The sequence below is a fragment of the Hydrogenophaga sp. genome (assembly GCF_030158645.1).
In the GTDB taxonomy this organism is placed as follows: domain Bacteria; phylum Pseudomonadota; class Gammaproteobacteria; order Burkholderiales; family Burkholderiaceae_C; genus Hydrogenophaga.
In genome coordinates this window covers 1-110,861 of sequence record NZ_JAOASO010000089.1, presented here as the reverse complement: position 1 = coordinate 110,861, position 110,861 = coordinate 1, and the positions used below count along the sequence as shown (strand labels likewise).

Annotated in this window: 110 protein-coding genes, 1 tRNA gene and 1 riboswitch (1 of these 112 running past the window's edge); of the genes, 57 read left to right on the top strand and 54 right to left on the bottom strand. The window is 66.8% G+C overall.

The annotated features are described in order from the left end of the window. Positions 1-594: the 5' portion of a DUF2855 family protein gene (locus Q1W68_RS09830; RefSeq protein WP_300649613.1), read on the bottom strand. It extends 525 nt beyond the left edge of the window; only the first 594 of its 1,119 coding nucleotides appear in the window; it begins with the start codon at positions 592-594; its stop codon lies off the left edge, out of view. Positions 595-729: 135 nt separating this feature from the next. Between Q1W68_RS09830 and Q1W68_RS09825 the strand changes: the two genes are divergently transcribed. Then, complete coding sequence (locus Q1W68_RS09825) at positions 730-1,446, top strand: glycosyltransferase (RefSeq protein WP_300659875.1); 717 nt, start codon at positions 730-732, stop codon at positions 1,444-1,446. 213 nt (positions 1,447-1,659) lie between these two features. Next, a complete protein-coding gene (locus tag Q1W68_RS09820) occupies positions 1,660-2,379 on the top strand; it encodes an SOS response-associated peptidase family protein (protein ID WP_300659872.1) in 720 nt (239 codons plus the stop codon). Here Q1W68_RS09820 and Q1W68_RS09815 read toward each other — a convergent pair. After that, positions 2,376-3,602: a multidrug effflux MFS transporter gene (locus tag Q1W68_RS09815; RefSeq protein WP_300649607.1), complete on the bottom strand. Its 1,227-nt coding sequence runs from the start codon at positions 3,600-3,602 to the stop codon at positions 2,376-2,378. The two genes, Q1W68_RS09820 and Q1W68_RS09815, sit on opposite strands and share 4 nt — an antisense overlap. A gap of 117 nt (positions 3,603-3,719) precedes the next feature. Here Q1W68_RS09815 and Q1W68_RS09810 point away from each other — a divergent pair, with 117 nt between their 5' ends. From Q1W68_RS09810 to glxR, 4 genes are all read left to right on the top strand, one after another. Continuing rightward, positions 3,720-4,457: an ABC transporter ATP-binding protein gene (locus Q1W68_RS09810; protein ID WP_300649605.1), complete on the top strand. Its 738-nt coding sequence runs from the start codon at positions 3,720-3,722 to the stop codon at positions 4,455-4,457. A 7-nt stretch (positions 4,458-4,464) separates the two neighbouring features. Next, positions 4,465-6,834: an ABC transporter permease gene (locus Q1W68_RS09805; RefSeq protein ID WP_300649603.1), complete on the top strand. Its 2,370-nt coding sequence runs from the start codon at positions 4,465-4,467 to the stop codon at positions 6,832-6,834. After that, complete coding sequence (locus Q1W68_RS09800) at positions 6,831-8,045, top strand: HlyD family efflux transporter periplasmic adaptor subunit (protein ID WP_300649601.1); 1,215 nt, start codon at positions 6,831-6,833, stop codon at positions 8,043-8,045. Before Q1W68_RS09805 ends, Q1W68_RS09800 begins: the two co-directional genes overlap by 4 nt. A gap of 79 nt (positions 8,046-8,124) precedes the next feature. Continuing rightward, positions 8,125-9,009: a 2-hydroxy-3-oxopropionate reductase gene (glxR, locus tag Q1W68_RS09795; protein ID WP_300649600.1), complete on the top strand. Its 885-nt coding sequence runs from the start codon at positions 8,125-8,127 to the stop codon at positions 9,007-9,009. A gap of 38 nt (positions 9,010-9,047) precedes the next feature. Here the strand turns inward: glxR and Q1W68_RS09790 are convergent, their stop codons facing one another. Next, the gene (locus Q1W68_RS09790) at positions 9,048-9,599 is read right to left on the bottom strand and encodes a glycine zipper 2TM domain-containing protein (protein WP_300649599.1); all 552 of its coding nucleotides are present in this window, start codon (positions 9,597-9,599) and stop codon (positions 9,048-9,050) included. 75 nt (positions 9,600-9,674) lie between these two features. Next, the gene (locus tag Q1W68_RS09785; protein ID WP_300649598.1) at positions 9,675-10,535 is read right to left on the bottom strand and encodes a Crp/Fnr family transcriptional regulator; all 861 of its coding nucleotides are present in this window, start codon (positions 10,533-10,535) and stop codon (positions 9,675-9,677) included. Between the two features lie 199 nt (positions 10,536-10,734). Here Q1W68_RS09785 and Q1W68_RS09780 point away from each other — a divergent pair, with 199 nt between their 5' ends. The 5 genes from Q1W68_RS09780 (at position 10,735) to Q1W68_RS09760 (ending at position 14,704) form a co-directional block, all read left to right on the top strand. Further along, a complete protein-coding gene (locus Q1W68_RS09780; RefSeq protein ID WP_300649596.1) occupies positions 10,735-11,220 on the top strand; it encodes an acyl-CoA thioesterase in 486 nt (161 codons plus the stop codon). 16 nt (positions 11,221-11,236) lie between these two features. Next, the gene (locus tag Q1W68_RS09775) at positions 11,237-11,944 is read left to right on the top strand and encodes an SUMF1/EgtB/PvdO family nonheme iron enzyme (RefSeq protein ID WP_300649594.1); all 708 of its coding nucleotides are present in this window, start codon (positions 11,237-11,239) and stop codon (positions 11,942-11,944) included. A gap of 89 nt (positions 11,945-12,033) precedes the next feature. Then, positions 12,034-12,495 carry a rhodanese-like domain-containing protein gene (locus tag Q1W68_RS09770; protein WP_300649592.1) on the top strand — a complete coding sequence of 154 codons (462 nt, stop codon included), beginning with the start codon at positions 12,034-12,036 and terminating at the stop codon, positions 12,493-12,495. Positions 12,496-12,618: 123 nt separating this feature from the next. Continuing rightward, positions 12,619-13,491, top strand: coding sequence for an MBL fold metallo-hydrolase (locus Q1W68_RS09765; protein WP_300649625.1), 873 nt, complete (start codon positions 12,619-12,621; stop codon positions 13,489-13,491). Positions 13,492-13,525: 34 nt separating this feature from the next. After that, positions 13,526-14,704 carry a putative sulfate/molybdate transporter gene (locus Q1W68_RS09760; protein WP_300716419.1) on the top strand — a complete coding sequence of 393 codons (1,179 nt, stop codon included), beginning with the start codon at positions 13,526-13,528 and terminating at the stop codon, positions 14,702-14,704. A gap of 59 nt (positions 14,705-14,763) precedes the next feature. On the opposite strand, the gene Q1W68_RS09755 is transcribed toward Q1W68_RS09760, so the two are convergent. Beyond that, on the bottom strand, positions 14,764-15,669 hold the full coding sequence (locus tag Q1W68_RS09755) for an AraC family transcriptional regulator (RefSeq protein WP_300716416.1): 906 nt from the start codon (positions 15,667-15,669) through the stop codon (positions 14,764-14,766). 231 nt (positions 15,670-15,900) lie between these two features. Here Q1W68_RS09755 and Q1W68_RS09750 point away from each other — a divergent pair, with 231 nt between their 5' ends. Next, the gene (locus tag Q1W68_RS09750; protein ID WP_300649588.1) at positions 15,901-17,541 is read left to right on the top strand and encodes a tannase/feruloyl esterase family alpha/beta hydrolase; all 1,641 of its coding nucleotides are present in this window, start codon (positions 15,901-15,903) and stop codon (positions 17,539-17,541) included. 160 nt (positions 17,542-17,701) lie between these two features. Here Q1W68_RS09750 and Q1W68_RS09745 read toward each other — a convergent pair whose 3' ends face one another. The 3 genes from Q1W68_RS09745 to Q1W68_RS09735 all read right to left on the bottom strand — a co-directional run bounded on the left by Q1W68_RS09745 (position 17,702) and on the right by Q1W68_RS09735 (position 20,149). Then, entirely contained in the window at positions 17,702-18,595 is an 894-nt protein-coding gene (locus tag Q1W68_RS09745) for a dienelactone hydrolase family protein (RefSeq protein ID WP_300716413.1), read from the bottom strand. Positions 18,596-18,671: 76 nt separating this feature from the next. Further along, positions 18,672-19,244 (bottom strand): MarR family transcriptional regulator, encoded by a 573-nt coding sequence (locus Q1W68_RS09740; RefSeq protein ID WP_366146697.1) that lies wholly within the window; start codon positions 19,242-19,244, stop codon positions 18,672-18,674. After that, on the bottom strand, positions 19,241-20,149 hold the full coding sequence (locus Q1W68_RS09735; RefSeq protein WP_300649584.1) for a LysR family transcriptional regulator: 909 nt from the start codon (positions 20,147-20,149) through the stop codon (positions 19,241-19,243). Before Q1W68_RS09735 ends, Q1W68_RS09740 begins: the two co-directional genes overlap by 4 nt. Before the next feature lie 107 nt (positions 20,150-20,256). Between Q1W68_RS09735 and Q1W68_RS09730 the strand changes: the two genes are divergently transcribed. After that, a complete protein-coding gene (locus tag Q1W68_RS09730) occupies positions 20,257-21,501 on the top strand; it encodes an MFS transporter (protein WP_300649582.1) in 1,245 nt (414 codons plus the stop codon). Here the strand turns inward: Q1W68_RS09730 and Q1W68_RS09725 are convergent. From Q1W68_RS09725 to Q1W68_RS09715, 3 genes are read right to left on the bottom strand one after another with little or no spacing between them, the layout of a single operon-like run. Next, the gene (locus tag Q1W68_RS09725) at positions 21,453-22,109 is read right to left on the bottom strand and encodes a thioredoxin domain-containing protein (RefSeq protein WP_300649580.1); all 657 of its coding nucleotides are present in this window, start codon (positions 22,107-22,109) and stop codon (positions 21,453-21,455) included. The genes Q1W68_RS09730 and Q1W68_RS09725 overlap by 49 nt on opposite strands. After that, on the bottom strand, positions 22,106-22,519 hold the full coding sequence (locus Q1W68_RS09720) for a disulfide bond formation protein B (protein WP_300649578.1): 414 nt from the start codon (positions 22,517-22,519) through the stop codon (positions 22,106-22,108). The genes Q1W68_RS09725 and Q1W68_RS09720 overlap by 4 nt, the downstream gene beginning before the upstream one ends. 12 nt (positions 22,520-22,531) lie before the next feature. After that, positions 22,532-23,179: a cation transporter gene (locus tag Q1W68_RS09715; RefSeq protein ID WP_300649576.1), complete on the bottom strand. Its 648-nt coding sequence runs from the start codon at positions 23,177-23,179 to the stop codon at positions 22,532-22,534. A gap of 80 nt (positions 23,180-23,259) precedes the next feature. On the opposite strand from Q1W68_RS09715, the gene Q1W68_RS09710 reads away from it, so the two are divergent. The 4 genes from Q1W68_RS09710 (at position 23,260) to Q1W68_RS09695 (ending at position 25,549) form a co-directional block, all read left to right on the top strand. Next, positions 23,260-23,685 (top strand): Cd(II)/Pb(II)-responsive transcriptional regulator, encoded by a 426-nt coding sequence (locus tag Q1W68_RS09710; RefSeq protein ID WP_300649574.1) that lies wholly within the window; start codon positions 23,260-23,262, stop codon positions 23,683-23,685. Positions 23,686-23,722: 37 nt separating this feature from the next. Next, the gene (locus tag Q1W68_RS09705) at positions 23,723-24,100 is read left to right on the top strand and encodes a hypothetical protein (RefSeq protein WP_300649572.1); all 378 of its coding nucleotides are present in this window, start codon (positions 23,723-23,725) and stop codon (positions 24,098-24,100) included. 139 nt (positions 24,101-24,239) lie between these two features. Next, entirely contained in the window at positions 24,240-24,902 is a 663-nt protein-coding gene (locus tag Q1W68_RS09700; RefSeq protein WP_300649570.1) for a HupE/UreJ family protein, read from the top strand. A 20-nt stretch (positions 24,903-24,922) separates the two neighbouring features. Next, positions 24,923-25,549 carry a transmembrane anchor protein gene (locus Q1W68_RS09695; RefSeq protein ID WP_300649568.1) on the top strand — a complete coding sequence of 209 codons (627 nt, stop codon included), beginning with the start codon at positions 24,923-24,925 and terminating at the stop codon, positions 25,547-25,549. A 14-nt stretch (positions 25,550-25,563) separates the two neighbouring features. On the opposite strand, the gene Q1W68_RS09690 is transcribed toward Q1W68_RS09695, so the two are convergent. After that, positions 25,564-25,776 carry a hypothetical protein gene (locus Q1W68_RS09690; protein ID WP_300649567.1) on the bottom strand — a complete coding sequence of 71 codons (213 nt, stop codon included), beginning with the start codon at positions 25,774-25,776 and terminating at the stop codon, positions 25,564-25,566. A 98-nt stretch (positions 25,777-25,874) separates the two neighbouring features. On the opposite strand from Q1W68_RS09690, the gene Q1W68_RS09685 reads away from it, so the two are divergent. Continuing rightward, positions 25,875-26,927 carry an EamA family transporter gene (locus tag Q1W68_RS09685; protein ID WP_300658679.1) on the top strand — a complete coding sequence of 351 codons (1,053 nt, stop codon included), beginning with the start codon at positions 25,875-25,877 and terminating at the stop codon, positions 26,925-26,927. Between the two features lie 8 nt (positions 26,928-26,935). Here Q1W68_RS09685 and Q1W68_RS09680 read toward each other — a convergent pair whose 3' ends face one another. From Q1W68_RS09680 to Q1W68_RS09645, 8 genes are all read right to left on the bottom strand, one after another. Further along, positions 26,936-27,457: a TIGR00645 family protein gene (locus Q1W68_RS09680; protein ID WP_300649563.1), complete on the bottom strand. Its 522-nt coding sequence runs from the start codon at positions 27,455-27,457 to the stop codon at positions 26,936-26,938. A 12-nt stretch (positions 27,458-27,469) separates the two neighbouring features. Further along, positions 27,470-28,549 carry a calcium/sodium antiporter gene (locus Q1W68_RS09675; protein WP_300658677.1) on the bottom strand — a complete coding sequence of 360 codons (1,080 nt, stop codon included), beginning with the start codon at positions 28,547-28,549 and terminating at the stop codon, positions 27,470-27,472. 22 nt (positions 28,550-28,571) lie between these two features. Continuing rightward, the gene (locus Q1W68_RS09670) at positions 28,572-29,234 is read right to left on the bottom strand and encodes an exopolysaccharide biosynthesis protein (RefSeq protein WP_300649559.1); all 663 of its coding nucleotides are present in this window, start codon (positions 29,232-29,234) and stop codon (positions 28,572-28,574) included. After that, positions 29,231-30,556 (bottom strand): hemolysin family protein, encoded by a 1,326-nt coding sequence (locus Q1W68_RS09665; RefSeq protein ID WP_300649557.1) that lies wholly within the window; start codon positions 30,554-30,556, stop codon positions 29,231-29,233. The genes Q1W68_RS09670 and Q1W68_RS09665 overlap by 4 nt, the downstream gene beginning before the upstream one ends. Before the next feature lie 61 nt (positions 30,557-30,617). Further along, positions 30,618-31,454, bottom strand: coding sequence for an undecaprenyl-diphosphate phosphatase (locus Q1W68_RS09660; protein ID WP_300649555.1), 837 nt, complete (start codon positions 31,452-31,454; stop codon positions 30,618-30,620). Positions 31,455-31,487: 33 nt separating this feature from the next. Beyond that, positions 31,488-32,174, bottom strand: coding sequence for a Bax inhibitor-1 family protein (locus tag Q1W68_RS09655; protein ID WP_300649553.1), 687 nt, complete (start codon positions 32,172-32,174; stop codon positions 31,488-31,490). A gap of 122 nt (positions 32,175-32,296) precedes the next feature. Next, positions 32,297-32,653, bottom strand: coding sequence for a hypothetical protein (locus Q1W68_RS09650; RefSeq protein ID WP_300649551.1), 357 nt, complete (start codon positions 32,651-32,653; stop codon positions 32,297-32,299). A 69-nt stretch (positions 32,654-32,722) separates the two neighbouring features. After that, the gene (locus Q1W68_RS09645; protein ID WP_300649549.1) at positions 32,723-32,875 is read right to left on the bottom strand and encodes a hypothetical protein; all 153 of its coding nucleotides are present in this window, start codon (positions 32,873-32,875) and stop codon (positions 32,723-32,725) included. Between the two features lie 223 nt (positions 32,876-33,098). On the opposite strand from Q1W68_RS09645, the gene Q1W68_RS09640 reads away from it, so the two are divergent. From Q1W68_RS09640 to Q1W68_RS09610, 7 genes are all read left to right on the top strand, one after another. Next, the gene (locus tag Q1W68_RS09640; protein WP_300660536.1) at positions 33,099-34,214 is read left to right on the top strand and encodes a hypothetical protein; all 1,116 of its coding nucleotides are present in this window, start codon (positions 33,099-33,101) and stop codon (positions 34,212-34,214) included. Continuing rightward, positions 34,214-35,365 carry a HupE/UreJ family protein gene (locus tag Q1W68_RS09635; RefSeq protein WP_300649546.1) on the top strand — a complete coding sequence of 384 codons (1,152 nt, stop codon included), beginning with the start codon at positions 34,214-34,216 and terminating at the stop codon, positions 35,363-35,365. The genes Q1W68_RS09640 and Q1W68_RS09635 overlap by 1 nt, the downstream gene beginning before the upstream one ends. A 143-nt stretch (positions 35,366-35,508) precedes the next feature. After that, a complete protein-coding gene (locus Q1W68_RS09630; RefSeq protein WP_300649544.1) occupies positions 35,509-35,766 on the top strand; it encodes a hypothetical protein in 258 nt (85 codons plus the stop codon). A gap of 71 nt (positions 35,767-35,837) precedes the next feature. Continuing rightward, positions 35,838-36,584 carry a hypothetical protein gene (locus Q1W68_RS09625; protein ID WP_300660533.1) on the top strand — a complete coding sequence of 249 codons (747 nt, stop codon included), beginning with the start codon at positions 35,838-35,840 and terminating at the stop codon, positions 36,582-36,584. 86 nt (positions 36,585-36,670) lie between these two features. Further along, positions 36,671-37,684, top strand: a complete 1,014-nt coding sequence (locus Q1W68_RS09620; protein WP_300649540.1) for a sulfate ABC transporter substrate-binding protein — start codon at positions 36,671-36,673, stop codon at positions 37,682-37,684. 64 nt (positions 37,685-37,748) lie between these two features. Next, positions 37,749-38,042 carry a DUF1330 domain-containing protein gene (locus tag Q1W68_RS09615; RefSeq protein WP_300649538.1) on the top strand — a complete coding sequence of 98 codons (294 nt, stop codon included), beginning with the start codon at positions 37,749-37,751 and terminating at the stop codon, positions 38,040-38,042. Positions 38,043-38,068: 26 nt separating this feature from the next. Further along, complete coding sequence (locus Q1W68_RS09610) at positions 38,069-38,542, top strand: GFA family protein (protein WP_300649537.1); 474 nt, start codon at positions 38,069-38,071, stop codon at positions 38,540-38,542. Between the two features lie 37 nt (positions 38,543-38,579). On the opposite strand, the gene Q1W68_RS09605 is transcribed toward Q1W68_RS09610, so the two are convergent. Beyond that, entirely contained in the window at positions 38,580-38,780 is a 201-nt protein-coding gene (locus tag Q1W68_RS09605) for a hypothetical protein (RefSeq protein WP_300649627.1), read from the bottom strand. Between the two features lie 213 nt (positions 38,781-38,993). Between Q1W68_RS09605 and Q1W68_RS09600 the strand changes: the two genes are divergently transcribed. The 8 genes from Q1W68_RS09600 to Q1W68_RS09565 all read left to right on the top strand — a co-directional run bounded on the left by Q1W68_RS09600 (position 38,994) and on the right by Q1W68_RS09565 (position 47,883). After that, the gene (locus Q1W68_RS09600; RefSeq protein WP_300649535.1) at positions 38,994-39,554 is read left to right on the top strand and encodes an alpha/beta hydrolase; all 561 of its coding nucleotides are present in this window, start codon (positions 38,994-38,996) and stop codon (positions 39,552-39,554) included. A 117-nt stretch (positions 39,555-39,671) separates the two neighbouring features. Beyond that, on the top strand, positions 39,672-40,670 hold the full coding sequence (locus Q1W68_RS09595) for a sulfate ABC transporter substrate-binding protein (RefSeq protein WP_300716402.1): 999 nt from the start codon (positions 39,672-39,674) through the stop codon (positions 40,668-40,670). Continuing rightward, positions 40,671-41,564 carry a sulfate ABC transporter permease subunit CysT gene (cysT, locus tag Q1W68_RS09590; RefSeq protein WP_300716399.1) on the top strand — a complete coding sequence of 298 codons (894 nt, stop codon included), beginning with the start codon at positions 40,671-40,673 and terminating at the stop codon, positions 41,562-41,564. Continuing rightward, positions 41,561-42,457, top strand: coding sequence for a sulfate ABC transporter permease subunit CysW (cysW, locus tag Q1W68_RS09585; RefSeq protein WP_300716396.1), 897 nt, complete (start codon positions 41,561-41,563; stop codon positions 42,455-42,457). The genes cysT and cysW overlap by 4 nt, the downstream gene beginning before the upstream one ends. A 61-nt stretch (positions 42,458-42,518) precedes the next feature. After that, positions 42,519-43,607 (top strand): sulfate ABC transporter ATP-binding protein, encoded by a 1,089-nt coding sequence (locus Q1W68_RS09580; RefSeq protein ID WP_300649527.1) that lies wholly within the window; start codon positions 42,519-42,521, stop codon positions 43,605-43,607. A 52-nt stretch (positions 43,608-43,659) separates the two neighbouring features. Then, positions 43,660-45,201 (top strand): ATP-binding protein, encoded by a 1,542-nt coding sequence (locus Q1W68_RS09575; RefSeq protein WP_300649525.1) that lies wholly within the window; start codon positions 43,660-43,662, stop codon positions 45,199-45,201. Then, positions 45,198-45,890, top strand: coding sequence for a response regulator (locus Q1W68_RS09570; RefSeq protein WP_300649523.1), 693 nt, complete (start codon positions 45,198-45,200; stop codon positions 45,888-45,890). Before Q1W68_RS09575 ends, Q1W68_RS09570 begins: the two co-directional genes overlap by 4 nt. A 79-nt stretch (positions 45,891-45,969) precedes the next feature. Beyond that, positions 45,970-47,883: a potassium transporter Kup gene (locus Q1W68_RS09565; protein WP_300649521.1), complete on the top strand. Its 1,914-nt coding sequence runs from the start codon at positions 45,970-45,972 to the stop codon at positions 47,881-47,883. 18 nt (positions 47,884-47,901) lie between these two features. Here the strand turns inward: Q1W68_RS09565 and Q1W68_RS09560 are convergent, their stop codons facing one another. The 3 genes from Q1W68_RS09560 to Q1W68_RS09550 all read right to left on the bottom strand — a co-directional run bounded on the left by Q1W68_RS09560 (position 47,902) and on the right by Q1W68_RS09550 (position 50,189). Further along, positions 47,902-48,348, bottom strand: a complete 447-nt coding sequence (locus Q1W68_RS09560) for a PRC-barrel domain-containing protein (protein WP_300649519.1) — start codon at positions 48,346-48,348, stop codon at positions 47,902-47,904. 73 nt (positions 48,349-48,421) lie between these two features. Beyond that, positions 48,422-49,255: a Crp/Fnr family transcriptional regulator gene (locus Q1W68_RS09555; protein ID WP_300649517.1), complete on the bottom strand. Its 834-nt coding sequence runs from the start codon at positions 49,253-49,255 to the stop codon at positions 48,422-48,424. Between the two features lie 142 nt (positions 49,256-49,397). Then, positions 49,398-50,189: a Crp/Fnr family transcriptional regulator gene (locus tag Q1W68_RS09550; RefSeq protein ID WP_300649515.1), complete on the bottom strand. Its 792-nt coding sequence runs from the start codon at positions 50,187-50,189 to the stop codon at positions 49,398-49,400. A gap of 249 nt (positions 50,190-50,438) precedes the next feature. Between Q1W68_RS09550 and Q1W68_RS09545 the strand changes: the two genes are divergently transcribed. Next, on the top strand, positions 50,439-50,918 hold the full coding sequence (locus tag Q1W68_RS09545; RefSeq protein ID WP_300649513.1) for a hypothetical protein: 480 nt from the start codon (positions 50,439-50,441) through the stop codon (positions 50,916-50,918). Between the two features lie 25 nt (positions 50,919-50,943). Here Q1W68_RS09545 and Q1W68_RS09540 read toward each other — a convergent pair whose 3' ends face one another. The 14 genes from Q1W68_RS09540 to bchF all read right to left on the bottom strand — a co-directional run bounded on the left by Q1W68_RS09540 (position 50,944) and on the right by bchF (position 67,821). Next, positions 50,944-52,053 (bottom strand): phytoene/squalene synthase family protein, encoded by a 1,110-nt coding sequence (locus Q1W68_RS09540; RefSeq protein ID WP_300649511.1) that lies wholly within the window; start codon positions 52,051-52,053, stop codon positions 50,944-50,946. Then, positions 52,028-53,620, bottom strand: coding sequence for a phytoene desaturase (locus Q1W68_RS09535; RefSeq protein ID WP_300660519.1), 1,593 nt, complete (start codon positions 53,618-53,620; stop codon positions 52,028-52,030). The genes Q1W68_RS09540 and Q1W68_RS09535 overlap by 26 nt, the downstream gene beginning before the upstream one ends. Next, the gene (puhE, locus tag Q1W68_RS09530) at positions 53,617-54,405 is read right to left on the bottom strand and encodes a putative photosynthetic complex assembly protein PuhE (protein ID WP_300660516.1); all 789 of its coding nucleotides are present in this window, start codon (positions 54,403-54,405) and stop codon (positions 53,617-53,619) included. The genes Q1W68_RS09535 and puhE overlap by 4 nt, the downstream gene beginning before the upstream one ends. A 19-nt stretch (positions 54,406-54,424) precedes the next feature. Then, the gene (gene acsF / locus Q1W68_RS09525) at positions 54,425-55,540 is read right to left on the bottom strand and encodes a magnesium-protoporphyrin IX monomethyl ester (oxidative) cyclase (protein WP_300649505.1); all 1,116 of its coding nucleotides are present in this window, start codon (positions 55,538-55,540) and stop codon (positions 54,425-54,427) included. 25 nt (positions 55,541-55,565) lie between these two features. Further along, a complete protein-coding gene (puhC, locus tag Q1W68_RS09520) occupies positions 55,566-56,024 on the bottom strand; it encodes a photosynthetic complex assembly protein PuhC (RefSeq protein ID WP_300649503.1) in 459 nt (152 codons plus the stop codon). A 21-nt stretch (positions 56,025-56,045) separates the two neighbouring features. Continuing rightward, on the bottom strand, positions 56,046-56,717 hold the full coding sequence (gene puhB, locus Q1W68_RS09515; RefSeq protein WP_300649501.1) for a photosynthetic complex putative assembly protein PuhB: 672 nt from the start codon (positions 56,715-56,717) through the stop codon (positions 56,046-56,048). Then, entirely contained in the window at positions 56,714-57,472 is a 759-nt protein-coding gene (gene puhA / locus Q1W68_RS09510) for a photosynthetic reaction center subunit H (protein ID WP_300649499.1), read from the bottom strand. The genes puhB and puhA overlap by 4 nt, the downstream gene beginning before the upstream one ends. Positions 57,473-57,525: 53 nt before the next feature. After that, entirely contained in the window at positions 57,526-58,950 is a 1,425-nt protein-coding gene (locus Q1W68_RS09505) for a BCD family MFS transporter (RefSeq protein WP_300649497.1), read from the bottom strand. After that, positions 58,947-59,660, bottom strand: coding sequence for a magnesium protoporphyrin IX methyltransferase (gene bchM, locus Q1W68_RS09500; RefSeq protein WP_300649495.1), 714 nt, complete (start codon positions 59,658-59,660; stop codon positions 58,947-58,949). Before bchM ends, Q1W68_RS09505 begins: the two co-directional genes overlap by 4 nt. 13 nt (positions 59,661-59,673) lie before the next feature. Next, a complete protein-coding gene (gene bchL / locus Q1W68_RS09495) occupies positions 59,674-60,597 on the bottom strand; it encodes a ferredoxin:protochlorophyllide reductase (ATP-dependent) iron-sulfur ATP-binding protein (RefSeq protein ID WP_300716385.1) in 924 nt (307 codons plus the stop codon). Then, positions 60,594-64,367 carry a magnesium chelatase subunit H gene (locus Q1W68_RS09490; RefSeq protein ID WP_300716384.1) on the bottom strand — a complete coding sequence of 1,258 codons (3,774 nt, stop codon included), beginning with the start codon at positions 64,365-64,367 and terminating at the stop codon, positions 60,594-60,596. Before Q1W68_RS09490 ends, bchL begins: the two co-directional genes overlap by 4 nt. Continuing rightward, positions 64,357-65,949, bottom strand: coding sequence for a ferredoxin:protochlorophyllide reductase (ATP-dependent) subunit B (bchB, locus tag Q1W68_RS09485; RefSeq protein WP_300716382.1), 1,593 nt, complete (start codon positions 65,947-65,949; stop codon positions 64,357-64,359). The genes Q1W68_RS09490 and bchB overlap by 11 nt, the downstream gene beginning before the upstream one ends. Positions 65,950-65,972: 23 nt before the next feature. Beyond that, on the bottom strand, positions 65,973-67,259 hold the full coding sequence (locus Q1W68_RS09480; RefSeq protein ID WP_300716380.1) for a ferredoxin:protochlorophyllide reductase (ATP-dependent) subunit N: 1,287 nt from the start codon (positions 67,257-67,259) through the stop codon (positions 65,973-65,975). Between the two features lie 61 nt (positions 67,260-67,320). Beyond that, positions 67,321-67,821, bottom strand: coding sequence for a 2-vinyl bacteriochlorophyllide hydratase (gene bchF / locus Q1W68_RS09475; protein ID WP_300649486.1), 501 nt, complete (start codon positions 67,819-67,821; stop codon positions 67,321-67,323). A 126-nt stretch (positions 67,822-67,947) separates the two neighbouring features. Here bchF and Q1W68_RS09470 point away from each other — a divergent pair, with 126 nt between their 5' ends. The 6 genes from Q1W68_RS09470 (at position 67,948) to Q1W68_RS09445 (ending at position 74,602) form a co-directional block, all read left to right on the top strand. After that, positions 67,948-69,084, top strand: coding sequence for a B12-binding domain-containing protein (locus Q1W68_RS09470; RefSeq protein ID WP_300716376.1), 1,137 nt, complete (start codon positions 67,948-67,950; stop codon positions 69,082-69,084). 49 nt (positions 69,085-69,133) lie between these two features. Then, the gene (ppsR, locus tag Q1W68_RS09465) at positions 69,134-70,603 is read left to right on the top strand and encodes a transcriptional regulator PpsR (protein WP_300649483.1); all 1,470 of its coding nucleotides are present in this window, start codon (positions 69,134-69,136) and stop codon (positions 70,601-70,603) included. A 249-nt stretch (positions 70,604-70,852) separates the two neighbouring features. After that, positions 70,853-71,740, top strand: coding sequence for a chlorophyll synthase ChlG (gene chlG, locus Q1W68_RS09460; RefSeq protein WP_300716373.1), 888 nt, complete (start codon positions 70,853-70,855; stop codon positions 71,738-71,740). Then, on the top strand, positions 71,737-73,110 hold the full coding sequence (locus Q1W68_RS09455; RefSeq protein WP_300716371.1) for a BCD family MFS transporter: 1,374 nt from the start codon (positions 71,737-71,739) through the stop codon (positions 73,108-73,110). Before chlG ends, Q1W68_RS09455 begins: the two co-directional genes overlap by 4 nt. Next, positions 73,107-74,321: a geranylgeranyl diphosphate reductase gene (locus Q1W68_RS09450; RefSeq protein WP_300716369.1), complete on the top strand. Its 1,215-nt coding sequence runs from the start codon at positions 73,107-73,109 to the stop codon at positions 74,319-74,321. The genes Q1W68_RS09455 and Q1W68_RS09450 overlap by 4 nt, the downstream gene beginning before the upstream one ends. Beyond that, entirely contained in the window at positions 74,318-74,602 is a 285-nt protein-coding gene (locus Q1W68_RS09445) for a hypothetical protein (protein ID WP_300651542.1), read from the top strand. The genes Q1W68_RS09450 and Q1W68_RS09445 overlap by 4 nt, the downstream gene beginning before the upstream one ends. Positions 74,603-74,639: 37 nt before the next feature. On the opposite strand, the gene Q1W68_RS09440 is transcribed toward Q1W68_RS09445, so the two are convergent. Next, positions 74,640-74,930 carry a high-potential iron-sulfur protein gene (locus Q1W68_RS09440; RefSeq protein WP_300716366.1) on the bottom strand — a complete coding sequence of 97 codons (291 nt, stop codon included), beginning with the start codon at positions 74,928-74,930 and terminating at the stop codon, positions 74,640-74,642. 232 nt (positions 74,931-75,162) lie between these two features. Here Q1W68_RS09440 and hpnD point away from each other — a divergent pair, with 232 nt between their 5' ends. The 3 genes from hpnD (at position 75,163) to Q1W68_RS09425 (ending at position 78,101) form a co-directional block, all read left to right on the top strand. Next, positions 75,163-76,029 carry a presqualene diphosphate synthase HpnD gene (hpnD, locus tag Q1W68_RS09435; RefSeq protein WP_300651547.1) on the top strand — a complete coding sequence of 289 codons (867 nt, stop codon included), beginning with the start codon at positions 75,163-75,165 and terminating at the stop codon, positions 76,027-76,029. Positions 76,030-76,207: 178 nt separating this feature from the next. Continuing rightward, entirely contained in the window at positions 76,208-77,548 is a 1,341-nt protein-coding gene (gene hpnE, locus Q1W68_RS09430) for a hydroxysqualene dehydroxylase HpnE (RefSeq protein WP_300651550.1), read from the top strand. A gap of 91 nt (positions 77,549-77,639) precedes the next feature. Then, entirely contained in the window at positions 77,640-78,101 is a 462-nt protein-coding gene (locus Q1W68_RS09425) for an SH3 domain-containing protein (RefSeq protein ID WP_300651553.1), read from the top strand. Between the two features lie 10 nt (positions 78,102-78,111). On the opposite strand, the gene Q1W68_RS09420 is transcribed toward Q1W68_RS09425, so the two are convergent. Both Q1W68_RS09420 and Q1W68_RS09415 read right to left on the bottom strand, forming a co-directional pair. Further along, positions 78,112-78,762 (bottom strand): glutathione S-transferase family protein, encoded by a 651-nt coding sequence (locus tag Q1W68_RS09420; RefSeq protein WP_300651556.1) that lies wholly within the window; start codon positions 78,760-78,762, stop codon positions 78,112-78,114. A 26-nt stretch (positions 78,763-78,788) separates the two neighbouring features. After that, positions 78,789-79,514, bottom strand: a complete 726-nt coding sequence (locus Q1W68_RS09415; protein WP_300651557.1) for an HAD family hydrolase — start codon at positions 79,512-79,514, stop codon at positions 78,789-78,791. A gap of 31 nt (positions 79,515-79,545) precedes the next feature. On the opposite strand from Q1W68_RS09415, the gene hemH reads away from it, so the two are divergent. Both hemH and Q1W68_RS09405 read left to right on the top strand, forming a co-directional pair. Next, positions 79,546-80,637, top strand: coding sequence for a ferrochelatase (hemH, locus tag Q1W68_RS09410; protein WP_300716363.1), 1,092 nt, complete (start codon positions 79,546-79,548; stop codon positions 80,635-80,637). Between the two features lie 3 nt (positions 80,638-80,640). Continuing rightward, positions 80,641-81,270, top strand: a complete 630-nt coding sequence (locus tag Q1W68_RS09405; protein WP_300651577.1) for a LysE/ArgO family amino acid transporter — start codon at positions 80,641-80,643, stop codon at positions 81,268-81,270. 18 nt (positions 81,271-81,288) lie between these two features. Here Q1W68_RS09405 and Q1W68_RS09400 read toward each other — a convergent pair whose 3' ends face one another. From Q1W68_RS09400 to Q1W68_RS09385, 4 genes are all read right to left on the bottom strand, one after another. Then, positions 81,289-82,785 (bottom strand): tripartite tricarboxylate transporter permease, encoded by a 1,497-nt coding sequence (locus Q1W68_RS09400; RefSeq protein WP_300659035.1) that lies wholly within the window; start codon positions 82,783-82,785, stop codon positions 81,289-81,291. A gap of 22 nt (positions 82,786-82,807) precedes the next feature. Continuing rightward, complete coding sequence (locus Q1W68_RS09395) at positions 82,808-83,338, bottom strand: tripartite tricarboxylate transporter TctB family protein (protein WP_300651561.1); 531 nt, start codon at positions 83,336-83,338, stop codon at positions 82,808-82,810. Between the two features lie 10 nt (positions 83,339-83,348). After that, the gene (locus tag Q1W68_RS09390) at positions 83,349-84,308 is read right to left on the bottom strand and encodes a tripartite tricarboxylate transporter substrate-binding protein (RefSeq protein WP_300651564.1); all 960 of its coding nucleotides are present in this window, start codon (positions 84,306-84,308) and stop codon (positions 83,349-83,351) included. Positions 84,309-84,414: 106 nt separating this feature from the next. Continuing rightward, positions 84,415-85,395: a porin gene (locus Q1W68_RS09385; protein WP_300651580.1), complete on the bottom strand. Its 981-nt coding sequence runs from the start codon at positions 85,393-85,395 to the stop codon at positions 84,415-84,417. Positions 85,396-85,599: 204 nt separating this feature from the next. Between Q1W68_RS09385 and Q1W68_RS09380 the strand changes: the two genes are divergently transcribed. The 3 genes from Q1W68_RS09380 to Q1W68_RS09370 are packed head-to-tail and all read left to right on the top strand — an operon-like array spanning position 85,600 to position 88,189. Next, positions 85,600-86,286: a response regulator transcription factor gene (locus Q1W68_RS09380; RefSeq protein WP_300651568.1), complete on the top strand. Its 687-nt coding sequence runs from the start codon at positions 85,600-85,602 to the stop codon at positions 86,284-86,286. Beyond that, positions 86,286-87,737 carry a sensor histidine kinase gene (locus Q1W68_RS09375; RefSeq protein WP_300651570.1) on the top strand — a complete coding sequence of 484 codons (1,452 nt, stop codon included), beginning with the start codon at positions 86,286-86,288 and terminating at the stop codon, positions 87,735-87,737. The genes Q1W68_RS09380 and Q1W68_RS09375 overlap by 1 nt, the downstream gene beginning before the upstream one ends. Next, entirely contained in the window at positions 87,734-88,189 is a 456-nt protein-coding gene (locus tag Q1W68_RS09370; protein WP_300651572.1) for an RNA-binding S4 domain-containing protein, read from the top strand. The genes Q1W68_RS09375 and Q1W68_RS09370 overlap by 4 nt, the downstream gene beginning before the upstream one ends. A 108-nt stretch (positions 88,190-88,297) precedes the next feature. On the opposite strand, the gene Q1W68_RS09365 is transcribed toward Q1W68_RS09370, so the two are convergent. The 7 genes from Q1W68_RS09365 to cysS form a co-directional block, all read right to left on the bottom strand. Further along, positions 88,298-89,212: a DMT family transporter gene (locus Q1W68_RS09365; RefSeq protein WP_300651574.1), complete on the bottom strand. Its 915-nt coding sequence runs from the start codon at positions 89,210-89,212 to the stop codon at positions 88,298-88,300. Positions 89,213-89,318: 106 nt separating this feature from the next. After that, positions 89,319-89,411: transfer RNA gene (locus Q1W68_RS09360), tRNA-Ser, on the bottom strand. A gap of 55 nt (positions 89,412-89,466) precedes the next feature. Further along, complete coding sequence (locus Q1W68_RS09355; protein WP_300716357.1) at positions 89,467-90,747, bottom strand: aspartate kinase; 1,281 nt, start codon at positions 90,745-90,747, stop codon at positions 89,467-89,469. A 56-nt stretch (positions 90,748-90,803) separates the two neighbouring features. Further along, positions 90,804-91,736 (bottom strand): tRNA lysidine(34) synthetase TilS, encoded by a 933-nt coding sequence (tilS, locus tag Q1W68_RS09350; RefSeq protein ID WP_300651583.1) that lies wholly within the window; start codon positions 91,734-91,736, stop codon positions 90,804-90,806. Between the two features lie 43 nt (positions 91,737-91,779). Beyond that, positions 91,780-92,781: an acetyl-CoA carboxylase carboxyltransferase subunit alpha gene (locus Q1W68_RS09345; RefSeq protein WP_300651585.1), complete on the bottom strand. Its 1,002-nt coding sequence runs from the start codon at positions 92,779-92,781 to the stop codon at positions 91,780-91,782. Positions 92,782-92,888: 107 nt separating this feature from the next. Beyond that, the gene (locus Q1W68_RS09340) at positions 92,889-93,539 is read right to left on the bottom strand and encodes a DNA-3-methyladenine glycosylase 2 family protein (protein ID WP_300661190.1); all 651 of its coding nucleotides are present in this window, start codon (positions 93,537-93,539) and stop codon (positions 92,889-92,891) included. Then, positions 93,539-94,969: a cysteine--tRNA ligase gene (gene cysS / locus Q1W68_RS09335; protein ID WP_300661193.1), complete on the bottom strand. Its 1,431-nt coding sequence runs from the start codon at positions 94,967-94,969 to the stop codon at positions 93,539-93,541. Before cysS ends, Q1W68_RS09340 begins: the two co-directional genes overlap by 1 nt. Before the next feature lie 326 nt (positions 94,970-95,295). On the opposite strand from cysS, the gene Q1W68_RS09330 reads away from it, so the two are divergent. From Q1W68_RS09330 to Q1W68_RS09305, 6 genes are all read left to right on the top strand, one after another. Beyond that, positions 95,296-96,303: a tetratricopeptide repeat protein gene (locus tag Q1W68_RS09330; protein WP_300716354.1), complete on the top strand. Its 1,008-nt coding sequence runs from the start codon at positions 95,296-95,298 to the stop codon at positions 96,301-96,303. Positions 96,304-96,368: 65 nt separating this feature from the next. Continuing rightward, positions 96,369-97,766: a L,D-transpeptidase gene (locus Q1W68_RS09325; protein WP_300649944.1), complete on the top strand. Its 1,398-nt coding sequence runs from the start codon at positions 96,369-96,371 to the stop codon at positions 97,764-97,766. Next, the gene (locus Q1W68_RS09320; RefSeq protein WP_300649942.1) at positions 97,763-98,458 is read left to right on the top strand and encodes a peptidylprolyl isomerase; all 696 of its coding nucleotides are present in this window, start codon (positions 97,763-97,765) and stop codon (positions 98,456-98,458) included. Before Q1W68_RS09325 ends, Q1W68_RS09320 begins: the two co-directional genes overlap by 4 nt. Positions 98,459-98,460: 2 nt before the next feature. Then, a complete protein-coding gene (locus Q1W68_RS09315) occupies positions 98,461-98,967 on the top strand; it encodes a peptidylprolyl isomerase (RefSeq protein WP_300716350.1) in 507 nt (168 codons plus the stop codon). A gap of 34 nt (positions 98,968-99,001) precedes the next feature. Continuing rightward, positions 99,002-99,829 (top strand): UDP-2,3-diacylglucosamine diphosphatase, encoded by an 828-nt coding sequence (locus tag Q1W68_RS09310; protein WP_300716347.1) that lies wholly within the window; start codon positions 99,002-99,004, stop codon positions 99,827-99,829. Next, positions 99,826-100,680: a M90 family metallopeptidase gene (locus Q1W68_RS09305; RefSeq protein WP_300655230.1), complete on the top strand. Its 855-nt coding sequence runs from the start codon at positions 99,826-99,828 to the stop codon at positions 100,678-100,680. The genes Q1W68_RS09310 and Q1W68_RS09305 overlap by 4 nt, the downstream gene beginning before the upstream one ends. Positions 100,681-100,776: 96 nt before the next feature. Here the strand turns inward: Q1W68_RS09305 and Q1W68_RS09300 are convergent, their stop codons facing one another. Beyond that, entirely contained in the window at positions 100,777-103,521 is a 2,745-nt protein-coding gene (locus tag Q1W68_RS09300) for a DUF349 domain-containing protein (protein ID WP_300661202.1), read from the bottom strand. A 121-nt stretch (positions 103,522-103,642) separates the two neighbouring features. After that, complete coding sequence (locus Q1W68_RS09295) at positions 103,643-107,254, bottom strand: DUF748 domain-containing protein (protein WP_300716344.1); 3,612 nt, start codon at positions 107,252-107,254, stop codon at positions 103,643-103,645. Positions 107,255-107,962: 708 nt separating this feature from the next. Between Q1W68_RS09295 and Q1W68_RS09290 the strand changes: the two genes are divergently transcribed. From Q1W68_RS09290 to nrdR, 3 genes are all read left to right on the top strand, one after another. Next, positions 107,963-108,853 carry a lytic transglycosylase domain-containing protein gene (locus Q1W68_RS09290; protein ID WP_300716341.1) on the top strand — a complete coding sequence of 297 codons (891 nt, stop codon included), beginning with the start codon at positions 107,963-107,965 and terminating at the stop codon, positions 108,851-108,853. A gap of 77 nt (positions 108,854-108,930) precedes the next feature. Beyond that, positions 108,931-109,112: riboswitch (ZMP/ZTP riboswitch) on the top strand. A 36-nt stretch (positions 109,113-109,148) separates the two neighbouring features. Beyond that, positions 109,149-110,393, top strand: a complete 1,245-nt coding sequence (gene glyA, locus Q1W68_RS09285; protein WP_300716339.1) for a serine hydroxymethyltransferase — start codon at positions 109,149-109,151, stop codon at positions 110,391-110,393. 18 nt (positions 110,394-110,411) lie between these two features. Then, a complete protein-coding gene (gene nrdR / locus Q1W68_RS09280) occupies positions 110,412-110,861 on the top strand; it encodes a transcriptional regulator NrdR (RefSeq protein WP_300651783.1) in 450 nt (149 codons plus the stop codon).

Sequence of the window (110,861 nt, the reverse complement as noted above, 5' to 3'; positions counted from 1 at the left end):
CGCGCAGGCGGTCTTGCTGCTGGCCGACGAGAGCAGCATCACGCCGCGCTGCCCGGTCTGGTTCGTGCCAAAGAAGTCGTTGTCGGCCAGGAAGTCGTCGATCAGCCAGGCGGTGAGGAAGAGCGGGCGCAGCAAGGCCTGCAGCGGCTCGGTGGCCGGGTCGTAAAGCGTGTCCACCGCGCAGCGCAGGTACTGGTTGTAGACCGGGTGCAGCGCGGCGCGGTGCGGCGCACCGTCAAAGAAACCCTCCGGCGAGAGGCGCGCGGGAGCCAGCACGGCGTGCGAGGCCATGGGCCAGTAGCCGTAGAGCCGCTCGCCCACGGCCACGCCAGCGCACCGGCTCTGCTCCACCACGCCAAAGCCCCACACCGGGACCACGCCCCAGGCGGCGGTGTCATCCCCCGCCGACGCCACCGGGAAGAACTGCCAGTAATTCATGGCATCGCCAAAGGCGGCGTAGGTGATATTGTTGGCGGTGTAGGCAAAGTGCGCGATGCGCACACGCACCTCGCCCTCGGCCAGCGGGGTGTCGGTCAGCTGCACGGCGCGGGTGGTGGCGAGCTGGTCTTTGCGAACCTGGAACTGTGTGGTCATGTGGGGGTCTGCGTCGTGATGAAGGACGGCCACATGGTGCACCGAAAGGGCCCTGGCGCTTGTCACGCGCGTTGCCCTGCCGCGCTCAGACCCTGGAACGCGCACGCCCATCAACACCCGGGTACCCTGCACGCCATGATTTCCTTCATCGTGCCGGCCTACAACGAAGAGCGCCTGCTGGGCGCCACCCTGCAAGCCATCAACGCGGTGGCGTTGTCGCTGGACGGACCGAGCGAGGTGATCGTGGTGGACGACGGCTCCACCGACCGCACCGCCGACATCGGCCGCGAGCACGGCGCGCAGGTGGTCGCGGTGGCCCACCGGCAGATCGCAGCGACGCGCAACGCGGGGGCCCGCGCAGCGCGGGGCGATGTGTTCATCTTTGTCGATGCCGACACGCTGGTGCACGAAACCCTGGTGGTTCTTGCGCTGCAGGCGCTGCGCGAGGGTGCGGTGGGCGGCGGTGCCGTGGTCCGTTTTGACGGCGCCATGCCGCTGCACGCCAGGGTGACGGTGCCGCTGGTGGTGAAGCTGCTGCAGGTCTGCCGCCTGGCCGCGGGCTGTTTTGTCTTCTGCACGCGCAGTGCGTTCGAAGCGGTGGGTGGGTTTGACGAGACCTACTTCGCTGCCGAGGAGTTGAAGCTGAGCCAGGCGCTCAAACAGCAGGGAACGTTCGTGATCCTGCGCGAGCCGGTGCTGAGCTCGGGGCGCAAGCTGCGCACGCATTCAGCGCTTGAGATGTGGGCGCTGCTGGGCCACCTGTTGCGCGGTGGCCTGGGCGCAGTGAGACAGCGCAAGGGGCTGGACCTCTGGTACGCCCAACGGCGCGAAGACCCGCACAAGGGTGTGTGAGCCCTCGCGCGAGGGTTCAACGAAACACGAGGAAGAGGATGATGATGAGCAAGATAGCGCCGCCGCCGATGTACATGGTTTTCTCCTGAGGGCTGCCGGCCCTCGGTGAGGGTCCATGGCTTTTGCCTGAACGGCATCTGATCACCCGCTGCCACGGCGGTCTGTTCGCCATCACACAGAGATTTCTGCTTCCCCATGTGCAACCTCTACAACATGACCGACAAAGGCACCGCCGAGCGTTACCTCGGCAGTGTGGGCGCGAGCGTGGACGTGGAGGACTTCACCCAGGCCACGGTGGGCCCGTTCCAACACGGCCTGCTGGTGCGACCCGGGCAGCCCGGCGAGGCCGCGCAGCTGGTGGGCCGCATGGGCCAGTGGGGCATGATCCGCCCGGGCAGCCCCACGCGGCGGCCCGCCTCGCGCGCCGTGCTCACCAACAACGCGCGCATCGAAGGCATTGCCGAGCGAGTGACCTACCGCGGGCCATGGATGCAGGGCCAGCGCTGCCTGATCCTTGCCGACTGGTACCAGGAGCCCAACTGGGAGACGGGCAAAAACATCTGGTGGCGACTGCGCCGCGCCGATGGGGCGCCCTGGGCACTGGCGGGTTTGTGGTCGCAGTGGACCGACCCGCAGACGGGTGAGCTGGTGCCCAACTTCACCATGATCACCTGCAACTGCGACGGCCACCCGCTGCTCGGCCGCCTGCACAAACCCGACCCGACGCTGCCGCCCGACCAGCAGGACAAACGCGCCGTCGCCCACATCAATCCCGCCGACTGGTCCACTTGGCTGCACGGCCCGGTGGCCGAAGCCCAGGCCTTGGTGAGGCCACAGGCTACCGAGGTGTTCGATCTGGCGGATGCGCGCGCCACCGACGCGCTGCTGGTCTCGAAGGAGCGCGGTGTGGGCGCCCAGGGCAGCCTGCTTTAGGGGGCGGACCGCACCGGCGCCGGTTTGACGACCCGCCGGCGGTTCAGCACCACCTGCGCCACCAGCGCCACGCTGCCCAGGCCCAGCATCAGCCAGCCCAGGTTCACCGCGCCCTCGTGCGGCACCAGGCCCACGGCATAACCGCCCACCGCACCCATGAGCTGCTGCGCCAGGCCCGCCACCGCAGCGGCCGAACCGGCCAGCGCCGGCACCAGCCCCACCGTGCCGGTGAGCGCCGGGGGCACCAGAAAGCCGTTGCCCAGGCCCAGCAGCATGAGCGGCAGGGCAAAGGCCAGCGGCGTGTCCACGTTGGCCAGGGCCAGTCCCAGCATGAGCGCGATACCGCCCACCGAGAACACCTGGCCCAGCATCATCATGGTGCGGTCGCCGGTGCGGTGCACCAGGCGGGTGGTGAGGTAGTTGCCCACGATGTAGGACAGCGGCACGACCATGATGTAGTACCCAATGCCCGCCGGCCCCACGCCATAGCTGCCCAGCACGATGGGCGCGCCCGCGAGGAAGGCGTAGAAGGTGCCCGTGGTGAGCGAGAGGATGAGCACGAACAGCAGAAACGAAGGCTCGCGCGCCAGCCGGACATACGACGCGAACATGGCGCCCAGCCAGTGCGGCTGCACCGTGGTGGCGGGCTTGTGGTCGGGCAGGCCCTTCCATGCGGCGACGAACAGCAGAACGGCCAGCACCGCCATCAGCGCAAAGTTGGCCTGCCAGCCCAGACGCACGTGGATCTGCCCGCCCAGGATGGTGGCGGTGGGCGGAATCAGACCCATGGCCATGCCCACGTAGGCCATCACGCGCGTGCGCTCGGGGCCGGTGAACAGGTCCTGCACCATGGCGCGGCCCACCACCATGCCGGCCGCACAACCCGCGCCCTGCAGCACGCGCGCCGCCGTCAGCCAGGGCAGGCTGGGCGAGAGCGCCGCGAGCACCGAACCGAGGCCGGCGAGCGTCAGCCCGAACATCAGCACCTTCTTGCGCCCCCACCGGTCCGACCACGGGCCGTAGAGCAGCTGCAGGCCGCCGTAGGCCACCACATAGCCGCTGAAGGTGAGCTGCACGCTGGCCTGGTCGGAGCCGAACAGCGCGCCCCACTCCTGCATCGATGGCAGGCAGATGGTCATGGCCAGCAGGCCAAACGCCAGCTGTGCGATGAGGTTGGCGATCAGCGGGGCGTGGGAGGGGGTGGGGGATGGGGCAGCGGACATGAGGGACCCAGGGGGAGGCGGGAGTCTAAGTCAACGCCCATGACTTGACCCGCATCAAGGTTGAAGGGGGGCCCGGGTGGTCGAATGGTTGCAGGCATTTTTCGCCCCACCCCACCGATGAACGCCGCTCCACCCGACGCCGAACCCGTCTTCATCGCCCAGGGCCTGACCAAGGTCTATGGCGAGGGCGCCACTGCCGTGCACGCGCTGCGCGGGGTGGACCTGTCGATCGTGCGCGGCGAGTTCGTGGTGTTGCTCGGCGCCTCAGGCAGCGGCAAGTCGACCCTGCTCAACATCCTGGGCGGGCTGGACAGCGCCAGCGCCGGTACCGCGCGCTGGGTGCACGCGGGCGAGTCGCACGAGCTCACCGGTGCCAGCGACGCCGAGCTCACGCGCTACCGGCGCGAGCACGTGGGCTTCGTGTTCCAGTTCTACAACCTGATCCCCAGCCTCACCGCGCTCGAAAACGTGGCCCTGGTCACCGACCTGGCCGACGACCCCATGCCGCCCGAGGAGGCGCTGGCGCTGGTGGGCCTGGGCGAGCGCATGAACCACTTTGTGTCGCAGCTCTCGGGCGGCGAGCAGCAGCGCGTGGCGATTGCGCGCGCCATCGCCAAGCGGCCCGCGGTGCTGCTGTGCGACGAACCCACCGGTGCACTGGACTGCGCCACCGGCGTGATGGTGCTCCAGGCCATCGAACACGTGAACCGCACGCTGGGCACGACCACCGTGGTGATCACGCACAACGCACCCATTGCCGACATGGCCGACCGCGTGCTGCGCCTGGCGGACGGCCGCATCGTGGATGCGCGGGTCAACGAGCACAAGGTGGCGGCGTCCACCCTGAAGTGGTGAGCCGACCATGAAAGCCCTCGACACCAAACTCTGGCGCGATCTCCAGCGCCTGCGCGCGCAGGTGATCACCATCGCGGTGGTGGTGGCCATCGGCGTGGCCGGTTTCGTGGGCATGTTCTCCGTGCACGAGTCGCTGCAGGGCTCGCGCGACAGCTTCTACCGCGACAACCGCCTGGCCGACGTGTTCGCCAGCGTCAAGCGCGCGCCGGTGCACCTGGGCGCGCGGCTGGCCGCCATCCCGGGGGTGGCCGAGGTCAAGCTCGACGTGGTGATGGACGCGCAGATCGCGCTGTCCAACGCCGACGCACCGGTGACCGGCCGCTTCATCGGCCTGGAGCTCGCCCGGGCGCACGCGCAGCGCCAGGGGCTGAACGCACTCACGCTGCGCAGCGGGCGCTGGCCGGAGCGCGGCCGCGCGCTGGAGGCGGTGGTGAGCGACCGGTTCGCGGTGGCGCGCGGTCTGAAGCCCGGCGACCGGGTCAACGCCATCCTCAACGGCCGGCTGGAGCAGGTGCACCTGGTGGGCACCGCCATCTCGCCCGAGTACGTGTTTGCCTCGCGCGGCGGCGCGCCGGACGACCAGACCTTCGGCATCTGGTGGATCGACCACGAACGCATGGCCCACGCCTTCGACCTGCAGGGCGCCTTCAACCAGGCCGCGTTGCGGCTGGACGCCGGCGCTTCACAGCCGGCCGTGATCGAACAGACCGACCGCCTGCTCGACGCCTACGGCACGCTGGGCGCGGTGGGCCGCGACAAGCAGCTCTCGGCCAAGATCGTGGCCGACGAACTCTCCCAGCTCAAGGTCATGGGCACCGTGCTGCCGTCCATCTTTCTCGCGGTGGCCATGTTCATCCTCAACGTGGTCATCAGCCGCCAGGTGGCCACGCAGCGCAGCCAGATCGCCGCTCTCAAGGCGCTCGGTTACAGCGATGGCGGCATCGCGTGGCACTACATCAAGCTCTCGCTGGTGATCGCCGGGCTGGGCGTGGTGGCGGGGCTGGGGCTGAGCCTGGTCATCGGCCAGCTGATGCTCGGGCTGTACGACGAGGTGTTCCGCTTCAACCACCTGGCCTACATCACCACGCCGTGGCTGGTGGTGGTGGCCACGGTGCTGGCGTTTGCCGCGGCCGCCGCGGGCACCTGGACGGCGATCCGCGCGGTGGTCCGCCTGCGGCCCGCACAGGCCATGCAGCCCCCAGCCCCACCGAGCTACCGGCAGACGCTGATCGAACGGCTGGGCCTGGGCCGGCGCGTGAGCACCGGCGCGCTCATGGTGATCCGCAACTTCGAACGCCGACCGCTGCGCGCGGCCTTCACCGTGACCGGCATCGCGCTGTCGGTGGCGCTGCAGATCTCGGGTGCGTTCTGGCTGGACGCCATCGCCCACATCGTCGACGTGCAGTTCCGCCAGGTGCAGCAAGGCGACGTGCTGGTGAACTTCCACCGCCCGGTGCCGCTGAACGTGGTGCAGGACCTGCAGCGCCTGCCCGGCGTGATGAGCGCCGAGCCCTACCGCAACGAGCCGGTGCGCGTGCGCTTGCACGGCCTGACCGAGGACGCGTCGCTCATGGGCCTGATCGACGATGCGCAGCTCCTGCGCGCGGTGGACGACGCACGCGGCCCGGTGGCCATGCCCGCCAGTGGGCTGGTGATGTCTTCGCTGCTGGCCAAGGCCGTGGGCGCGCGCGTGGGCGACCGCGTGGAGGTGGAGTTCCGCCTCTGGAGCCAGACCCGCACCACCGTGGAGGTGGTTGAGATCGTGCACACGATGATGGGCAAACAGGCCTTCATGAACCTGCACGCCATGAACGGATTGGCGCGCGACGGCGCCGGCGTGGCCGAGGCCGCGCTGCGCGTGGACCCGCTGGCCATGCCCGACTTCTGGGCCGCGGTCAAACGCGCGCCGGTGATCAACGCGGTGTTCGACAAGGCCGGCTCCATGGCCAGCTTCAACGAGACCACCTCGCGCAACATGGGCGTGTTCAGCGGCATCCTCACGCTGTTCGCCGTGGCCATGGCGGTGGGCATTGTTTACAACGCCGCGCGCATCAGCTTGTCGGAACGGGCCTGGGAACTCGCGAGCCTGCGCGTGCTGGGCATGACGCGCGCCGAGGTCTCGGTGCTGCTGCTCGGCGAACTCGGTGCCGAACTGCTGTTGGCGTTGCCGCTGGGCGCGGTGGCGGGCTGGGCGCTGGCCACCCTGATGATGCGCCTCATGTCTTCGGACAACATCGATTTCCCGGTGGTGATCGAGCCCGCCACCTACGCCTGGGCCGCCCTCATCGTGCTGGCCGCCGGTGTGGTGAGTGCCCTGATGGTGCGCCGCCAGATCGACCGCCTCGACCTCGTTGCCGTTTTGAAAGTCCGCGAATGAACACCAAGCACAAGCTCCCTGCCCTGCGCCGCTGGGCACCCTGGGCACTCGCCGCGGTGGCGGTGGTGGCCCTGACCTGGTGGGCCTTCCAGCCACGTCCCTTGCTGGTCGAGGTGGCGCCGGTCACCGTTGGCCGCTTCGAACAGGCGATCGAGGAAGACGGCCAGCTGCGCCTGAAGCACCGCTACCTGATCTCGGCCCCCACCCAGGCCGAGCTGGCACGGCCCACGCTCAAGGTGGGCGACGCCGTGCGCGCGGGCGATGTGGTGGCCACGCTCACACCCGTGGCGCCGCAGATGATCGACGCGCGCACACGGCTGGTGTTGCAGCAGCGCGTGGGCAGTGCCGACGCAGCGCGCCGCGCCTCCAGTGCACAACTGCAGCGCCTGGACACCGCACTGGCGCAGGCCAGCCTGGAGGCCGAACGCGCGCAGAAACTCGCGCGCGACAACTTCATTGCGCCCTCCGCGCTCGACCAGGCGGTGCTGGCGCGGCGCTCGGCGCAGCAGGCGCTGGACGCCGGGCGCGCCGAAGTGCGTGCCGCCGAGTTCGCACTGGCCGAAGCGCAGGCCGCGCTGGCCCGCTCGGAGCCCGGCGCGGGTGCGCGCGTGGAGGGCCTGTGGACACTCAAGAGCCCGGTCAACGGTCAGGTGATCAAGCTGCACCTGGACAGCGCCTCCCCGGTGACCGCGGGACAGCACCTGCTGGAGATTGGCGACATCACCGCGGTGGAGGCGGTGATCGACGTGCTCTCCAGCGAGGTGCAGCAGATCGCGCCGGGCTCGCCAGCCAGGCTCACGCTCACCACCGGTGCGCCGGCACTGCCGGGCCATGTGGTGCGCATCGAGCCGGTGGCCTTCACCAAGGTGTCGGCCCTGGGCATTGAAGAACAGCGGGTGAACGTGATCGTGGATCTGGACACCACCGCGCCAGGATCGCAGCGGTTGGGTGATGGCTTTCGGGTCGACGCGCGCATCACCGTCTCCAGCCAGGCCGGCGCCCTGCTCGTGCCCAGCGCGGCACTGGTGCGCGACGGCACGGCGTGGCGCGTGTTCGTGGTCGAGGGCCAGCGCGCCGTGGCCCGCGCTGTGACGCTGCGCGAGCGCCATGCCGACCTGGCCTGGGTGGGTGAAGGCGTGCGCGAAGGTGAGCAGGTGCTGCTCTACCCGGGCAGCACCATCGGCGACGGACAGGCCGTGAAAATCAGGTGACCCGCCCTGGTCCTGGTGTGCCTCCCGGGGGGTGCTGAGGGATACTGAAGCCCTCTGCATTCAACAACCAGGAAGACACATGAAGATCGGATTCATCGGTCTGGGCATCATGGGCACGCCCATGGCCTTGCACCTCGCCAACGCGGGCCACCAGCTGTTCGTACACACACGCAGCCAGGTACCGGAGGCCATTCAAGCCGCCGGCGCCGTGCGCTGCGACCACGCGGCCGCCGTGGCGCGCGAGGCCGAGGTGGTGTTCACCATGGTGCCCGACACCCCCGACGTGGAAGCCGTGCTGTTCGGCGAGAACGGCGTGGCGCAAGGCATCGGCAAAGGCAAGGTCGTGGTCGACATGAGTTCGATTTCGCCGATGGCCACCAAGACCTTCGCGAAGAAGATCAACGACCTGGGCGCCGACTACATCGACGCGCCGGTCTCGGGTGGTGAAGTGGGCGCCAAGGCGGCTTCACTCACCATCATGTGCGGCGGCCACGCAGCGGTCTTCGAGCGCATCAAGCCACTGCTGGAGCTGATGGGCAAGAACATCACGCTGGTGGGTGGCAATGGCGACGGCCAGACCACCAAGGTGGCCAACCAGATCATCGTGGCACTCAACATCGCCGCCGTGAGCGAAGCGCTGGTGTTCGCCAGCAAGGCCGGTGCCGACCCGGCCAAGGTGCGCCAGGCGCTCATGGGCGGTTTTGCGGCGAGCCGCATCCTGGAAGTGCACGGCGAACGCATGATCAAGCGAACCTTCAACCCGGGCTTTCGCATCAAGCTGCACCAGAAAGACCTGAACCTGGCGCTGCAAGGCGCGAAGGAAATCGGTGTGTCACTGCCGCAAACCGCGAACGCCGCCCAGCTGATGCAGGCCTGCGCCGCGCACGGCATGGGGGACCTGGATCACTCGGCGTTGGTGAAAGCGCTGGAGCTGATGGCCGACCACCCGGTGTCGCCCGACTGAGCGGCTCACAGAACAACGGCCCGTTTCGGGCCGCTGGTTCAAGAGTTGTTGTCGGCGGGTGGCGTGGTCACCACCTGGCCGTCTTTCACCGGCAACGTGTCACCGGGCTTGAAGCTGGTGCGCACCGTGCCGTCCTTGCCATCAAGCCGGTAGGTCACGTCGTAGCCCACGAGCTTTTGCGACTTGTCCTGCACGGTCCTGCAGCGTTGCTCGCTGGTCGTGATCACGTCTTTTTGCTGCATGTTCTTCTGCACCTGGTTGCCGGCATAACCGCCGGCCGCCGCCCCTGCCAGGGTGGCCACGGTCTTGCCGGTGCCATTGCCCACCGCGCTGCCCAGCAGGCCACCGGCCAGACCACCCACCACCGTGCCGGCGATGCGGTTCTGGTCTTTCACCGGCGCCGTGCGCTGCACGGCCACGGTTTCACACACCTCGCGCGGCGTCCTCACGGTCTGCGTGATTTCTTTCACCGCCACCACATCGGCCACCTTGGGTTGGGTCAGGGCCTTATAGCCGGTGACGCCGCTGGCGCCCAGCACCACCATGGCCAGACCGCCCACCGCCATGCCCTTGATCATTGACTTGTCCATGTGTTTCTCCTGTTCAGTGGACGCAATCTAACCGCGTTCAACGCAGCACCTGTGACAAAAGGTAGGTTGCCGGTGTCAACCCAAGCGAACTCCGGTGCGCTCCATGGCCCAGAGAACGGCGGCTTCCGTTGGCGCTGGCGGCAACAGGCGGTCGCATTCGAGCTTTACCACGGCATAACACTCGCAGGCCCTCGCCTCCAGACCCTGGCGGTCCAGCACCTCGATGCGGCCACGCGCATAGCGGATCAGGCCGTCTCGCTGCAAGGACAGCGCCACCAGCGTGACGCTCTCGCGGCGCACACCCAGTTTGCTGGCCAGCAGTTCCTGCGTCATCTGGAGGCAGTTGCCCTGCACCCGGTCCAGGTTCTGCAGGATCAGTCGACTCACCTGCTGCTCGACGGCGTGGTGGCGGTTGCACAGCGCGTTTTGCGCCACTTGCGTCAGCAGGGCCTGGGTGTAGCGCATCAGCAGCTGCATCACCGCGCCGCCCGCATGCAGCTCATCCACCACGACCTGTCGGTGCAGCCGGTGGCCGTGACCGGCGCTCTGCACGACCGCACGGCCGTTGGTGGACATGCCCCCCATCAGCAGCGGCACACCCACCACCCCGTCGTTGCCGACGGTGGCGAATTCGGCGCAGGCGCCGCTGGCCGAGAGATTGAGCAACGACACGATGGCGGTGGTGGGAAAGTAGACGTGGTTCAGGTCGCTGCCCGACTCGTAGAGCACCTGACCGAGGGGCATTTCGACCAGCTCCATGTGTTTCGAGAGGTGTTGCCAGTCACAAGCGGGCAAAGCCGCCAGCAGCTGGTTGCCGAGCAGGCCGGGCGCGACAGGGCCCCGAGGGAAAAGGCTTGAAGCTGAACCGACGGCGCGCGCCGACAGCGCTTGCGCTTTGGGCGCGTCGAGCAGCGAAGTTTCCAGGGCGATGGTCATGGCTGGGCCTCTTGAAAAAATGGATGCCTCCAGTTTTCCGGCAAGGGCGCCGCCGGTCTGTCGGTCGAACGGGCGTGCGCACGTAGGAAGGGACCTACAGGAGAACCGCCACCGGTCGTGGGCCCCGCCGGACCGGCCCAGGGACACGGGCACAATCCGCGCCTGCAGCGCTGTGCTGCGCTTGACCGGGAACCCGACCATGGACCTGCCGACCCACCAACTCACCATGACCGTGCTCATGACGCCGGACATGGCCAACTTCTCGGGCAATGTGCACGGTGGCACCATCCTCAAGCTGCTTGACCAGGTGGCCTATGCCTGCGCCAGCCGCTATGCGCGCAGCTATGTGGTCACGCTCTCGGTGGACCAGGTCATGTTCCGCCAGCCCATTCACGTGGGTGAACTCGTGACCTTCATGGCCTCGGTGAACCACACCGGCACCTCGTCGATGGAGATCGGCATCAAGGTGGTGACCGAGAACATCCGCAACCAGGTGGTGCGCCACGCCAACAGCTGCTTCTTCACGATGGTGGCGGTGGGCGAAGACGGCAAACCCGTGCCGGTGCCCAAGCTGCAGCCCGACACCCCCGACGAGCGCCGCCGCCACGCCGCGGCCCAGGTGCGCAAACAGCTGCGCCAGGAATTTGCCAGCCGCTTCGACGAGCTGCGAACCACTTCGGGCTGAGCGGATCACAACGGCCATGAAACACCCACGCCTTGCTTTTGCAGCCTGCCTCGTGACGGCGTCGGCCACGCCGGTGCTGGCCCAACCGGCCGCCGCTGACCGCGTCCCGCTGAACGCGATGGCGATCGACCGCACCGAGGTCACGATCGCGCAGTTCGCCCGCTTTGCCCAGGCCACATCCACCGTGACGCGCGCGGAAACCGAAGGCGGTGGCTTTGAATTCGACGGCGGCTGGCAGCGACGGAGCGGCTGGAACTGGCGCCAACCCGATGGCGTGCCCCCCGCCTCCCAGCAGCTGCCCGCCGTGCACCTCACGCACGCGGAAGCGGCGGCCTACTGCCGCTGGGTCGGCGGGCGCCTGCCCACCGCCGCCGAATGGCTGAGCGCGGCCTTCACCGAGCAGCGCGCCGCCCCACCCGCGCCCTGGCAGCGCGGCACCACCTACCCCTGGTCCACCGGCAACAGCCCGCTGGGCGCCAACACCAGCGACGCCGACCGCTGGCCCCGCGCTGCGCCGGCTGGCGACACCACGGCCGGCGTCAATGGCTTGCACGACATGGGCGCCAATGCCTGGGAATGGGTGAGCGATGCCCAGGGCAACGAGCGCCGCACCATGGGTGGCTCCTGGTGGTACGGCGCCTCGCAGATGAAGGCCGACGTGGTGGCCTGGAAGCCCGCCGATTTCTTCGCGGTGTACATCGGCTTTCGCTGCGCCTACGGCTGAGGCGCCCCGCGCTGGACCGGTTCCCGGCCGTTCAAATTCGGCTCACAATATCAGTGATTGCTGATTTACTTCCAAATAACGGAGACAACATGCACCCCCGACACATCGCACTCTCGGTGCTGAGCACCCTCGCCCTGCTCGGCCCCACCGCCGCCCTGGCGGACAAGGCCGCCGCCATCGACGAGATGGAGGCCTACCTCGAGTTTGTGGAGTACGGCGGCGGCGTGATCTTTGCCGAGCAGATCCCCAGGGACGACTGGAAAAAGTTCGTGTTGATCGATGCGCGCGACGCCGGGCAGTTTGCCAAGGGCCACATTCCCGGCGCCATCAACATGGACTGGCGCCAGGTGCTGGCCAAGCGCAGTTCGATCCCCAAAGACAAGCCCGTGCTGATCTACTGCAACACCGGCTCGCTGTCGGCACAGGCCGGCTTTGCGCTGCGCGTGGCGGGCTGGGACAACCTGCGCATCTTGCAGGGCGGCATGGAAGAGTGGAAGGCCAAGGGCGGCTTTGATGCCGCGAGCCGCACCCCCGCCCCCGCAAAACACTGAACGTCTGAAAAGGAGCATCCCATGATGTCGATCTCCATCAGCCTGCGTCGGGGACTGGCCCGTGCCCTCGCGATGAGCCTGGCTGCGTTGAGCCTGGGTGCATGGGCGCAGACCCCGGGCGACATGCAGCCGCAAAAGGTCGGTCCCAACAGCTGGTATGTGCAGGGCCTGGCCGCACTGGGCTCGCCGGCCAACCAGAACTTCATCAGCAACGCCGCCTTTGTGGTGGCGCCACAAGGGGTGGTGGTGATCGACGCGCTGGGCTCGCCCGCACTCGCGCGCCGGCTGGTGCAGAAAATCGCGGAGATCACGCCCAAGCCCATCACCCACGTGATCGTGACGCACTACCACGCCGACCACATATACGGCCTGCAGGTGTTCAAGGAGCTGGGCGCCCAGATCGTGGCGCAGCAGGACGCGCGCACCTACCTGAATTCGGACACCGCCGCGCAGCGCCTGGTGGCTTCGCGCAGCGAGCTCGCGCCCTGGGTGGACGACAACACCCGCCTGGTGCCGGCCGACCGCTGGCTCACCGACTCCACCGCGCTGGAGCTCTCGGGCATGCGCTTCGTGCTGGAGCGCGTGGGTCCGTCGCACACGCCGGAAGACCTGGCCATTCATGTGCCGAGCGAGCGCGTGCTGTTCGCCGGCGATCTCATGTTCGCGGGGCGCCTGCCGTTTGTGGGCCAGGCCGACAGCAACCAGTGGATCCAGTCCCTCGAACGCCTGCTGCGTTTTGACGTCGCCGTGGCGGTGCCCGGTCACGGCGCGGCGTCCACCGAGCCGCGCCAGGACATGGCGGTGATGCGCGACTACCTCACCTATTTGCGCAGCACCATGGGCAAGGCCGCCAAAGAACTGGTGCCGTTTGAAGACGCCTACAGCGCCACCGACTGGAGCCGCTTCGAGCCCATGCCCATGTTCCGGTTTGCCAACCGCATGAACGCCTACAACACCTACCTGCTGATGGAAAAGGAAAGCCTGGGCGGACGCTGAGCAGACCCCGGCGGCCATGCCGCAAAATCGCCCGGTGACGCCCAGGACCGAACCGCACGAGACCCCCTCCCCGCAGCCCGCCCTGTCGCCCGCCACCTGGCGCGGCGACCTCGGCGGCGCGTTGGGCGATCTGGGCACCCTGCTGCCCTTTCTGGTCGGCTTCATCGTGCTGGCCGGTGTCCACCCCACGTCGATCTTGCTGGCCTTTGGCCTTAGCCTCATCGTGGTGGGCTGGCGTTGGCGCATTCCTTTCCCGGTGCAGCCCATGAAGGCTGTGGGCGCAGCGGCCCTGGCCAGCGCTGCGGTGGCGGGTCAAAACTTGCCGGCGGTGCTCTCGCTGGCCGCGCTGATCACGGGGGTGTTCTGGCTCATCGCCGCGTGGAGTGGACTGGCCCGCTGGCTCGCCCGCCACGTGTCGCGCGACGTGATCCACGGCGTGGTGCTGGGCCTGGGCATCGCGCTCATCGTGGCCGGGCTGCGGCGCATCGAAGGCGACGCGTTGCTGGGCGCGGCGTCGGTGGTGCTGGCGCTGGTGCTGCTGGGCCGTGGCGGCTGGCTCACCATGCCGACGCTCATGGCCTTGGGCTGGGCGGTGGGTGGCTGGCGGCAACCCGAGCTGCTGCAGGCGCTGGCCAGCGCACCCTGGGCCATGCACCTGCCCGAGCAGCAGTGGCCCGCCTTCAACCAGTCCAGCGTGTGGCTGGCGGCCATCGGCCTGGCCGCGGCACAGATACCGCTGACTTTCGGCAACGCCATCCTCGGCATCGTGGCCGAAACGCGCCGCCTGTTCCCCGCCGTGGCGCTGGACGAGAACCGCGCCGCGCGCGGCACCGGCCTGATGAACCTGCTGGCCGGTGGCCTGGGCGCACCCCCCATGTGCTTTGGCGCGGGCGGCATGGCCGCGCAGGTGGCCTGCGGTGCGCGCACCGGCCGCGCGCCGATGTTTCTGGGCAGCGTGCTGCTGCTCGCCGGCCTGTTCGCCAGCGGGCAGCTCACCGCACTCCTGAACCTGCTGCCCGCCGGCACCCTCGGCGCCATGCTGTTCGTGGCCGGCTTCTCGCTCACCATCGGCACCGCCGGCAGCTCGCGCGACAAGGAGGCACGCGCCGTGCTGCTCACCACCGCCGCCGTGTCGGTGTGGAACGCGGGGGTGGGTGTGGTGGTGGGGGTGCTGCTGGAGACAGGGCTGCGGGCGCGGGTGATGCGGATCTGAGGTGCAATGCCCTCGCCTTTTGACTCCACTCTCACGCAACAGGTGGGCACCCTGGCCAGTCAGGACGCGCTTTTCATCCGACGGTTGGTACCCCGACGCAATGCGCCGGGCGTGACGCCCGATGCTCGAACAAAAGCGGTTGTCATGTGGCTCTGGCTCGAAAATCCCACCGCATCCGCGATCGCAGCCAACGGCTGTTCGCTGTTGAGGACCAGACTTTGAGCCTCCTGCAGGCGGACATCGAGGATGTATTCGTAAGGCGTGCAACCAAACGAATTCTTGAACAGGCGCACGAACTGCGTCCTGCTGAAACCCGCGGCCTGGGCCAGCTCACCGATGGACACATCTTTCGCAAGCCGGGTCATCACGAGTTCGCGCACACGTTCCGTCTGAACCGTGGACAGCTTGCCGCGTTCACGAACCGTGCTGTGGCGGCTGGCACCGCGCTGCTGCAATCTCATGGCCACCCCGAGTGAAAGTGATTCGGCATACAGAGCACCACTCGGACTGCCTGCCGCAACTTCGTGAACCATGGCTCGCAGCACGCCTGCCAGATCCGCATCGTGAAACTCGCGCTCGGGGCGCAGGGGCATTCGCGCCAGTTGCTCCGACAACACCGCGTCCCCGAGTCGCGCTTGATCGAACTGCAGCATGATTCGTCGAACACCGTCGCAGTGCCAGTGGGACACGTCAGCATGACCACCGGGGGTGAACAAGCCGATCGCACCCGGGCCGAGTTCGTAGGAGAAGGACCGGCTTCCGTACTGGAACTCCGCTTGCGCGCGGCCGCAGTCGATCATGGCCAGCAAGGTGCTGCCCGCGGTTTCACAAGAACCTGAAAGTTCGGGCACCGCCTCGACCCATCCGATGGGCATTCCGGCCCATCGCGACAACGCCTCAGAGCCCAGCAAATCGCGCTCCTCCAACGGGTTGACGGGTGCTGCGTTTGCGTGTGTTTGAAGCATGGTGGGTCTCCTTTGCATGTCCTCCACGGGCGTGCGAACACGGCAATGAGTCTGACGCCGAAATGCCGCTTGAGGCATACCGGTACGCGATAGCTGCTAGCGGGTTTCCGGTCTCCGGGTATTCCATAAGAAATGCGTCGCTGGTGAAAACGTGGGCCGTTGATGAAAGACGCGCGCAGCGTGCTGCGCTGCAATGCGGTCTCTGTTCCCACCCACAACAAGGAGACCGACTTGAGACACGCAACCACCCTTTCACCGCGGCGCCGCACCACGGCGGCTGCCGCTCTGACCACCCTGTTGCTGGCCGCCTGTGGCGGCGGGGGCGACGGTGTTGTCAGCACGCCCACCGTGCCAAGCCCCGACTTCGACAACCTGTCGATCAATCCGACCGTGGCCTGCAACATGGCGGGCATTGGCGCGGCGGCCCTGTCTGCCGACGCACCGGTTACTGTGCTCGATGTCAGCACCGGCAGCACCGGCGCTGGCGCCACCGACCGCGACTACTGCCTGGTCAAGGTGAAGGTCGACCCCCAGGTGAACATCTGGGTGTCACTCCCGACCGCAGCTTGGAACGGTCGCTTTCGCGCCGAGGGCAATGGCGTGTATGCCGGCAACACGCAGCTGGGCGTGGCCACCGACTCCGTGCGCCAAGGCTTCGTGGGTGTGAAAACCGATACTGGCCACACCGGAAGTCCGTTGTCTGGCGCCTTCGGCATGCTCTCACCAGGCAACCCCAATGTGCCACTGCAGGAAGACTTCGCACACCGCTCCATGCATTTGATGGCGGTGGTGGGCAAGCAGCTCACCAAGGCGTACTACGCACAAGACCCGGTGCGCTCCTACTGGTACGGTTGCTCCACCGGAGGACGCCAGGGTCTGATGATGGCGCAGCGCTACCCCGAGGACTTTGACGCCATCCTTGCGGGTGCACCTGCCATCCACTGGGACCGGTTTCAGGCGTATCACATCTGGCCGCAGATCGCGATGCGGGAGGAAGCCGGTGGGCCTATTCCAGCGGCCAAACAGACCCTCGCCACCAACCGTGCCATTGCCGTGTGCGACGGAAACGACGGCGTGACCGATGGTGTTCTCGATGATCCGCGCACCTGCGACTACGACCCCACCAACGACCTCACGATCACCACCGCGTCTTGTGCAGACAACGCCTGCCTCACACCGGGCGAGGCCAACGCGATCAAGAAAATCTGGGGTGGCGCTCGCGGGGCCGGTGGCAACTTGCTCTGGCCGGGCCTGGAGCGTGGCACCAACCTGGGGGCTCTCGCGGGGACGAATCCCTTCCCGATTCCGATCGAGCAGGCACGCTATTGGGTTTACTTTGATCCGACCTGGGACTGGACCACGCTGAACTACCTCAACTACGAGACCTTCTTCAGCGACAACATCGCCCAAGTGGGCCCACGCATGGCCACCGACAACCCGGATCTGTCGGCCTTCAAGGCCCGTGGCGGCAAGCTCATCATGTACCACGGCTGGTCAGACAACCTCATCATGCCGCAGGGCACGACCCGTTACTACGAGCGGGTGAAGCAGACCATGGGCAACGACAACGCTGACGCGTTCTCGCGGCTGTACATGGTGGGTGGCATGGGCCACTGCGGTGGTGGCACCAACGTGGATCAATTCGGCCAGGGCTCCAGCGGCGCAGTTCCCACAGAGCCCAAGACCGACGTTTTCCGCGCCCTCATGGCCTGGTCGGAAAAGGGGATCGCCCCCCAGGAAATTGTGGCTTCGCGCATCGCTGGCGGGATCGTCACCCGCACTCGGCCGCTGTGCCCCTTCCCCCAGGTGGCCAGGTACCGGGGCACGGGCAGCACCGATGAGGCGGACAACTTCCGCTGCGAGAGCCCTTGAGAGCTCACCGCAGAGTCGCGATGCAACCCGCACACAAACCGGCTTTGTGCGCGGGCCTTCAGCAACGACCATGGGAGCCTGCGGATCCCCGGCTGAGAAGTTCAGGACATGCACATGACCACGGCCTGCGCATGCCCTGGCCGTCTCATCGGTCGAGGCCTCAGACCTTGTGCTTTTTCAGCCAGTCGTTGGCCAGCTTCTGGGCGTACGTGGCGGCCGACTTGTCGTAGCTGGGGCGGTAGTCGGCGTTGAAGCCGTGGTCGACGTTGGGGAAAACCACGATCTCCGAGCCGCTGCCGCCCTTGTTGATCAGGCCTCGCATCTTCGCGATGGTCTCCTGCTTGACGAACGCGTCAATGCCGGAATACAGGCCCAGCACAGGCACCTTGATCTGGTCCGCAAAGTCGATGGGGTCTTCGGGGCGCAGCTCCGGCGCCTTCAGACCCTCGAGCAACCCGTAATACGCCACGGCAGCGTTGAGCTTGCTGTTGTGCCGAGCGTAGACCCACGCCGTGCGGCCACCCCAGCAGTAACCCACCAGACCCGTGCGCTGAACATCGGCTTTGCCGCTGGCGCGCGCGAATGCGAGGGTGGCGTCGAGGTCGGCGCAGACCTGGGCGTCGGGCACTTTGGAGACGACCTGCGAAAGGATCGTCTGGATGTCGGTCATCTTCGACACGTCGCCCTGGCGCGCGAACATTTCCGGCGCGATCGCGTAGTAGCCCTGCTTGGCGTAGCGCCGGCACATGTCTTTGATGTGCTCGTGCACACCGAAGATTTCCTGAACCACCAGGATCACCGGGAACTTGCCAGGGCCCGCGGGCATGGCGCGGTAGGCAGGCATCTTGCCGTCCGCCACAGGCACACTGACTTCGCCGGCCACCAGGCCTTTGCTGTCGGTGACGATGGCCTGGGCCAGCACCGGGTTGGATGCGAGGGCGAAACCCGACGCCAGGGACGTCATGACGAATCCGCGCCGCGAGGGGTGGGCGGACGAGGCTTGAGGGGGGTTCTGGAAGTCGATTGGCTTGAGGCCGTAGTCCATCAGTTTCATGAAAATTCCTCGGGTGGTTGGGGGTTGCGGGCGTGGAAAAACAGACAGGAAACAGACGCGGTGCGCGCCGTGCGTTTCAGGGTGATTGGGTCAGCGCCGCACGCAGCGTCTGGAGTTGAGCCGTCAGCGCTTGGCGTTGCTGGAGCGAGCACTGCGTTGCGCATGCGGCCTGGGCATAGACGTCGTGGGCCCGCTTCTGCAGCGCCTTGCCCGTGGCCGTGAGGGCAATGATCACGGAGCGTTCATCTTCCGGGCTGCGTTCCCGGCTCAGAAGACCTTGGGCGACCAGCTTGCGAACCAGCGGAACCAGGGTGCCGGCGTCCAGTGCCACCGCTTGTGCCAAGGCGCCGGCCGTGAGTTGTCTGTGCTGCCACAACGCCATCATCACGACGTATTGCGGAAAGGTGAGACCCAGAGGCGCCAGCAACGGCCTGTAGGTCTTGCTCATGGCCAAAGACGCGGCGTACAGCGCAAAGCACAGCTGGTTGCCGAGAAACAGATCGGCATCCGCAGGCGGGACTGATTTGGTCTTGGTTTGGGTTTTGGTCATGGAAAAGGACGGGCTCACATCTTTGATCAAAGTATATTTGATCAAAGGTAGTTGGCAAGAAAAGGCCCGCGTCGGGTTGATCAGACGGGCCCGCTTCATCGAATCCGCAGGTGGGTGGCCAGGTGGTTCAACACCACATCGACCTTGGGCAACAAGCGCTTGCTCTGCGGCCACACGATGTGCAGCGGCAGACCGTCCACGTCCAGGCTGGGCAGGATGGGCACCAGGCGGCCGGCCCGCAACGCTTCTTCGGCCAGCCAGGTGGCGAGCTGGGCCACGCCGAGACCAGCGAGCACCGCGTCCAGCTGCGCCTCGCCATGGCCCACGACCACGCGGCTTTCGATGCCGCGGCGCTCGGTGGGCCCCTGGTCGGACACGATCAGCCACGGGCTGGCCGTGCCGTCAGCCCGGCCATACGTCACCGTGTCGTGGCGCCAGAGATCTGGCAGCGTCTGCGGCGTGCCGTGCTGCTGCAGGTAGCCGGGCGATGCACAGAAGATCAGGCGCTCCTTGCCGAGGAAGCGGTGGCCCACGTTGGTGGGCCAGGTGTCGACGCCACCGATGCGCACGGCCAGGTCGATGCCTTCGTCGACCACATCGACAAACCGGTCGGTGAACGACACATGGGTCTGCAGCTTGGGGTGTTTGTTCACCAGCGCCAACAGCAAGGCCATCACCTGACGGCGGCCGAACGTCGCGGGGAGGTCCACCCGCAGCCGGCCTGACGGTTCTGCGGCGTCCGCAGCCAGCACGCGTTCGGCCGACTCCAGCTCCTCCAGCACGCGCACGCAGATGCGGTGGAAGGCGGCGCCCGCGTCGGTGAGCTGGAGTCGCCGGGTGGTGCGTTCAAAAAGGCGGGTGCCCAGCCGCGCCTCCAGGCGGGCGATGGCTTTGCCCACGGCCGAGCCGGTGAGGTTCAGCCGGTCCGCCGCGGCCGTGAAGTTGCCCGCGGCCACCGTGGCCACGAACACATCGATGCCTTTGAGCCGTTCTGCGCTGTGCATGCGAACTCCTGATTGAAGATTTCAGTTCCATGCTACTGGGAAAAATGATCGCAATACAGCTCACGATTCTTTAATAAGCTGGCCACGTTCCCCATTTCACAAGATCCATGACTTCGCTCAACCCCTCTGCAGCGTCCGGCTGCCCACCCTCAACCAAGGCCACAGGCCACCAGGCGTCCGTTTCCGTGCTCGCCGTGGCGGCTTTCGTGATCGTGACCACCGAGTTCCTCCTGGTGGGTTTGCTGCCCGCGCTGGCCCGAGACCTCGCCGTGTCCGTGTCGACGGCGGGCCAGCTGGTGACGCTGTTCGCCGTGATCGTGATGCTGTTCGGCCCCCCGCTCACCGCCTGGCTCGCGCACCAGGAACGCAAGCGCCTGTTCGTGGGTGTGCTGCTGCTGTTTGCAGCGTCCAACGCACTGGCCGCCATGGCGCCCAACCTCTGGACACTGGCCATCGCACGCATCGCGCCCGCGCTCGCGCTGCCGGTGTTCTGGGGCACGGCCAGCGAAACCGCCGCGCAGCTGGCCGGGCCTCAGCGCGCCAGCCGTGCAGTCGCCCGGGTCTACCTCGGCATTTCGGGTGCCATGCTGTTCGGCATTCCACTGGGCTCCGTGGCCGGCGAAGCCATGGGCTGGCGAGGCGCCTTCTGGGTGCTGGCCGCACTCTGCCTGCTGGTGGCAGCGCTGCTGCAGGTGACCATGCCGACCCTGGCCGCCACCCCGCGCGTGCGCCTGGCTGAGCAGGCCCGCATCCTGCGCGATCCGTTCTTTGTGGGCCATGTGCTGCTGTCGGTGGCGGTGTTCACCGCCATGTTCACCGGCTACACCTACCTGGCGGCGGTGCTCGAAACCATCGCGCAGGTGCCCTCGGCCCACGTGGGCTGGTGGCTCATGGGCTTTGGCGCCGTGGGCCTCGGTGGCAACTGGCTGGGCGGGCTGTGGGTCGACCGCCGACCCCTGGTCACCACCGCGGTCTTCAGCGTTCTGCTGGCGGTGGGCATGGTCGCCACCGTGCTGTTGGCCAGCGTGCCGGTGGGTCTGGTGTTCGCGCTGGCGGTCTGGGGCGTGGCCAACACCGCGCTCTACCCGGTGTGCCAGATCCGCGTGATGAAGTCCGCTCCGCAGGCCCAGGCACTGGCGGGCACCATCAATGTCTCGGCGGCCAACGGCGGCATCGCGCTTGGCGCCCTGCTCGGCGGCGCGAGCATCCCGCTGTGGGGGCTGGGCAGCGTGGCCTGGGTGGGGGCGGCGGTGGCCTGGGTGGCGGCACTTGCTGCGCTGTGGATGGCGCAGCGGCTTCGCGCTCAACGCTTGAGCTTGCCCACCTCGTCGGCCACCAGCGCGGCCAGCTGATCGGGGCCGAAGCTCGGCAAGCTGCGGCCGTTCACAAAGAAGGTGGGCGTCTTCGTGACCTGCAGCGCGGTGAGGTCTTCCACGTCTTGCTGCAACAGCGCCTGCATGCCGGGTTTCTCCATGTCCTGCCGCGCCTGGACGAGGTCCAGACCGGCCTGCCCGGCCGCCTTGAAGGCGTTCTCGAGGTTGGGCTGACCGTGGTCTGCCCACGCGGGCTGGGCCGCCAGCAAGGCCTCCAGCACCGCCGGGTATTTGCCCTGGCTTCGGGCCGCTTCCAGCAGCTTCACCACCACGTCCGAGCCCGGGTGGAACGGCGCATACCGGATGACGAGTTTCACGTCCTCGGGGTACTGCGCCATCAGGTTCTTGACGATGGGATAGAAGGCACGGCAGGTCTCGCAGGCCGGGTCAAAAAACTCGACGATGGTGACCGGCGCAGCCTGTGGACCGAGCACCGGCGAATGCATGCGCACCAGGCGCGACTGCTCGGTCTTGACCTGCACGTCTTGCGCGGTCTGCACACGCGACTGGTAGGCGTTCATGCCCAGGAAAAAGAACACGGCAACGAGGACCACGAGACCGATGACGGTGAGTTTTTTGGCGTTCATGAACGGGTTTTTCTCAAATAGACCAGCAGCACAAGCGCGATGGCCACGAAGGCCAGCAGTGACAACCAGGGGAGCTGGATGCCGTTGAGGATTTCCAGGCTCTGTTCACGGCAAGAGGGTCCGGCACCGCAAGGCACCCACCACTGGGGCACCCAGCCGGCGATCAGCGCAGCGTGATAGCCCGCCACGGCGGCACCGCTGAGTGCCAGCGGCAGCGCGTACACAGCACCGCGCCGGTCTTCGGTGAAAGCGGCCATGCCCAGGACGATGGCCAGCGGAAACATGAAGATGCGCTGGTACCAGCACAAGCGACAGGGCGTCATGCCCATGACCTCGCCGATGAACAGCGCGCCCAGCGTGGACACCAGGGCCACACCCCAGGCCGCCAGCAACATAGACCAGGCCCGCATCAGCGTGGCCCCTCAATGCGCGTGGCCATGGTGGTCCTCGCCTGCGCCCAGCTCCCCCCTCGCCTGCCGCATCACCGTCCACCCGCCGTGCAGCGCCAGCGCCGCCATGAGGCTGGCCACCGCCAGGTCGGGCCAGGCGGAGCCGGTGCCGAACACGCCGAGCGCAGCCATGAACACCGCCACGTTGCCGATGGCGTCGTTGCGCGAGCACAGCCACACGCTGCGCATGTTGGCGTCGCCTTCGCGAAACGCGTAGAGCATCCAAGCCACCGCCACGTTGGCCACCAGCGCCAACAGCGCCACCGCGCCCATGGTCATGGCCTGCGGCACGCCGCCGTGCCACACCGACCACACCGCAGCACCCAGCACATACAGGCCAAAGCCCATCATGCTCACGGCCTTGAGCAGGGCCGCGCGGGCGCGCCAGGCCAGCGCCGAGGCGAGCACCGCCAGCGACACGGCGTAGTTGAGCGCGTCGCCCGCGAAGTCCACCGCGTCGGCCAGCAACGAAAGAGAACCGGACCGGAAACCGGCGCCGATCTCCACCAGGAACATGGCGGCGTTGACGATCAGGGCGATCCAGAGGATCTTGCGGTAGCGGCCGAGGTTGACGATCGTGTCAACCTTGGGGGTCTCGTGGTCACAGCAATGGGCGGACATGGTTTTTCCTTTCGGTGCCTGCATTGGAAACCCTGGAGCCGCTACAGTGTCAAGCACGGGTTTGAACGAAGGGCTTCACCATGCAGATCAAGGAACTGGCCCGCGCCACGGGCGTGGATTTGGAAACCATCCGCTACTACGAGAAACAGGGCCTGCTGCCCGAGCCGGCGCGGCGCGACAACGGTTACCGCGACTACGCGGCGGAGCATCTGGAGCGCCTGTCTTTCATCCGCCACTGCCGCGCGCTGGACATGCCGCTGGCCGATGTGAACCGGCTGCTGGGTTTTGTGGACCTGCCCAGCGCCGACTGCAGCGACGTGGACCTGCTGGTGGACGAGCAGCTGGCGCGTGTGCGCGCGCGGCTCAAGAGCATGCGGGCGCTGGAGAAGCAGTTGCTGCAGTTGCGTGCGCGCTGCTCGGGCACGCACCAAGGGCATTGCGGCATTCTGGACGAGCTGGTGTCGGCCGCGCACGGCGAGGCCTGTGCCTGCCACGGGGTACCATGAGGCCCCACCTGTCCGCCCCCAGCCAGCCCGTCACACCATGACCTTGCGAACCGCTCTGCCTGCCAGACCCGCTGCGCTCACGCGCGGCTTGCGGTGGCTGGTGTTGCTGGCCTTGGTGGTGGGGACCTTGCTGGCGGCCGTGGGCCAGGTGAAGTCTCACGGCCTGGCGGAACTGGTGGCGACGCACCAGGACACGCATTCGCACGAAGACGTTGCCCACGACCACCACCCGAGCGGCATCAACACGGCAGCCGACCACACCCACCATGGCGCCGACCACTCGCACGACAAGGCCCACGCGCTGCCTCAAGCGTGGAACTGCGCCACTGCAAAGCCGTCGAGCTGGGCGGTCACACCCGGACACTGGGTTGAACTGGTGGAGGCGTTCCGGCTGGAACGCCCACCCATGGTCTGAAAGACGCTTTGTCTTTGCGCTGCCTGCCGGCAGCGGTTTCGTTTCTCAGACCAATGGAGTCTTCATGCACAGCTTTCTTCAAGACAGGCTGCCACGTTCGCCATGGGCGACCGGGTCCGCGCACCTGTTGCTTTTATCGATGTTCTTCATCTCGCTGCTCTTCGCATCACCCGAGGCCCTGGCCCATGCGGTGACCGAGGGCGACAAGGGCTACATCCAGGAAATTTCAGGCGTTCACGTGCTGCCCTTCATGTACCTGGGGGCCAAGCACATGGTGACGGGCTACGACCACCTGTTGTTCCTGTTCGGTGTGATCTTCTTCCTGTACCGGCTCTCGCACATCGGCCTCTACGTGAGTCTCTTTGCGCTGGGTCACTCCACCACCATGGTTCTGGGCGTGTACTTCAACGTCGGGATCAACAGCTACCTGATCGACGCAATCATCGGCTTGTCGGTGGTCTACAAGGCGCTGGACAACCTCGGGGCCTTCCAGCGCTGGCTGGGCTTCCAGCCCGACACGCGCGTGGCCACACTGGTGTTTGGTCTGTTCCACGGTTTTGGCCTGGCCACCAAGATCCTCGAATACGGGATCTCGCCCGACGGCCTGGTCCCCAACCTGCTGGCGTTCAACGTCGGCGTGGAAATCGGTCAGCTGCTGGCACTCACCGTCATCCTCATCGGCATGGGCTTCTGGCGGCGCACACCCAGCTTTGCGCGCCACGCTTACACCGCCAACGTCGCCATGATGAGTGCGGGCTTCATCCTGGTGGGCATGCAGCTCACCGGTTACTTCGTATCGTGAACCCATCGGATATTTCAACCATGTACAACGCCAACACACCACTGTCTGCAGACCTGCCGTCATCCCGGCAACTGCTGCGCTCCACACTGCTCGCGGCCATCGCGGCCGCCGTTCTGCTGATCACCGTCGTTTTGCCGGCCGAGTACGGCATCGATCCCACCGGCGTCGGGCGCACCCTGCGACTGACCGAGATGGGAGAGATCAAGCAGCAGTTGGCAGCAGAGGCCGAGTCAGACGCAGCGGCAGCCCCCATGGCGCAAGCCACATCCAACGCTGCGCCGACGGCCGTCCCTCAGGCGGCGGCACCTGCCGTCGAAGCCGCAACAACAGCACCCTGGCGCGACGAAATGAGCGTGACGCTCACCCCGGGCGAAGGCGCCGAGATCAAGCTGCGCATGCAGGCCGGCGACAAAGCCGACTTTCGCTGGGTGGTGCAAGGTGGCGCGGTGAATTTCGACACGCACGGCGATGGCGGTGGACGCTCCATCAGCTATGAGAAAGGGCGTGGCGTGGCGGAAGACGAGGGTGAACTCGTGGCCGCTTTCACCGGCAACCACGGCTGGTACTGGCGCAACCGCGGCCAGGCCGATGTGACCCTGGTGCTGCGCACGCGCGGCACCTACAGCGACATCAAGCGGGCCATCTGATGGGACAGCCGACCTCAGGCGTCGAGTGTGATGAGCCCTTCGGACACGTAGCGCTTGAAGTCGGCCAGCGGCATCGCCGCCGAACCGTGCGTCTCCTCATCGGTCCAGCTCAGCGTCACGTCGTTGATGCCCGTGTTCAAGTCCACCGGACCTGGGCGAATTTCAACGTTCGGGCCGTCGCCACTGCGGTATTCGACCTTGCCGACGATGTGTGCTTTTTGTGCCATGAGAGTCCCCCAGTGAAAGACATCGAGCATCACCGTTCAGGGGCCACACAGTCGGTGCGCTGGCATACGCTCGGTGCATCGCCCCACCGCGCTGCCGAATGACCCACACCCCGATGTCTCCTGCCCTGCGCGGCGGCCTGCTGGCCTTGGTGGCCGCTGTGCTGTTTGGCTTGAGCACACCGCTGGTGCAGCGCTTCGGCACGGGTGTGGGGCCGTTCACCACCGCGGCCCTGCTCTACGCTGGCGCGGCCTTGGTGGCGCGCCTGCTGAGACGGCCCACCCAGCGCGAAGCGCAGCTGCGACGCACCGATCTGACCCGCCTGCTCGCCATGGCGGCTTGCGGTGCGGTGATCGGGCCGGTGGCGCTGGCCTGGGGCCTGCAACGCACCAGTGGTTCAAGCGCCTCGCTCATGCTCACGCTGGAAGCGGTGTTCACCGCGGTGCTGGCCTGGCGCTGGTTTGGTGAAACCATGGACCGCCGCGTGATCGGCGCGGTGGTGCTGCTGCTCGCCGGTGGCGCGCTGCTGGTCGTCGAGCAAGGACTGGCGGGTCAGGTGCAACTGCTGGGCCTGCTGGCGGTGGCGCTGGCCACCGCAGCCTGGGGCGTGGACAACACGCTCTCGCGCGGCGTGGCCGACCGCGACCCCGGCCAGGTGGTGTGGGCCAAGGCGCTGCTGGGCAGTGCGGCCACCGTGACGCTGGCCTTCCTGTCGCGAGAGGCTCTGCCCGGCTGGACCAACGCACTGGCCCTGCTGGCCGTGGGCGCCACCGGCTATGGCCTGAGCCTGCGTTTCTATCTGCTGGCGCAGCGCACCTTTGGCGCGGCGCGCACCGGCTCGGTGTTCGCCTTCGCACCCTTCATCGGCGCGGCCGGCGCATTCGCGCTCGGTGAGCGCTCGGCCACGGCACTCATGGCCGTGGGCGGCGGCCTCATGGTGTTGGGCGTGCTGCTGCACCTGGTGGAGCGCCACAGCCATGCCCACACGCACGAGGCGCTGGAACACGAACACGCCCATTCACACAACGACGGGCACCACCTGCACACGCACGAGCCCATGCCCGAAGGTGCTCACAGCCACTGGCACACCCACCCACCGATGCAGCACGAGCACCCGCATGTGCCGGATGCGCACCACCTGCACCGGCACTGAGCCGCGGATCAGGCGCTCTTGCGGCTGTCGCTGATCCAGTCGGAGGCGGCGAACAGGAGACCCGAGATCACGAAGGTGAGGTGGATCGCGATCTTCCAGCCGATCTGCTCGCCGGTGAGCGTGGTGCTGACCAGAAACGCCTTGAGCAGCTCCACCGCAGAGATGGCGACGATGGCGCCGATCAGCTTCATCTTGAGGTCGGAAAAGCTGACCTTGCCCATCCAGCCGGGCCGGTCTTCGTGGTCGCCAATGCTCAGCTTGGAAACGAAGTTCTCATAGCCGCTGAACACGATGATGAGCAGCAGCACCGCAATGAGCGCGGTGTCCACCAGCGTGAGGATGGAGATGATCGCGTCGTGCTCGTAGAGGCCCAGCACCCCCATGAGCAGGGACACCAGTTCCTTGCCGAACTTGAGCAGCAGCACGAGCATGGCGATGATCAGGCCGATGAAGAAAGGCGCGAGGATCCAGCGGCTGGCGAAGATCGCCGATTCCATGAGCCGCTCGAAGGAGTTGGATGTGTTTTTCATGTTGAGAATGTTTCAGGGCTGGCCACGCGGCGTCCTGGCACGCATGAGACTCACCACAAGCGTGATGATGGTCAGCGGCAACACGAAACTGAGCATGACCGACGAGAAACCCGGCAGCGCATCGTGGTGTTGTGAGGCCAGGATCATGTAGGCCACATAGGCTGCGTAGTACGCCAGAAAAACCCCGCCTTCCCAGCGAGCAATCTCGCGTCCGCTCAGAAACACCGGCAAGCAGGCCAGCGAGACCGCGAGCATGACCCAGATGTCGAAGTTGAGGATCGACGGAGCAAGGCTCAGGCCCAGGTCGCCCGACACCAGACCGCTGAGACCCAGGCAGCCCAGGATGTTGAAGGTGTTGCTGCCCACGACGTTGCCCACGGCGATGTCGCGCTCGCCTTTGAAGGCGGCGGTCAGCGAGGTGGCCACCTCGGGCATGGACGTGCCGGCGGCCACGATGGTCAGACCGATCACGAGGTCGCTCACACCCAACGCCTTGGCGAACACCACCGAGGCGGAAACCAGCCAGTCAGACCCCACCACGAGCAGCGCCAGTCCGGCCACGATCAGGGCGATCTGCGCAGGCCACTTGCCGTCCCAGGCATCCCGCTCGGCGGGTTGGAGCTCGGCGTCAAATTCGGCGGTGTTGGCGGCCGATTCGCGGCGCGACTGCACGATGAGGAAGGCGGTGTAAGCCACCATCAAGGCCATCAGGATGGCGCCGTCCCACAGGCTGAGGTTGCCATCAAGTCCGAGGGCCAGCAGCAGCAGGGCGGAGCCGATCATGATGGGCACCTCCTGGCGGATCAGCTGCACATGCACGATGAGCGGGGCCACCAGCGCGCTGATGCCCAGGATGAACAGCACGTTGAAAATGTTGCTGCCCACCACGTTGCCCACCGCGATGTCGGTCTGGCCATTGAGCACGGCGCCGGTGGACACGGCCACCTCGGGTGCGCTGGTACCGAACGCGACGATGGTCAGGCCCACGACCAGCGGCGATATGCCGAACGACAGGGCCAGCTTGGATGCACCACGCACCAGCGCACTCGCACCAAAGACCAACGCGACCAGGCCCGCGAAAAACACTGCCATCTGAATCAACATGGAGAAGCCCTCAAGAAACGAACAGAGGTCCCAGGATCAAGACCGCCGCCTTGATCATCGCCCAAACCACACCCCAGACCACCGCACCCGCCACCGCCGAGGCCAGCAAACCGAGCGCAATCCACACACCATCGCGCTCCAGCACACCCAGCGCCAGCACGCTGATGGCCAACGCGGGCAAGGTATTGCCCAAGGGTACAGGCAACATCAACACCATGGCCAGCACGAGGCAGACCAGTCCGACCGCGTATTCCACCGGTGGCCGGACCAGACCGTGCAGGCGCGGCTTGAGCAGTTTCTCGGCCTTGGCGAGCCACGGCACGATGCGCCGCACCAGCGTGGAGAGATCGTCGCGTGAGAGCGAGCGCCGCGTCACAAAGCCCGGCAGCCACGGCCGCATGCCCAGCATGAGCTGGGCCGAGAGAAACAGCAGCGGCGCGCCCAGCAGGGTGGAGACGCCCGGTGGCACCGGCAGGATGTTGGGCGCTGCAAAAAAGAACATCAGCGCGCCGATCGCACGGTCACCCAGCGCCGCAAGCAGATCGCCCACCGAGATGCGCTCTCGGCTGTGGTCGTTCGCCAGGCGCAAAAGCACCACCGACAGCGGCACACTGCCCGGCGGCAAGACAGCCAGACCCTGGTCTGTGCGCCGGCCAAAGGGTGAATGGCTCATATGCCGGTGGGCGCTTCCTCGACCTCGCCCTCGGCATCGGCCACGACGCGGGTGGCCAGCACCTTGTCGATGGTGCGGCCATCCATGTCCACGATCTCCAGACGCCAGCCTTCCCAGGTCACGGTGTCACTCTCCTTCGGCAGCCGGCCGGTGAGCAACATCATCAAACCGCTGAGCGTGTGGTAGCGGCCACGCTCTTCGTCCGGCACGCTGTCGAGCTGCAAGCGGTCCTTGAGTTCGGGCACGGGAATGTGGCCGTCGAGCAGCCAGCTGCCGTCTTCGCGCAGCATGGCCCAGGAGGTCTCGGGGTCCTTCGGGCTGAACTCGCCGGTGATGGCCTCGATCAGGTCCTGCAACGTCACGATGCCCTGCACTTCGCCGTATTCGTCGATGACGAACGCCATGTGCACGTCGGACTGGCGGAAGTTGTCCAGCAGCTCCATGCCGGTGATGGTCTCGGGCACGTACAGCGGCGCCTGCAGCGGCTGGCCGCCCAGTTCGCGTTGCTCGCCACGCAGCGCCTGCGAGAGCCATTTGCGCGCATTGACCACACCCACCACGTTGCTCATGTTGCCGTGGACCACGGGGAAGCGCGCGTGGTCCGACGCCTCCACGCGGGCCATGTTCACCTCGAAGCTCTGGTCAAGATCCAGCACCACCACGTCGCTGCGCGGCACCATGAGCGAGCCGATCTGGCGGTCGTCCAGCCGGAACACGTTGCGCACCATGGTGTGCTCGTGGGTCTCGATCACGCCCGCCGTGGTGCCTTCGGCCAGCATGGCGTGGATCTCTTCTTCGGTCACTGCTGCGCCGGTGTTTTCCTTGACGCCGAGAAGCTTCATGAGCGCGCGGGTGGACACAGAGAGGAACAACACAAAGGGCTTGGTGGCGATGGCGAGCCAGTTGATGGGCCGTGCCACCAGACGCGCCAGCGCTTCGGGGTTCGATTGCCCGATGCGCTTGGGCACCAGTTCGCCCACGACGATGGAGAAGTAGGTGATGAGCACCACCACCAGGCCGGTGGCGGCGTAAGCGCTGTACGGATCGGCCACGCCCAGCGAGGCAAGCCAGAGCGCCAGCGGCGCGGCCAGCGCCGCCTCACCGACGATGCCGTTGAGCACGCCGATGGAGGTGATGCCGATCTGGATGGTGGAGAGAAAACGCGTGGGGTCTTCCCCCAGCTTCACGGCCGCTGCAGCGGATTTGTCGCCCTCATCGATGAGTTTTTGCAGGCGCACCTTGCGCGCAGTGACCAGCGCGATCTCCGACATGGCGAACAGGCCATTGAGCAGGATCAACGCAAACAGGATGGCAATTTCCATGGGGTCTTTGAAAGCTCCGGAAAGTCAAAAGAAGTGGGAGGCAGCGGCTTGTGACAGCGGCTCAGGTGGCACTCAGCACACCCGTGGCCAGCAACACCAGCACCACGCAGCCCAGGGCAACGCGGTACACCACAAACGGCATGTAGCCGCGGGTGGACACCAGCCGCAGAAACCACACGATCACGCCGTAACCGACCACGAAGGCGATCAGCGTGGCGAGTGCGGTCGGACCCGGGGCGATGGGACTGCCCAGCTCCCAGCTGCGGTAGAGCTGGTAGAAGCCCGAGGCCATCACGGCCGGTATGGCCAGCAGAAAGGAATAACGCGCCGCGGCCTCGCGGGTGTAACCCATGAGCAGGCCGGCGGTGATGGTTCCACCCGAGCGGGACACGCCGGGGATCAAGGCCATGGCTTGCGCCAGCCCGAACATCAGCCCGTGGCCCCAGGAGAGCTCCTTGAGTGTCCGCTGCTTGGTGCCCACACGGTCCGCCATCGCGAGGATCACGCCGAACACGATCAGCATCACGGCGGTGATCACCAGGTTGCGCAGCGTGCCTTCGATGGCGTCCTTGAACGCCAGACCCAACAAGGCAATGGGCAGCGTGCCGATGAGAATCAGCCAGCCCATGCGCGCATCGGGATCGCGGCGCCACTCGGGCTGCGTCAGCGACTTCCACCAGGCCTGCAGGATGCGCAGAAGGTCCTTGCGGAAGTAGATCAAGACCGCCGCCTCGGTGCCAATCTGGGTGATGGCCGTGAAAGCCGCGCCCGGATCACCACCCGAAGGCAACAGGGGGCCCAGGATGCGCAGGTGCGCGCTGGACGACACCGGCAGGAACTCGGTGAGCCCCTGCACCAGACCCAGGAAGGCAGCTTCGGCCCAGACCGTGGCGCTCACGGCTTCCAGGCCGATCGGCAGCCGCGCTGCGGTTCACTCGTCACGCGAACCGCCCAGACCCAGCAACATCAGCAGGCTCTGGAACACGTTGAACAGGCTCAGGTAAACGCCCAATGTGGCGGTGATGTAGTTGGTCTCGTGGCCGTCCTGCACGCGCTTGAGGTCGTACAGGATGAAGGCCGAGAAGATGCCGATGGCCAACACCGCCAACGTGATCATGAGCGCACCCGACTGGATGAAGACGTTGGCCACACCGGCCACCAGCAGCATGATCGCGCCGATGAACAGGAACTTGCCCATGCTGGTCAGGTCGCGCTTGATGATGGACGACAGCGCCGCCATGCCCAGAAAGATCGCGCCCGTGCCGGCAAAGGCCGTCATCACGAGCCCAGCCCCGTTGGAAAGACCCAGCACCGTGCCCACCAGGCGCGAGAGCATCAGGCCCATGAAGAAGGTGAACGCCAGCAGCACCGGCACGCCAGCGGCGGAGTTTTTGGTTTTTTCGATGGCGAACATGAAGCCGAACGCACCCCCCATGAAGACGATCAGGCCCATGAAACCGGTGAGCCCGGAGGTGATGCCGGTGGCCAGGCCGACCCAGGCGCCGAGCACCGTGGGGATCATCGACAAGGACAACAGCCAGTAGGTGTTGCGCAGCACGCGGTTGCGTTCAACCAGCGCGGCGCTGGTGGGGGAATGGGCAGAAAGACTCGTGTTCATGGTGAGGTCCGTTCGGTGGATGAAATCAAAAAGGGATGGGTTGCCGCGAGCAGCTCGCGACGCTTCGGCGCTGCGGGCTCACGGGAGCAAAGCGGGGTGTGGGCCGCCGCGGCGGCTCCACCTCAGGCCGGGTGTGAGGCCTGTTGTGGTGGGCGGAGCAATCCGTCCAACGAGGGCGGCACCGCGGCACGCTGCCGATAGCCGATGCTGGAGCCGCCGTCGACAGGGGGTCGCTGCACCAGCACGGTTTTGGGCAGGCTGTCGGGAAGATCGGGCACTTGGTCCACCAGCGCGTGGTTCACGGCCGCCTCACCCAACGCCTTGCCTTGCGGCGCCGACTCCGCATCGCCGGGTGCACTCTGCAGCGCGGAAAGGACGGGCGCCTGCAGTGCCGCTGCGCTGTGTGCTCCGCCCAATGCGAACGCGCTCACACTCAAAAAGAAGTGGAGCGCGAAGATCGCGATGAGGCAGCGGCGCATGGTGGCCTGAGTATATCGGTCCCAAAAAAAAGGCCCACTGACGTGGGCCCTTTCTCGCCGGAGCGCAAATTACTTCTTCTTGCACTCGTCTTTGGCTTTGTTCTCGTCTTTCATGCAATCCATTTTTTTGTCGTCCATTTTGCCGCCGGCATGGCTGGCAGCAAACGCAGGAACGGAAGCCATCATGAATGCAGCGATCATTGCGGAGATGAGAGTTTTCATAGATTACCTTTGGGATTGATATGTCTTTTACGACCGGCACACAATGGGGAATCGCCCATCGCAGCCAATGCCGAGGATATCGATTTCAATGCCCATTGACCTGACAAACGCGTTTCCCATGAGCCCTCATCGGGTATTGATTGGATTCAGGTGGAAACCCTGTTGCAAAGTACTGCCAATTCTTGTAATCGGTATTTCAATGGGTGCACAGGCCCAACCTCGATTGACGCCCGCGCCCGACCAGATCGTGTTGCCCGCTTCGGTGCATGCCCAGAGCAACCAGGTGGGGGCATTGCGCGATGTGGAGCGCGAATGGCGCAAGAACCGCAACCACCTGCCCGCTGCGCTGAATTACGCGCGGGCCGTGTTTTTGCTGGGCCTGACCGAGGGTGATCTGCGCTGGTACGGCTCGGCCAAAGCCGCGCTGCAGCCCTGGTGGAGCGCCAGCACCTTGCCGGCTGAAGGTCATTTTTTGCGCGCCCTGGTGAAACAGGGTTTCCACGATTTCCAGGGCGGCATCGACGATCTGGGAAAGGCGATCACCCTCGATCCGGCGCAACCCGAGTATTGGTCATGGCGCTTTTCGCTGCACCTGCTCACATCGAACATGGCGGCGGCGCGCACCGATTGCGATGCGATCGGGCAGCGCTTCGGCCGCGACGAAGGCCAGGCCTGCGCGGCCACGCTCCTGTACCGCACCGGCCAAGCGCAGCAAGCCATTCCCCTGCTGAACCGCCTGGTCGATCTGCCCGACTACCAGGGCCCGTTCACGCAGGACTGGCTGCGCTACCACCAGGGTGAAGCTCTCCGCGCCGCGGGCGAGCCAGCGCAGGCCATGGCCGTGTGGGAGAAGCACCTGCAGGCCAGGCCCGAGTCGCACCTGGTGAGGCTCACGCTCACCGAGCTGCTGAACCAGCAAGGCCAATACGCCCAAGCGAAGCGCTACACCGCTTCGCCTTCACCCACCGACGCGCTGCTGGTGCAGGCGCTGCTGGCCAGCCGCGGCCTCAAGGACGGCGACACGCAACGCCTGGCCGACCAGTTCGAGAACCGCATGAACAACCAGGCGCTGCGCGGCGAAAGCCTGATCGAGCGGCCCACCATGGTCTACCTCATCACCTACGGGCGCGACGTGGCCAAAGGCCTGGCGCTGGCTGCGGAGAACTGGCGCACGCAGAACGAACCGGCCGATGCGGTGCTGCTGGTGCAGGCCGCGCTCCAAGCCAACCAGCCCAGGCTGGCCGAGCCCGTGCTGGGCTGGATGGCCGCCACCGGCTACACCGACCCGGTGCTCAAACGGCTGGCCGACGAACTGCAAACCCGGCTGGGCAAATCCTGATGACTTTCCTGTTCAGACACCTGGCCGCCCGACTGGCCGCGCTTGCCCTGCTCGCTGCTTTCGCCGGCTCCGCCCTCGCCCACTCCAGCAGCAACGCCTACCTCTCGCTGTCGCAGCGCGGCCCTGACCTGGTGCTGCGCACCGACATCAACCTGCGCGACGTGGACCTGATCTTCGATCTGGACGACGACCGCGACGGACAGGTGAGCTGGGGTGAAACCGCCTCGCGCATGGACGAACTCAAGGCCTGGATGCAGCAGGGCATCACAGTGCGCGGCACCTCGGCCGCGTGCGAACTCAAGCCGCTGGACGTGATGGCCAGCCCGCACTCGGACGGCTTCTACCTCAGCGCCGAATGGACGGTGGTCTGCGCCGATCCCGAGGACGTCGCAGCGGGTCGGCTCACGCTCCAGTACGCCCTGATCTTCGACCAGGACAACCTGCACCGTGGCCTGCTCAAGGTCGAGCTGCCCGGCGCCACCAGCAGCGCCATCTTGAGTCCGGACCGACCCGAGGCTGCGTTGCTGGCGGGCGAGGTTTCCGGCTGGGCGGTGTTCGCGCGCTACGTGGTGGAAGGCGTGTGGCACATCTGGATCGGCATCGACCACATCCTCTTCCTGCTCAGCCTGCTGGTGCTCGCGCCGCTGGTGCCTTCGCGCCGGCGCGTGACCAGCTGGCCCGCGGTGGAGAGCTTCCGCACCTCGTTCATGGATGTGCTGGCGGTCGTGACCGCGTTCACCGTGGCGCACTCGATCACGCTGGTGGCGTCCATCCTGGGCTGGGTCAATCCGCCGGTGGCGATCATCGAATCGGTGATCGCGCTCTCGGTGATCCTGGCCGCGCTCAACAACCTGCTGGGCTGGTTCTCGCTCAAGCGCTGGCGGCTGGCCTTTGTCTTCGGCCTCATCCACGGGTTCGGGTTTGCCAACGTGCTGCTCGACCTGGCCCTGCCCGCGAAGCAGCTCGCGCTCGCGCTCGGTGGCTTCAACGTCGGCGTCGAGATCGGGCAGCTGGCCATCGTGCTGGCGTTCCTGCCACTGGCCTGGCTGCTGCGCCACACCGCGTTCTACCGCTGGGTGGTGGTGGCCGGTGGTTCGCTGGCCATTGCGGTGATCGGCTCGATCTGGCTGGTGGAGCGGCTGGGCGGTTGAAGACCGCTTGTTACCTGTGTTGCGATTGCTCGGTACGCTCACGAACAGACCCTCCCTGCGCAGGACCCGTAACCTGAAAGTCAGTCGGCACCTTCGGCTGCGAGTCCTCAACGCTGCGTCAGTAGCACTTTCAAGGGTCCACCATGAAAACGTCCAGCTTCATCACCTCTTCGCTTGCCGCTCTGGCCGTGGTCGGCAGCGCCACCCTGGTGTTCGCTCAAACGACCACCACCGACATGCCCGCCACGACCACCACACCTGCGGCCACACCGGGCACGCAAACCACGCCCATGGCCACGCCACCTGTGGGCGGCATGACCACGCCGGCACCAACCACCACCGACAGCATGAACAACAACGCCGCGATGAACGAGCCCGTGGCGCGCGCCGACCGCAACTGAGCCTGCCCCAGTTCGGACAACGCCCCGCGGTCCTTGCGATCCCGGGGCGTTGCTGTTTGAAGCGCTGAAGGATGATCAATCCCACACCCGCCATCGACGACGCCACCCCCTGGTCGGCCATCCGCCAGGGCGTGCTGATCGGACTGGCCTTGCTCGCACTGGCGATACCACCGGCCACCCCGGTGACGGCCAACGCAACGCAGCGCGCGGTCCCGCTGGCAACCACACCGCCGCGACTCGCCGAACTGGGCAATGCCGAGGCTTCGAGCAATCTGCGCCACATGGCGAACTGGATCGCACGCTCCGGCGACCACGCCGCCATGCCGTTCGTGGTGATCGACAAGCGGGCGGCGCATCTGTATGTGTTTGACGCACAGGCCCGTCTGATCGACCACACCGCCGTGCTGCTGGGTTCCGCGCACGGCGACGACTCGGTGCCCGGCATCGGCGACAAGGCCATTGCCGATGTATTGCCCGAAGAACGCACGACACCCGCAGGCCGCTTTGCGGGCCAGCGCGGACTCAACATCGACGGCGAAGACGTGGTCTGGGTCGACTACGACGCAGCCGTGTCCATGCACCGGGTGCGCGCCAACAACCCGAAAGAGCGCCGCCTGCAGCGCCTGGTCACCGAGACGGCCGACGACAACCGCATCAGCTACGGTTGCATCAACATTCCCGCCCCTTTCTTTGACGCCCACATCGCGCCCACCTTCGTGGCGCAGCGGGCCATGGTCTATGTGTTGCCCGAGCAGAAGACCCTGCAGACGGTGTTTGGTGTTCCACCACATGGGCATTTGGCTCAGATGATTCGGTAATAAACAACCAAATATCCATTCGTTCCTGAACGGGGGTGAAGGTCGGATCATCCGGTCACTTTCAACACCTTTCCACAAGGAACGACATGACCACCCGCCGCCAACTGATCCAGGCCCTCGCCGCCACCGCCTTCACCGCCGGCACCCTCCCGGCCATCGCCCAGCCCGCCCCGGTGACCCTGCTCAACGTGTCCTACGACCCGACGCGCGAGCTGTACGTGGAATACAACGCCGCGTTCATCAAACACTGGAAGGCCAGGACCGGCCAGGACGTGACCATCAAACAGAGCCATGGCGGTTCGGGCAAACAGGCCCGCTCCATCATCGACGGCCTGGACGCCGACGTGGCCACCCTGGCCCTGGCCGGCGACACCGACGCGCTGCACAGCAACGGCGGCTGGATTCCGAAAGACTGGCAGAAGCGCCTGCCACTCAACAGCTCGCCTTACACCTCCACCATCGTGCTGGTCACGCGCGCCGGCAACCCGAAGAACATCAAGGACTGGGACGACCTGATCCGCCCCGACGTGAAGGTCATCACCCCCAACCCCAAGACCTCGGGCGGCGCGCGCTGGAACTACCTCGCCGCTTGGGAATTTGCCAAGCGCAAGTTCGGCAGCGACGCCAAGGCGCAGGAATTCGTGGCCCAGCTGTACGCCAACGTGCCGGTGCTCGACTCGGGCGCACGCGGCTCCTCCATCACCTTCGCACAGCGCGCCCAGGGTGACGTGTTCATCTCCTGGGAGAACGAGGCCTACCTGCTGGAGAAGGAGTTCGGCAACAAGGTGGACTTCGTGTACCCCTCGCTGTCCATCCTGGCCGAGCCCGCCGTGACCGTGGTCGACAAGAACGTGGACAAAAAAGGCACGCGCGCCGTGGCCCAGGCCTACCTGGAATACCTCTACACCGAAGAGGCGCAGGACATCATCGGCAAACACTTCTACCGCCCCACCTCGGCCAAGGCCCAGGCCAAGTACGCCAAGCAACTGCCCAAGCTCAACCTCTTCAAGATCGGTGACGCTTTCGGCGGCTGGGAACAGGCGGCCAAGGTGCACTTCGCCGACGGCGGCACGTTCGACCAGATCTACACGCGCAAGTAAGGCGACCGGGTGTCACATACGATGGGGTCCCTGATTCCCATCACCAACCCACCCAGGAACAAACATGCCCAAGGCCTACTGGATCTCCACCTACCGCTCCATCAGCGACCCCGCCGCACTCGCGGCCTACGCAGCGCTCGCAGGCCCCGCCCTTCAAGCAGCCGGCGGGCGTTTCCTGGCGCGCGGCATGCCGGCCCAGGTGTACGAGGCCGCTGTCAACCAGCGCGCCGTGTTGCTTGAGTTCGACAGCGTGGCCCAAGCCACCGAGGCACACGACAGCCCGGCGTACCAGGAAGCGCTCGCGGCGCTCGGTCAGGGCGCCGAGCGCGACATCCGCATCATTGAAGCGCTGGCATAAGACGCGACGTCACCAGCGGAGGCCCCATGCACCTGGAAGGTTCGTGCCATTGCGGCAGCGTCAAGTTCTCGGTCGAATCGGCCGAGCCCGTCCCGTTCATGCGGTGTTACTGCTCGATCTGCCGAAAGACGGCGGGCACCGGTGGCTATGCGATCAACCTCGGTGCCGACCACCGCACCCTGAAGGTCAACGGCAAGCGGCATCTGCGCGTTTACCAGGCGCAGATCACCGAGGGCGATCGGGTGCGGCAAAGCACCGGGCAACGCCACTTCTGCGGCAAGTGCGGCACGGCCCTCTGGCTGTGGGACCCCACCTGGCCCGAGCTGGTGCACCCGCACGCGGGCGCAATCGACACACCCTTGCCCACACCGCCCGAGAACGTGCACATCCTGCTGGACTCCAAGGCGGGGTGGGTGACGGTGGAGGGCCATCAGGGCGACCAGCGCTTTGAGGGCTACCCGGATTTTTCGCTCAAGGAATGGCACCAGCGACACGCTTGAGCCTTGCAGCCCCGGGGTTGTCGGCCGGGCGCCGGGCTCAGGCCATGAACACCGCGATGAACGCGAGCATGAAGATCAGGATGGCGCCCATGACGGGCAGCACCATGGGCATGTAGTGCACCACCGTTTCGAGAATATCTTCTGCCTGCTCGTCGGCATAAGCGCGCAGTTCCGGGTCTGAATAGTCCAGCGGGTGCTCGGCGAGGCCCTCGTCCGGCGAAGGTTGTTGGTGTTGCATGGGAGCTCCTGTCCAAGGTTCATCGGGGTTGCGACGGACCGCTGCGTTGCGCAGCCCACAGCACTCAAGGCTTGCAGCCTGCGGGATTGGAGGGGGTACGTCAACCAAAAGTTTCAAACGAACGAGGCCGGGCGCGCCCATATGCCGCAGGGCCATGAGCAAACCACTTCATGGTCGTTGGTGAATGCGACACCGCTTCCCACAATGCAGCGCATGGCTTTCCCCTCCGTCATCATCGTTCCCGGCTGGCGCAACTCCGGCCCCGGTCACTGGCAGACCCTGTGGACCCACACCCTGCCCCATGTGCTCCGCGTCGAGCAGGACGACTGGGTTGCGCCCGTGCGCAGATCCTGGGTCGATCGCCTGAGCGAGACCATCGAGCGTGCGCCCGGCCCGGTGGTGGTGGTCACGCACAGCCTGGGCTGCATCACCACCACGCACCTGTCGGCCAGCGTGGCGCAGCGCATCCAGGGTGCGTTGCTGGTGGCGCCGGCCGACCCCGAACGCCGTGGCGTGCTGGTCGACTTCGCCCCCGTGCCCCACCAGCGCCTGCCCTACCGCAGCATCGTGGTCGCCAGCCACAACGACCCGTATTGCCCGGTGCGCACGGCGGGCGCGTATGCGCGGGCCTGGGGCAGCGAGTTCGTGCGGCTCAACGGCGCGGGCCAGATCAACGTGGATTCGGGCCACGGACCGTGGCCGCTGGGGCTGGCGCTGCTGCAATCGCTCGGGGCCGAGGTGCCCGCCGCGGCCCGCGCCGTGGAGCCGGCCTGAGTCCCTGCGCGCCGGGCTTATGCCCGATCCACATATGGAAACAAGAACAAAGTCGTTGGGTTTCATGAGACCCACGCCCAGAATGCCCGACATCCTGTTTCCGTTTGGAGCTTTCTCATGAACAACACCTTGCGCGCGGCCCTGGCTGCCGTTGCCCTCTCCACTTCCGCGCTCGCGGGTGCCCAGACCACGCTGCTCAACGTCTCGTACGACGTGGCGCGCGAGTTCTACAAGGACATCAACGTCGCCTTTGCTGCCAGCCACAAGAAGTCCACCGGCAAGGACATCAAGGTCGACCAGTCGCACGCGGGTTCGAGCGCGCAGGCGCGCGCCGTGGCCGACGGCCTGGAGGCCGACGTGGTGACCTTCAACACCACGACCGACGTGGACTTCCTCGCCGAGAAGGGTGTGGTCGCCAAGGACTGGCGCCAGAAGTTCGCGAACAACGCCGCGCCCACCACCTCGACCATGCTGTTCCTGGTGCGCAACGGCAACCCCAAGGGCATCAAGGACTGGGACGACCTGATCAAGCCCGGCGTGCAGGTGATCGTGGTCAACCCCAAGACCGGTGGCAACGGCCGCATGGCCTACCTGGCCGCCTGGGGCTACGTGCGCAGCAAGGGCGGGTCGGACGCCGAGGCCGCCGAGTTCGTGGGCAAGCTCTACAAGAACGTGCCGGTGCTCGCGCGCGGTGGCCGCGACGCCACCGGCGTCTTCCTGCAACGCAACATCGGCGACGTGCTGGTGACGTTTGAATCTGAAGTGGTGTCGGTGGACAAGGAGTTCGGCGCCGGCAAGGTCGACGCCATCCACCCCAGCGCCTCCATCGTGGCGGAGAACCCGGTGGCCATCGTCGAGCGCACGGTGAACAAGAAGGGCTCTGCTGCTGAAGCCAAGGCCTACCTCGATTTCCTCTACAGCCCGGAAGGCCAGGAGATCGCCGCAAAGCACAACATCCGTCCGCGCAACGAAGCCGTGCTGAAGAAGTACGCCACGGCCTTCAAGCCGATCAAGCTGTTCAGCGTGGAGCAGTACTTCGGCTCGCTGGGCGAGGCGCAGAAGGTGCACTTCAACGACGGCGGTCAGTTCGACAAAATTTATACCGTCGGCAAGTAAATGAGCGCAGCAACGTCTGCCGTGCTGGGTGGTTCCACCCCGCACGGAACCGCCCTGCCTCGCCGCGCCACGCGCCGGGTGCTGCCGGGCTTCAACATCACGCTGGGCTTCACGGTTTTTTACCTGAGTCTGATCGTGCTGATCCCGCTCTCGGCGCTGCTCTTCAAGACCTTCACGCTCACCTGGCCGCAGTTCTGGGAAGCGGTCACCGCGCCGCGCGTGGTGGCCTCGTACAAGCTCACCTTCGGCGCCTCGTTCATCGCGGCCTGCGTCAACGCCGTCTTCGGCCTGCTGGTGGCCTGGGTGCTGGTGCGCTACAGCTTTCCGGGCAAGAAGATTGTGGATGCGCTGGTGGACCTGCCGTTTGCGCTGCCGACCGCCGTGGCCGGCATTTCGCTCACCGCCATCCTCGCCGGCAACGGCTGGATCGGCCAATACACCGAACCACTCGGCCTGCAACTCGCCTTCAACCCCAACGGTGTGGTGATCGCCCTCATCTTCATCGGCCTGCCCTTCGTGGTGCGCACAGTGCAGCCGGTGCTGGAAGACACCGAGAAGGAACTGGAAGAAGCCGCCACCTGCCTGGGCGCCACGCGCTGGCAGACCTTCAGCCGGGTGATCTTTCCCAGCATCGCCCCCGCCCTGCTCACCGGCTTTGCCATGGCGTTTGCCCGCGCGGTGGGTGAATACGGCTCGGTCATCTTCATCGCCGGCAACATGCCCATGATTTCCGAGATCACGCCGCTGATCATCATCAGCAAGCTGGAGCAGTACGACTACGCGGGTGCGACTGCGGTGGCCACGGTGATGCTGGCCATTTCCTTTGTGCTGCTGCTGCTCATCAACGGTCTGCAGACCTGGCAGCGCAAGCGCAGCGGTGGAGCGATGGCATGAGCGCAAACACTGCTCGCACCGAAGCACCGTGGGTGCGTTACACGCTGATCGGCATCGCGCTGGTCTTCATGTTCCTCTTCCTGGTGCTGCCGCTGGCCGCGGTGTTCACCGAGGCCCTGCGCAAGGGCTGGGACGCCTACTGGCAGGCGCTGCAGGAACCCGACGCCTGGTCCGCCATCCGCCTCACGCTGATCACCGCTGCCATTGCGGTGCCGCTGAACCTGGTGTTCGGCGTGGCGGCGGCCTGGTGCATCGCCAAGTACGAGTTCAGGGGCAAGTCCTTCCTCACCACGCTGATCGACCTGCCGTTCTCGGTGTCGCCGGTGGTGGCGGGTCTGATCTACGTGCTGGTGTTCGGTGCGCAGGGCTGGTTCGGCCCCTGGCTGATGGAGCACGACATCAAGATCATCTTCGCCGTGCCCGGCATCATCCTGGCCACGGTCTTCGTCACCTTCCCCTTCATCGCGCGTGAACTCATTCCGCTGATGCAGGCGCAAGGCAACGACGAAGAGCAGGCCGCGCAGGTGCTGGGCGCCAGCGGCTGGCAGACCTTCTGGTACGTGACCCTGCCCAACATCAAGTGGGGCCTGATCTACGGCGTGATCCTGTGCAATGCGCGGGCCATGGGCGAGTTCGGCGCGGTCTCGGTGGTCTCGGGCCACATCCGCGGCCAGACCAACACCATGCCGCTGCACGTGGAGGTGCTCTACAACGAGTACCAGTCGGTGGCTGCGTTTGCCGTGGCCTCGCTGCTGGCGCTGCTGGCCCTGGTCACGCTGGTGATCAAGTCGGTGGCCGAGTGGCGCATGGAAGCCGAGATGAAAGCACTCGCGGAGCTGCCACCCGAGCGGCCCACGCCAGCCGCCAACCCCTTGCTGGGACAAACATCATGAGCGCCGCGCCGGGCCGCCCCAAGCAAGCTCGCGCCGCAGTGCGCAGCACGAAGGACATCCTATGAGCATTGAGATCCGCAACATCAACAAACACTTCGGCACCTTCCAGGCGCTGAACAACGTCAACCTCGACATCCACTCGGGCGAGCTGCTCGCGCTGCTCGGTCCGTCGGGTTGCGGCAAGACCACGCTGCTGCGCATCATTGCCGGCCTGGAAACGCCGGACACCGGCAACATCCTGTTCAGCGGCGAAGACACCACCGACGTGCACGTGCGTGAGCGCAACGTGGGTTTCGTGTTCCAGCACTACGCGCTGTTCCGCCACATGACCGTGCTGGAAAACGTGGCCTTCGGCCTGCGGGTGAAGCCGCGCGGCGAGCGCCCGAGCGACGCGCAGATCAAGGCCAAGGTGCACGACCTGCTCAAGCTGGTGCAGCTCGACTGGCTGGCCGACCGTTACCCCTCGCAGCTCTCGGGCGGCCAGCGCCAGCGCATTGCGCTCGCGCGTGCGCTGGCGGTGGAACCCAAGGTGCTGCTGCTGGACGAGCCCTTCGGCGCACTCGACGCCAAGGTGCGCAAGGAACTGCGCCGCTGGCTGCGCCGCCTGCACGACGAGCTGCACGTGACCAGCGTGTTCGTCACGCACGACCAGGAAGAAGCGCTCGAAGTGGCCGACCGCGTGGTGCTGATGAACCAGGGCCATGTGGAACAGGTGGGTGCGCCGCAGGCGGTTTGGGACCGCCCGGCGAGCCCGTTCGTGTACGGCTTCCTGGGTGACGTGAACCTGTTTCACGGGCGTGCGCACGAAGGCCAGATGCACCTGGACGGTGTGTCGTTCGCCTCGCCCGAACACGCCGGTGCCCAGGACGCGCAGGCCTTCGCCTACGTGCGTCCGCACGAGCTGGACGTGCTGCCCTATGCGCCTGGCCTGAACGGCATGGTGGTCAAGCTCGACCGCGCGGTGGTGGTGGGCCCGATCGCCCGCCTCGAACTCCTGCCCGTGGCGCCACCCGCCAACGGCGACCAGCCCAAGTTGATCGAGGCCCACCTCTCGGCCGACCGCTTCAAGGAACTCGGTATCCAGGAGGGCGACACGGTGGTGGTCGCGCCGCGCAAGGCGCGGGTGTTCCTGCAGCCTGAGGCCGCCTGAGCCCGCCGCCGTCCTGATGCGATCCTGACGCGGGGTGTGCTACGTTGCGCCGATGACGCCAACGGACGCAACGCCACCCGCACCCACCCCGAGCCGCTGGCCGGGCGCCCTCGTCTGGACCCTCGCCGGGCTGGCCATGGGGGTGCTGTACCCGGTGCTTGACCTGGCCAACCTGGCCATGCTGCTGGTGCTCGCCTCGGCTTTGGCCGCGCTCTGGCTCACGCCTGCCATGTGCCTGGCGGCTTGTGCGCTTGCGGTGCTGGTGTTCAACTTCGCCTTCGTGCCCCCACGCTTCACCTTCAGTGTGGCCCTGCACCAGCACGCCCTGCTGCTGAGCACCATGCTCTCGGTCAGCTGGATCGTCGCGCTGCTCATGGCGCGCCAGCGCCGGCTGGCCGAGGCCGAGCGACTGCTCGCGCAGCGCGCACGCCAACTGCAAGACTTCGGCGCCACCCTGCGCGACAGCGACGACCCGCGGTTGCGAGCGCCCGACCTGCAAGCCGCGCTGGCCTCGCTGATGGGCGCGCCGGTGGCCCTGTTGCTGCGCGACGGCACCGACGCTGGCACGCGCCTCGGGAAAGCCGGCAGCGACGGCTGGGAAGGCCTGGGCATGAGCCTGCGCCACAGCCAGGCCATGGGGCCGGGCACGGGGCGCCACGAAGACCAGCCCGCCTGGTACCTGCCGATGCGCGGGCGCCAGGCCGCGCTGGGTGCAGCGCTGCTGCCGCTGACCAACCAGCCCGAGCCCACGCCCGAACTGCGTGCCCATGCCCAGGCGCTGTGCGACCAGATGGGCCTGGCACTGGAACGCGCCCATGCCACCCACGCCGCCACCACGGCGCGCGAACAGGCCCATGCGCACGCGCTGCGCAACACCCTGCTGGCCGCCATCTCGCACGACTACCGCACGCCGCTGGCCACCATCCTGGGCGCGGCCTCGTCGCTGCACGACCAGGCCGACCGGCTCTCGGCCGGGCAACGCCAGCGACTGGCGGCCACCATCATCGACGAGGCGGGCCAGCTCGGCCGCATCACCGACAACACACTGCAGCTCGCGCGCCTCGACACGCCGGGACTGGCCCTGCACCTCGACTGGGAATCGGTCGAAGAACTGGTGGGCACGGTGCTGCGCCGCGCCCGCCAGCGCCAACCCGACCGCGCCGTGAAGGCGCGCCTGCAAGCCGGGCTGCCGCTGCTGCGGGTGGACGCGGTGCTGCTGGTGCAGCTGCTGGACAACCTCGTGGACAACGCGCTCAAGTACGGCGGTGAGAGCGCGCCGGTGGAGATCGCCGCCACGCTGGAGTCCAGCCAGATCCGCCTGGCCGTGCGCGACCGGGGACCGGGCATCGCGCCTGCCTGGCGTGAACGGGTGTTCGACGCTTTCCAGCGCGGCGACCCCGGCGACAACCGCGCGCAGCCGGCCGACGCGCCCGCGCGGCGCGGCGCAGGCGTGGGCCTGGCTGTGTGCCGCACCATCGCGCGGGCGCACGGCGGCGAACTCAGGCTGCGCATGCGCCAGCGCGGCGGCTGCAGCTTTGAATGCACGCTGCCCGTGAACCCGGCACAGGCCGGTGCACCGGAGGCCCTGGCATGAGCCTCACCGTGCTGCTGGTGGAAGACGACCGCGAGCTGCGCACCACCCTGCGCGAGTCGCTCCGGGTGGAAGGCTATGTGGTGGTGGCGGCCGCCAGCCTGGCCGACGCACACGCACTGCTCGCGAACACCGACGTGGACATCGTGCTGCTCGACCTGGGCCTGCCCGATGGCGATGGCGAAAGCCTGCTGACCACCCTGCGGCGCGGGCGCAGCACGCCGGTGATCGTGATCTCCGCGCGCGAAACCGACGACCCCAAGATCCGCCTGCTGGACGCCGGCGCGGACGACTTTCTGGTGAAACCCTTCAGCCTGGGCGAACTGCTCGCGCGCATGCGCGTGGCCCTGCGCCACCGGGGAACGCCCCTGCAGGCGGCCATCACGCACTACCGCCAGGGCGATTTGCGCGTGGACCTGCGCGCGCACCGGGTGCGCCTGACCGACGAAGACGTGCACCTCACGCCCACCGAGTTCAAGCTGCTGGCGCGCCTGGTGCGCAACGCCGGCCAGGTGGTCACACACCGGCAGTTGCTGGCCGATGTGTGGGGCGCGGAGTTCACCGAACACACCCACTACCTGCGGCTCTACATGGGGCAGCTGCGCACCAAGCTGGAGGCCGACCCGGCCGACCCGCAGCGCCTGCTGACCGAACCCGGCGTGGGCTACCGCCTGGTGGAGGGCGAGGACTGAGGTGCCGAGGCGGTCCCTTATGCGTTCCTGATGCACCCATCGGTACGCTGCGGCTCCTCTCCACTTCGTTCCCTCGCCCATGACCGCGACCGCCCGTTCCCTCGACACCGAACAACCCGCCACGCCCCTGCAACGACAGGGCACCGCTGCCCTCACCCTGGGCGCACTGGGCGTGGTCTACGGCGACATCGGCACCAGCCCGCTCTACACCGTCAAGGAGATCTTCGCACCCGCCACCGGCGTGGCGCTCAACGCGCACAACCTGATCGGCGCCGTCTCGGTGATCTTCTGGGCACTCATGCTGGTGGTCACCCTCAAATACGTGATCCTGATCCTGCGCGCCGACAACCGCGGCGAAGGCGGTGGCCTGGCATTGACCGCGCTGGCCGCCCACGCGGTGCGCTCGCGCCCGGCCTTGCGCCACGCACTGCTGCTGCTGGGCGTGTTCGGCGCCACGCTGTTTTACGGCGACAGCGTGATCACACCCGCGATCTCGGTGCTGGGCGCCATGGAAGGCCTGCAACTCGTCACACCCTTGCTCGCGCCCTATGTCGTCCCGATCACCGTGGTCATCGTGGTGGGCCTGTTCACGGTGCAGCGCTTCGGCACCGGCCTGGTGGGCAAGCTGTTCGGTCCCATCATCGTGCTGTGGTTCGTCACGCTGGGGGCCATCGGCGTGGTGCACATCGTGGAACAGCCCGCCATCCTGTCGGCGCTCAACCCGGTGCACGCCTGGACCTTCCTCCTGGAGCGCGGCTGGTACGTGTTCGCCGCGGTGGGCGCCATCGTGCTCGCGCTCACCGGCGCCGAGGCGCTCTACGCCGACATGGGCCACTTCGGCCGCAAGCCGATCCAGCTCGCGTGGACCGGCCTGGTGCTGCCCGGTCTGGCGCTCAACTACATGGGTCAGGGCGCGCTGCTGATGGCCGACCCCACAGCCATTGAAAACCCGTTCTACCGCCTCTTCCCCGAGGCCTTCGTGCTGCCCGCGCTGGTGTTGGCCACGCTCGCGGCCATCATCGCCTCGCAAGCGGTGATCTCGGGCGCGTATTCCATGACCAAGCAGGCCATCCAGCTCGGGTTTTTGCCGCGCATGGCGATCAAGTACACCTCGGCGCGCGAGGCCGGGCAGATCTACATGCCGGCGGTCAACTGGGTCCTGATGGCGGGCGTGGTGGCCGCCGTGGTGGGCTTTGGCAGCTCGTCGGCGCTCGCCGGTGCCTACGGCATCGCGGTCACGCTCACCATGATGATCACCACCGTGCTGACCTACTTTGTGGTGAGCGAGGGCTGGCGCCTGCCCAAGCCGCTGGCCATCGGTGCCACCGTGTTCTTTCTGGCCATCGATGTGCTGCTGGTCGCCGGCTGTGCGGTGAAGTTCTTCGACGGTGGCTGGTTCCCGCTGGCGCTGGGCCTGGTGCTCTTCGGCCTCATGAGCACCTGGTCGCGTGGACGCGAACGCGTGCTGCAGGGCATCCGCCGCGACGGTCTGGAACTGCAAGCTTTCATCGACAGCCTCGACCCCAAGACCATGCACCGCGCGGAGCGCACCGCGGTGTATCCGGTGGCCGACCCGGGCACAGTGCCGCAGGCACTGCTGCACAACCTCAAGCACAACCAGGTGCTGCACGAGCGCAACGTGGTCCTCACCGTGAAATTCCACGAAGTGCCGTGGGTGCCGATGAACGAGCGGGTGGAGGTGCAGGCGCTCGGACACAGCTTCTGGCGCGTCACGCTGCACTTTGGTTTCATGAACACGCCCGACGTGCCCAAGGCCCTGGCGCTCACCGAGTCGCACGGCCTGCGCATCCCGGTGTTCGAGACCAGCTACTTCCTCAGCCGCGAGACGGTGGTGCCCACGTCCGGCGGTGGCATGTGGCGCTGGCGCGAGCGCCTGTTTGCGGCCATGAGCCACAACGCCGGGGGGGTGGTCGACTTTTTCAGGCTGCCGGGCAACGCTGTGGTGGAGCTCGGCACGCGCGTCCCGATCTGAGCCGCGGAACCGCAGGACTCACCGATCGTGGCGGGCCGGTGTGTCGGGTTGGGTACCGTAGAACCGGTGCACGTCGCGCTCCCACGCCGGGTCTGCCATGTCGGGCCATTGGTGCTTGTCGAATCCGGGCGCGTTTTGCAGACGTGCCTTGCTCACGTGCAACACAAAACAGCGGCAAGCGGTGTCCAGCTCCAGCGCCGCCCAGGGCACCGCAAACAGCTTCTCACCGACACCGAAAAATCCGCCAAACGACAGCACGGCGTAGCCGATGCGACCGGTGCGCACGTCGAGCATGATCTCCCGGATCTCGCCCAGGTCCTCATCGGCATCGTTGAAAACGTCGTTGCCCGTCAGCGTACCGGCGCCCATGAGGCGGGGGCCCGGTCCCTGACGCGGAGTGCGGCCCGGCCTGAGGGGCGCGGCGGCATCCGCCGCTACGGGTTCGTCGAGTGTTTCTTCGTGCATGGCGTGCCGCTTGTCAATGTCAGGGCTCCATGCTCGCAACCGAAGGACGCACGGTCTGTGCGCCGGCGTACCTTCAGACCTTGATCGCGTTGCGGCTCAAAGAAAACGAGCCGGACGGATCACCCGCATTTTTTTCTGCTGGCTTGGCCTGCAGCACCGCGTCGTTTTTCAGGCGATCGTAGGCGTCGCGGATCACGCCGTGGCATTCGCAACTGTGGGCTTCCAGCCCCGCCCGGTCGATCACCGACATCTGCCCGCGCCCGTAGCGGATCACACCCGCCTTTTGCAGTCGCAAGGCGCCACCGGTCACGCCTTCACGGCGGACGCCCAGCATGCTGGCAATGCGCTCCTGTGTGATGTGAAGCTCGTCGTCGTCCTGGCGCTCCAGGTGAACCAGCAGCCAGCGGGCGAGTTGCTGGTCGAGCGAGTGGTGGCGGTTGCAGGCCGAGGTCTGCGACATGTGCTGGAACAGTGTCCGCGTGTAGTTCAGCAGGTGGTGCATCACCTGCTCCGAGCGTTTGGCCTGGTGCGCAATCGACTGCGCGCTCATGCGGTAGCCATGACCGCCCCGGCTCACCAACGCCGTGTTCTGCGCCATCACGGTACCGCTGGCGGTCGTGCCGTTGTTGGCGTTGCTGCTGCCCATGAAGGCGTCCACGCCCACCATGCCTTCGTTGCCCACCGCCGCAACTTCCACCGTGGCGCCGTCCAGCATGGTGGACACCAGCGAAACCACGGCGGTGGTTGGAAAGTACACGTGGCGCAGGCTGCTGCCGGCTTCAAACAAGGTGCTGTGCGCGGGCATCTCGACCCACTCCAGGTGGGACTCGATGTAGCGCCAGTCGTCAAACGGCAGGGCCGCCAGCAACTGGTTCTGTTCGCGGTGGGAAATGGCTGTTTGTGTCATTGCAGTGCGCCTTGAGTTTGTTCTCTGGACGCAATGTAGGTTGATGCATATGGGTTTTCCATGTCGAAAGACACACGCGGAGAACGCTTTACACAACTTGTCAATCGGTGACGTCCCAATGTGATCTGCCTCACCAACGCCATCAGACCAGGGGCCGCTGCGGTGGGTGGCCGTCGCCATAGAGGTCCGCCAGCCGGGCCAGCGCCTTCACGTCCCGCAGGTACAGGCGCCCCTCCTTGATCTCGTGCAGCCCTCGCTTCTCCAACCGGCGCAAGGTCTTGTTGGTGTGCACCAGCGACAGACCGAGGGCATCGGCGATGTGCTGCTGCGTCAGCGGCCACACCACGCCGCCCTTGCCGTTGTCGTCCTGCAGCGCGGCCGCGCGCTTGAACAACAGGATCAGCATGCTGGCAATGCGCTCCTCGGCGCTGCGCCTGCCCACGGAGAGCAAGGTGTCGTCCACCAGCGACTCTTCGTGCGCGGTCAGCCAGGTCACGTTGAAACCCATGGTGGGTGACCGGCGGTGGATTTCCCACAGCGCGTCGCGCTGGAACACGCAGAAGCTGGCCGAGGTGAGCGTGTCCACGCCGTGCGCGGCGGCGTCGCCCATCTTCTGCTGCACGCCGATGAAGTCACCCGCGAGCAGGAAGGTGAGGATCTGGCGCCTGCCGTCGCTCAAGGTCTTGTAGCGGAAGGCCCAGCCTTGCAGCAGGGTGTACAGCGGCGAGTCGGTCTGACCTTCGTGGATCAAGGTCTCGCCCGCCTCCACGCGCAAGGAGCGGCGCTTGAGCGACTGCACCAGTTCCAGCTCCTCGGGCGTGTGGTCAACGAACAGCGGCAGGGGCCGCAGGGGGCACTCGGTGCAGGGCATGGCGGTCGGAGGGGCCTTGTCGGGCCATTCAGCAGCGTCTTTGGGGGTGACGTTGGTTGTCATTGTTTTTCTTGTCCGTGTAGACCACCAAGTCAACGTGCGGAGCGGGTCGGTGCACGAAATTCAGGTGCCCGCGAGTCTATTTGTAGTGCAGGACACAACAGGCGTCTGTTCGCTTTCGCACGCATGCCTCGGAGGGTTATCTCACGCCGCACTGTTCGAGAACGCACAGACCGACGTGCGGCGGGGGCTTACGGTGCGGCTGTGCATCATCGCATTCCCGGTGGCGCCATCAGGAACCAGAAAGCACCCATGACCACCACCGCCCCCCGAGGCCGCAAACCCCGCCGGGTCGAGCCACGCCGTCCGGTGGCCAACGCCATCACACAGCTACTGGTCGACCACAACGAGCTGCAGCAGATGTTCACCGCCTTCGAGAACACCCGCTCGGTCAACAACAAGCGTTTCCTGGTGCAGCGCATCTGCACCACGGTGGCGGTGCATGCGCAGGTCAAGGAAGAGATCTTTTACCCGGCGGTGGAATCGGTGCTCCCGCAGGCCACACCGGAACACACGACCATGAAGGCGCTGGTGGCCCACATCCGGGCGCTGGAGCCGGTGGCGGAGCAGGTGGACGGCCCGATCCAGGTGTTGGCACAGGAGGTCAACGAGCACGTCTCCGACCTGCACGAGAGCCTGTTTCCGCGCGTCAAGGCGTCCGACATCGACCTGGAAGAACTCGGCCACCGCATGGCCCGACGCAAGGCCGAGCTGATCGCCCTGCACGCCTGACGCATCGCCCCATGGGGCGCTGCCCTCAATGCGACAGGCGCTGCCCTGCCGCCGTGCGGCTGTCGACAGCCTCGCGCTCTTCGAGGCGCCGCGCCTCCACCCGCTCGAACATCTCCAGCATCCAGGCCATGCGCTGGTTGAAAGGCCGCGTGGACATCCCGCTCGAAAACGCGGCGTCGTCCAGCGTCTTGCACTGGTCCACCAGGTAAGCGATGGCCGCCAGCGGCGGCACCGCAGCGGTCGAACGACCCAACCAACCCGACTGCACCGAAGCACACGCCAGCAGCACCAGCTTGCGCGAGGCCGGCACCACCGCTCGGCGCGCGCACGGGTCCAGGCCGTCCCGGCGCAGTTGCTGGCCGATCTCGGCGTAAATCAGACGCGCCGCCAGGATGGCCGAGCGGCAATCGCGCGGCAACTGCGCGATGCCGGCGGCGGCTTGGTCGTACAGCCGGTCGGCCTCGGCCAGCAGCCGGGCCACCACCGCTTGCAGCGCGGGGCTGCCCACGGGCTGCAGCAACCAGGCGTCGGTGTCGATGCCGGCTTGCGACATCCACTGGCGCGGCAGGTACAGGCGGCCGTTGCGCGCGTCTTCGCCCACGTCGCGCGCGATGTTGGTGAGTTGCATGGCCACGCCCAGTTCGCACGCGCGCGCCAGCGCCTGCGGGCTGCGCACGCCCATGATCCAGCACATCATGGCGCCCACGCTGCCCGCCACGCGAGCGCCGTAGTCGTGCACCTGCTCCAGCGTGTCGTAGCGACGGCCTTGGGCGTCCCAGGCAAAACCATCGAGCAAGGCGTCGAGCAAAGGGCGCGGCAGATCGTGGCGCTGCACCACCACCGAGAGCGCGCGGTCTTCCACGAAATCCTGAGGGTCACCAGCGTAGATGCGGTCCAGCCGCTGCGAGAGGACCCGCATGGCGTCGTCGATACCCATCGTGCCGCCGTCCACCATGTCGTCGGCCACGCGGCAAAAGGCGTAGAGCGCAATCGACGAGGCACGCACACGGACCGGCAGCAGTCGGCTGGCGGCGAAGAAGGTCTTGGAGCCGGTGCGCATGAGCGCCACGCAGGCGTCCAGATCGACCGCAGCGCGGGGCGCCACCGTCTCAGCGTGCAATGTGTTTGCGAGCATGTTGTTGCTGCCAGGTTGTTGCTGCGGGAACCACCGAATCCAGCGCCTTGGCCGACATCAGCACGCCCGGCACACCCGCGCCGGGGTGGGTGCTGGCGCCCACCATGAAGAGGCCGTCCACGTCTTCGCTGCGGTTGTGCGGGCGGAACCAGGCGCTTTGCAGCAGCAGCGGCTCCAGGCCAAACGCCGCGCCCTTGAACGAAAGCAGACGGTCGTGAAAGTCTTGCGGCGTGGTGAGCAACGAGGCGGTGATGTGTTGCTCGAAGCCCGGCAGCACGGTGCGGTCCAGCACCTCGGCGATGGCCCCGCGAAACGACGCGGCGCGGGTGGCCCAGTCGGTGCCGCTGTCCAGATGAGGCACCGGGGCCAGCGCGTAAAACGTGTCGTGTCCGGCCGGTGCCATGGAAGCGTCGCTCGCCGTGGGGCGGTGCAGGTACAGGCTGAAATCGTCACTCAGCTTGTGGCGGCTGAAGATGTCTTTGAGCAGCTCCTTGTAGCGCGGGCCGAGCAGCATCATGTGGTGCGGTACGTCGGTGTACTGCTTGCTGGTGCCGAAGTACCAGACGAAGAGGCTCATGGAGTAACGGCCGTTCTCCACCTTGCGGTCGGTCCAGTGGCGGCGGTGTTTTGCCTCGATCAGGTTGCGGTAGGTCCACGCGGTGTCGGCGTTCGACACCACGATGTCGGCTTCGATGTGTTCGCCGCTGGCCAGCGTCACACCGGTGGCCACGCCCTGGTCCACCTCGATGCGTTGGACCTCGGCGTTGCAACGCAGCACGCCGCCCTGCCCCTCGAGCAGGCTCACCAGGCCTTGCACCAGCTTGCCGGTGCCGCCCACCGCCCAGTGCACGCCGTACTTGCGCTCCAGCGCGTTGATGAGGCTGTAGATGCAGGTCACCGAAAACGGGTTGCCGCCGATCAGCAGGCTCTGCAGGCTCATGGCCATGCGCAGCTTGGGGTGCTTGAGGTGCGCCGCCACCATGGCGTGCAGGCTGCGCCAGCCCCGCATCTTGAAAATGGCCGGGCTGGCCTTGATCAGGTCGCCCACGGTGTCAAACGCTTTGTCGCCCAGGGCCTCGAAGCCCAGTCGGTAACAGTGGTCGGCCTCGGCCATGAAGCGTTCGTAGCCTGCAGCGTCGCTGGGGCTGATGCGACGCACTTCGGCGCGCATCTTGTCGGGGTCACCGCTGTAGTTGAACTCGTCGCCGTCGTCGAAACGGATGCGGTAGAACGGGTCAAGCGCGCGCAGTTCGATGTCGTCGGACAGCTTGCGCCCGGCCAGCGCCCACAGCTCCTCAAACAGAAACGGCACGGTGATGATGGTCGGGCCGGCGTCGAACACATGGCCGTTCTGGTGGTGCACATAAGCACGGCCACCGGGCCCGTCCAGCTTTTCCAGCACGGTGACGCGCCAGCCTTTGGCGGCCAGGCGCACAGCAGACGCAAGGCCACCAAAGCCACTGCCGATGATCACCGCGTGCGGCGCGTCGGGCAAGGGCCTGGCTGTCGCCGGACGGGACGCGGGCGGGATGTCCCACAAATCTTCAGGGGTGCGAAAAGCGTTCATGCTTTTTCCGGTTTGATCACCGGGCTGCGCGACATAGCCCAGCCCCAGAGTTTCTGCATGGGCGTCGGGAACGCCATGATCACGTGTTCCACGATCGCCAGGCCCAACAGGGCCGCCAGCAGCACCCAGCCGGTGGTCACGACCGTGGCTGCGCTGGACACCTGCCACACCATCCACGCCCACACCCCGCAGGACAGGCCCACGGTGAGGTAATAGAACAGCGTGAGCGGGCCGCGTTTGAAATAGCTGGCCAGGTACACGAGGTGCTTGGGCAGGTACTGCTCGCCGGTCTCGGGCACGCCGAGAAACAGGTTCATCTTGGCCGAGAAGCGCATGCACCAGAGCAAGGCAAAGGTGCAGATCGCCACATGACCCGCCTGGCCCTGCTGCATCCACAGCAGCACGCCGAAATTGGCCAGCAGCGCCAGCTCGTGCCAGATCACGGCCTGCACCGACTGCGTGAAACGGGTCCAGCCGCGAGCACCTGTCTGCAAGGGCACGCGGCGCGGGCCGGTGAGCCAGCCGGTGAGAAAGGCCATCTCGTGCCAGCTCCACATCACGATCACGCTGGCAAAGGCCAGGTAGGCGCTGCCCACGGTGTGGTCCTGCATGCTGAGCTGGGTGGTCCACAGGCTGCCGAGCAGCAACAGGCTCAGGACACCAAGCGTCCAGGGAAAGGTGGTGGGCGCCCTGCGCACCAGCCACAGGATGGCACCCGTGCCGAACCACCAGCACAGCAGCGCAAACAACGCGGGCGCTGCCAGGGAGCTGGAGAGTTCGGTCATGGCTGGCAGCGGCGCTGGCTTACCAGACCGGTTCCATGCGGATGGTCTGCGGCAGCTCCTGCTTTTTCACCGGCAGCCAGTACAGGCGACCGAACGTGAACGCGGCCTGCACCGCACAGCTGGCCACCTGCAGCTTGCCCACCAGCCCGCCGCGCTGCTTGGCGCGGTCGGCCGCCAGCGAGATCTTGAGCAGACGCTCCAGACCCCGGCTGAAGGCCGGGTTGTCGATGTCCACCTCGACCGGGAACACCTGGCGGCAGATGTCGTTGGTGATGCGGAACACCTCGTGGTCGTAGGTGGTCGACTCCAGGCCCATGGCCTCGTGCAGCAGCGGACGCGTGTGATCGCGCACGTACATCGTGGCGTACACCGCCAGGATGAAAAAGCGGATCCAGAGCTTGTTGGCACCCTGCAGCAGCTCGGGCTGCGACCGCATGATCAGCGCGAACGACTCGCCATGGCGAAACTCGTCGTTGCACCAGCGTTCGAACCAGCGAAAGATGGGGTGGAAACGTTTGTCGGGGTGGCGCTCCAGCTGGCGGAAGATGGTGATGTAGCGCGCGTAGCCGATCTTCTCGCTGAGGTAGGTGGCGTAGAAGATGTACTTGGGCTTGAAGTAGGTGTAGGCCTTGTTGCGCTTGAGGCTGCCCAGGTCGATGCCGAGGTTGAAGTCCTTGAGCGACTGGTTGATGAAACCGGCGTGGCGCGATTCATCGCGCGCCATGTAGGTCATCAGCTGCTTGATGTCGGGGTTGCTGACGTTCTTGCGGATCTCGTTGTAGAGGATGCAGCCCGAGAACTCCGAGGTGAGCGAACTGATGAGGAAGTCCAGGAACTCCTGGCGCATCTCGGGCGAGAGTTGTGGCATCAGCGTGCGCACCTCTTCCGCGAACGCGGCGTCGCGCTGGAAGTGGTCGTGGTTGTTGTCGCCCTCGTACTCCTTCATCATCACGTCCCAGTCGGCCCGCACGCTGGACACGTCGAGCGCGTCCATGGCCTTGAAGTCGGTGGTGTAGAAGCGCGGCGAGAGCATGGTGCTTTTCACGGCTTTGGCGTTGGCGTCTTCGGCGCTGGCCACCGTGTCCATGAGCAGGGCAACGTGGTCGATCTCGGCGCTGGCGGTGGGGGTGTTCATCGTTGTCTCCTGAGGGTGGCTGGGTTCATGAAGCGGGCTTGGCCCACTGCAGCTGAGAGAACACGGCCGAGTTGGTGGGCCCGAACGACTCCAGGCTCAGACGCTGGCCGGTGGCGGTGTCCAGCAGCGTGATGCGGCCATCCACATGACCGGTCAGCTGGAACGGCAAGTCGGGGTTCATGCCGCTGCGCTTGCGCTCGCGGTTGAGGGCCCGCAGGCTGCCGCGCAGAAAACCCTGCTCGCCCTGGAACCGCGCCACCTCCTGTTTCGTGGCCACGTCCAGCACCGCAATGTCGCCGTTGGACTGGCCCACGAACGACAGCTTGCGCTCCCACTGCACGGCTTCATGGGGCTCGGGTGGCGCCACGCCAAACACCTTCATCTGCAGGGTCACACCGGCCAGGACCACCAGCAGGAAAATGCCCAGCGCCCAGATCGGCCAGGGAGTGACGGTGCCCAGGGGCGAAGGTTGGTGCGTGTTCATGGCGTGTTCCCGGTGGTGCGGTCAGGCGGTGGCGGCGGCGATCTCGCGCTCGCGCGGCTGGCGCGCAGGCGCAGGCACCTGCTCCTGTGTGCCCAGAATGGCCAGGGTGTCGGTGTTCTGAGCGGTCCAGGCTTGCAGGATCAGGACACCGATCCTTTGTGCATCGGGCACGCAGCGCAGACTGGGCTGCGGCTGCTTGAGCTGCCAGGGCCGTGCGTGGGGCCAGAGGTTGAGGTAGGCAATGCGGTCATCACCGGTCAAGGTCAGGGCGATGTCGCCGTGGCCCTTGGCTTGCGGGCGGATGGCCGCGGCAGCGAGCTTGCGCAGCGGGAGGTTGAAGGTGAGCGTGAGCACGATGCCGATGCGCATGAGGATGCGCCGGTCGGTCAGGGTGTAGACGGTGGTGCGTGCCGAAAACCAGGCGGTCAACGCCAGCAGACCCAGGGCTGTGCAGGCGAGCACGGCGCTGGTGAGCAGCGGCATCAGCAGCGAACCGCCGGGCTCGCCCAGCAGGTACAGCCATTGCAGACCGAACATGCCCGCAAAGTAAACGGCCAGCTTGCGCACGTGAAACGCGTGAATGGCGAGGGTGAGAAAGTCGGGGCTGCCCTGCCAGAGCAGGCGCTCGCCCTGCGGCAGCCGCTCGGGCAGTCCGGGCGCGGCCTCGAATTCGTGTTCGTGGTGCGCGTTCACAGCAGCGGCTCCATGCGATCGGGCGTGGCGTAAAGCAGACCGCCGCCGTAGTAGGCCATGATCTTTTCTTCTTCCAGCAGCGTGATCTGGTCCGGATTGCGCGTCTTGGGCACCGCCGCGAACTGCGCGGCCAGGATGGCGTGCACGCTGATCCCGTCCTTGCGGATGCGCGAGAAGTTCACCGGCAGCAACACCGAGCCGCCGCTCTTGAGATCCACCTCGATGTAGCGGAACATCATTTCCGCCTTGTCGACCCACATGTCTTTGACCACACCGGCGATTTCCTTGTCGGCACCAAACACCGGCAAGCCGCGGGGATCGGTGTCCTGACGGGCCACGCCGTGGTCGGCCGCGGCTCGCAAGGGAACGATCTTGGCTTCGCCGTGGTGCGTCATGTCGGGGTGGTCGGCGCGCGCGGCCCAGGCCCCAGGGCCCACACCCGCGAGCATCGGATCGCCCACCGGGTCCAGCGGCGAGCCGGCCCAGCGGTGGGTCGGTGTGGCCGAATACGCGCCGTCGGGACGGTTCACGTCGGGCGACAGGAAGGTGCGACCGTCCTCGAGCTCGTAGGTCTTGGGGGTGACGGTGGGCCAGCCCGGGGTCACCGGCCCGTTTTCCCGGCCGGGGTCCATCGGGTAACCCTCGCGGTGACTCTCTCGCTGGAGGTAGTAGATCAATCCGAAGAAGAAAATCCAGAATGCGTAAAGCACGAGTTGTGCAACGTCGACATACTGGGTGATTGCGCCTGTATCCATGGTGGTTCTCCTTCAATGAGGGCTGGCTCGGTGACTCGCTCGGTGACTCTGGTTCAACCCGGCAACTCGGCCAGGCCAATCGGATGGGGATTTCGCTCGGCCGCGGGTTTGGAACGGCGCACCAGCGGGCCCAACGCGATGAGCACCGCGAAGAGCAAATAGATTTCGAGGTGGAACACGAAGCTGTAGCCCGTGACCGGGGAGTTGAGTGCTTCGCCCAGCCAGCCGTGCGTGGCCAGGCTGCCCACCACATCGCGGAGGACACCGCCAAACGCCATGGACAAACCACCCGCGGTGGCCTGCACGGCGCCCCAGGCGCCCAGCACCAGACCGGTGAGTTCGCGCTCGGGCAGCTCCATCGCGGTGAGCAACATGCTGACCGAGAACAGGCCGCTGGAGAAACCGATCAGCGCCGCGCCGACCTGGAACAGGTGGGCCGAATTCAGGGGCGCCGAGAAAATCACACAGGCGAAGGCCGGCAAGCCGAGCAAGGCGCCGATGGCGGCCAGGCGGATGGTGTCCAGCCCGCGCGACATGAAGCGCGCCGACAGCACGAAGGCCAGCAAGGCGCCACCCGCGCTCATGGCGGTGAGCGAACTGGTGAGGCTGACATTGAGGTTCAGCACCTGGCCACCATAGGGCTCCAGGATGATGTCCTGCATGTTGAAGGCGACCGTGCCCAGGCCCACGGTCCACAGAAACCGCTTGATCCTGGGGATGGCCATAAGCCGCGCCCAGCTGCGCGAGAAACCGTGGGCTTCACGCGCACCACGGCGGGCCTGGCGGGGCTCCTGCTTCCACAGTGAGGTGATGTTGAGCACGGCCACCAGCACCGCAGCGCCCTGCACCACCTGCACCAGGCGCGTGGGCGTGAAGTCGATCAGCACAAAACCCAGCAGGGCGCTGCCCACGATCATGCCCACCAGCAGCGTGCTGTAGAGCAAGGCCACCACGCGCGGTCGCTTTTCTTCGGGCGAGAGATCGCTGGCCAGCGCCATGCCGGCGGTCTGGGTGATCTGCATGCCCGCGCCCACCAGCAGGAAAGCCAGTGCCGCGCCGATGCGACCGGCCCACACGCTGGCATCGGTCACGGTCAACAGCAACAGGGCGAACGGCATGATGGCCAGGCCACCAAACATGAGCAGGGTGCCGATCCACATGTAGGGCATGCGCTTCAAACCCAGCGCTGAAGGATGCGTGTCGCTGCGGTAGCCGATGAGCGCGCGCAGCGGTGCGAACACCAGCGGCAGCGCCACCGAGAGCGCCACCCACCAGGCCGGCACCGCCAGCTCCACGATCATCACGCGGTTGAGCGTGCCCACCAGCAGTGCGATGGTGATCCCGATGGAGAGCTGGAACAGGGACAAGCGCAGCAACCGCCCCAGGGGCAGGTCGCTGGAGGCCGCGTCCGCGAACGGTGCGTACCGCCGGGTGATGTTCATCGCCCAGGCGGGGGAGAGCAGCCGGCTCAGGTTCACCGCGTCCACTCCCAGGCTTGTGAGGTGTAGAAGCCGCCGGACACGCGTTGGGTTCGGCCCTCGGTCCAGCCGCTGCCACCCAGACCCTGCAACAGCAAGGCGCGCAGCCGGGCTTGCGACACCGGCGTGAGCGCTGGCGAGCGGTCGCTGCTGGGGAAGAAGCGACCCATGGCGTGGGCCACGCTCAGCAGCGGGCTGCTGGGCGCGATGGTGAAGAGCACGCTGCCGCGCGTGCGGGCCGCCAGGCGCTGGATGGCGTTGGCGATGTCGGGTGTGTCGTAGTGGATCACCGAGTCCATCGCCACCACGTGGTCGAACTCACCCAGCGCGTCGTCGAGCATGTCGCCCGAGAGGTAGGTGATGCTGCCACCGCGCCCGTTGGGGGTGAGCGTGGCGTTGCGCTCGCGGCCCAGCTGCACCAGCGTGGGCGAGAGGTCGATGGCCACCACCTCCGCGCCGCGTTGCATCGCCTCCAGGGCCAGGGCGCCGGTGCCGCAACCGGCATCCAGCAGGCGCAGGCCGCGCATGTCCTGGGGCAACCAGCTCAGCAGCGTGTTGCGCATCTCGTCGCGCCCGGCCCGCACCGAGGCGCGGATGCGGCCCACCGGTGCGTTGGAGGTCAGGCGTTCCCAGGCCTTGGCCGCGGTGCGATCGAAATAGTTTTCGATCTCCGAGCGGCGCTCGATGTAGTTGGCGTTGGAGGTTTTCATGGCCTGTCTCCGCTCAGTCGAAACCCAGCAGGTCGAAGATGTCGCGGTCCTTCATGGGCACGGCCGCCAGCGGCTCCACACCCAGCCACAGCGACGCAGCCAGGCGCATGTATTCCTTCTTCACCAGCTCCAGCTCGGGCGAGGTTTCCATCTCGAAGAAGGTGCTCTTCTTCAGGCGGCTGCGGCGGATCACGTCCAGGTCGGGGAAGTGCGCAGCGAGCTTGAGACCGATCTGGTTGTTGTACTTGTCGATCTGGTCGGTGGCCGCGCTGCGGTTGGCGATCACGCCACCCAGGCGCACGTTGTAGTTCTTCGCCTTGGCCCCGATGGCCTGCACGATGCGGTTCATCGCGAAGATCGAATCGAAGTCGTTGGCGGTGACGATCAGCGCGCGGTCGGCGTGCTGCAACGGGGCTGCAAAGCCGCCGCACACCACGTCACCCAGCACGTCGAAGATCACCACGTCGGTGTCCTCGAGCAGGTGGTGCTCCTTCAGCAGCTTGACGGTCTGGCCGACCACGTAGCCGCCGCAGCCGGTGCCGGCCGGCGGGCCGCCGGCCTCGACGCACATCACGCCGTTGTAGCCCGGGAACACGAAGTCCTCGACGCGCAGTTCTTCGGCGTGGAAGTCGACCGTCTCGAGCACGTCGATGACGGTCGGCAGCATCTTCTTCGTCAGCGTGAAGGTCGAGTCGTGCTTCGGGTCGCAGCCGATCTGCAGCACGCGCTTGCCGAGCTTGCTGAACGCGGCCGACAGGTTGCTGGAGGTCGTGCTCTTGCCGATGCCGCCCTTGCCGTAGATCGCGAACACCTTGGCGGTGCCGATCTTGAGGTTCGGGTCGAGTTCGACCTGCACGCTGCCCTCGCCGTCGAGGCGCAGGTTCTTCCGGACCCCGGGGTTCTTGATGTCGGGGAACGGGACGGTCGTGGTACTCATGCGGGAGCTCCTTCAAATACACCTTCGAGCCGGTCTTCAAGCTCCTCACCCGCCCGGCGCAAGGCTTCGAGCACCTTCGCGTCGGGCTTCCAGAAATTGCGGTCCGAGGCCTCGATCAGCCGGTTCGCGACCCGCGCCGAAGCGGTCGGGTTCAGCGTGGCCAGCCGCTCGCGCATCGCCGGGTCCAGCACGAAGGTCTCGCTGAGCTGCTGGTAGACCCAGGGCTGCACCTGGCCGGTGGTGGCCGACCAGCCCATGGTGTTGGTCACGTGCACCTCGATCTGGCGCACGCCCTCGTAGCCGCTCTCCAGCATGCCCTCGTACCACTTGGGGTTGAGCATGCGGGTGCGCGTTTCCAGCGCCACCTGTTCCTTGAGGCTGCGCACCGCGCCGTCGCCCTTGGTCTGGTCGCCGATGTAGACCGGCGGCGTGACGCCGCCGCGCGCCCGCTTCACCGCCTGGGTGATGCCGCCCAGCGTGTCGAAGTAGTTGTCCACGGTGGTCACGCCGAGTTCCACCGAATCGAGGTTCTGGTAAGTCAGTTCCACATCGGCCAGCGCGCTTTGCAGCAGCGCGGTGTGTTGCACCGCCAGGCCCGTGCGACCGTAGGCAAACCCTTTGCGGCGGCTGTAGGTCTCGGCGATTTCGTCGCCTCCGCTCCAGCGGCTGCTCTCGATCAGGTTGTTCACGTTGGAGCCGTAGGCGCCTTCGGCGTTGCCGTAGACACGCAGCGAAGCGGTCTCCAGCGAGCAGCCGTGTTCGGCTTGGTAGGCCAGCGCGTGCTTACGGATCCAGTTCTGCTCGACCGATTCGTCGGCCGACGCAGCCATGAAAGCGGCTTCGGCCAGCATGCGGATCTGCAGCGGCATGAGGTCGCGGAAGATGCCCGAGAGCGTGATCACCACGTCGATGCGCGGACGGCCGAGTGTGTCCAGTGGCACCAGCGTGGCACCTGCGATGCGCCCGTAGCTGTCGAAGCGCGGCAGCGCGCCCATCAGGGCCATGGCCTGGGCAATCGGTGCGCCTTCGTTCTTGAGGTTGTCGCTGCCCCAGAGCACCATGGCCACCGACTCCGGCAACTGGTTGGACTCCTGCAGGTGGCGGTCGAGCAGGCGCTGCGCTTGCTCGGCCCCGTCTTTCACGGCAAAGGCGCTGGGGATGCGGAACGGGTCGAAGCCGTGCAGGTTGCGCCCGGTGGGCAGCACTTCGGGCGTGCGCAGGATGTCGCCGCCCGGCGCTGGGCGGATGTAGCGGCCGTCGAGCGCACACAGGATGGCGTCGACCTCGGTGTCCTTGGCAAGCATTCGGCCGGCGTCGGCCAGGCCGTGCATGGCCAGCACCGTGGCGTCATCGCTGTGCATGTGGCCGGCCTTCATGGCCTGTTCCACGCTCAGGCCATCGACCAGGGCCCGCACCGAGGCGCGGGGTGGTCGCTGGCCTTCCCAGGCTTCGCTCATGGCCAGCAGCATGTCCACGCACTCGGCTTCGCTGGGTGCGCGGCCGGTCACGTGCAGGCCGCAGGGAATCAGGGTGTATTCGAGTTCCAGCACCTGCTGGGCCAATACAAACACCTGGCGGTCGGCGTCACCCCCCGCCTCTGCGTTCCACACCGGCTCGATGTCCACCAGATCGAGTGCGGCGGCCTGCGCCTGCAGCATCGCCACACATTCCACGCGCTCGCGGGACGTGGGCTCCAGTCCGCGAAAGCGTTCAATGGCTTCCTTCAGATCGATCAGGCCCTTGTAAAGACCGGCCTGCGCCACCGGCGGTGTGAGGTAGCTGATGAGCGTGGCGCCGGATCGGCGCTTGGCGATCGCTCCTTCGCTGGGGTTGTTGGACGCGTAGAGGTAAATGTTGGGCAGGTCGCCAATGAGGCGGTCGGGCCAGCAGCTGCCCGACATGCCGCTCTGTTTGCCGGGCATGAATTCGAGCGCACCGTGGGTGCCGAAGTGCAGCACGGCGTGGGCATGGAAGTCTTCGCGCAGGTAGCGGTAGAAGGCCGAGAACGCGTGCGTGGGCGACAGGCCTTTTTCGAACAGCAGGCGCATCGGGTCGCCTTCGTAGCCGAACGAGGGTTGCACCGCCACCAGCACGTTGCCGAACTGTTTGCCGAGCACCAGGATGTCGCTGCCGTTGCTGAGCTGTTTGCCCGGGGCCGGACCCCACTGCGCTTCGATCTCGCTGAGCCAGCGCTCGCGTTTCACGTGGTCGTCGGCGCTGATGAGGGTGTGCACGTTGGCGTCCGCCCCGTGCAGCGCGGCGTTGCCTTGCAGGATGCCGTCGCGCAGCGCGTCCACGCTCTCGGGCATGTCCACCGTGTAGCCCTGTGCCTTCATGGCGGTGAGGGTGTGGAACATCGACTCGAACACCGACAGGTACGCGGCGCTGCCGACGTTGCCGGCGTTGGGCGGGAAGTTGAAGATGACCACCGCCACGCGGCGCTGGGCGCGCTCGCTGCGGCGCAGGCCCACCAGGCGCGAGACGCGCGCAGCCAGCATGATGGCGCGCTCGGGGCAGGACTGCATGTCCTGCGCGCTGTCGCTCTCGGTGAACGTGCAGGCGTGGTGGCAACCGGTGCAGGCCACACCCACCGGTCCGGCACGGCCACCGAACACGATGGGGCTGGTGGCGCCGTCGAGCTCGGGGATGGCGACCATGATGGTGCTCTCCACCGGCAGCAGGCCCCGGTCGGAGCCGCCCCACTGCGCGAGGTTCTGGAACTCCACCGGATGCGCGGCCACGTAGGGCACGTCGAGCCGGGCCAGGATGTCTTCGGCCGCCTTGGCGTCGTTGTAGGCCGGGCCGCCCACGAGCGAGAAGCCGGTGAGCGAGACCACGGCGTCGACGATGCAACGGCCGTCCTGCATGAAGAAGGCGTCGATCGCGGGACGTGCATCCAGCCCGGCGGCGAAGACCGGCACCACGCGCAGGCCACGGGCCTCCATGGCGGCGATCGCGCCGTCGTAATGGGCCGAGTTGCCCGAGAGCAGGTAAGAGCGCAACAGCAGCACACCGACCGTGCCCACGGTGGGGCGCGCGGCGGGCAGCGGCAAGGCGGCCACGTTGTCGGCCAGCCGGCCGGCCATGCGCGGGTGGTACACGCCGACCTCGGGGTACTCGATCGGTGGCTGCGCCTTGACCTGGGCGCGCATGGCCTTGCGCTCGCCGTCGGCACCGCGGTTCACCACGTGGCGCACCAGGTTGAGCACGTTTTCGTCCGAGCCACCCAACCAGTACTGCAGCGTCATGAAATACGCCCGCACGTCCTGCGCGGTGCCGGGCACAAAACGCAGTAGCTGCGGGATGCGGCGCAGCATCTTCATTTGCGCAGCGCCGCCAGTGGCCGCTTTTTCCTTGCTGCCGCGCAGCTTCTTGAGCATGGCCATGGGGCCGCTGGCGGGCTTGGCCATGTCGAAGTTGCCCAGGCGCGTGAGCTTGACCACCTCGGCGGCCGAGGCCATGCAGATCATGGCGTCGCACTGCTCGCGGCGCGCCTGCAGCGCAGGCAGGATGGGCAGGAAGTGGTCTTCCATGAAGAGCATGCCGGCCACCACGATGTCGGCACGGTGGATGTCTTCGATGCAGCGCTCGATGGCGGCGTCGTTGCCCGCGTATTCGGACGCAGCGTGCAGCGTGAGCGTGAGGCCCGGGATCTCGTTTTTCAGGGTGCGCTGTGCGCGCTCGATCGCACCGGCCAGGTGCGTGTCCATGGTCACCACCACCAGCCGCACGGGCAGCTGGGCGCTGGCCGTCGGGGTCTTAGCGCCCATAGTGAGCTTTGGCGTCATACAGCGTCTCCACGGTGATCAGGGACACCCCTCGGTCAATGGCGAAACGCTCGGTGTTGCGCTTGGCTTTTCCGCGAACGAAGAAGGGAATCTTTCGCAGTTCTTTTTCGGCATCGAGGCCCCAGGTGGCCTCCTGTGGCGTGAGGGTCTCGTTGGCGGCGGCCTGCTCGACAGGAACCACCACGGTCTCGGGTTGCACGGGTTGCGCAGCCATCACGGTCTTGGGCGTCACGGCACCACCGAGGTGCGACGGTGCGGCGTCTTCGTGGAACTCGGCGTCGCCACGGAACATGCCGATCAGGTGTTCTTCCAGACCCATCATGAGTGGGTGCACCCAGGTGTCAAACAGCACGTTGGCGCCTTCAAAACCCATCTGCGGCGAGTAGCGCGCCGGGAAATCCTGCACATGCACGGGGGCCGAGATCACCGCGCAGGGCACGCCCAGGCGTTTGGCGATGTGGCGCTCCATCTGCGAGCCCAGCACCAGCTCGGGCTGCAGCTCGGCGATGCGGGCTTCTACTTCCAGGTAGTCGTCGCTGATGAGCGCTTCCACGCCGTAGAGCGCAGCGGCTTCGCGCACCTCGCGGGCGAACTCGCGGCTGTAGGTGCCGAGGCCAACCACGGTGAAACCCATCTCCTGCGCAGCAATGCGCGCGGCGGCCACCACGTGGGTTGCGTCGCCGAACACAAAGACGCGTTTGCTCGTGAGGTAGGTGGAGTCGACCGATTTGGCGTACCACGGTGCGCGGGCTTCGGCGTTGGCCAGCACCCCAGTGGGGTCCACGCCGGCCAGCTCGGCCACCTCGGCGATGAAGTCGCGCGTGGCGCCCGAGCCGATCGGCACGGTGCGGGTGGACGGCTGGCCAAACGTGCGCTTGAGCCAGCCCGCGGCCACGTTGGCGATCTCGGGGTAGAGCACGACGTTGAAGTCGGCGTCGCCCAGGCGGGCCATGTCGGCGGGTGAGGCACCCAGCGGCGCGGTCACGTTGATGTCCACACCCATCTCGCGCAGCAGGCCGGAAATTTCACGCAGGTCGTCGCGGTGGCGAAAGCCCAGCGCGGCGGGGCCGAGGATGTTGCAGCGGGCGCGCTGGCCGGCTTCGCGCGGGGCGCGCTTGATGCTGGTGTCGGCCAGGTTGCGCACCATCTGGTAGAAGGTTTCCGAGGCGCCCCAGTTTTCCTTGCGCTGGTACGAGGGCAGTTCCAGCGCCACCACCGGCACCGGCAGATCGAGCGCCTTGCACAGGCCACCCGGGTCGTCCTGGATCAGCTCGGCGGTGCACGAGGAACCGACCATCATGGCCTTCGGCTGAAAGCGCGCGTAGGCTTCGCGCGCCGCGTTCTTGAACAGCTCGGCGGTGTCGCCACCCAGATCGCGCGCCTGGAAGGTGGTGTAGGTCACCGGCGGGCGCTTGGCGTTGCGCTCGATCATGGTGAACAGCAGATCGGCGTAGGTGTCGCCCTGAGGCGCGTGCAGCACGTAGTGCACGTCCTTCATCGCGGTGGCAATCCGCATGGCTCCCACGTGGGGCGGTCCTTCGTAGGTCCAGAGCGTGAGTTGCATGGTGTGTGGGTGCCAGTGATGGATCAGGCGGCCAGGCGCAGGCGGCGCACCAGCGGACGGCTGAAGAGCTCGGCCAGATCGGCCGCCTGCTCGTAGCCCTGGATGGGGGTGAACACGAGTTCGATGGCCCACTTGGTGGTCAGGCCCTCGGCCTCCAGCGGGTTGGCCAGGCCGAGACCACAGACCACGATGTCGGGCTGGGCAGCGCGGCAGCGGTCGAGCTGGTTTTCCACGTGCTGGCCTTCGCTCAGAAACGTGCCTTCGGGCAGCAGCGCCAGCTCCTCGGCCATGTGCTGGCGGTGCAAATACGGAGTGCCGACCTCGGAAAGCGACATGCCGAGTTCGCGCGACAGGAAACGCGCCAGCGGAATCTCCAGCTGCGAATCGGGGAAGAAGAAGATGCTTTTGCCGGCCAGCTGCGTGCGCTGGCGGGCCACCGCGGCGGTGGCGCGGTCGCGGGCCGGGGCAATCGCCGCCTCGAAGGTCGCTGCGTCAACGCCGAGGGCCGAGGCCGCCGCCTGCAACCAGGCCGTCGTGCCCTCCACACCCAGCGGAAACGGGGCCGGCAGCCGGGTGGCGCCGCGCGCCTCCAGCGCCACGGCCGTGTCGGCCAGGAAGGGCTGGGCCAGCAAAAACACCGTGTTGGGGCCGACCGCAGGCATCTCGTTGGCCTGGCGCGGCGGGAAAAACTGCACCGGCCCGATGCCCAGTTGCTTGAACAGGCGGCTGAACTGGTCTTCCACCACGTCGGCCAACGCGCCCACCACCATCAGCGAGGCGGGTGCATTGCTCGCCGCCTGCGGCAGCACCGGCACCAGCGAGGCCAGGCAGGCGTCTTCGCCCTGGGTGAAGGTGGTTTCGATCCCGCTGCCCGAGTAATTGAGCACGCGCACATCGGGGGAAAACCGGCCGGACAAACGCGAGGCAGCGCGCGACAGATCCAGCTTGATGACCTCGGACGGGCAGGAGCCCACCAGAAACAGCAGCTTGATCTCGGGCCGGCGCTCGATCAGGCGGGTGACGACCCGGTCGAGCTCTTCATTGCAGTCGGCCAGGCCGGCCAGATCGCGCTCGTCGATGATGGCGGTGGCAAAACGCGGCTCGGCAAAGATCATCACGCCGGCGGCAGACTGGATCAGGTGCGCGCAGGTGCGCGAGCCCACCACCAGGAAAAACGCGTCCTGGATCTTGCGGTGCAGCCAGATGATGCCGGTGAGACCGCAAAACACCTCGCGCTGGCCCCGCTCCTTGAGCACGGGCGCGTCAGCGCAGCCCTTGGACACCGACTGGATGGGAATGACCGGGCTCATTCGGTACCTCCGCCCTGCGGGCTGCGGTGCGAGCTGGCTTGGGAACGGCCCAGCGCGGCGCTCATGCCTGCACCGCCACGGTGCCCGACGGGCCCTGGAGCCGCGCCATGCGCAGCTTGTAGATGAACTGACCGGCGTTGACCACGTAGGTGGCGTAAGCCGCCAGCGCCAGCCAGGCCAGGCCCCGGGCGTCCAGCGCACCGGTGAACAGCGCCACCAGATAAGCGGTGTGCAGCGCCAGCACCAGCATGCTGAAAACGTCTTCCCAGTAGAAGGCCGGCGCAAACAGGTAGCGGCCAAAGACCACTTTTTCCCAGATGCAGCCGGTGATCATGATGGTGTAGAGCGTCAGCGTCTTGACAATCACCGACACCGTGGCCGCCGTCTGGCCCTCGCCGGTGGCCAGGAAACGCAGCACCAGCCCAAGGCTGATCAGGAACACCAGAAATTGCACCGGCGCCAGAACGCCTTGCACCAGCGTCCACACCGTGGCGTCTCGCCGCACCCGTTCTTCGGGGGTGTACAGGGAACGGCCGGAAGGCCGCTGACGGTCGGGGTGCATCTGTGGTGTCTCCATGGGTCTCGCTGGGGTCCAATTTAGATGCTCCAGCGAATTGTGTCAACTTAACTTGACGTATTTTTTTATTGACACCTTTGTGGGACCCCGGTAAAGTTTTCCGAAGGTCTTTTGAAATCTTTTGACGCGCCAGAGGGGCGGCAGTACAACGCGTTCTGCGGGCCCGATCCCGGCCAAGTGGCCGATGGGTCGGCCCCGACCGAACAGCACCGAGCAATTTCTGATCTCGTAAGACAAGCTTCGGCAAGCACCGTGGCCCCTGCGTATCGGCACCGCGCATTTGCGCCAGGAGACAGGCACATGGGCTCTTATTCCCGCTACTCGTCCGCCAAGGAAACCGACCTCTTTGGCGCACCGCCCCTGGAGGGCTGGCCCGAAGCGCCCTGCAGTCCGACCGGCGTCCCCGGTATCGACGAGCTGCTCCGGATGGACTCTGTCGAGGCCTCGAATGACGATGGGCTGCGGTCCGTGTTGCTGGCCAAGGCGGTGGAATACGAGATCATCCCGAGGCTGATGCTGGCGCACCGGGTGTCGCGCGATGGATTGGCGCAACCACAATCGACCGGCGAACATGTGTCTGCCGAAGACGTGCTGCCGTTTGCCGACCTGATCCTGCATGGCGACGACACCGTGCTGCGCAATTTCGTGGCGGTGCTGCGCGAGCGCGGCGTGCCCATCGAGTCGGTGTTCCTGGAGTTGCTGGCCCCGGTGGCTCGCCACCTCGGCGAGCTGTGGGAACGGGATCTGTGCAGCTTCACCGACGTCACGGTGGGCCTGGGCCGCCTGCAACAGCTGTTGCGAGAGCACAGCGCCGCGTTTTCGGACAGCCGCCTGTCACAGAGCCGCGGCGAAGCCCGCCGGGTGCTCCTGATGCCCTGCCCGGGCGAGCAACACACGTTCGGCTTGTCCCTCGTGGGCGAGTTCTTTCACCGCGCAGGCTGGGAAGTGGTCACCAGTTTCGCGGCGGCCGACGGCGCGCCCGGCATGGTGCAAAAGGACTGGTTTGATGTGGTCGGCTTTTCGCTGGGCTGCGAGACCGGCGTCGAGCGGCTGGCAGAAGCCATCGGGCAGGTCCGGCGCAAAAGCGTCAATGCCGGCGTCTCTATAATCGCCGGGGGTGCAATCTTTGGTATTCACCCGGAGTTTGGCGACAAGCTCAAAGCCGACGCCATCATCACCGATGGCCCCTCCGCGCCAGCGCTGGCGGAAAAATTGCTCGCCGACAGCAGAACCCGGATTCAGGTTTGAGGCACTCCTCCCCGACATAGTGATTTTGCTAGAACCACGAAAGCCCAACATGCAGCAGGCGTCACAAGCCTATGTCCACAAGCCGTTTGACAAGGCTGGCCAGTTTCTTGACGGCCTGGATGCAGATGCTGCCGCAGAGCTCGTCATGGCCTCCGCCGACGTGGTGCTCATCCTCGACACCGACGGCGTGATTCAGGACATGGCCCTCATCGGCAAGGACATGATGGGTCTGGGCTGTCAGGACTGGATCGGCAAGCCCTGGATCCAGACCGTGACGGTCGAGAGCAAACCCAAGATTGAAGACCTGCTCGGCCAGCCCACCGAAACGGGCCTGGACAACATCCGCTGGCGCCACGTCAACCATCCCATGGCCGACCGGGCGGACCTCCCGCTGTCTTACTCGGTGGTGCAGGTTCATCACAAGACCCAAGGCAAGGCGGATCAGGTCTCGCACCGCGTGGCCTTCGGTCGCGACCTGCGCGGCCAGGTCGCGCTTCAGCAGCGCCTGGTGACGGCCCAGCAATCGATGGAACGCGATTACTGGCGCCTGCGTCAGGTGGAAACGCGCTACCGACTGCTGTTCCAGATGGCCTCCGAGCCGGTGCTCATCCTCGAAGGCTCCATCGACAAGCTGGAAGAAGCCAATCCGGCCGCTCACGAGTTGTTTGGCGAGCCTTCCCGCCTGCCCGGCTGGACCCTGCTCAACAGCCTTGACGTGCCCAGCCAGGCCGCGGTGCGCGACATGCTGGACCGCCTGCGCGCCAGCGGCCGTGCCGACCCCTGCACCATCCGCCTGGTCGATTCCACGCAGGACATGGTGGTCGCCGCCTCCCAGTTCCGCCAGGAAAACACCCTGCACTTCCTGCTGCGCTTCACCCGCCCGATGGATTCGGTGGCACCCAGCCTCTCGGCCAGCAAACGACAGCTGCTGCAGGTGATGGAAAGCGCGCCCGACGCGCTGGCGGTCACCGATCTCGACGGTCGCATCCTGAGTGCCAACCGCGCGTTCCTCGATCTCGGCCAGCTGGCCAGCGAAGACCAGGCGCGCGGTGAAGTGCTTGAGAAATGGCTGGGGCGCACCGGTGTCGATTTCCGTGTGCTGCTCACCAACTTGCGCCAGCACGGCAGCGTGCGCCTGTTTGCCACGCAGATGCGTGGCGAGTACGGCTCCACCTCCGAGGTGGAGATTTCGGCCGTGGCGGTGAATGCCGGCTCACAACGCTGCCTGGGTTTCACCATCCGCGACGTCGGCCGCCGCCTGGGCATCGAGACCCGCGCCAGCAAGGAACTGCCGCGTTCGGCCAGCCAGATGACCGAGTTGGTGGGTCGTTTGCCGCTCAAGGACATCGTGCGGGAAACCACCGACCTGATCGAACAGCTCTGCATCGAGGCGGCGCTGGAGCTCACCGGCGACAACCGGGCCTCGGCGGCCGAAATGCTCGGCCTCTCGCGCCAGAGCCTCTACATCAAGCTGCGCCGCTTTGGCATCCTGGAAGGTTTGAGCGAAGACACGCATTGAACGAATCACCCCCCGCGCCGCTTGGCGGCTCCCCCCTCTCTCGCCTTCGGCGGGAGGGGGGCGGCACCTGGGACCGGCGGAGCCGGATCCGCGGTGCCCCTGGACAAAACCAGCCTCTTTCTCCGGCTGGTTTTTTTTCGGTGGTGCGGCTGCGCCACCGCTTTCTCTTCCCCGGGATTTCCCTTGGTTTACATCTCATAGTGTCATTTTTCTTTGACACTTTTCGATGGGAGAGGTACAACCTTTTCCATGCAACTCCCTGCCCTGTCGGCTGTCACCGAGCTTTTCAAACCCATCACCTGGTTTCCACCCATGTGGGCGTTTGCCTGCGGGGTGGTGGCGTCGGGTGTGTCCATGGACGGGCGCTGGCTGCTGGCGGTGGTGGGCGTGGCGCTGGCCGGCCCGCTGGTGTGTGCGACCAGCCAGGCGGTGAACGACTGGTACGACCGCCACGTGGATGCCATCAACGAACCGCAGCGGCCGATTCCTTCCGGGCGCATTCCCGGGCAATGGGGCCTGTACCTCGCCATTCTCTGGACCGCGGTGTCGCTGGCGGTGGCCACTGCGCTGGGCCCCTGGGGCTTTGGCGCTGCTGCGCTGGGCCTGCTGCTGGCGTGGGCCTACAGCGCTCCGCCGGTGCGCCTGAAAGAAAACGGCTGGTGGGGCAACGCGGCCTGCGGCATCAGCTACGAAGGCATTGCCTGGATCACCGGTGCGGCCGTGATGGCCGGTGGCGCCATGCCCGGCGGTGAATCGCTGGTGCTCGCCGCGCTCTACAGCGCCGGCACCCACGGCATCATGACCCTCAACGATTTCAAGGCGGTGGCCGGCGACCGGCAGATGGGCGTGCGATCGCTGCCGGTGCAGCTCGGCGTGGACCGTGCCGCGCGCGTGGCCTGCTGGTTCATGGCGGTGCCGCAGGTGGTGGTGATTGCGCTGCTGCTGGCCTGGGGCCAGCCGTGGCACGCGGCCGGTGTGGCGGGCCTGCTGTTGGCGCAAGGCTTCATGATGCGCCGTTTCATCGCCGATCCCACGCCCCGCGCGCTCTGGTACAGCGGCTTCGGTGTGCCGTTGTTTGTGTCGGGAATGATGGTCAGTGCGTTTGCCTTGCGCGCCATGACGGGGGCTGCTCCATGACGCCCTTTGGCTGGGGCAGCATCGCACGACTGGGCCTGGTACAGATGGCACTGGGCGCCATCGTGGTGCTCACCACCTCCACCCTCAACCGGGTAATGGTGGTCGAACTCGCCCTGCCCGCGCTGCTGCCGGGCATGCTGGTTGCCTTGCACTACCTCTTTCAGATCGCCCGCCCGCGCATGGGCCACGGCTCGGACGTCGGCGGGCGGCGCACGCCGTGGATCGTGGGTGGCATGGCGGTGCTGGGCGTGGGCGGTGTGGTTGCCGCGCTGGGCACGGTCTGGATGGCTTCGGATCGCGCCGCCGGCATCGCGCTGGCGGTGTTCGGTTTTGCACTGGTGGGGCTGGGTGTGAGCGCCAGTGGCACCTCGCTGCTGGTGATGCTGGCCAAGCGGGTACCGGCCGCGCGCCGCGCTGGCGCCGCCACGCTGGTCTGGATGATGATGATCGCCGGCTTCGCGCTCACTGCAGGCCTGGCCGGCCACCTGCTGGAGCCCTATTCGCCCGAACGCCTGCTGGCCGTGACGGCGGGCGTGTCGCTGGCTGCGTTTGCCCTGACATTGCTGGCACTGCGCGGGCTTGAGGGCGCGCAGGCCCGCTACGCACGCCCCGGCGGCGATGCACCCCGCTTCCAGGAGGCGCTGGCCCAGGTCTGGGGCGAACCGGTGGCGCGGCGCTTCACCATCTTCGTGTTCGTCTCCATGCTGGCCTACAGCGCGCAAGACCTGATCCTGGAACCCTTTGCAGGCACGGTGTTCGGCTACACGCCGGGCGCATCCACCCAGCTCTCGGGCGTGCAGCACGGTGGTGTGCTGGCCGGCATGTTGCTGGTGGCGTTCTCCGGTGCGTTGGCGGCCCGGTTTCCCTTGCATCCGCTGCTCGGGCGCATCGGTTCGCTGCGAGGATGGACCGTCGGCGGCTGCGTTGCGTCGGCTCTGGCGTTGTTCGGCCTGACGCTAGCCGGCCTGCAAGGCGAAGGCTCACCCCTCAAGGCCACGGTGTTCGCGCTGGGCCTGGCCAATGGCGCGTTTTCCATCGGCGCCATCGGTTCGATGATGCGGCTCGCCGGCGAAGGCCGGCAGTCGCGCGAAGGTGTGCGCATGGGCCTGTGGGGCGCAGCGCAGGCCATCGCCTTCGGGTTCGGCGGCCTGGTCGGCACCGGTGCGAGCGATCTGGCCCGCTGGCTGATCGCCACGCCGGGCTCGGCCTACGCGGCCGTGTTCGCGCTCGAAGGCTGGCTGTTCCTGCTCTCGGCCGCACTGGCCTGGCGCATCTCGGCACCGGCGGCCCAAGCACCGGGGCGCCTCTCTCCGTTTTCCAACGCCGGTGACGCCTTTGCCGTCGGCAACAACCCCAGGCAACTGTCATGAACACAGACGAAACCTTCGACGTGGTGGTGATCGGTGGCGGCCCTGCCGGCGCCACAGCGGCACACGAACTGGCCCGCCAGGGCCGTTCGGTGCTGCTGCTCGACCGGGCCGGCCGCATCAAGCCCTGTGGCGGCGCGATCCCGCCGCGCCTGATCAAGGACTTCGAGATCCCCGACGAACTGCTGGTCGCCAAGGCACAGTGCGCGCGCATGATCGCGCCGTCGAACAAGCACGTGGACATCCCGATCGACAACGGCTTTGTGGGCATGGTCAACCGCGAGTCGTTCGACGAATGGCTGCGTGCGCGAGCCGCCACGGCGGGCGCGGTGCGGCGCACCGGCGTGTTCGAAAAACTCAGCCGCGATGCGGATGGCACCAGCGTGGTTCATTACAGCGCGCGCGACCGCCACCAGCGTGGCGAGGGCACGCCGGCACAGGTGCGCGCCCGTGTGATCGTGGGCGCGGACGGTGCAAAGTCGCAGGTGGCGCGCCAGGGAGCGGTGCCCGGTGTGGAGGACACGCAGTACGTGTTCGCGTACCACGAGATCGTGCGCGCGCCCACCCCGGCGACCCAGCCCGCCGGCTATGACGGCACGCGCTGCGACGTGTACTACCAGGGCCGTTTCTCGCCCGACTTCTACGGCTGGGTGTTCCCGCACGGCGACACCATGAGCATCGGCACCGGCAGCGCCGACAAGGGCTTTTCGCTGCGCGGCTCGGTGCAGAAGATGCGCGAGGCCAGCGGCCTGGCCGGCTGCGAGACGCTGCGCCGCGAGGGCGCACCTCTGCCCATGAAGCCGCTGAAGCGCTGGGACAACGGCCGCGACGTGGTGCTGGCCGGCGACGCTGCCGGGGTGGTGGCGCCCGCCTCGGGCGAAGGCATCTACTACGCCATGCTCGGTGGTGAGCTGGCCGCACAGGCCGCGCACGAGATGCTGGCTACCGGCGACGTGCGTGCGCTCAAACTCGCGCGCAAACGCTTCATGAAACTGCACGGCACCGTGTTCACGGTGCTCGGCATCATGCAGTGGTTCTGGTACGTGAACGAAAAACGCCGCGAACGCTTCGTGAAGATCTGCGAAGACCGCGACGTGCAGCAGCTCACCTTCGAGTCCTACATGAACAAGCAGCTCACGCGCAAGAAGCCGATGGCGCACGTGCGCATCTTCCTCAAGGACATGAGCCACCTGCTGGGCTTCGCGCGGGTGTGACGGACCTCTGGCAGATCCGCTGGCTGCTCGACGCGGTGATCGTCTTCACCCTGCTGGAAGGCATGGGGTTGTGGCTGTACCACCGCCTCACAGGCCAAGGGCTGGCCCCGGGTGAATACGCCTTGAACATGCTCTCAGGCCTGTGCCTGATGCTGGCCGTGCGCGCCGCGGTCAGCGGACTGGCTTGGCCGTGGGTCGCCGTGTGCCTGAGCGCGTCGGGCCTGGCACACGGCTGGGATATCTTGAGGCGCTGGCGGCAACGCCAGCCCTCATTCAAATGAGGCGCTGGCGGCCGCCAGCGCTCCTCGATCCCGGGTGTCAGCCGGCCTTCTTGACGTACGCGCTGCACCAGCCTTTGCCGGCGACCGCCTTGCCGGGGAAGATGGCGCAAGGGCCTGCCGCATCGGCGGGCTTGCCAGCGTACACCTGGCAGTTGCTGCACATCTGGGTGGCGGCGTGCTTGGGAAACTTCTTGGCATCGACCTTGGTGGTGTCGGCCACGTAACCCAGCGCAGCGGCCTGGGCGTCCTTCTCATTGAGCATGGCGGCCTGCGCCTGGGCCTGGGTGGCCAGCAATGCGGTGCCGCTGGCGGCAGCGACTTGAAGCATGAAAACGCGACGATTGGAACCGTTCATGTGATGACCTCGTGGGTGTTGCGATATTGCCCCGACATCCTACGCCGCGCAGGATTAACCCGGGCTGACACCCCCGAGCGCTTGAGTGCGGCAATGGCCCATTGCCCCGCCGGGGCTTTGACCTGACGCTGCGGCCAGACGGGCGCGGTCGACCCGAAACAACCGGACGGGCGGGGATACGTACACTTGGCAAAAAACCCTGCCCATGACGCCCCAAGACTACGTTCAGCAAAAAGCCGCGGCCTCGGGCAGCAGCTTCTATTACGCCTTTCTGTTCCTGCCCGCCGAGCGGCGCGCCGCCATCACCGCCTTTTACGCTTTCTGCCGCGAGGTGGACGACGTGGTGGACGAGGTGAGCGACCCGGCCGTGGCGCAGACCAAGCTGGCTTGGTGGCGGCGCGAGGTGGCGCAGTCGTTTGCCGGCTCGCCCACCCACCCGGTGATGCGCGCGCTCATGCCGCTGAGCACTGCCCACGCGATCGAGGCCCGACACCTGAACGCGGTGATCGACGGCTGCCAGATGGACCTGGAGCAGAACCGTTACCTCGACTTCGCCAACCTGCAGCGTTACTGCCACCTCGTGGCCGGTGTGGTGGGCGAGGTCGCCGCCAACATCTTCGGCCAGACGCAGCTGCAGACCACCGCGTACGCCCACCGCCTGGGTCTGGCGTTCCAGCTCACCAACATCGTGCGCGACGTGGGCGAAGACGCCGCGCGCGGTCGCATCTACCTGCCGGTCAACGAGCTTCAGAGCTTCAATGTGAAGGCACACGAACTGCTGCAACGCGGCGCAGCGCCCGGCACCGGCGTGGCCGACTTCAACCGCCGCTTCACCGCCCTCATGCAGTTTCAGTGCACCCGCGCGCTGCAAACCTACGACGAAGCCCTGGCCCTGCTGCCCGCGGCCGACCGGCGCGCGCAGAAGCCCGGCCTGATGATGGCCAGCATCTACCGCACGCTGCTGCAGGAGATCGCGGCCGACCCGCTGCTGGTGCTGACCCAGCGCGTGAGCCTCACGCCGCTGCGCAAGTTCTGGCTCGCCTGGAAAGTCCAGGCATTGGGCAGGTTATGACCCCCACGCTCCGCCGCTTCGCGGGTTGCTGCCCCCCCAGGGGGCTGGTCTTGCTGGGGGCGGCCCGGCGGCAGGTTCGTGGCCCCCACGCTCCCCCGCTGCGCGTGGTCCGCTGCCCCCCCAGGGGGCTGGTCTTGCTGGGGGCGGCCCGGCGCTGCGACCGTTCTCCACCGATCCCATGAAAGTAGCCGTTGTCGGCGCGGGCTGGGCCGGCATGGCCGCGGCGGTGGAGGCTGCGGGGCTGGGCATGGACGTCACCGTCTTCGAAGCCACGCGCACCTTGGGGGGCCGCGCTCGTGCGCTGAGCGCCGCGAAGCCCGACGGCACATCCCTCACGCTGGACAACGGACAACACATCCTGATCGGCGCCTACAGCGAAACCCTGGCCCTGATGCAGCGCGTGGGACTCGAACTGCCCCACGTGCTGATGGCCCTGCCGCTCTCGCTGCCCTACCCCGATGGCACGGGCCTGCAGACACCGGCCTGGGCCGCGCGCTGGCCGGCGCCGCTCGATGCGCTGGCGGCGATCGCCACCGCGCGCGGCTGGACCTGGGGTGAGCGCCTGGCGCTGATCCGCGCCTCGCTGCGCTGGCAGATGGCAGGTTTTCGTTGCGAGCCCTCGGCCACGGTCGAGAGCCTGTGCGAAGACCTGCCCGAGCGCGTCATGCGTGAGCTGGTCGAGCCGCTGTGCGTGTCCGCCCTCAACCTCCCCGCTTCACACGCGAGCGCCGCCGTGTTCCTGCGGGTCATGCGCGACGCCCTGTTTGGCCGCGGCGCGGCGGGGTTCAACGCGTCGAGCCTGCTGCTGCCGCGCACCGACCTCACCCGCCTGTTTCCGGCGGCCGCCGCGCAGTGGCTGCAGCAACAGCACGACAAAACCAGCCGCATCCAGTTGGGCGCCCGCATCACGGGGCTGCGCGCCGAAGGCACGCAGTGGCGGCTCACCGGTGACGGCATCGACCAGGCCTTTGACCGCGTGATCTGGGCCACCACCGCCAGCGTGGCCGCACAGACCTTGCTGGCCCACGCCGACGACAACGAGGCGCTGGCCAGCTGGGCGCTGTCGGCGCACGCGCTGGGCTTCACCGCCATCACCACGGTCTACGCCTGGGCTCCCGGGGCCCGCCTCGCCGCACCCATGCTGGCCCTGCGGGCCGAACCCGACGAACAGGCGGCGCCCGCGCAGTTCGTGTTTGACCGAGGGCAGCTCAGCCCCGACGATCCCGCGGCGCAAGGCGTGCTGGCCTTCGTGGTGAGCGCGAGCACCGGCGAGCGCGACGACTTGCAGGCGCGCGTGTTGCAGCAAGGCCAGCGACAACTGGGCCTGGCGCTGCAGCCATGGGTCACGGTGGTGGAGAAGCGGGCCACCTTCGCCTGCACACCCGGCCTGGAGCGCCCCGGCGCGCTGATGGCCCCGGGACTCTTCGCGGCGGGCGACTACGTGCAAGGCCCCTACCCGGCCACGCTCGAATCCGCCGTTCGCAGCGGCCTGGCGGCGGCACGCTTGGCCAAAGGCTGAGTCGGCACAACACCCGCAGGGGAACCTCTGCCCACCCCGGCGTTCCCACCGGTTGAAAATTTTTCAACCACCCACCAAGGAAGCCCGCGGGATGAACCAGACCAGCCCCACCCGAACCCTGCTGATGGCAAGCGCCCTGTGCCTGTCGGCACTCTTCAGCACCTCGGCCCAAGCACAGCGCATGGTCAGCGTGAAGGGAAGCACGCTGAACATGCGCGAAGGCCCGGGCACGCACACGGCGGTGTTGTGGGAACTGAAACAGGGCTATCCGCTGCAGATCACCGAGCGCAAAGGCAGCTGGCTGCGCGTGCGCGACTTCGAAGGCGACACGGGCTGGGTGGCGCGCTCGCTCACCGGCAACACCCCGCACCACGTGGTCAAGTCCCCGGTGGCCAACCTGCGCAGCGGGCCGGGCACGCAACACCGCATCGTGGGCAAGCTCGAATACGGTGAACTGCTGCGCACCCGAGAAAAGCGCGCCGACTGGGTGCGCGTGGAGCGCAGCGAAGGGGTGAGCGGCTGGATCGCGAAACGGCTGCTCTGGGGCTTCTGAAGACCGGCGCTCAGTCGAACTCGCGCAACTGAACGTAGGCGGGTCGCGCCATGCAGCGCAGGATCCAGTCGTGCGTGAGCGGGTGGTCGGCCATCAGTGTCCTGGAGGGGCGCGCCCAGTTGAGCACGCTGGCCACGCACAGGTCGGCCACGGTGAACCGCGCCGCCGCCAGATGCGCCTGGCCCGCGTCCTTCTGTCGTTGCAGGTGCTGCTCGATGACGCACAGTGGCACCGCGAGGCGGCGCTCGGCGGCCTCTGCCAACGCCGGTTTGCGCCGCTCTTCGGGCATCACCAGGCGGTGCATCAGCACGGTCAGCGCATCGGTCTCGGCTTCCGTCACGGCCCAGAAGCTCCAGCGCAGAGCCTCGGCGTCTTCACGCGGCGTGGCGGGTGTGATGCTCACCCCGTCCGCCAGCCCATGGTGCCGCGCGATGTACAGCGCACAGGCCATGCTCTCCCACACCACCACGTCACCGTCGGGTCGCGCATCGACCACCGCCGGCACATGGCCATTGGGATTGATGGCCAGGAACGCCGGTGTGCGTGTGCCGCCACCCTGGTAGTCCAGCTTTTCGTGGTGGAAGTCGAGGCCGAGTTCGGTGGCCGCCCAAAGGGGGCGCACGGCGCGGGAGGCAGCGATGCCGTGGATCGTGAGGCTCATGGCGGTGGCTTTGGCAAAAAGAAGGGTCAACCGATCTGGCGGCACAGGTCCATCAGGTCGGTCACGGTGGTGTGGGGCTGCAGAGGGGCATGGTCCCAGGCCAGCCCGGTGCGGTTGATCCAGGCCACCTGCATGCCGGCGCGAAGACCACCCACCACGTCCAGCACCGCGTCATCCCCGATGTGCAGCACTTCGGTGGGGTCAACGCCGGCGGCGTCGGCCGCCGCGTGGAAGATGCGCGGGTCGGGTTTGCCCACACCGAACTCGCGTGCGTTGAAGGCCGCGTGAAAGTGGTGGCCGAGGCCCACGCGGTGCACGTCGGCATTGCCGTTGGACACGGCCACCACCGGAAAGCGCGTGCTCAACCATTCCAGGGCCGGCATCGCATCCTCAAACAGCTGCACGCGCTGACGCTCGTCGAAAAACACGTCGAACGCCGGCTCGGCCAGCGCGGGGTCGTCGCCGGCTCGGTGCAGCACGTAGCGGATCGACTCACGCCGCAAGGCGCTGAGGTCGTAGGCCAGGTCGGGCCGCAGGGTCTGCAGGTGGTTGCGCGCTTCCCGCAACGCCCCGGGTGTGGCGTAGAGCTTGGCGGTGGCCGGCGCGTGCTGCGAGAGCCAGTTGGCCAGCATGGCCTCGGCTCGCTCGATGGTGGGCCAGATGGGCCAGAGCGTGTCGTCCAGATCGATGCTGATGGCGCGGATGCGGGTGGGGTCCAGCACCAAGGGGGTGGCGGGCAGGTCGGTACTCATGGGGGTTTTCATGCTTGCGAGAGAATAGCGCATGCCCTTCAACACCGAACCGCCCTTCAAACACGGCCAAGCCGCTCGCACCGCAGTGCTGCTGTGCAACCTGGGCACCCCCGACGAACCCACCGCCCCCGCCCTGCGCCGCTACCTCGCCGAGTTCCTGGGCGACCAGCGTGTGGTCGAAATCCCGCGCTTCGTCTGGATGTTGATCCTGCACGGGATCATCTTGCGGGTGCGGCCCAAAAAATCGGCCGCCAAATACGCCGGTATCTGGATGCCCGAGGGCTCACCGCTGAAGGTGTGGACCGAGCGCCAGGCCATCCTGTTGCGCGGGTATCTGGGCGAGCGCGGCCACCAGGTGACGGTGCGCTACGCCATGCGCTACGGCAACCCCTCGATCGCCTCGGTGATGGACGAACTCAGGGCCGAGGGCGTGACCCGCGTGCTGGTGCTGCCGGCCTACCCGCAGTACAGCGCCACCACCACGGCCAGCGTGATCGACGGCGTGATGAACTGGGCCGCCAGGGTGCGCAACCTGCCCGAACTGCGCTTCATCAACCGTTACCACGACCACCCGGGTTACATCCAGGCACTGGCCAAAACCATCCGCGCCCACTGGGCGGCGCACGGCCAGAGCGAACAGCTGGTGATGAGCTTTCACGGCGTGCCCGAGCGCACCCTGCAGCTGGGCGACCCCTACCACTGCGAATGCCACAAGACCGCGCGCCTGCTGGCCGAACACCTGGGACTGCCCAAGGACCGCTACAAGGTCACGTTCCAGTCGCGCTTTGGCAAGGCCAAGTGGCTGGAGCCCTACACCGAGCCCACGCTGATCGACCTCGCCAGCAAGGGTTTGAAAAGCGTGGACCTGGTCTGCCCCGGCTTCACCAGCGACTGCCTGGAAACGCTGGAAGAAATCAACATGGAAGCGCGCGAGGCCTTCCTGCACGCGGGCGGCCAGAGCTTCCAGTACATCCCCTGCCTGAACGACCAGCCCGAGTGGATCCGCGCACTCACCGACGTGACCGAGCAGCACCTGCAGGGCTGGGCCACCAAAACCGCCGACCACCCGATGGAGCTGCAGGCCAGCCGCGAGCGCGCGCTGGCGATCGGCGCGAAGGACTGAGCCCTGTCGGCTGCCTGGCCTGTCTTTCTGCAGGGACTGGCCCTGAGCCTGGGTCTCATCGTGGCCATCGGCGCGCAAAACGCCTTTGTGTTGCGCCAAGGCCTCAGGCGCGAGCACGTGGGCAGCGTGGTGGTGTTCTGCGCCGTGGCGGACGCTGCGCTGATCACGGCCGGTGTGCTGGGCATGGCGCAGGCCCTGGGCAACAGCCCTGGCCTCGCGCGCGCACTCGCACTGGCAGGTGCGGCCTTCCTGGCGGTTTATGGATGGCGCGCGCTGCGCCGGGCGCGGAATCCTGAGCGGTTGACCGCATCGGACACCGGCGCGTCCATCAGCCGGGCGGCCGCCCTGGCGCAGGCCGCCGCCTTCACGTTGCTCAACCCCCATGTGTACCTGGACACGGTGCTGCTCGTGGGCAGCATCGGCGCGCAACAACCCGCCGCCCTGCGCGGCTGGTTCGTCGCAGGTGCCAGCACGGCCAGCCTGCTCTGGTTCGGGCTGCTGGGCTTCGGTGCGCGCTGGATGGCGCCCTGGTTTGCGCGGCCCAAAGCCTGGCAGGTGCTCGACGCCCTGATCGGGGTGACCATGTGGCTGCTGGCCGCGCTGCTGCTGCGCCACGCCCTGGCCAACCTCTGATCCGGCGTGCTCAGGCGCTCACTGCGCCACGGCGACCCGGCGGGCCAGCAAGCGCGGCACCAGCAAAACCAACACCACGACCGCCAGCAACGTGGCCGACATCGGGCGCTCGAAGAACACCATGAAGCTGCCCTCGCCAATGGAGAGTGCATTGCGCATCTGAGCCTCGGCCATCGGGCCCAGGATCAGCCCCACGATCACCGGCGCCGTGGGAAAGTCGTAGCGGCGCATCACCACGCCCAACAGTCCCAGACCGTACATGAGGAACAGGTCAAACGAACTCTGGCGCATGCCGTACACACCCACCGTGGCAAAGATCAGGATGCCGGCATAGAGCTGCGGACGCGGGATCTTCAGCAGCTTGATCCACAGACCCACCATCGGCAGGTTGAGCACCAGCAACATCACGTTGCCGATGTAGAGCGAAGCGATCAGCGCCCACACCAGTGCCGACGAAGTCTGGAACAGCTGAGGCCCCGCGTTGATGCCGTAGTTCTGCAGCGCGCTCAGCAAGATGGCCGCCGTCACCGAGGTGGGAATGCCCAGCGTGAGCAGCGGCACCAGCGTGCCGGTCACCGCAGCGTTGTTGGCGGCCTCGGGCCCGGCCACGCCCTCGATGGCACCCACCGTGCCGAACTCGGCCTTGTGCTCGGGGCTGGCCAGTTTGCGCTCGGTCGCGTAGCTGAGAAACGTGGGAATCTCGGTGCCGCCAGCGGGGATGGTGCCGAACGGAAAGCCGATGGCCGTGCCGCGCAGCCAGGCGGGCCAGGAGCGGCGCCACTCGCTGCGCGTCATGTGGGCGCGGGTCATCTTGTTCATGAAGGCCGGGCTTCGTCCCTCGTACAGCGCGTTGTAGAGCGCCTCGGCCACGGCAAACAAACCCACCGCCACCAGCACCACCTCGATGCCGTCCATGAATTCGAGCACGCCGGCGGTGTAACGCACCTGTGCCGTGATCTGGTCGATGCCGATCAGGCCGAGCGCCAGGCCAAAGAACAGCGCGGTGAGGCCGCGCAGGGTGCTCTGGCCCAGCACCGCGCTCACGGTGGTGAAGGCCAGCAGCATCAGGCAGAAATACTCGGGCGGGCCGAGTTGAACCGCGAACTCGGCCAGGAGGGGCGCGAACAAGGTGACCAGGATGGTGGCGATGCTGCCCGCCACGAACGAGCCGATGGCCGCGCTGGCCAGCGCCGCACCGGCGCGCCCGCTCTTGGCCATCTTGAAACCTTCGAGCGCGGTGACCATGGTGCCGGTCTCGCCCGGTGTGTTGAGCAGGATGGACGTGGTCGATCCGCCGTACATGGCGCCGTAGTAGATGCCCGCAAAGAAGATCATCGACGCGGTGGGTTCGACCTGGCCGGTGATGGGCAGCAGCATGGCCACGGTCACGGCCGGGCCCAGGCCGGGCAGCACGCCGATGGCTGTGCCCAAAGCGCAGCCGGCAAAGGCCCAGAGCAGATTGATCGGCGTGCCCGCGGTGGCGAAGCCACCGAGCAGTTGGGTGAGGGTGTCCATCATGTCGTTGCAGCCTGGGCGGTCAGATCCAGCCCGAGGCCGTGATGCCCGGCAGGTTCACCGCGAGCAGTTGGGTGAACAGCCAGAACACGGGCGCGGCGATCAGCATGCCGGTGACCGCGTCCTTGGCGGTCTGGCGCAGGTCGCCTGCCGGCTTGCCTTCGCTGGCGCGCAGGCCACGAACCGCGAGCACAAAACACAGCGAGCAACTGAGAATGAAGCCGATGGTGGTGATGAGTGCCGCGTTGAGCAACACGCCGGCCGAGACCCAGGCCAGCGCGCGCCAGTCGCCGCGGGCCGCACCCGAGGGCTCTTCCATTTGCCGGTAACCACCCGTGAGCACCTCGCGGATCAGCATCACGCCGCACAGGCCCAGCGCCGCGCTGATCACCCAGGGCAAAAAATTGGGGCCGACGCCGGCATAGCCCGCGTCGGAAGGAATGTCCATCGCGCCCCAGGCCAGCACGGCGGCCAAGATCAGCGCACCGATGCCCATGGCCAGCTGGCCAGGGCGGTGGTTGGGGTTCTCGGAGTTTGCTTCGGGGGTGGTCATGGACACAGGCTCAAACCATCCCGGCGCGGACCATCGTGGCGCGCAGCGAAGAAAAATCTTTGTCCACGAACTCGTCAAACGCCTTGCCGGTCAGCAGCGCAGGCATCCAGTTGTTTTTCTCCACGGCAGCCGCCCACGCCTTGCTTTGCGTGGCTTTCATCACCATGGCGGTGAGCGCATCGCGCTGGGCCGGCGTGATGCCGGGTGCGCCGTACACACCGCGCCAGTTGCCAATTTCCACGTCGATGCCCTGCTCTTTCAAGGTGGGCACGTCGATGCCTTTGACACGCTGCGCCGACGTGACGGCGATCGCGCGCATCTTGCCGCTCTCGATGTACTGCTGAAACTCGCTGAAGCCACTGCCGCCCAGGGTGACGTTGCCGCCCAGGATGGCGGCCACCGCTTCACCACCGCCGCGAAACGGCACGTAGTTGATCTTGGACGCCGGCACGCCGACCGACTGCGCGATCTGCGCGGCGGCGATGTGCTCGGTGGCACCGCGCGAACCGCCGCCCCACTTGATGCTGCCCGGATCCTTCTTGAGCTGATCGACCACGTCTTTCATGGTCTTGTAGGGCGAATTGGCCGGCAGCACGAACACGTTGTATTCGGTGGTGAGGCGGGCAATCGGGGTGAGCTGCGTGATCGACACCGGCGGCTTGCCGGTGATGATGCCGCCGAGCATCACGGCGCCCATGACCATCAGCGCGTTCGGATCGCCCTTGCTGGCGTTGAAGAACTGCGCCAGTCCAATCGCGCCGGCCGCGCCGCCCTTGTTTTCGAAGGTGACCGAGGAAGCCACGCCTGCATCGCGCAGGGCTTCGCCCAGCGCACGGCCAGTGCCGTCCCAGCCGCCACCGGGGTTGGCGGGAATCATCATCTTGATGTTGGCGCTGGCCCAGGCGGCGTTGGGCAACGCGCCGGCAGCGGCCAGTGCGGCCAGGGATTTGAGGAAGGTGTCGCGACGCATGGTGTGTCTCCTGCTGTGTGTGATCTGACGTTGGTATCTTGCGGTTGAGCCCTGTCAATTCGCTGTCCGCCGCCCTGGGGGAAACCCTGAGCTGGCGGACAAGGCGTCAGAAGCGGTGACGCAACCCGACCTGGATGCCGTTCGAATTCGATCCCGCCACCGGGCTGTTGAAGCCCAGCGCCGACGCGGTGTCGTTGTCCACCGCGGTGAGGTGGCCGTAGATCGCGGTGCGCTTGGACAGGTTGTGGCTGGCCTGCAGCGTGTAGAGGCGCGCATCGTCGCTGGCGGCGGCGGCCGAGCCGTTCACGTCCTTGGCCTGCGCCGCGCCCACCGACACGGTGGTCTGACCGAACTTGAACGCGGCGGCCACGCCGTAAACCTTGAGCTTCTTCGCGGCCTTGTCCTCGGCGTCGTAATAGCCTGACAACGTGAAGCCGCCGAAGTCGTAAGCACCCACGAGCAACACCGCGTCGCGGCCCTGCCGGCCCGCGAGCACACCGTCGGCGTCGGTCACCCGCATCAGCGAAATGCCGGCGGTCAGTGGCCCGTGGGCGTACAACGCGTGCGCGCTGGCCTGCTTGGCGAAATCCGCGCTGGTGTTGGTGCTCACGCGCTCTTCGCCCAGGCTGTACTGGAGCTGGAACACGGTGTTGGCCACGGTGGGCGAGACGTAGGTGAGCGCGTTGTCCACGCGGTTGTAGTCGCCGTTGCCGATGATGGGCACCACACTCAACACGTCGTAGGTCTTGGTGCCGATGATGCTGACGATGTCGTCCATCGGCGTGTACTGGCGGCCCAGACGCACCGCACCCCAGCCGCCACCCAGACCCACAAAGCTCTGACGCCCAAACATCCGCCCACCCTGGCCCAGCGTGCCCGTGTCGGCGTTGAAGCCGGTCTCCAGCACGAACAGGGCCTTGAGCCCACCACCCAGGTCCTCGCTCCCGCGCAAACCCCAGCGCGAGCCTTGCTGCTGGCCCGAGGTGACGCGGGTGAGGGAGGTCGCGCCCTTGACCCGCTCGACGGCCACGTCGACGACGCCGTACATGGTCACGGACGACTGGGCAGAAACCAGTCCACTGAACAGCCCGAGAACGCCCAGGACGATCGCATTTTTTTCATATTGACCTCAAGAATGGATGGACAACCGCAACAAGCCTGATGCGTCCGGTGCGGCGATCGGACAGGCTGCATGCTCGGTTTGCAGGCTGTCAGTCGGCTGTCCACCCCATCCGGACAAACCCTGTGCATCGGTCGAACGGCGTGGGACCCGTGCCCATAATCGACGCCCATGAAACTGCTGTTGATCGAAGACAACGCCACCATGCAGACCACCCTGCGGCGCAGTTTTGAGCGGCGCGGTGTGCACGTGCTCAGCTGCGACGACGGCGCCCGTGCGCTGGCCCTGTGGCAGGCCAGCCTGCCCGATGCGGTGCTGCTCGACCTGAGCCTGCCCGGCCTGGACGGTCTGGAAATCCTGAGCCGGGCGCGCGCGGCGGGGCTGGTGACGCCGGTCATCATCCTGACCGCCCGCGGCACCGTGGGCGACCGCATCCTGGGCCTGAACACCGGCGCCGACGACTACCTGCCCAAACCGTTCGACCTCGACGAGCTCGAAGCGCGGCTGCGTGCGCTGGTGCGTCGCTCCGCCAGCGCCGACCACTTGGCAGGCCAAGCGGGACGGGGGCCCGTGTGGTGCGGCATGCACGTGGAAAAAGACAGCGGCGCGGTGTACTTCGGCGGCCAGCCCATGGAACTGGCGCCGCGCGAACTCTCCCTGTTGCAGGCCCTGCTCGGCAAGCCGGGGCATGCCATCGCCAAGGAGCGGCTGTTCGAGCTGGTGTTCCCCGGCGAAAGCCAGGTTCAACCCGAAGCCATTGAAGTGGTGGCCTACCGGCTGCGCAAGAAGATCGCCCACACCGGCGCGCAGCTGGTGACACTGCGCGGTCTGGGCTATCTGCTCAAGGCCGAGCGCTGATGAGCGTTCCCGCCACCGGCCACCGGCCCCACGCCCTCTCGCTGCGCCGCACCTTGTTGCTCGGCATCCTGCTGCCGGTGTTCGTCTTTCTGTTGATCAACACGGTGGTGCTGTACCGCCAGGCGCTGGCCGCCGCCGACACCGCTTACGACCGCACCCTGCTCGCCACCGCCAAGTCGCTCGGGGAACAACTGCGCGTCACCGGCTCGGGAAACGAACTGCGGGTGGAATCCACCGTGCTCTATTCGGCGCTGGAGGCCTTCGAAGCCGACAACCGCAGCCGCATCTTCTACCGCGTGAGCGGCCTGCAAGGCGAGCTGGTGTCCGGCTTCGACGACATGCCACGGGGGCGCAGCGACATCCCGCAAAAGAACCTCTATGCGGCGCTGGTGAACTTCTACGACGACCAGTACCAGGGTGTGCCGGTGCGCATGGCGGTGTTGCTGCAGCCGGTCTCGGGCGTCTACGAACAAGGCATGGCCACGATCCAGGTGGCCGAAACGCTCGAGCTGCGCGAGACCCTGGCACGCCAGATCCTGATCGACACGTTGTGGCGGCAGGCTGCGCTGGTGCTGGTGATCGCGCTGGTGGTGGTGTTCGTGGTGCAGCGCGCCACACGCCCGGTGCGCGCGCTCAGCCAGGCGCTGGGCATGCGCAGCGAGAACGACCTGTCTCCCCTGCCGACCGAAGGGGCACCGCGCGAACTGCTGCCACTGCTGGACGCCACCAACCAGCACATGCAGCGCCTGTCGCACCTGCTGGATCACCAGAAGCGTTTTGTGCGCGACACCTCGCACCAGCTGCGCACGCCGCTGGCCGTGCTCAAGACGCAGGTGCAGTCGGCCCAGCGCGGCGATGTGGAGCCGCGCCAGGCGCTCGATGAGATCGGCCACACGGTGGAGCGTGCCACCGAGCTGGCCAACCAGATGCTCGCGCTGGCCAAGGTGGAACAGCTGCGGCAAGAAAAAAGCACACCGGTGCACGAGTGGTCGGCCGTGGTGCGCCTGGTCGCACTCGACCTGTCGGCGCTCATCGCCGAGCGCTCGCTCGACTTTTCCATCACCACGCAGCGCGCGCCCGTGCGCGCCCACGAATGGGCCCTGCGCGAGCTGAGCCGCAACCTGCTGCACAACGCCATCAAGAACACGCCACCGGGCTCAGCGCTCACCGTGGCACTGGTGGTGGACACCCAGACCGCCGCACTCACCATCAGCGACGCGGGCCCGGGCATCTCGGCGGCACTGCGCGAGCGCCTGTTTCAACCCTTTGCCACCGAACAGCGGCCAGGCAGCAGCACCGCCGGCTCCGGGCTGGGGCTGGCGATCTGCCGAGAGATCGTGCAGTCGCTCGGTGGCGCCATCGACCTCGACAACCGCACCCGCTCCGGCCAGGTGAGCGGACTGGACGCCACCGTGCGCCTGCCCCTGGCCCCACACACGCCCCCTGCATGAAACCCGCCCACACCGAATCCTCAGCCACCAGAGTCCGGCTCGACAAATGGCTCTGGGCCGCGCGCTTTTACAAAACGCGCAGCCTGAGCAGCGAAGAAATCGAGAAGGGCCGCGTCAGGCTCAATGGCCAACTGGCCAAACCGTCGAAAGAGGTCAAGACCGGCGACACGCTGGAACTGCGCATCGGCCACGAGGTTCGCACGGTGGTGGTCCAGGGCTTGAGCGGCGTGCGGTCTTCAGCGCCGGTGGCCGCACTGCTGTACGAAGAGACCGCCGCCTCGCTGGCGCAACGCGCCGCGAACGCCGAAATGCGGCGCCTCGCGCCCGAGCCCGCTCACAGCCAGCCCATGGGGCGGCCCACCAAGCGTGACCGGCGGGACATCGAGGGTTTGCGCGACGCGCCGCCCCGAGGCGAATGGAACGATCGCTGGAGCGCGTCGCTCGACGAGTGACCGCCCCAACGCCAAGGCCCACCACGAACCGGCCGCACCCATCCAGGGGCATCCAGGGTCCGGCCAAAGAGGGGGGGGGGAAGCCGCGTCAGCGGCGCGGGGAGGAGCTCAGCCTTTCCGCAGCCCCAGCCACATCACGGTGGCCACCACCAGCAGCCCACCGGCCACCTGCACCGCTGCAATCGACTGGCCCAGGATCGCCCAGGCCAGCACCAGCGCAAAGATGGGTTCGATGTTCATGATGGCCGAGTTGCCCACCACGCCGAGTCTGGGCAACACGGTGAACATGATGGTGAACGCGGTGCCATAGAGGACGGTCAAACCGGACAGCCCCCACCAGCCCACCGCCGCCTGCGGCAAGGCCAGGCCACCCTGCACCGCACAAGCGACGAGCGCCATGATGCCCACGATGCTCATGGTGGTGGCGGTGCGCAGGCGGCCATCGAGATCACCTGTCTCATGCTGCGTGATCACCAGCGCCAGGCCAAAAGTCGCCGCGGCCGTCAATGCGAACGCCACGCCCACACCAATGCGCGACCAGTGGCCCGATGCGCCCAGACCAGAGGCCGCGCCCGACACATCGAGCGCGAGCGCCAGCCCGAGCAGCATCACCGGCATCGCGCGCAGCACGCGCGGCTGCGGCCGCTGGCCGTAGACCACGCGAGCCCACAGCGCGGTCCACAGCGGGTAGGTGTTGAAAGCCAGCAAGGCCAGCGCCACGGGCAGCCGCGCCACCGAGGCGTAAAGACACAAGCTCTGCACGCCCACCAGCACACCGATCGCCGGCAAGGCCTTGCGGTGACGGGCCTGCAAGCGCACCGGCACCCGGTACGCCAGCACGATCAAGCCCACCACCAGCGCCGTGACACCACTGCGAAACGCCACCGCCGTGGCCACGCTCACCCCGTGGTCAAACGCCAGCCGGGCCGCCACGTGGTTGGCACCCATCATGAACGCGATGAGCAGCAGCGTGGCGAATGCCGAGCCGGACAGTGAGGCCGTGGGTACATGGGGTGCGGACATGCCCGCATTTTGGGGGGTCGGACATCGAAACCCGTGTCACGCCCGGACGCACACCAACGGCGCGGACATGAAAAACGCGCCCGAAGGCGCGTTTTGTTTTCTTGTCTGGCGGAGCGAGAGGGATTCGAACCCTCGATGAGGCTCTACACCCCATACTCCCTTAGCAGGGGAGCACCTTCGGCCACTCGGTCATCGCTCCGGAAGCTGCGTATTATGCCTCATCCCGGCAGGCTTCTTCCTCTGAAGCGGGGCCTTCAGCCGGTGATGGTGTCGGCGGTCTGGTCCAGGTCGAATTCGCGGTGCAACGAGCGCACGGCGAGCTCCATGTACTTCTCGTCGATCACCACCGAGGTCTTGATCTCCGAGGTCGAAATCATCTGGATGTTGATGCCCTCGGTGCTGAGGCACTTGAACATACGGCTGGCCACGCCGACGTGGCTGCGCATGCCGATGCCCACGATGCTCACCTTGCAGATGCGCGCATCACCCACCACCTCCGCAGCGCCCAGCGTGGGCACGACCTTGGCCTTGAGCAGGTCCATGGTTTTCTGGAAATCGTTGCGGTGCACCGTGAAGCTGAAGTCGGTCTTGCCGTCCTTGCTCAGGTTCTGGATGATCACATCGACTTCGATGTTCGCATCGGCCACCGCACCCAGGATCTGGTAGGCGATACCGGGGGTGTCGGGCACGCCGAGCACGGAGATCTTGGCTTCGTCGCGGTTGAACGCAATGCCTGAGACGACGGCTTGTTCCATGGTTTCGTTTTCCTCAAAAGTGATCAGGGTGCCGGAGGCGGCTTCAATGTTCAGGTCGATGTCCCAGGGCGTGAAGCTGGAGAGCACGCGCAGGGGCACCTTGTACTTGCCGGCGAATTCCACCGAACGGATCTGCAGCACCTTGCTGCCCATGCTGGCCATCTCCAGCATCTCTTCGAAGCTCACGCGCTCCAGGCGGCGCGCTTGCGGCACCACGCGCGGGTCGGTGGTGTAGACGCCGTCCACGTCGGTGTAGATCAGGCACTCGGCGGCCTTGAGGGCTGCGGCCACGGCCACGGCCGAGGTGTCGCTGCCGCCACGGCCCAGCGTGGTGATGTGACCTTCCGGGTCCACGCCCTGGAAGCCGGTGACGATGACGACCTTGCCGGCGTTCAAATCGGCCCGGATGCGCACGTCGTCGATCGACTCGATGCGGGCCTTGGTGAACGCGCTGTTGGTCTTGATCGGTACTTGCCAGCCGGCATAGCTCACCGACTCCATTCCTTCGGCCTGCAGCGCAATGGCCAGCAATGCCGAAGACGCCTGCTCGCCGGTGGAGGCCAGCATGTCGAGTTCGCGGCTGTAGGCGGTGGTGGCCTTGCTCGGCGCGAGCTCTTTCGCCAGGCCGAGCAGGCGGTTGGTCTCGCCGCTCATGGCGCTGGGCACGACCACCAGCTGGTGGCCCGCACGGTGCCACTTGGCCACGCGTTTGGCCACATTGCGGATGCGCTCGGTCGACCCCATGGAGGTGCCGCCGTACTTGTGAACTATCAAGGCCATCGGGTTGGATTGGTTGGGTTGAACGCGCCGGCTGCGCCACCGGGCAAAGCCCGCAATTATAGGGCGGGGGTGTAGCGCAGGCACTCACCATCGCGCTCCACATGACCCGGACCCACTTTCAAGTGGATGCGGTGCCCGCGCGTGGTGCAGGCCTCGATCTGGTCGAGCAACTCGTCGAGTTGCGCGGTGGCCGCGGCCACGCCCGCGCTGCTGCGCAGCCAGTGGCGCAGGGCATTGGTCTGCCGATCGCGCGAAAGCGCTTGCAAGCGAACGATTTGAGGAGGCACACCGGTCTGGGCCAGGTCGAGGACAGCCAGCTCATCCAGCAGGCGCTGAGCCTGCGCGGCGTGGCGGGCGGTGCGAGCGAGCATGGGACGAAAGCCGGGGAAGCAGACTTCCCAGGCGGGCATGAGCACGGCCCGGATGCGGTTGCGGGTGAAACGGGTGTCGGCGTTGCTGGGGTCGTCCACGAAAGCGTGCCCTTCACTCAGCAGCCAGGTGCGCAACGCGCGGGCGGGCACGTCCAGCAGGGGCCGGCCGAAACACATGCCTGCGCGTTCAAATCGTTCCGGCATGGAGGCCAGGCCCGGCACACCCGCGCCGCGGCTCAGCGCCAGCAGCAGGGTTTCCGCCTGATCGTCGGCGTGTTGGCCAAGCAGCACGCAGCCAACGTCGGCGCCATGGGCCAGGCGGGCCAGCGCAGCGTAGCGGGCCAGGCGGGCCGCGTCTTCCGGGCTCTGCCCTGGCTCAGGTGAAGCCCGCACACGCTCCACCCGCAACTCGACGCCATGGCGTGCGCAGAACCGTCGTGCGTGGGATTCGAAGTCATCGGCCGCCGCCTGCAACCCGTGGTGCACGTGCAATGCCACCAACCGCCCAGGCCAGCGCTGCTGTGCGGCCAGCAAGAGTGCGGTGGAGTCGGCACCCGCACTGAAGGCCACCGCGACCTTCAGCGGCTGGGCCTCGAAGCGTTCGCACCACCGTGCCAACGCCTGCTCGCAGGGGTTGGCGGGTGCGGTGCTGCGGTTCACGTCAGCGCTTGTCGCTCTTGGCGTCGGCCTTGCTGTCGGCCTTGGTGTCGGTGAAGCGGCCGTAGCTGTTGAGGCGCGCATAGCGGCGGTCCACCAGCTCTTTGACCTTGAGGTCGGTCACCTGGCGCCATGCGTCGCCCAGCGCGCGCTTCAGGAAGGCCGCCATCTGCTTGTGGTCGCGGTGAGCGCCGCCCACCGGCTCGTTGACGATCTTGTCGACCAGACCCAGCGCCTTGAGGCGGTGCGCGGTGATGCCCAACGCGTCGGCCGCGTCGCTGGCGCGGTCGCTCGTTTTCCAGAGGATGGAGGCGCAACCTTCAGGGCTGATCACCGAGTACACCGAGTACTGCAGCATGAGCACCTGGTCGGCCACGGAGATGGCGAGCGCGCCGCCGGATCCGCCTTCGCCAATGATGGTGGAGATGATCGGCACTTCGAGCTGCGCCATCTCGAAGATGTTGCGTCCGATGGCTTCGGACTGGCCGCGCTCTTCGGCGTCGATGCCGGGGTAGGCGCCGGGCGTGTCCACAAAGGTGAAGACCGGCAGGCGGAATTTCTCAGCCAGCTTCATCAGGCGCAAAGCCTTGCGGTAACCCTCGGGCTTGGTCATGCCGAAGTTGCGCAGGCCACGCTCTTTCGTGTCGCGGCCCTTCTGGTGACCCAACACCATGCAGGGCTGGCCATTGAAGCGGGCCAGACCTCCCACGATGCTCAGATCGTCGGAAAAATGGCGGTCGCCGTGCAGTTCGACGAAGTGCGTGAAGATTTCGCGCACATAGTCCAGCGTGTAGGGCCGGTCGGCGTGGCGCGCGATCTTGGTGATCTGCCACGGCGTGAGGTTGCTGTAGATGTCTTTGGTGAGCTGCAGACTTTTGCCCGCGAGCTGTTCGATCTCTTCAGAGATGTCGACCGCGGACTCCGTCTGCACGTAACGCAGTTCCTCGATCTTGGTTTCGAGATCGGCAATGGGCTGCTCGAAATCGAGAAAGTTCTTTTTGGCCAAGGTGGACTCCTGTGGTCTTGTGGTGCGGGGCTCTGTGCCTGACGTTCGTCAGCTCACAGGGCCATGGCCCGACTGCTGCGGGCTCTGCTTCAACGACGTGTTCGGGATCAGTAGGCGACGGGGGCCGGATCGAGAGAGCGCCAAATATACCAAGTCGCCACGCTGCTGAAAGGTGCCCAGGAACTGGCCACTTCGCGAATGTCGCTGCGGCTCACCGGCTCGCCAGAAAAGTAACAACGGCTGATGCCGTTCTGCAGACCAATGTCGTCCAGCGGTAGTACGTTGGGCCGCATCAGGTGGAAAATGAGAAACATTTCGGCCGTCCAGCGGCCAATGCCGCGGATGGCCACCAGCTCGGCAATGATGGCCTCGTCGTCCATCTCCGCCCAGTCTTTCACGTGCACCTGGTTGTTCGCAAAGTGCAGCGCCAGGTCCACCAGGTATTCGACCTTGCGCGCCGACAAACCGGCCGCACGCATGTCGTCGACCTTGAGCTTGAGCACCTGCGCAGGCACCATTTTTTTGGGCAGCACGGCAAAGCGGTCCCAGACCGATTGCGCGGCCTTCACCGAAATCTGCTGTCCCACGATGCTGCGCGCGAGCGTGACGAACGCATCCCCGCGCGACTGCAGGCTCACGCCACCGTGCTGTGGAATGAGCTTCTTCATGACGCGGTCGCGCTTCATCAGGTGGCGGCAAGCCTCCATCCAGTAGTCGGGCGCGTCCGGCCCCACATCGGGCAACACAGAGGTGGCCATCAGGCACGTTCCCAGGTGGTGCCGGCGGGGCCGTCCTTGAGCACGATGCCCTGCTCCAGCAGGACCTTGCGAATGCGGTCGGCTTCGGCAAAGTCTTTGGCTTGTTTCGCGGCAGTGCGCTGAACGATCAAGGCACTAATCTCCTCCAGTGAAGGTCCCTGCGAAACTGTCGGTGCAAAGATCGCCGACTGATTCAACAGTAGCGGAGGCGAGAGCGTCTGCTGAAGAAAAGCTGGAGGGTCTTGCTGCAAAAGGCCCAGCGTGCCGCCGAGCGCTTTCAGCAAACCCGCGATTGCAGGGTCCTTGCTGCGATTGACTTCACCGGCCAGCTCGAACAGCACGGCCACCGCTTCGGGCGTGCCGAAGTCCTCGTCCATCGCGGCGCGGAATCGCTGCGCGTGCGGCTGGTCCCAGTCGATCGCAGTCACTGGCGCAGCCGGCACCAGCGACAAGGCGGTGTACAGCCGTTTGAGCGAGCCACGTGCGTCGTCCAGGTGCACGTCGCTGTAATTCAGTGCGCTGCGGTAGTGCGCGCGCAGGATGAAGAAGCGCACCGTCTCCGGGTCGTACTTGGCCAGTACCTCGCGGATGGTGAAGAAGTTGCCCAGGCTCTTGGACATCTTTTCGTTGTCCACGCGCACAAAGCCGTTGTGCACCCAGAAGCGGGCCAGCGGTTTCCCGGTGGCGCCTTCGCTCTGGGCGATCTCGTTTTCGTGGTGGGGAAACTGCAGGTCGGCGCCGCCCCCGTGGATGTCGAAGGTTTCGCCCAGCGTGGCGCAGCTCATGGCCGAGCACTCGATGTGCCAGCCCGGCCGGCCCGCACCGTAGGCACTGGCCCATTGCGCCTCGGCCGGCTCGTCGGGTTTGGCCGATTTCCAGAGCACGAAATCGAGCGGGTCGTTCTTGTCGCTGGCCACCGCCACCCGTTCGCCGGCGCGAAGGTCGTCCAGCGACTTGCCCGAGAGCTTGCCGTAGCCCTCGAACTTGCGCACGGCGTAGTTCACATCGCCGTTGTCGGCCTGGTAGGCCAGGCCCTTCTGTTGCAGGGTGTCGATCAGCGAGAGCATTTGCGGCACGTACTCGGTGGCGCGCGGCTCCAGGGTCGGTGGTTCGATGCCAAGCACGGCGATGTCCTGGTGCATGGCGGCGGTCATCTCATCGGTCAATGCGCGCAGCGTGATGCCGCGCTCGACCGCGCGCTTGATGATCTTGTCGTCGATGTCGGTGATGTTGCGCACGTAGGTGACGCGGTAACCGCTCACCTTGAGCCAGCGCTGCACCACGTCGAACGCCATCATCATGCGGGCGTGGCCGATGTGGCACAGGTCGTAGATCGTCATGCCGCAGACGTACATGCGCACATGACCGGGTTCGATCGGCTGGAAGTCTTCCAGGCGGCGCGTGAGCGTGTTGTGGATTTTCAGGGTCATGTCGGGAAGGCGGGCACGGAGACAGCGCAGCGAAACGGGGTGGGAAACCTGACGCGGCAGCTGATGCGGTCGGCCTGTGTCACACAGGCCACGCGGGGTGCAGCTGGCGGTCTGGATCGGCCATGGGAAACAGACCCCTCAGATACAATGCGCCAGTATATCCAGCCCGGTGCAGCGTGCCATGCAGCGCCGGGCCTTCGATCAACGTGTCGCTGGATGCAACCGCCTTGCGGCGGTCCAGGTTCGCTCTCCGAGGTCCCATGTCCCACCCTGTGAATCTTCCAACCACTTTGCGTGGTACCGCCTCTTCCGTGGCCCGCTCAGGCATGGCCTCGCGCCTGCGTCGCCTGGCGGTGGTGTTGGCCCTGGGTCTGGGCACATCGATGGCCTGGGCGCAGACCGAGGACTATGCCGAAGTCAACCGCCTGCTGCGCAGCGGCCAACTGGCCGAGGCCCTGGCCAAGGCCGATCAGTACCTGGTGGGCAAGGCGCGCGATCCGCAGATGCGCTTCCTCAGGGGCGTGATCCTCACCGAGAGCGGCAAGACGCAAGATGCGATTGCCACCTTCAGCAAGCTCACCGAAGACTACCCCGAGCTGCCGGAGCCTTACAACAACCTGGCCGTGCTCTATGCCGGTCAGAGCCAGTTCGACAAGGCGCGCGCTGCGCTCGAAATGGCGATCCGCACCAACCCCAGCTACGCCACCGCGCACGAAAACCTGGGCGATGTGTACGCCAAGCTGGCCAGCCAGGCCTACAGCAAGGCCCTGCAGCTCGACGGCACCAACCCCGCCGTGGCGCCCAAGCTCAGCCTGATCCGCAACCTGTTTGCAGCCGATGCCCGCCCGGGTGCCGCCGCGTCGGTGGCCGCCGCTTCGGCCACGGCCAAACCGGCCAGCCCGGCACCTGCGGCACCGGTGGCCGCTGCGACCAAGCCCGCCGTTCCCGCCGCAGCACCTGCTGCAGCACCCGTCGCGCCAGCCGGGGCGGCCGATGCCCAGCGCGAGGTGGAAGCCGCCGTGCGCACCTGGGCCGGGGCATGGTCGTCCAAAGACATGAGCGGCTACCTCGGCGCCTACGCCAGCAGCTTCGCGCCGCCCGGCGGCCAGGCTCGCAAGGCCTGGGAGGCTGACCGCCGCGCCCGCATCGAGCCGCGCGCCCGCATCGGGGTTGACGTGAGCAACCTGGAAGTCACCGTGGAAGGCGACAAGGCCACAGCCCGCTTCCGCCAGGACTACACCTCGGACACCCTGAACGTCACCAGTCGCAAGACGCTCGACATGGTCAAGAGCGGCAACCGCTGGCTGATCGTGCGCGAATCCACGGGCTCTTGATGGCCGGTCGGCGGATGGGTCAACGCGGACATGCCAGCGTGGCTGCGGGTCTGCAAGGTCAAGGCATGAGCCGGCGCACAGGCGGGGTGATCGCCGCCTTGGTGGCCGCCGTGCTCCTGGCCGTGGGGATCAACAGCGCTCGGCACGGTGACGGTCCAACCCGCGGTGCAAGCGAATCGCTCGACTCCACCGAGCCTTCCCTGCTCAACCAGGCCATGGCCCGTGTGCAGGAAGCCGCGCGCAGCCAGTTGCCCCCCAGCCCGTCGGGGTTGGAGAGCAACAGCCTCACCCCTGACCGTTTTGACGAGGTGAAACCCATGCTCGGCCAGGCCGAGGCGCGCCTGATCGCGATCTACCAGCTCATCAGCCAGGGTCAGCACCGCGAAGCGCTCGCGCTGGCCGACCAGCTGGTCACGGACCACCCCAACTTTCAGCTCGCGCACCTCGTGCACGGAGATCTGTTGAGCCTGCAAGCCCGACCCGTGCGCCAGCTGGGCGATGTGCCCGACACCAAGGCGCTGGTCGCCAGCCAGCAACTCGCCTCTCTGCGCGAAGAATCCCGCCGCCGCCTGCTGGCGCTCACCGAACGCCCGCCCGAGGGCAGCATCCCCAGCCAGTTCCTCACGCTGGCGCCGCAGAGCCGTCACGCCATCGCCATCGACGCATCGCGCTCGCGCCTGTACCTGTTCGAGAACCTCAACCCGGCGCGCTCGACCCAGAACGATGACCGGCAACCCAAACTCAAGCTGGTGGGCGATTTCTACATTTCGGTGGGCCTCTCGGGCATCGAGAAAGCGGTCGAGGGCGACAAGCGCACGCCGCTGGGCGTGTACTACATCACCAGCACGCTCAACCCGGCCGATCTGCCCGATCTGTACGGTGTGGGTGCCCTGCCCATCAACTACCCCAACCCGCTGGACGTGCAACGCGGCAAGACCGGCAGCGGCATCTGGCTGCACGGCACGCCCAGCGACCAGTTCGTGCGGGCACCGCAAGCGTCCGACGGTTGTGTGGTGCTGTCCAACCCCGACCTGGAGCGCCTGCTGCGCACGGTGCAGATCCGCACCACACCGGTGGTGATCGCACCCCAACTGCAGTGGGTGCAACCCGACACCTTGAGCGGCGACCGGGAACAATTCGAGAGCGTGCTCGAAGCCTGGCGCCGCAGCCGCAGCGACGGCAATCTGGCCGAACTCAAGGGGTTTTACTCCAGCCGCTTTTCGAACCAGGGCCGCGATCTGGCTCAATGGTGGCCCCGTGTGGAGAGCGAGCTGCGCAGCACCGGCCCGCGCGAGCTGGCGCTCAAGGACCTCTCGGTCCTGCGCTGGAACGACACCGACGACACCCGCGTCGTCACCTTCGGCGAAGTCGCCTCAGGCCAGACCCGCGGTGTGACCAAACGCCAATACTGGATCCGCGAGAACGATCGCTGGACCATCTTCTTCGAAGGAACCATCGGATGAACACCCACAACCCCAACCCGCTGCGCCGAGGCGTGCTGGCCGCGCTCACCGTGGCCGTGTCCCTGGCCTGGCTGCCGGCCGGGGCGCAGCAAGCCGCCCCCCGTGTGAAGCTCACCACCTCCATGGGCGACATCGTGCTGGAGCTCTATCCCGACAAGGCGCCCAAAACGGTCGAGAACTTCCTGCAGTACGTGAATGACAAGCACTACGACGGCACCGTGTTCCACCGCGTGATCAGCAACTTCATGGTGCAGGGCGGCGGCTTCGATGCGAGTTACAAACAAAAGCCGACCCGCGCACCCGTGGCCCACGAAGGCCAGGCGGCACTGCAGCGCGGTGGTCCGCGCAACACCGTCGGCACGGTGGCCATGGCGCGCACCAACGACCCCCAATCCGCTTCTTCCCAGTTCTTCATCAACGTCAAGGACAACGCGTTCCTGGACCCGACCATCATCCCGCCCGGCGACCCGGTGCCGCGTTTCGAGTACAACGGCCAGGTCTACGAAAACGTGCCGCGCGCCAACCTGGTCAACGCCGCGCAGCTCTACGGCTACACCGTGTTCGGCAAAGTGGTCTCGGGCATGGACGTGGTCAACAAGATCAAGGAAACGCCCACCGGCGCCGGCGGCCCGTTTCCCACCGACGTGCCCAAAACCCCCATCACCATCCTCAAAGCCACCCTGGAGAAATGACCATGGCCAACCCCCAAGTCGAATTGCACATCACCGGTCACGGTGTCATCACGATCGAACTCGACGCTGAAAAAGCGCCGCTGTCGGCCGCCAACTTTCTGGCCTATGTGAACAAGGGTCACTACAACAACACGGTGTTCCACCGCGTCATCCCCGGCTTCATGGTGCAAGGCGGCGGCTTCGAGCCCGGCATGACCCAGAAACCGACCGACGCGCCGATCGCCAACGAGGCCAACAACGGCCTGAAGAACGACACCTACACCCTGGCCATGGCGCGCACCAGCGACCCGCACTCGGCCACCGCGCAGTTCTTCATCAACGTGGCCAACAACGGCTTTCTGAACCACACCGCACCCAGCGCGCAAGGCTGGGGCTACGCCGTGTTCGGCAAGGTGATCTCGGGCGCGGAGATCGTGAAGAAGATCGAAGGCCTGCCCACCGGCCGCAAAGGTTTCCACGACGACGTCCCGAAGGACGACGTGGTGATCGAAAAAGCCGTCGCGCTGTGATCCCGGGGGCTTGGCCCCTGGCAGCCTTGCTTTGATGTCCGCCCCCTCCCCGCCTCCCTCCGTCGACCGCTTGGTCCAGCTGCGCGCACCCGCGCACTGGCAAGCGGTCGAATTCATTTCAGACCTGCACCTGCAGCCGGGCGAACCGAAGACCTTCGACGTGTGGCGCGCCTTTCTGCAGCGACCAGTGCCTGAACGGGCCGATGCCCTCTTCATCCTGGGCGATCTGTTCGAGGTGTGGGTGGGCGACGACGTGCTTGAAGCCAGCGCCTCCACCGACCAGGCCTTCTGGCGCGCTTGCGCCGAGGCGCTCAGACATTTCAGCGACAAGACCCCGGTCTATTTCATGGCCGGCAACCGCGACTTCCTGCTGGGCACGGAAGGGCTTCGGGTCTGTGGCATGCAAGGCCTGAGCGACCCGACCACCTTCGATTTTCTCGGCCAGCACTGGCTGCTCAGCCACGGCGACGCGCTGTGCCTGGCCGACACCGACTACATGCGCTTTCGTGCGCAGGTACGCCAGCCAGCGTGGCAGCGCGATTTCCTGGCGCGACCTTTGAGCGAACGCACGGCCATCGCCCGCGATCTGCGCGAACAGAGCGAAGCCCGCAAACGCAACACCGCCAACGACCCCAGCCTGTGGGCCGATGTGGACGCGGCGGCGGCGCGTGCCGCGCTCCAGGCCACCGGCGCCCACACCCTGATCCACGGCCACACGCACCGCCCCGCTGTCCATGCCCTGGGCGACGGCCTGCAGCGCGTGGTGCTCAGCGACTGGGATGCCGCCGCCCACCCACCGCGGGCGGAGGTGCTGCGGCTCGATGCCCAAGGCCTGCGCCGCGTCCCCTTGCCCTTGTCATGATCGATCTGCTGCAACGCCTGCTGCCGCGCTCGCTGCGCCAGCCCACACCGGTGCCCGACGCACTGTGGCACGCCACACTCGCCGCCCACCCGTTCTTGTCCGCGCTCGACGGTACCGAGCAAGAACGGCTTCGCCTGCTCTGCACCCACTTCCTGACCGAGAAAGAATTCCACGGTGCCAACGGGCTGGTGCTGACCGACGCCATGGCCCTGGCCATTGCCGCACAGGCCTGCTTGCCGCTGCTGCACATGCACGGCACCTCGGGTGAGGCGGTGCGCGACCCGCTCAAGCTGCTCGACTGGTACGGCGATTTCGTCGGGATCGTGGTGCAGCCCGGCGCCGTGGTGGCGCGGCGCAAGACCACCGACGGCGCGGGTGTGGTGCACCACTTTGACGAAGTGCTGGCGGGCGAAGCCATGGACCGCGGCCCGCTCATGCTGAGCTGGGAAGAAGTCGCCCACGCCAGCGTGGCGGCCGAAAGCGGCAGCAACGTCGTGATCCACGAGTTTGTGCACAAGATGGACATGCGCGGCATCTCGCTGGGCGAGCACCCCGACGGCGCACCGCCCTTGCCCAAAGGCTTCCTGGGCACTCGCGGCGCGTCGGAAGCGCGCCAGCTGTGGCGCGACACGATGCAAAGCGCCTTCGATGCGTTCCGCGAAGCGGTGGCGATGGCCGAGCGCTTCGGCGCCGAACGGCCTTGGCTCGACGACTACGCAGCCAAGGACCCCGCCGAATTTTTTGCCGTGACCTGCGAGGCGTACTTCGTGAACCGCGAACGTTTCACCCAGGAGTTTCCGGCGCTCGTGGCGCTGTACGACGGCTTCTTTCGAACAGCCTCGCGCGCCTGAGCCATTCGGAACACCGCGGAACCGGCTTTGCCGGGCCGCAGGCGTTGCCCCTTGGGGGGAGGCGCCGAAGGCGCTTCGGGGGGAAGCCGATGCTGCTCAACGCTTGAGCAACACCTTCAACACGGTTTGAAGCCGGCGCGCAGCCGAGGCATCAAACGCTGACGCCAGCACACCCGCCACATCGTCCACCCAGGTGTCAACCGGTGCTGCCGCATGGCGGCGCGTGAGCAACTGCAGCTGCAACATGCGTCGCTCGCTCAGGTGCTCAGCCGGCGTGGGCACTTCGGCCGCCATCTCCAGGCGCAGCAAGGTCTCACCCGGCAAGGCAGCGGCCGGTTTGGACAAGGCGGCCGACCAGGCGCTGCGGTTGGCCGCGTTCACGCGTGAACCCAGGGCTTGCACCGTCGGCATCTGCTCGGCGTCGCGCTGTTCCCAGGCGGTCATGAGTTGCGTGAGCACTTCACCGTGGGCTTGTGCGGCGAGCTTGCGCAGGCTGGCTTCGGCCGCCTCAATGGCCTGGCGCTGGGCGCGGAACGCTGCATCGCCCAGGCGTGGGCCGCGCTGCTCGCGCTCGTCGCGCCAAGGCGTTGCCGCACCCGGACCCCGCGCGTCGCGTGGACCACGCGATTCGGGGCGACCCGCACCACCGTCACGGCGTCCGTCGGGACGAGCACCACGCACATCGCGGCCGGCAGGCTCGGCCTTCTTCATGCCCGGACGGTCGTCACCGCGCATGGCCACCAGCTTCTTGGGCGGTGCAGCGGGTTTGGCGGGTGCCACTGGCTCGGCTGGGGCGGCCACGTCGGCCGCCTCGGCTTCGCTGGGTGCAACCGCTTCTTCAGTCGTTTCTGCGAGGGGCTCTTCCGACGCTGCGGCGGACTCGCTGGTCACGGCCTTTTCGGCCACAGCGGCGGCTCGGACCGGCTCAACCGCTGCCGGCCGGCCAGCCAACGCCGACTCCAGCTCCTGCATGGCCGCACGGATGCGCTGTGCGTCACCGCTGGCACTCGCCTGCTCCAGCGCACGAGACGCGTCGAGCACCCGCTGGTCGTGCGCGTTGAGCGAGGTGGCGGCCTTCTCGCGCTCGGTGGTCTTGCGGTTGAAGGCTTCGTCGATGGGCTGGCGGAACGCCTCCCACAACTTCTGCTCGTGCTTGCGCTCCAGCGGCACCGCATGGGCTTCGGCCTGCCAGCGCTGTTGCAGCGCTTTGACCGCGTCGATGCGCAGCATGGGCGCAGCCCCCAGTGCGGTGGCTTCTTCGATCAAGGCCTTGCGGCGCGCTGTGCTCTCGGCCTGTGCCGTCTCAAGACCGGCGTGGGCCGCGTGCATGGCGTCTTTCCACTGCGGCTGCATTTCGGCAAACGCTTTCTCGCTCATGTGACCGGCTTCGCGCCAGCGCTCGGAGAACGTGTGCAGCGCGCGCACCTGGGCTTTCCAGTCGGTGTTGCCGGTGTGCGCTTCGGTCCAGGCCTTGAGCTCGGCAATGATGGCCAGGCGCTGGGTCTTGTGCGCGTCGGCTTGCTGGCGCACCTGCACCAGCCAGGCTTCGACCAGCTTGTGGGCTTCGGTGCAGGCTTCGTCAAAACGCTTCCACAGCGCGTGGTTGGGCTGGCCGCCCTGGTCGGTGGTTTTCCACTGGTCGCGCAGGCCGCGCAGGGTTTCCTGCATCTTGCGGCCACCCAGTCGCTGGCCTTCGGGGGCTTGCAGCAAGGCTTCGGCCTTGGCCACGAGTTCTTCGCGCAACTGGTCGGCACGCCAGCGCTGCCAGCCTTCGAGCTCACCCGCCTGGCTCAAGGCAGCGTGGGCGCGCGCATCGAGCGCAGCACTGACGAAGCGACCGTTGGCCTTGAGGATCGCGCGCACGTCAGCGGCCGCCTTGGGTGTGGCCTTGCCATGGCCTTCGGCCAGTTCACGTTCCAGCACATCGAGTGCGTTGCCGAGTTCGGTGGTCACGCGGGCACGACGCTCCTGTTGCGCCTGCGTGTCCACAGCGGGCTTCTCGGCCACGGGGGCGGCTTCGCCACCGCGCGCCACGCGCAGCTCGTCGGCCCACACGGGCACAGCGGGCAGCGGGGCCTGTGCGTCGACGTCGGCCGCCACGGCCTGAGCCAAAGCGGCTTCGAAGGCGTCCCACACCAGTTGCAGCTGCTTGCGCGAAGCGTCGAGCATGGGCGGGAACTTCACGTCCACGCTGGCCCATTGCGGGTCTTGTGCCAGACCGCTGGCCTGCGCCTGCCAATGGGCCACGTCGGTCTGCAGCGTCTGGGCACTGTGCTGGGCTTCGCGCCAGGGTTTGGTGGAGAGCACTTCGATGCGCTGCGCGATCAACACCGCGGCTTCGCGCTCCACCTGCACCCGGTGCTGCAGGTCTTCGATCGACTTGACGCGCTCGGCCAGCGACTGGCGCAGCGTGGCCAGCGGCTCACGCGACAGCGGCGCACCGGCACGGGCCGCGTCGCGCTGCCAGGCCAGGGCGTCGGCCAGGTTCAGGCGCGAGTGGTCCAGCAGGGCCTGTGCCTTCTGCGCCCACTCCACGGCCATCTGCTCCTGCGTCTTCATGCGCTTTTGCTCGTCGAGCTTTTCCTTCAGCGGTTTGGCCGCACCGCGGTCGCGGTTGGACAGCTCCTTGTAGACCTCGTTCATCTGCTCCAGGCCCGGCTCGGTGGCCAGCCACTCGCGGATGCGCGCAGCGCGTTCGCCCGAGGTGGGCGCGGAGAACGCGCCACCGGTCACGGCGTCCAGGGGATGGGCCGCGTTGGCGGACTTGGAAGGGGTGGGCGTGTTCACGGCAGTGGGAGAAGCTTGAGGGGAAGAAGACTTGCGCAGGGAAAACAGCGACATGGAAACGTCAGTACGATCAGGACAGGGGCCGCGCCAGAGCGGTGCGGCAAACGCGTATTGTCGCCGCTGTTCGCCCGCGCGGCACCGCCCGTGCTTGATGGGGTCTTGGCGGGGGGAGGGATCAGCGCGGCGCCAGCCGCAGTTCGGCTTGCGGACGCCAGTCTTCGCCCTGGCGAACCAGCTGCGGTGCACCAAGGAACATGCGGTCTTCGGGCAGCGAACGGCTGGCCAGAAAGTCCTTCACCGCCTGGCCGCGCGCCACCGCCAGATCGCGCAAGGCGTCGGGCGTGACCGGGATCGAGGCCAGCAGCAAGGCTTCCATCTCGGCCTGCGGGATGTCCTTGGCGATGCCGATCAGGTTGCGCGGCTTGGGGATGTCGGCGCGGCGGTAGACCTCCTTGAGCAGCGCGGGGTATTCCTCGGCCGATACAGCGAGCCTGTCGGGGATGGCTTTGCCATCACGCGCCAGGGCACGGCGCTTCTCGGCCAGCACACGTTCGTCGAGACGGCTTCGCTGGTAGCCGCTGCGCTCGGCCTCCAGGTCGCTGTGTCCCACCACGGTGATCTGCAGCGCAGGCCGATCGGCCAGCGCCTGGGCCACCGACGCCAGGCGCTGCTGGTTGTCAGCCGCCAGCACCGCGCTCCCCGGCGCAAACACCACCTGACTGGGCGCCTCGGCGCCACCACCGAACGCACTGGCGATCAGCGAGAACGGCGCGGTGATGGCCTTGCCGATGAGGTTGACGATGAGCTTGAAGATGATGGGCGCCAGGCGGAACTGGGGGTCGTTGATGGAGCCGCTCACCGGCAGGTTGATGTCGATCACGCCATTGCGGTCGGCCAGCAGCGCCACCGCCAGCTTCACCGGCAGGTTGGGCGCTTCGCTGCCGGCCACGCGCTCGCCAAAGCTGAGCTGGTTGAGCACGATCTGGTTGCTGGCAACGAGCTGGCCGTCGGGATCGATCTTGTAGGCCACGTCCACGCTGAGCTTGCCGCGCTCGATGCCGTAGCCGGCGTACTTCACGGTGTAGGGAGAGAGCGGCGGCAGCTCCAGGTTGCGCACGCGGCCTTTGATGTCGAGCGCCAGCGGTTGCGCCAGCGGGTTGAGCTGGCCGTCGATCTCGAGCGCGGCCGTGCCCTCGGCGCGCCCGCGCAAGGACAAGGCCGCCAGCTCGGGCGCGGCGCCCGCGGGCCTAGCGTTGGAGAAAGCGCCCAGGCTGCCGGTGAGCTCGCTCAGGTTGGCGGTGTAGTTGGGTTTGATGAAACGGTCGGAGAAGCGCACACGGCCGTTCACCAGGCTGATCGGGCCCAGGCGGATGTCGGGCGCGGGGCCGCTGCTGGTCACCACGGCCGGCGCGGGAGCGGGATCGGCAGCAGGCGCCGCACCGGGCTGTTTCACCAGGCCTTGCAGGTTGATTTTGCCGGCCTCGTCGATGATCACCCGGGCAAAGTAGTCGCTGAGCACGGTCTCGCGCACCGCCACCGTGGTGGCTTGGCCTGGGGTCAAGGCGAGTTGCAGGCCGCGCACCTGGAGCGATTTCCAGGCCAGCAGGTCTTCGGCAGGCGACAAGGTGTTGGCGCTCAGATCGTCCAGCGCTGCGTCGCCCTGCAGGCTGAGCGCGAGCGCACCCCCCGGCAGGCCCAGTTGAATCCGGCCGCGGTAGCTCGCGTCGGCGCGCAGCAATTCCAGGTTGAGCCGGTCGGCAAAGTACGGCTCCAGCGCGTGCGCCGGCAGCCGCTCGATCTGGGCACGGGCGTCCAGCCGCAAGCCCGCGCCGCCCGGTGCGCCGGGTGCCGGCAACCGCAAGGCGCCCACGAGCGCCATCTGGCCGGGCGCGACCTGGCTGGCAGCGCCAGCGCCCACGCGCGCCTTGACCGACCAGGCCATGTCTTTCTGCTCAGCCTCCATCGGCCGAAGGCCCTTGAGGTTCAGTTGCAGCTGGGTGATGGCCAGTGTGACGGGCTGGCCAGGCACGCGGTCCACGAAGCCGATCGAGCCGTCCGTGAGTTGCAGGGCCTCCAACCCCACGCGCCACGGCGCTGATGCTGCAGTTGAAGCCGTTGTTGGCGCGGCCACCAGCCAGGGCTCAAACATCCAGGCGCCGTCGGCCTCGCGTTGCACCCGCATCTGGGGTTGGGTGAGGGTCAGGTTGCCCATGTCGGCGCTTCGCTGGACCAGATCCACGCGCAGGTCTTCCACCAGCAAGCGCTTCAAACTGGCGAGCGGCTGCCGGGGCGGTCCGAGTTTGAGTTCGTTCACGTCGACACGGGCGGACAGCAATTGCAGCGCCATGGGCCGGTCGCCCTGCGCGGCCTGCCATTCGAGCCGACCGCCGGCGTTGAGCTTGCCTGCCAGGGCAGGTTTGAGCGCGCTACTTATATAAGGAGCGAAACGCTCCAAGGGAATGTCGCCCAGCGACAGCTCGGCTTGCGCAGCCGTGTCGGTGGCTGTCCCTCGGATGCCGATCACTGTCTGGTCGAGCTGGGCCGACCCTTCGAAAGGCATGGGCGCACGCACCGGCCAGCTCACACCGCGGGTCTGCACGCGCAACGCCGACACCAGCATGTCGGCGGCCGGCTTGACGGCATCGTCGCGCCATTGAAGGACGCCACCGTCCAGATCGAACCGGGCCAGCCGGATGTCCCATGGCGCGGCTTGGGCAGCAGGGGCCTGAGTGGCGACCGGATTTTCAGCTGCCGCAGGAACGAATCCCCCGGCCAGACGGGCCAGGTTGAGTTGCCCCTGGGCGTCGCGCGACAGGCTCAGGCGTGGCGCCTTCAGCTCGATGGAGGCCAGATCGATCCGCCGCGCCAGCGGCTCCACGCGGTTGAGCGTCACGCCCAGGCGCTCCCACGACAACACGGCGGCCCCGCCCTCCACCAGTTTCAACCCCGACATCGCCACATCGCCCGAGACCCAGACCTGTGGCACGTCGCGCTGCGCAAAGTCCAACTTCAAGTCCAGGTGCAGCACGCCAGCCTCGGGTTTGACCGGCCAGGCCGCTGGCCAATAAGGAAAGTACGGCGACAGATCAAGCGCCGGGATGCGCAGGCGGGCGTCGGTTTCGCGATCGACGGCGAAAGGGGTGGTGGCAGCACGCGAATCAAAGGCGCTGCCGTTGAGTTCGAAGGCCAGGCGCGGCTCGGTTACCACCTCGCGGCGCGATTCCAGGTTGCTGAGGAACGGAATGCTCAGCGTGAGGCCCTGCAGGCGGTGGGTGGCGCCCACCGGTTCGTCCACCAGCGTGAATTCACCGCCTTGCAGGTCGATGTTGAAGATGGCAAACCGCGCCGGCTCGGTCGCGGGTGCTGACGGCGGGACCCTCAGACGAGCCACGATGTCGTCCACGTCGTAACGCCCGCCACCCAGGTGCCTCACGGCAACGCGTGGCTGTTCGATCTTCAAGACGTCGATCACCGGCGCCCAGCGCAAGATCGACTGCAATTCGGCATTCACATGCACCCGCGCCACCGACAACTGCTCGGCATCTCCCCGCGCGCTGGCGACGCGCAATCCCTCGATGGTCAAGGCCAGCGACCACGGTCGAAACTCCACCTTCTCCACTGTCAGGCTGCGACCCAACGCCTGACTGGCCTGCTTTTGCAGCTGCCATTTCAGGAGTGCCGGTACTGCAAGCCAGGCGATCAGCCAGAGCGACAACAGACCCACAACGGACCAGACGATGCGTCGGACCCAGGGACGGGCGAAAGGCAGGGGGCGGCTGTGGCTCATGGGCGCAGGAGAGGGATGGACAGGCTTGGCGCCAGTGTCTCCGAACTCTTGCCCGGCAGCACGGGGTTCGATACAGAGCCCCAGAAACAAGAAACCCCGACAAACGAGGTTTGCCGGGGTCGACGGCGGGCTTGATGCTCATGCCGTCATTTTTGGCGGAGGGAGTTTGATGTCTCTCCAGCCTGGAAGCAACAGATTGCTCCCGTTGGGGGCCGTCATGCGGTGACACCGCTGGGTCGGCTGATATCGGTCCTCAAGACCGACCTGTGAAGGTTACTCCCCTGGTCTGCGCGGAGCAAGACGGGTCGGCCAGATCGGCCATGAAGCTTTTCAATGGCGCTCTCCAAGCCCATTCGGGGAGTCCGAAACCGGGTTTTGCGACGTGAAAGGTGGGCGCGAACCGACAAACGGCAAATAGGTGGCCGCCCGGCTGCAAGCCCTGCAAACACTGGCTTTCTCGCTAGCGAAGCGCTTGAGCGGTGAATTGAAACCGGATGTTTATAACCAAAAGTGCCTTTAAACAATGTTCTAAACATTGACTGGGTATTTATAAGTCCATACCATCCGCGCACTTTGCCCCATCTGGGGTTAACCCGACCGCGGCCTCACAGGCCAGGTCGATCGCCAAACCCATTTGCAAGGCCTTCGACAGCGACCAAACTGGGCCAAGCCGAACCTCACGGCCGAAGCCACGAACGGAGCGACACCATGACCACCTTCACTGCGCCACACAAGAACACCTCAGGTGTCGTGGCATCCATCAAGACCACGCTGATTGACACCTACCGTGGATTCCTCGACATCACGCACAACAGCGTGGCCCTGCTGGGCACCCTGTTCGCAGTGGGCCTGATCGTGCTGAGCGCACGCGGTGACCTGCGCCAGAGCGCCGAGCAACAGCTGCTCGGCTGGCTGCTGCAGCGCCAGGAGGCCGCCATGGACACGCCCCTGATCGCGGTGGAGCCCACCGCCATCGACCGTGTGACCGCCGCGGATCCGGGCGATCTGCCCAAGCAGCAAGCCAACGTCACGTTCTGGCTCAGCCGCAAGTACCGCGTCGCCCCGGAGCCGCTGGGCGCGCTGGTGGCCGAGGCCTTCGAGATCGGCGAAAAAGCCAAGCTCGACCCCACCCTGATCCTGGCCGTCATGGCCATCGAGTCGCGCTTCAACCCGTTCGCCCAGAGCCCTGTAGGCGCGCAAGGTTTGATGCAGGTGCTGACCCGCGTGCACACCGACAAATACGAAGACTTCGGTGGCCAGCTGGCCGCTTTTGACCCGGTGTCCAACCTGCGCGTGGGCGTTCGCGTGTTGCAGGACTGCATCAAGCGCGCTGGCTCGGTGGAAGGCGGCCTGCGCCTGTACGTGGGCGCGGTCACCACCGACGGCGGCTGGTACATCGACAAGGTGATGGCCGAGCACATGCGCATTCAGAGCGTGGCGCTGGGCAAACCTTTGCAGCGCTATGTGCCACCTGCGCGCACCGTCAACGTGGTCGCACCGGCTGCGCCAGCGCCCGTGGTGGCGCCTGGTACCGAAATCGAAGCCGGCCCCGCCGCACCGGCGGCCACACCGGCACCCGCTCCCCTGGCGCAGTCCTGAGCGGGCGCAGGCCGGTGCAGCCGACGCACCGGCCTTTGCGAGCGTGGCCAGCCGAGGCCATGGCCCTCGGCTAAACTCGCCGGGTACGCAACTGGCGATAGGCGCGCAACCTCCGAAGAGCATTCGAGAGGGCTGCCGCTGACGTGGCCCCCCTGCCCGATCATTCCAACCACCGATCTGCGGCCGGGACAACCACTGGGAAGCGTGCCACCCCGGCTGATGCAGCATGGGTGTTCAGCCGTTCGCCTGGGCAGCCCTTGTCAATGCGCAAGGATTCACCTCTAGAAGGACTGCCATGTTCGACCGCAACATTCTCATCGAGCAAACCGACCCCGAGCTGTATGCTGCCATCCAGGCCGAAAACACCCGCCAGGAACACCACATCGAGCTGATCGCCAGCGAGAACTACGCATCGCCCGCCGTGATGGCGGCCCAGGGCACCCAGCTCACCAACAAGTACGCCGAGGGCTACCCTGGAAAGCGCTACTACGGTGGCTGCGAGTTTGTCGACATCGCCGAGCAACTGGCCATCGACCGCGTCAAACAGATCTTTGGTGCCGACGCTGCCAACGTGCAGCCGCACTGCGGCGCATCGGCCAACGAGGCCGTGTTCCTCGCCTTCCTCAAGCCGGGCGACACCATCATGGGCATGAGCCTGGCCGAAGGCGGCCACCTCACCCACGGCATGGCGCTCAACATGAGCGGCAAGTGGTTCAACGTTGTCTCTTACGGTCTCAACGACAAGGAAGAGATCGATTACGACGCCATGGAGCGAAAGGCCCACGAAACCAAGCCCAAGCTGATCATCGCGGGGGCATCGGCCTACAGTCTGCGCATCGACTTCGAGCGCTTTGCCAAAGTGGCCAAAGATGTCGGCGCGATCTTCCTGGTCGACATGGCGCACTACGCTGGCCTGATCGCAGCGGGTGTTTATCCGAATCCGGTTCCCCATGCCGACGTCGTCACATCCACCACCCACAAGAGCCTTCGTGGGCCGCGGGGCGGCATCATTCTGATGAAGGCACAGCACGAAAAGGCCATCAACAGCGCCATCTTCCCTGGTCTGCAGGGCGGCCCGCTGATGCACGTGATCGCGGCCAAGGCGGTCGCATTCAAGGAAGCACTGGCGCCTGAGTTCAAGCTTTACCAGCAACAAGTGTTGACAAACGCGCGCATCGTCGCGGAAACCTTGACATCGCGTGGCTTGCGTATCGTCAGCGGGCGAACCGAAAGTCACGTGATGTTGGTCGACCTGCGAGCCAAAGGCATCACTGGCAAGGAAGCCGAAGCGGTGCTGGGCAGCGCACACATGACGATCAACAAGAACGCCATTCCGAACGATCCAGAAAAGCCGATGGTCACCAGCGGCGTGCGCATCGGCACACCGGCCATGACGACCCGCGGCTTCAAGGACGAAGAAGCCCGCGCGACGGCCCACCTGATCGCCGATGTGCTCGACAACCCGCGCGACGCGGCCAACATCGAAACGGTTCGCGCCAAAGTCAATGCACTGACCGCGCGCTTCCCCGTCTACCGTTGATCCCCTGAGCCCGGCCCGATGAAATGTCCGTTTTGCGGCCACCTCGAAACTCAGGTGGTGGAAACCCGAGTGTCGGAAGACGCGGATTTCATACGGCGCCGGCGTCAGTGCGGTCAGTGCGAAAAGCGTTTCACCACCTACGAGCGGCCCGAGGTCAGCTTCCCCGCAGTGGTGAAAAAAGACGGTCGCCGGGTGGACTACGCACCCGACAAACTGCGCGCCTCATTTGCCCTGGCACTGCGCAAACGCCCGGTGAGCACTGAGCAGGTGGACGCGGCCATTGAGCGCATCGAAGAAAAGCTGCTCAACCTGGGCAACAGGGAAGTGGCAGCCAACCGATTGGGCGAAATGGTGATGCGGGAGCTCAAAAAGCTCGACAAGGTGGCCTACGTGCGCTTTGCGAGCGTCTACCGCAGTTTCGAAGACATCGACGAATTTCGCGCGCTGGTGGATGAGGTTCGGCGCTGA

Bases quoted from the DNA above. Each gene is read 5' to 3' on its own strand.
- puhA (WP_300649499.1), bottom strand. From the start codon at position 57,472: ATGGATACAGGCGCAATCACCCAGTATGTCGACGTTGCACAACTCGTG.
- hpnE (WP_300651550.1), top strand. From the start codon at position 76,208: ATGAAAGTAGCCGTTGTCGGCGCGGGCTGGGCCGGCATGGCCGCGGCG.
- cysS (WP_300661193.1), bottom strand. From the start codon at position 94,969: ATGACCCTGAAAATCCACAACACGCTCACGCGCCGCCTGGAAGACTTC.
- glxR (WP_300649600.1), top strand. From the start codon at position 8,125: ATGAAGATCGGATTCATCGGTCTGGGCATCATGGGCACGCCCATGGCC.
- Q1W68_RS09695 (WP_300649568.1), top strand. From the start codon at position 24,923: ATGTACAACGCCAACACACCACTGTCTGCAGACCTGCCGTCATCCCGG.
- Q1W68_RS09675 (WP_300658677.1), bottom strand. From the start codon at position 28,549: ATGGCAGTGTTTTTCGCGGGCCTGGTCGCGTTGGTCTTTGGTGCGAGT.
- Q1W68_RS09595 (WP_300716402.1), top strand. From the start codon at position 39,672: ATGAACAACACCTTGCGCGCGGCCCTGGCTGCCGTTGCCCTCTCCACT.
- Q1W68_RS09770 (WP_300649592.1), top strand. From the start codon at position 12,034: ATGCACCCCCGACACATCGCACTCTCGGTGCTGAGCACCCTCGCCCTG.
- Q1W68_RS09305 (WP_300655230.1), top strand. From the start codon at position 99,826: ATGATCGATCTGCTGCAACGCCTGCTGCCGCGCTCGCTGCGCCAGCCC.
- Q1W68_RS09680 (WP_300649563.1), bottom strand. From the start codon at position 27,457: ATGAAAAACACATCCAACTCCTTCGAGCGGCTCATGGAATCGGCGATC.
- Q1W68_RS09490 (WP_300716384.1), bottom strand. From the start codon at position 64,367: ATGGGCGCTAAGACCCCGACGGCCAGCGCCCAGCTGCCCGTGCGGCTG.
- Q1W68_RS09580 (WP_300649527.1), top strand. From the start codon at position 42,519: ATGAGCATTGAGATCCGCAACATCAACAAACACTTCGGCACCTTCCAG.
- Q1W68_RS09450 (WP_300716369.1), top strand. From the start codon at position 73,107: ATGAACACAGACGAAACCTTCGACGTGGTGGTGATCGGTGGCGGCCCT.
- Q1W68_RS09670 (WP_300649559.1), bottom strand. From the start codon at position 29,234: ATGAGCCATTCACCCTTTGGCCGGCGCACAGACCAGGGTCTGGCTGTC.
- Q1W68_RS09625 (WP_300660533.1), top strand. From the start codon at position 35,838: ATGATCAATCCCACACCCGCCATCGACGACGCCACCCCCTGGTCGGCC.
- Q1W68_RS09715 (WP_300649576.1), bottom strand. From the start codon at position 23,179: ATGTCCGCCCATTGCTGTGACCACGAGACCCCCAAGGTTGACACGATC.
- Q1W68_RS09560 (WP_300649519.1), bottom strand. From the start codon at position 48,348: ATGCACGAAGAAACACTCGACGAACCCGTAGCGGCGGATGCCGCCGCG.
- Q1W68_RS09395 (WP_300651561.1), bottom strand. From the start codon at position 83,338: ATGACCACCCCCGAAGCAAACTCCGAGAACCCCAACCACCGCCCTGGC.
- Q1W68_RS09415 (WP_300651557.1), bottom strand. From the start codon at position 79,514: ATGAGTACCGACCTGCCCGCCACCCCCTTGGTGCTGGACCCCACCCGC.
- Q1W68_RS09630 (WP_300649544.1), top strand. From the start codon at position 35,509: ATGAAAACGTCCAGCTTCATCACCTCTTCGCTTGCCGCTCTGGCCGTG.
- Q1W68_RS09310 (WP_300716347.1), top strand. From the start codon at position 99,002: ATGTCCGCCCCCTCCCCGCCTCCCTCCGTCGACCGCTTGGTCCAGCTG.
- Q1W68_RS09700 (WP_300649570.1), top strand. From the start codon at position 24,240: ATGTTCTTCATCTCGCTGCTCTTCGCATCACCCGAGGCCCTGGCCCAT.
- Q1W68_RS09705 (WP_300649572.1), top strand. From the start codon at position 23,723: ATGACCTTGCGAACCGCTCTGCCTGCCAGACCCGCTGCGCTCACGCGC.
- Q1W68_RS09330 (WP_300716354.1), top strand. From the start codon at position 95,296: ATGGCCTCGCGCCTGCGTCGCCTGGCGGTGGTGTTGGCCCTGGGTCTG.
- Q1W68_RS09620 (WP_300649540.1), top strand. From the start codon at position 36,671: ATGACCACCCGCCGCCAACTGATCCAGGCCCTCGCCGCCACCGCCTTC.
- chlG (WP_300716373.1), top strand. From the start codon at position 70,853: ATGCAACTCCCTGCCCTGTCGGCTGTCACCGAGCTTTTCAAACCCATC.
- Q1W68_RS09325 (WP_300649944.1), top strand. From the start codon at position 96,369: ATGAGCCGGCGCACAGGCGGGGTGATCGCCGCCTTGGTGGCCGCCGTG.
- Q1W68_RS09570 (WP_300649523.1), top strand. From the start codon at position 45,198: ATGAGCCTCACCGTGCTGCTGGTGGAAGACGACCGCGAGCTGCGCACC.
- Q1W68_RS09300 (WP_300661202.1), bottom strand. From the start codon at position 103,521: ATGTCGCTGTTTTCCCTGCGCAAGTCTTCTTCCCCTCAAGCTTCTCCC.
- Q1W68_RS09800 (WP_300649601.1), top strand. From the start codon at position 6,831: ATGAACACCAAGCACAAGCTCCCTGCCCTGCGCCGCTGGGCACCCTGG.
- Q1W68_RS09820 (WP_300659872.1), top strand. From the start codon at position 1,660: ATGACCGACAAAGGCACCGCCGAGCGTTACCTCGGCAGTGTGGGCGCG.
- bchL (WP_300716385.1), bottom strand. From the start codon at position 60,597: ATGAGTACCACGACCGTCCCGTTCCCCGACATCAAGAACCCCGGGGTC.
- Q1W68_RS09390 (WP_300651564.1), bottom strand. From the start codon at position 84,308: ATGCGTCGCGACACCTTCCTCAAATCCCTGGCCGCACTGGCCGCTGCC.
- Q1W68_RS09425 (WP_300651553.1), top strand. From the start codon at position 77,640: ATGAACCAGACCAGCCCCACCCGAACCCTGCTGATGGCAAGCGCCCTG.
- Q1W68_RS09665 (WP_300649557.1), bottom strand. From the start codon at position 30,556: ATGGAAATTGCCATCCTGTTTGCGTTGATCCTGCTCAATGGCCTGTTC.
- Q1W68_RS09810 (WP_300649605.1), top strand. From the start codon at position 3,720: ATGAACGCCGCTCCACCCGACGCCGAACCCGTCTTCATCGCCCAGGGC.
- bchM (WP_300649495.1), bottom strand. From the start codon at position 59,660: ATGAAAACCTCCAACGCCAACTACATCGAGCGCCGCTCGGAGATCGAA.
- Q1W68_RS09375 (WP_300651570.1), top strand. From the start codon at position 86,286: ATGAGCGTTCCCGCCACCGGCCACCGGCCCCACGCCCTCTCGCTGCGC.
- nrdR (WP_300651783.1), top strand. From the start codon at position 110,412: ATGAAATGTCCGTTTTGCGGCCACCTCGAAACTCAGGTGGTGGAAACC.
- ppsR (WP_300649483.1), top strand. From the start codon at position 69,134: ATGCAGCAGGCGTCACAAGCCTATGTCCACAAGCCGTTTGACAAGGCT.
- Q1W68_RS09455 (WP_300716371.1), top strand. From the start codon at position 71,737: ATGACGCCCTTTGGCTGGGGCAGCATCGCACGACTGGGCCTGGTACAG.
- Q1W68_RS09765 (WP_300649625.1), top strand. From the start codon at position 12,619: ATGCAGCCGCAAAAGGTCGGTCCCAACAGCTGGTATGTGCAGGGCCTG.
- Q1W68_RS09420 (WP_300651556.1), bottom strand. From the start codon at position 78,762: ATGAGCCTCACGATCCACGGCATCGCTGCCTCCCGCGCCGTGCGCCCC.
- acsF (WP_300649505.1), bottom strand. From the start codon at position 55,540: ATGAACACCCCCACCGCCAGCGCCGAGATCGACCACGTTGCCCTGCTC.
- Q1W68_RS09685 (WP_300658679.1), top strand. From the start codon at position 25,875: ATGACCCACACCCCGATGTCTCCTGCCCTGCGCGGCGGCCTGCTGGCC.
- Q1W68_RS09400 (WP_300659035.1), bottom strand. From the start codon at position 82,785: ATGGACACCCTCACCCAACTGCTCGGTGGCTTCGCCACCGCGGGCACG.
- Q1W68_RS09690 (WP_300649567.1), bottom strand. From the start codon at position 25,776: ATGGCACAAAAAGCACACATCGTCGGCAAGGTCGAATACCGCAGTGGC.
- Q1W68_RS09290 (WP_300716341.1), top strand. From the start codon at position 107,963: ATGACCACCTTCACTGCGCCACACAAGAACACCTCAGGTGTCGTGGCA.
- cysT (WP_300716399.1), top strand. From the start codon at position 40,671: ATGAGCGCAGCAACGTCTGCCGTGCTGGGTGGTTCCACCCCGCACGGA.
- glyA (WP_300716339.1), top strand. From the start codon at position 109,149: ATGTTCGACCGCAACATTCTCATCGAGCAAACCGACCCCGAGCTGTAT.
- Q1W68_RS09635 (WP_300649546.1), top strand. From the start codon at position 34,214: ATGACTTTCCTGTTCAGACACCTGGCCGCCCGACTGGCCGCGCTTGCC.
- Q1W68_RS09550 (WP_300649515.1), bottom strand. From the start codon at position 50,189: ATGACAACCAACGTCACCCCCAAAGACGCTGCTGAATGGCCCGACAAG.
- Q1W68_RS09355 (WP_300716357.1), bottom strand. From the start codon at position 90,747: ATGGCCTTGATAGTTCACAAGTACGGCGGCACCTCCATGGGGTCGACC.
- Q1W68_RS09600 (WP_300649535.1), top strand. From the start codon at position 38,994: ATGGCTTTCCCCTCCGTCATCATCGTTCCCGGCTGGCGCAACTCCGGC.
- Q1W68_RS09780 (WP_300649596.1), top strand. From the start codon at position 10,735: ATGGACCTGCCGACCCACCAACTCACCATGACCGTGCTCATGACGCCG.
- Q1W68_RS09365 (WP_300651574.1), bottom strand. From the start codon at position 89,212: ATGTCCGCACCCCATGTACCCACGGCCTCACTGTCCGGCTCGGCATTC.
- Q1W68_RS09775 (WP_300649594.1), top strand. From the start codon at position 11,237: ATGAAACACCCACGCCTTGCTTTTGCAGCCTGCCTCGTGACGGCGTCG.
- puhE (WP_300660516.1), bottom strand. From the start codon at position 54,405: ATGACCGAACTCTCCAGCTCCCTGGCAGCGCCCGCGTTGTTTGCGCTG.
- Q1W68_RS09755 (WP_300716416.1), bottom strand. From the start codon at position 15,669: ATGCTTCAAACACACGCAAACGCAGCACCCGTCAACCCGTTGGAGGAG.
- Q1W68_RS09440 (WP_300716366.1), bottom strand. From the start codon at position 74,930: ATGCTTCAAGTCGCTGCCGCCAGCGGCACCGCATTGCTGGCCACCCAG.
- Q1W68_RS09575 (WP_300649525.1), top strand. From the start codon at position 43,660: ATGACGCCAACGGACGCAACGCCACCCGCACCCACCCCGAGCCGCTGG.
- Q1W68_RS09805 (WP_300649603.1), top strand. From the start codon at position 4,465: ATGAAAGCCCTCGACACCAAACTCTGGCGCGATCTCCAGCGCCTGCGC.
- hpnD (WP_300651547.1), top strand. From the start codon at position 75,163: ATGACGCCCCAAGACTACGTTCAGCAAAAAGCCGCGGCCTCGGGCAGC.
- Q1W68_RS09785 (WP_300649598.1), bottom strand. From the start codon at position 10,535: ATGACCATCGCCCTGGAAACTTCGCTGCTCGACGCGCCCAAAGCGCAA.
- cysW (WP_300716396.1), top strand. From the start codon at position 41,561: ATGAGCGCAAACACTGCTCGCACCGAAGCACCGTGGGTGCGTTACACG.
- Q1W68_RS09535 (WP_300660519.1), bottom strand. From the start codon at position 53,620: ATGAACGCTTTTCGCACCCCTGAAGATTTGTGGGACATCCCGCCCGCG.
- Q1W68_RS09605 (WP_300649627.1), bottom strand. From the start codon at position 38,780: ATGCAACACCAACAACCTTCGCCGGACGAGGGCCTCGCCGAGCACCCG.
- Q1W68_RS09825 (WP_300659875.1), top strand. From the start codon at position 730: ATGATTTCCTTCATCGTGCCGGCCTACAACGAAGAGCGCCTGCTGGGC.
- hemH (WP_300716363.1), top strand. From the start codon at position 79,546: ATGCCCTTCAACACCGAACCGCCCTTCAAACACGGCCAAGCCGCTCGC.
- Q1W68_RS09340 (WP_300661190.1), bottom strand. From the start codon at position 93,539: ATGGCCACCTCTGTGTTGCCCGATGTGGGGCCGGACGCGCCCGACTAC.
- Q1W68_RS09295 (WP_300716344.1), bottom strand. From the start codon at position 107,254: ATGAGCCACAGCCGCCCCCTGCCTTTCGCCCGTCCCTGGGTCCGACGC.
- puhC (WP_300649503.1), bottom strand. From the start codon at position 56,024: ATGAACACGCACCAACCTTCGCCCCTGGGCACCGTCACTCCCTGGCCG.
- Q1W68_RS09655 (WP_300649553.1), bottom strand. From the start codon at position 32,174: ATGAACACGAGTCTTTCTGCCCATTCCCCCACCAGCGCCGCGCTGGTT.
- Q1W68_RS09320 (WP_300649942.1), top strand. From the start codon at position 97,763: ATGAACACCCACAACCCCAACCCGCTGCGCCGAGGCGTGCTGGCCGCG.
- Q1W68_RS09380 (WP_300651568.1), top strand. From the start codon at position 85,600: ATGAAACTGCTGTTGATCGAAGACAACGCCACCATGCAGACCACCCTG.
- Q1W68_RS09815 (WP_300649607.1), bottom strand. From the start codon at position 3,602: ATGTCCGCTGCCCCATCCCCCACCCCCTCCCACGCCCCGCTGATCGCC.
- bchB (WP_300716382.1), bottom strand. From the start codon at position 65,949: ATGCAACTCACGCTCTGGACCTACGAAGGACCGCCCCACGTGGGAGCC.
- Q1W68_RS09545 (WP_300649513.1), top strand. From the start codon at position 50,439: ATGACCACCACCGCCCCCCGAGGCCGCAAACCCCGCCGGGTCGAGCCA.
- Q1W68_RS09645 (WP_300649549.1), bottom strand. From the start codon at position 32,875: ATGAAAACTCTCATCTCCGCAATGATCGCTGCATTCATGATGGCTTCC.
- Q1W68_RS09790 (WP_300649599.1), bottom strand. From the start codon at position 9,599: ATGGACAAGTCAATGATCAAGGGCATGGCGGTGGGCGGTCTGGCCATG.
- Q1W68_RS09730 (WP_300649582.1), top strand. From the start codon at position 20,257: ATGACTTCGCTCAACCCCTCTGCAGCGTCCGGCTGCCCACCCTCAACC.
- Q1W68_RS09480 (WP_300716380.1), bottom strand. From the start codon at position 67,259: ATGAGCCCGGTCATTCCCATCCAGTCGGTGTCCAAGGGCTGCGCTGAC.
- Q1W68_RS09725 (WP_300649580.1), bottom strand. From the start codon at position 22,109: ATGAACGCCAAAAAACTCACCGTCATCGGTCTCGTGGTCCTCGTTGCC.
- Q1W68_RS09565 (WP_300649521.1), top strand. From the start codon at position 45,970: ATGACCGCGACCGCCCGTTCCCTCGACACCGAACAACCCGCCACGCCC.
- Q1W68_RS09610 (WP_300649537.1), top strand. From the start codon at position 38,069: ATGCACCTGGAAGGTTCGTGCCATTGCGGCAGCGTCAAGTTCTCGGTC.
- Q1W68_RS09740 (WP_366146697.1), bottom strand. From the start codon at position 19,244: ATGAAGCGGGCCCGTCTGATCAACCCGACGCGGGCCTTTTCTTGCCAA.
- Q1W68_RS09615 (WP_300649538.1), top strand. From the start codon at position 37,749: ATGCCCAAGGCCTACTGGATCTCCACCTACCGCTCCATCAGCGACCCC.
- Q1W68_RS09710 (WP_300649574.1), top strand. From the start codon at position 23,260: ATGCAGATCAAGGAACTGGCCCGCGCCACGGGCGTGGATTTGGAAACC.
- Q1W68_RS09745 (WP_300716413.1), bottom strand. From the start codon at position 18,595: ATGAAACTGATGGACTACGGCCTCAAGCCAATCGACTTCCAGAACCCC.
- Q1W68_RS09370 (WP_300651572.1), top strand. From the start codon at position 87,734: ATGAAACCCGCCCACACCGAATCCTCAGCCACCAGAGTCCGGCTCGAC.
- Q1W68_RS09735 (WP_300649584.1), bottom strand. From the start codon at position 20,149: ATGCACAGCGCAGAACGGCTCAAAGGCATCGATGTGTTCGTGGCCACG.
- Q1W68_RS09720 (WP_300649578.1), bottom strand. From the start codon at position 22,519: ATGCGGGCCTGGTCTATGTTGCTGGCGGCCTGGGGTGTGGCCCTGGTG.
- Q1W68_RS09650 (WP_300649551.1), bottom strand. From the start codon at position 32,653: ATGCGCCGCTGCCTCATCGCGATCTTCGCGCTCCACTTCTTTTTGAGT.
- Q1W68_RS09540 (WP_300649511.1), bottom strand. From the start codon at position 52,053: ATGCTCGCAAACACATTGCACGCTGAGACGGTGGCGCCCCGCGCTGCG.
- Q1W68_RS09315 (WP_300716350.1), top strand. From the start codon at position 98,461: ATGGCCAACCCCCAAGTCGAATTGCACATCACCGGTCACGGTGTCATC.
- Q1W68_RS09555 (WP_300649517.1), bottom strand. From the start codon at position 49,255: ATGACACAAACAGCCATTTCCCACCGCGAACAGAACCAGTTGCTGGCG.
- bchF (WP_300649486.1), bottom strand. From the start codon at position 67,821: ATGCACCCCGACCGTCAGCGGCCTTCCGGCCGTTCCCTGTACACCCCC.